The sequence below is a fragment of the Aeromonas sp. 604443 genome (assembly GCF_049170315.1).
Classification (GTDB): domain Bacteria; phylum Pseudomonadota; class Gammaproteobacteria; order Enterobacterales; family Aeromonadaceae; genus Aeromonas; species Aeromonas veronii_A.
In genome coordinates, this window is sequence record NZ_JAAKMI010000007.1 from 1 (window position 1) to 115343 (window position 115343).

99 protein-coding genes and 1 tRNA gene (1 of these 100 running past the window's edge) are annotated in these 115343 nt (G+C 58.5%); 51 read left to right on the forward strand and 49 right to left on the reverse strand.

The genetic code is table 11. The features are described from left to right. Window positions 1-262: 262 nt before the first annotated feature. Entirely contained in the window at window positions 263-1099 is an 837-nt protein-coding gene (gene tcdA, locus G5380_RS11395) for a tRNA cyclic N6-threonylcarbamoyladenosine(37) synthase TcdA (protein ID WP_064339107.1), read from the forward strand. Window positions 1100-1120: 21 nt separating this feature from the next. On the opposite strand, the gene G5380_RS11400 is transcribed toward tcdA, so the two are convergent. Both G5380_RS11400 and G5380_RS11405 read right to left on the reverse strand, forming a co-directional pair. Further along, complete coding sequence (locus G5380_RS11400) at window positions 1121-1555, reverse strand: SufE family protein (protein WP_407957124.1); 435 nt, start codon at window positions 1553-1555, stop codon at window positions 1121-1123. 13 nt (window positions 1556-1568) lie between these two features. Then, window positions 1569-2789, reverse strand: a complete 1221-nt coding sequence (locus G5380_RS11405; protein WP_421352757.1) for a SufS family cysteine desulfurase — start codon at window positions 2787-2789, stop codon at window positions 1569-1571. Between the two features lie 181 nt (window positions 2790-2970). Here G5380_RS11405 and rep point away from each other — a divergent pair, with 181 nt between their 5' ends. Beyond that, entirely contained in the window at window positions 2971-4983 is a 2013-nt protein-coding gene (gene rep / locus G5380_RS11410; RefSeq protein ID WP_421352758.1) for a DNA helicase Rep, read from the forward strand. Here rep and G5380_RS11415 read toward each other — a convergent pair. From G5380_RS11415 to G5380_RS11435, 5 genes are all read right to left on the reverse strand, one after another. After that, complete coding sequence (locus tag G5380_RS11415; RefSeq protein WP_216979758.1) at window positions 4980-7262, reverse strand: putative bifunctional diguanylate cyclase/phosphodiesterase; 2283 nt, start codon at window positions 7260-7262, stop codon at window positions 4980-4982. The genes rep and G5380_RS11415 overlap by 4 nt on opposite strands. Before the next feature lie 85 nt (window positions 7263-7347). Continuing rightward, window positions 7348-7803: a c-type cytochrome gene (locus G5380_RS11420; protein ID WP_227341639.1), complete on the reverse strand. Its 456-nt coding sequence runs from the start codon at window positions 7801-7803 to the stop codon at window positions 7348-7350. A gap of 197 nt (window positions 7804-8000) precedes the next feature. Beyond that, window positions 8001-9029 carry an L-threonine 3-dehydrogenase gene (gene tdh, locus G5380_RS11425; protein WP_005340852.1) on the reverse strand — a complete coding sequence of 343 codons (1029 nt, stop codon included), beginning with the start codon at window positions 9027-9029 and terminating at the stop codon, window positions 8001-8003. 55 nt (window positions 9030-9084) lie between these two features. Beyond that, entirely contained in the window at window positions 9085-10275 is a 1191-nt protein-coding gene (locus G5380_RS11430) for a glycine C-acetyltransferase (RefSeq protein WP_216952604.1), read from the reverse strand. 115 nt (window positions 10276-10390) lie between these two features. Then, complete coding sequence (locus G5380_RS11435; protein ID WP_100644767.1) at window positions 10391-11035, reverse strand: TetR/AcrR family transcriptional regulator; 645 nt, start codon at window positions 11033-11035, stop codon at window positions 10391-10393. A gap of 158 nt (window positions 11036-11193) precedes the next feature. Here G5380_RS11435 and rfaD point away from each other — a divergent pair, with 158 nt between their 5' ends. The 4 genes from rfaD to G5380_RS11455 all read left to right on the forward strand — a co-directional run bounded on the left by rfaD (window position 11194) and on the right by G5380_RS11455 (window position 16332). Further along, window positions 11194-12150: an ADP-glyceromanno-heptose 6-epimerase gene (rfaD, locus tag G5380_RS11440; protein ID WP_005340846.1), complete on the forward strand. Its 957-nt coding sequence runs from the start codon at window positions 11194-11196 to the stop codon at window positions 12148-12150. A gap of 118 nt (window positions 12151-12268) precedes the next feature. Further along, window positions 12269-14029: a polysaccharide deacetylase family protein gene (locus G5380_RS11445; protein ID WP_421209185.1), complete on the forward strand. Its 1761-nt coding sequence runs from the start codon at window positions 12269-12271 to the stop codon at window positions 14027-14029. Window positions 14030-14032: 3 nt separating this feature from the next. Beyond that, window positions 14033-15259: an O-antigen ligase family protein gene (locus G5380_RS11450; RefSeq protein WP_421209186.1), complete on the forward strand. Its 1227-nt coding sequence runs from the start codon at window positions 14033-14035 to the stop codon at window positions 15257-15259. Beyond that, window positions 15256-16332: a glycosyltransferase family 9 protein gene (locus tag G5380_RS11455; RefSeq protein ID WP_421209187.1), complete on the forward strand. Its 1077-nt coding sequence runs from the start codon at window positions 15256-15258 to the stop codon at window positions 16330-16332. The genes G5380_RS11450 and G5380_RS11455 overlap by 4 nt, the downstream gene beginning before the upstream one ends. A 38-nt stretch (window positions 16333-16370) precedes the next feature. On the opposite strand, the gene G5380_RS11460 is transcribed toward G5380_RS11455, so the two are convergent. Beyond that, window positions 16371-17348, reverse strand: a complete 978-nt coding sequence (locus tag G5380_RS11460) for a hypothetical protein (protein WP_371167165.1) — start codon at window positions 17346-17348, stop codon at window positions 16371-16373. A 52-nt stretch (window positions 17349-17400) separates the two neighbouring features. Further along, window positions 17401-18462 carry a glycosyltransferase gene (locus G5380_RS11465; protein ID WP_421209189.1) on the reverse strand — a complete coding sequence of 354 codons (1062 nt, stop codon included), beginning with the start codon at window positions 18460-18462 and terminating at the stop codon, window positions 17401-17403. Between the two features lie 236 nt (window positions 18463-18698). On the opposite strand from G5380_RS11465, the gene G5380_RS11470 reads away from it, so the two are divergent. The 7 genes from G5380_RS11470 to G5380_RS11500 all read left to right on the forward strand — a co-directional run bounded on the left by G5380_RS11470 (window position 18699) and on the right by G5380_RS11500 (window position 24942). Continuing rightward, window positions 18699-19910: a 3-deoxy-D-manno-octulosonic acid transferase gene (locus G5380_RS11470; protein WP_421209233.1), complete on the forward strand. Its 1212-nt coding sequence runs from the start codon at window positions 18699-18701 to the stop codon at window positions 19908-19910. A gap of 198 nt (window positions 19911-20108) precedes the next feature. After that, entirely contained in the window at window positions 20109-20930 is an 822-nt protein-coding gene (locus G5380_RS11475; protein ID WP_005357044.1) for a helix-turn-helix transcriptional regulator, read from the forward strand. A 40-nt stretch (window positions 20931-20970) separates the two neighbouring features. Then, window positions 20971-21606, forward strand: coding sequence for a LysE family translocator (locus tag G5380_RS11480; RefSeq protein WP_421348490.1), 636 nt, complete (start codon window positions 20971-20973; stop codon window positions 21604-21606). A gap of 57 nt (window positions 21607-21663) precedes the next feature. Continuing rightward, on the forward strand, window positions 21664-22794 hold the full coding sequence (locus G5380_RS11485) for an ABC transporter substrate-binding protein (protein WP_421348491.1): 1131 nt from the start codon (window positions 21664-21666) through the stop codon (window positions 22792-22794). A gap of 390 nt (window positions 22795-23184) precedes the next feature. Next, entirely contained in the window at window positions 23185-23841 is a 657-nt protein-coding gene (locus tag G5380_RS11490; RefSeq protein WP_421209190.1) for a DUF3313 domain-containing protein, read from the forward strand. Window positions 23842-23941: 100 nt separating this feature from the next. Further along, window positions 23942-24304 carry a cystatin domain-containing protein gene (locus tag G5380_RS11495; protein WP_421209191.1) on the forward strand — a complete coding sequence of 121 codons (363 nt, stop codon included), beginning with the start codon at window positions 23942-23944 and terminating at the stop codon, window positions 24302-24304. A gap of 125 nt (window positions 24305-24429) precedes the next feature. Continuing rightward, a complete protein-coding gene (locus G5380_RS11500) occupies window positions 24430-24942 on the forward strand; it encodes a cupin domain-containing protein (RefSeq protein ID WP_421209192.1) in 513 nt (170 codons plus the stop codon). Between the two features lie 101 nt (window positions 24943-25043). Here the strand turns inward: G5380_RS11500 and G5380_RS11505 are convergent, their stop codons facing one another. Further along, window positions 25044-25544: a DUF1993 domain-containing protein gene (locus tag G5380_RS11505; protein WP_213387864.1), complete on the reverse strand. Its 501-nt coding sequence runs from the start codon at window positions 25542-25544 to the stop codon at window positions 25044-25046. A gap of 310 nt (window positions 25545-25854) precedes the next feature. Between G5380_RS11505 and ydfZ the strand changes: the two genes are divergently transcribed. Continuing rightward, the gene (gene ydfZ, locus G5380_RS11510; protein ID WP_005342516.1) at window positions 25855-26052 is read left to right on the forward strand and encodes a putative selenium delivery protein YdfZ; all 198 of its coding nucleotides are present in this window, start codon (window positions 25855-25857) and stop codon (window positions 26050-26052) included. Between the two features lie 31 nt (window positions 26053-26083). On the opposite strand, the gene G5380_RS11515 is transcribed toward ydfZ, so the two are convergent. Next, complete coding sequence (locus tag G5380_RS11515) at window positions 26084-26215, reverse strand: hypothetical protein (RefSeq protein WP_421209194.1); 132 nt, start codon at window positions 26213-26215, stop codon at window positions 26084-26086. Window positions 26216-26257: 42 nt separating this feature from the next. Between G5380_RS11515 and G5380_RS11520 the strand changes: the two genes are divergently transcribed. Together G5380_RS11520 and G5380_RS11525 are read left to right on the forward strand one after the other, a co-directional pair. Further along, window positions 26258-26695, forward strand: coding sequence for a DUF2846 domain-containing protein (locus tag G5380_RS11520; protein ID WP_346215095.1), 438 nt, complete (start codon window positions 26258-26260; stop codon window positions 26693-26695). A gap of 210 nt (window positions 26696-26905) precedes the next feature. Beyond that, window positions 26906-27436 (forward strand): REP-associated tyrosine transposase, encoded by a 531-nt coding sequence (locus G5380_RS11525; protein ID WP_421209195.1) that lies wholly within the window; start codon window positions 26906-26908, stop codon window positions 27434-27436. 91 nt (window positions 27437-27527) lie between these two features. On the opposite strand, the gene G5380_RS11530 is transcribed toward G5380_RS11525, so the two are convergent. Together G5380_RS11530 and uvrD are read right to left on the reverse strand one after the other, a co-directional pair. Further along, entirely contained in the window at window positions 27528-28487 is a 960-nt protein-coding gene (locus G5380_RS11530) for a hypothetical protein (RefSeq protein WP_421352759.1), read from the reverse strand. A gap of 180 nt (window positions 28488-28667) precedes the next feature. After that, the gene (gene uvrD / locus G5380_RS11535; RefSeq protein ID WP_421352760.1) at window positions 28668-30839 is read right to left on the reverse strand and encodes a DNA helicase II; all 2172 of its coding nucleotides are present in this window, start codon (window positions 30837-30839) and stop codon (window positions 28668-28670) included. 507 nt (window positions 30840-31346) lie between these two features. On the opposite strand from uvrD, the gene G5380_RS11540 reads away from it, so the two are divergent. The 4 genes from G5380_RS11540 (at window position 31347) to G5380_RS11555 (ending at window position 36100) form a co-directional block, all read left to right on the forward strand. Beyond that, window positions 31347-32345, forward strand: a complete 999-nt coding sequence (locus tag G5380_RS11540) for a BMP family lipoprotein (RefSeq protein WP_005340803.1) — start codon at window positions 31347-31349, stop codon at window positions 32343-32345. Between the two features lie 85 nt (window positions 32346-32430). Continuing rightward, a complete protein-coding gene (locus G5380_RS11545; protein ID WP_421306987.1) occupies window positions 32431-34014 on the forward strand; it encodes an ABC transporter ATP-binding protein in 1584 nt (527 codons plus the stop codon). Then, complete coding sequence (locus G5380_RS11550; RefSeq protein WP_005357011.1) at window positions 34014-35132, forward strand: ABC transporter permease; 1119 nt, start codon at window positions 34014-34016, stop codon at window positions 35130-35132. Before G5380_RS11545 ends, G5380_RS11550 begins: the two co-directional genes overlap by 1 nt. Window positions 35133-35134: 2 nt before the next feature. Continuing rightward, window positions 35135-36100, forward strand: coding sequence for an ABC transporter permease (locus tag G5380_RS11555; RefSeq protein ID WP_021230728.1), 966 nt, complete (start codon window positions 35135-35137; stop codon window positions 36098-36100). Window positions 36101-36344: 244 nt separating this feature from the next. Here G5380_RS11555 and G5380_RS11560 read toward each other — a convergent pair whose 3' ends face one another. Beyond that, window positions 36345-38336 (reverse strand): bifunctional 2',3'-cyclic-nucleotide 2'-phosphodiesterase/3'-nucleotidase, encoded by a 1992-nt coding sequence (locus G5380_RS11560; RefSeq protein ID WP_421352761.1) that lies wholly within the window; start codon window positions 38334-38336, stop codon window positions 36345-36347. Window positions 38337-38685: 349 nt separating this feature from the next. Between G5380_RS11560 and G5380_RS11565 the strand changes: the two genes are divergently transcribed. Then, complete coding sequence (locus G5380_RS11565) at window positions 38686-39627, forward strand: hypothetical protein (RefSeq protein WP_337073684.1); 942 nt, start codon at window positions 38686-38688, stop codon at window positions 39625-39627. Window positions 39628-39708: 81 nt separating this feature from the next. Here G5380_RS11565 and mgtE read toward each other — a convergent pair whose 3' ends face one another. The 15 genes from mgtE to argS all read right to left on the reverse strand — a co-directional run bounded on the left by mgtE (window position 39709) and on the right by argS (window position 57590). Beyond that, complete coding sequence (gene mgtE / locus G5380_RS11570) at window positions 39709-41133, reverse strand: magnesium transporter (RefSeq protein ID WP_421352762.1); 1425 nt, start codon at window positions 41131-41133, stop codon at window positions 39709-39711. A gap of 146 nt (window positions 41134-41279) precedes the next feature. After that, the gene (gene cysG / locus G5380_RS11575) at window positions 41280-42680 is read right to left on the reverse strand and encodes a siroheme synthase CysG (protein ID WP_421311248.1); all 1401 of its coding nucleotides are present in this window, start codon (window positions 42678-42680) and stop codon (window positions 41280-41282) included. 12 nt (window positions 42681-42692) lie between these two features. After that, window positions 42693-43505 carry a nitrite transporter NirC gene (nirC, locus tag G5380_RS11580; RefSeq protein WP_421259354.1) on the reverse strand — a complete coding sequence of 271 codons (813 nt, stop codon included), beginning with the start codon at window positions 43503-43505 and terminating at the stop codon, window positions 42693-42695. A gap of 57 nt (window positions 43506-43562) precedes the next feature. Further along, the gene (nirD, locus tag G5380_RS11585) at window positions 43563-43880 is read right to left on the reverse strand and encodes a nitrite reductase small subunit NirD (RefSeq protein ID WP_266134980.1); all 318 of its coding nucleotides are present in this window, start codon (window positions 43878-43880) and stop codon (window positions 43563-43565) included. 100 nt (window positions 43881-43980) lie between these two features. Further along, window positions 43981-46527, reverse strand: coding sequence for a nitrite reductase large subunit NirB (gene nirB / locus G5380_RS11590; protein ID WP_274160892.1), 2547 nt, complete (start codon window positions 46525-46527; stop codon window positions 43981-43983). 296 nt (window positions 46528-46823) lie between these two features. Then, window positions 46824-47912 (reverse strand): ABC transporter permease, encoded by a 1089-nt coding sequence (locus tag G5380_RS11595; protein WP_216949949.1) that lies wholly within the window; start codon window positions 47910-47912, stop codon window positions 46824-46826. Between the two features lie 3 nt (window positions 47913-47915). Further along, window positions 47916-49025 carry an ABC transporter permease gene (locus G5380_RS11600; RefSeq protein ID WP_323945981.1) on the reverse strand — a complete coding sequence of 370 codons (1110 nt, stop codon included), beginning with the start codon at window positions 49023-49025 and terminating at the stop codon, window positions 47916-47918. Continuing rightward, window positions 49022-50791 carry an ATP-binding cassette domain-containing protein gene (locus G5380_RS11605; RefSeq protein ID WP_421352763.1) on the reverse strand — a complete coding sequence of 590 codons (1770 nt, stop codon included), beginning with the start codon at window positions 50789-50791 and terminating at the stop codon, window positions 49022-49024. The genes G5380_RS11600 and G5380_RS11605 overlap by 4 nt, the downstream gene beginning before the upstream one ends. Continuing rightward, window positions 50788-51756 carry a secretion protein HlyD gene (gene hlyD / locus G5380_RS11610; protein ID WP_216979734.1) on the reverse strand — a complete coding sequence of 323 codons (969 nt, stop codon included), beginning with the start codon at window positions 51754-51756 and terminating at the stop codon, window positions 50788-50790. The genes G5380_RS11605 and hlyD overlap by 4 nt, the downstream gene beginning before the upstream one ends. Further along, a complete protein-coding gene (locus G5380_RS11615) occupies window positions 51753-52394 on the reverse strand; it encodes a TetR/AcrR family transcriptional regulator (RefSeq protein ID WP_320656266.1) in 642 nt (213 codons plus the stop codon). Before G5380_RS11615 ends, hlyD begins: the two co-directional genes overlap by 4 nt. 259 nt (window positions 52395-52653) lie before the next feature. Next, the gene (gene hslU / locus G5380_RS11620; protein WP_033136355.1) at window positions 52654-53982 is read right to left on the reverse strand and encodes an HslU--HslV peptidase ATPase subunit; all 1329 of its coding nucleotides are present in this window, start codon (window positions 53980-53982) and stop codon (window positions 52654-52656) included. 66 nt (window positions 53983-54048) lie between these two features. Then, the gene (gene hslV, locus G5380_RS11625) at window positions 54049-54582 is read right to left on the reverse strand and encodes an ATP-dependent protease subunit HslV (RefSeq protein ID WP_005342555.1); all 534 of its coding nucleotides are present in this window, start codon (window positions 54580-54582) and stop codon (window positions 54049-54051) included. Between the two features lie 186 nt (window positions 54583-54768). Then, entirely contained in the window at window positions 54769-54963 is a 195-nt protein-coding gene (locus G5380_RS11630) for a DUF1737 domain-containing protein (protein WP_216952631.1), read from the reverse strand. A 35-nt stretch (window positions 54964-54998) separates the two neighbouring features. Then, complete coding sequence (locus G5380_RS11635; protein WP_421209204.1) at window positions 54999-55841, reverse strand: SPOR domain-containing protein; 843 nt, start codon at window positions 55839-55841, stop codon at window positions 54999-55001. Between the two features lie 3 nt (window positions 55842-55844). Further along, window positions 55845-57590, reverse strand: a complete 1746-nt coding sequence (gene argS / locus G5380_RS11640; protein WP_128816165.1) for an arginine--tRNA ligase — start codon at window positions 57588-57590, stop codon at window positions 55845-55847. Between the two features lie 310 nt (window positions 57591-57900). Between argS and G5380_RS11645 the strand changes: the two genes are divergently transcribed. From G5380_RS11645 to G5380_RS11655, 3 genes are all read left to right on the forward strand, one after another. After that, window positions 57901-58467: an LON peptidase substrate-binding domain-containing protein gene (locus G5380_RS11645; RefSeq protein WP_100644795.1), complete on the forward strand. Its 567-nt coding sequence runs from the start codon at window positions 57901-57903 to the stop codon at window positions 58465-58467. A 141-nt stretch (window positions 58468-58608) separates the two neighbouring features. Further along, complete coding sequence (locus G5380_RS11650) at window positions 58609-59178, forward strand: sigma-70 family RNA polymerase sigma factor (protein WP_005342561.1); 570 nt, start codon at window positions 58609-58611, stop codon at window positions 59176-59178. Then, complete coding sequence (locus G5380_RS11655) at window positions 59171-59866, forward strand: ChrR family anti-sigma-E factor (protein WP_421352764.1); 696 nt, start codon at window positions 59171-59173, stop codon at window positions 59864-59866. The genes G5380_RS11650 and G5380_RS11655 overlap by 8 nt, the downstream gene beginning before the upstream one ends. A 66-nt stretch (window positions 59867-59932) precedes the next feature. Here the strand turns inward: G5380_RS11655 and bacA are convergent, their stop codons facing one another. From bacA to galE, 5 genes are all read right to left on the reverse strand, one after another. Beyond that, window positions 59933-60748, reverse strand: a complete 816-nt coding sequence (gene bacA, locus G5380_RS11660) for an undecaprenyl-diphosphate phosphatase (protein WP_421352765.1) — start codon at window positions 60746-60748, stop codon at window positions 59933-59935. A 115-nt stretch (window positions 60749-60863) separates the two neighbouring features. Then, the gene (gene galM, locus G5380_RS11665; protein ID WP_421352766.1) at window positions 60864-61853 is read right to left on the reverse strand and encodes a galactose-1-epimerase; all 990 of its coding nucleotides are present in this window, start codon (window positions 61851-61853) and stop codon (window positions 60864-60866) included. Beyond that, the gene (gene galK / locus G5380_RS11670; protein WP_368166660.1) at window positions 61850-62998 is read right to left on the reverse strand and encodes a galactokinase; all 1149 of its coding nucleotides are present in this window, start codon (window positions 62996-62998) and stop codon (window positions 61850-61852) included. The genes galM and galK overlap by 4 nt, the downstream gene beginning before the upstream one ends. Further along, on the reverse strand, window positions 62995-64053 hold the full coding sequence (locus G5380_RS11675) for a UDP-glucose--hexose-1-phosphate uridylyltransferase (protein WP_227274329.1): 1059 nt from the start codon (window positions 64051-64053) through the stop codon (window positions 62995-62997). The genes galK and G5380_RS11675 overlap by 4 nt, the downstream gene beginning before the upstream one ends. 60 nt (window positions 64054-64113) lie before the next feature. After that, the gene (galE, locus tag G5380_RS11680) at window positions 64114-65127 is read right to left on the reverse strand and encodes a UDP-glucose 4-epimerase GalE (protein WP_421352767.1); all 1014 of its coding nucleotides are present in this window, start codon (window positions 65125-65127) and stop codon (window positions 64114-64116) included. A 202-nt stretch (window positions 65128-65329) separates the two neighbouring features. Between galE and G5380_RS11685 the strand changes: the two genes are divergently transcribed. From G5380_RS11685 to G5380_RS11710, 6 genes are all read left to right on the forward strand, one after another. Then, window positions 65330-66337, forward strand: a complete 1008-nt coding sequence (locus G5380_RS11685; RefSeq protein WP_041915397.1) for a substrate-binding domain-containing protein — start codon at window positions 65330-65332, stop codon at window positions 66335-66337. A 189-nt stretch (window positions 66338-66526) separates the two neighbouring features. Further along, complete coding sequence (locus G5380_RS11690) at window positions 66527-69586, forward strand: beta-galactosidase (RefSeq protein WP_421352768.1); 3060 nt, start codon at window positions 66527-66529, stop codon at window positions 69584-69586. A 276-nt stretch (window positions 69587-69862) separates the two neighbouring features. After that, the gene (gene mglB, locus G5380_RS11695) at window positions 69863-70849 is read left to right on the forward strand and encodes a galactose/glucose ABC transporter substrate-binding protein MglB (RefSeq protein ID WP_005340747.1); all 987 of its coding nucleotides are present in this window, start codon (window positions 69863-69865) and stop codon (window positions 70847-70849) included. A 53-nt stretch (window positions 70850-70902) separates the two neighbouring features. After that, complete coding sequence (mglA, locus tag G5380_RS11700) at window positions 70903-72423, forward strand: galactose/methyl galactoside ABC transporter ATP-binding protein MglA (protein WP_033136359.1); 1521 nt, start codon at window positions 70903-70905, stop codon at window positions 72421-72423. Between the two features lie 16 nt (window positions 72424-72439). Further along, complete coding sequence (mglC, locus tag G5380_RS11705) at window positions 72440-73450, forward strand: galactose/methyl galactoside ABC transporter permease MglC (RefSeq protein ID WP_005342585.1); 1011 nt, start codon at window positions 72440-72442, stop codon at window positions 73448-73450. A gap of 51 nt (window positions 73451-73501) precedes the next feature. Beyond that, window positions 73502-75235: a methyl-accepting chemotaxis protein gene (locus tag G5380_RS11710; protein WP_201980752.1), complete on the forward strand. Its 1734-nt coding sequence runs from the start codon at window positions 73502-73504 to the stop codon at window positions 75233-75235. 67 nt (window positions 75236-75302) lie between these two features. Here G5380_RS11710 and trmA read toward each other — a convergent pair whose 3' ends face one another. Next, window positions 75303-76436, reverse strand: coding sequence for a tRNA (uridine(54)-C5)-methyltransferase TrmA (trmA, locus tag G5380_RS11715; RefSeq protein ID WP_421352769.1), 1134 nt, complete (start codon window positions 76434-76436; stop codon window positions 75303-75305). Window positions 76437-76606: 170 nt separating this feature from the next. On the opposite strand from trmA, the gene G5380_RS11720 reads away from it, so the two are divergent. Next, the gene (locus tag G5380_RS11720; RefSeq protein WP_421209210.1) at window positions 76607-77749 is read left to right on the forward strand and encodes a DUF5610 domain-containing protein; all 1143 of its coding nucleotides are present in this window, start codon (window positions 76607-76609) and stop codon (window positions 77747-77749) included. An 89-nt stretch (window positions 77750-77838) separates the two neighbouring features. Further along, window positions 77839-78372 carry an ATP--cob(I)alamin adenosyltransferase gene (locus G5380_RS11725; RefSeq protein WP_075116198.1) on the forward strand — a complete coding sequence of 178 codons (534 nt, stop codon included), beginning with the start codon at window positions 77839-77841 and terminating at the stop codon, window positions 78370-78372. Window positions 78373-78473: 101 nt separating this feature from the next. Here the strand turns inward: G5380_RS11725 and malZ are convergent, their stop codons facing one another. From malZ to G5380_RS11770, 9 genes are all read right to left on the reverse strand, one after another. Next, a complete protein-coding gene (malZ, locus tag G5380_RS11730; protein WP_421209211.1) occupies window positions 78474-80303 on the reverse strand; it encodes a maltodextrin glucosidase in 1830 nt (609 codons plus the stop codon). Between the two features lie 5 nt (window positions 80304-80308). Continuing rightward, window positions 80309-81157: an HDOD domain-containing protein gene (locus G5380_RS11735; protein ID WP_421209212.1), complete on the reverse strand. Its 849-nt coding sequence runs from the start codon at window positions 81155-81157 to the stop codon at window positions 80309-80311. A gap of 70 nt (window positions 81158-81227) precedes the next feature. Then, window positions 81228-81647 (reverse strand): META domain-containing protein, encoded by a 420-nt coding sequence (locus tag G5380_RS11740; RefSeq protein ID WP_270905936.1) that lies wholly within the window; start codon window positions 81645-81647, stop codon window positions 81228-81230. 165 nt (window positions 81648-81812) lie between these two features. Further along, the gene (gene yegD, locus G5380_RS11745) at window positions 81813-83174 is read right to left on the reverse strand and encodes a molecular chaperone (protein WP_421209213.1); all 1362 of its coding nucleotides are present in this window, start codon (window positions 83172-83174) and stop codon (window positions 81813-81815) included. 92 nt (window positions 83175-83266) lie between these two features. After that, window positions 83267-84256, reverse strand: coding sequence for a 2-hydroxyacid dehydrogenase (locus G5380_RS11750; protein ID WP_005340720.1), 990 nt, complete (start codon window positions 84254-84256; stop codon window positions 83267-83269). 74 nt (window positions 84257-84330) lie between these two features. Then, entirely contained in the window at window positions 84331-84825 is a 495-nt protein-coding gene (locus tag G5380_RS11755) for a CreA family protein (RefSeq protein ID WP_421209214.1), read from the reverse strand. A 26-nt stretch (window positions 84826-84851) separates the two neighbouring features. Continuing rightward, on the reverse strand, window positions 84852-85298 hold the full coding sequence (locus G5380_RS11760; protein ID WP_421209215.1) for a DUF962 domain-containing protein: 447 nt from the start codon (window positions 85296-85298) through the stop codon (window positions 84852-84854). Window positions 85299-85360: 62 nt separating this feature from the next. After that, the gene (locus G5380_RS11765) at window positions 85361-86218 is read right to left on the reverse strand and encodes a hypothetical protein (RefSeq protein ID WP_227341601.1); all 858 of its coding nucleotides are present in this window, start codon (window positions 86216-86218) and stop codon (window positions 85361-85363) included. 145 nt (window positions 86219-86363) lie between these two features. After that, window positions 86364-86750, reverse strand: a complete 387-nt coding sequence (locus G5380_RS11770; protein ID WP_216952650.1) for a TraR/DksA family transcriptional regulator — start codon at window positions 86748-86750, stop codon at window positions 86364-86366. 467 nt (window positions 86751-87217) lie between these two features. On the opposite strand from G5380_RS11770, the gene G5380_RS11775 reads away from it, so the two are divergent. From G5380_RS11775 to G5380_RS11820, 10 genes are all read left to right on the forward strand, one after another. Beyond that, on the forward strand, window positions 87218-88549 hold the full coding sequence (locus G5380_RS11775; RefSeq protein ID WP_005342613.1) for a glutamine synthetase family protein: 1332 nt from the start codon (window positions 87218-87220) through the stop codon (window positions 88547-88549). Between the two features lie 294 nt (window positions 88550-88843). Continuing rightward, window positions 88844-90205, forward strand: coding sequence for an aspartate aminotransferase family protein (locus G5380_RS11780; RefSeq protein ID WP_421209216.1), 1362 nt, complete (start codon window positions 88844-88846; stop codon window positions 90203-90205). Between the two features lie 53 nt (window positions 90206-90258). After that, window positions 90259-91356, forward strand: a complete 1098-nt coding sequence (locus tag G5380_RS11785) for an extracellular solute-binding protein (RefSeq protein ID WP_201937706.1) — start codon at window positions 90259-90261, stop codon at window positions 91354-91356. 118 nt (window positions 91357-91474) lie between these two features. Further along, on the forward strand, window positions 91475-92560 hold the full coding sequence (locus G5380_RS11790) for a polyamine ABC transporter substrate-binding protein (protein ID WP_201937656.1): 1086 nt from the start codon (window positions 91475-91477) through the stop codon (window positions 92558-92560). Window positions 92561-92638: 78 nt separating this feature from the next. Then, window positions 92639-93793 carry a polyamine ABC transporter ATP-binding protein gene (gene potA, locus G5380_RS11795; RefSeq protein WP_216952652.1) on the forward strand — a complete coding sequence of 385 codons (1155 nt, stop codon included), beginning with the start codon at window positions 92639-92641 and terminating at the stop codon, window positions 93791-93793. Beyond that, a complete protein-coding gene (locus G5380_RS11800) occupies window positions 93790-94695 on the forward strand; it encodes an ABC transporter permease subunit (RefSeq protein WP_216952653.1) in 906 nt (301 codons plus the stop codon). Before potA ends, G5380_RS11800 begins: the two co-directional genes overlap by 4 nt. Then, window positions 94692-95537, forward strand: coding sequence for an ABC transporter permease subunit (locus G5380_RS11805; RefSeq protein ID WP_374995764.1), 846 nt, complete (start codon window positions 94692-94694; stop codon window positions 95535-95537). The genes G5380_RS11800 and G5380_RS11805 overlap by 4 nt, the downstream gene beginning before the upstream one ends. A gap of 49 nt (window positions 95538-95586) precedes the next feature. Next, window positions 95587-96291 carry an MOSC domain-containing protein gene (locus tag G5380_RS11810; protein WP_201990884.1) on the forward strand — a complete coding sequence of 235 codons (705 nt, stop codon included), beginning with the start codon at window positions 95587-95589 and terminating at the stop codon, window positions 96289-96291. 155 nt (window positions 96292-96446) lie between these two features. Continuing rightward, window positions 96447-96523: transfer RNA gene (locus tag G5380_RS11815), tRNA-Pro, on the forward strand. A gap of 273 nt (window positions 96524-96796) precedes the next feature. Further along, complete coding sequence (locus G5380_RS11820) at window positions 96797-98950, forward strand: nuclease-related domain-containing protein (protein ID WP_421352770.1); 2154 nt, start codon at window positions 96797-96799, stop codon at window positions 98948-98950. A 62-nt stretch (window positions 98951-99012) separates the two neighbouring features. Here the strand turns inward: G5380_RS11820 and G5380_RS11825 are convergent, their stop codons facing one another. Continuing rightward, window positions 99013-99228, reverse strand: coding sequence for a hypothetical protein (locus G5380_RS11825; RefSeq protein WP_130632757.1), 216 nt, complete (start codon window positions 99226-99228; stop codon window positions 99013-99015). Window positions 99229-99469: 241 nt separating this feature from the next. On the opposite strand from G5380_RS11825, the gene G5380_RS11830 reads away from it, so the two are divergent. From G5380_RS11830 to G5380_RS11860, 7 genes are all read left to right on the forward strand, one after another. Next, window positions 99470-100027 (forward strand): recombinase family protein, encoded by a 558-nt coding sequence (locus G5380_RS11830; protein ID WP_263085157.1) that lies wholly within the window; start codon window positions 99470-99472, stop codon window positions 100025-100027. 140 nt (window positions 100028-100167) lie between these two features. Then, window positions 100168-102615 carry an EcoAI/FtnUII family type I restriction enzme subunit R gene (gene hsdR, locus G5380_RS11835; RefSeq protein WP_421352771.1) on the forward strand — a complete coding sequence of 816 codons (2448 nt, stop codon included), beginning with the start codon at window positions 100168-100170 and terminating at the stop codon, window positions 102613-102615. A gap of 120 nt (window positions 102616-102735) precedes the next feature. Further along, on the forward strand, window positions 102736-104223 hold the full coding sequence (locus tag G5380_RS11840) for an N-6 DNA methylase (protein WP_421352772.1): 1488 nt from the start codon (window positions 102736-102738) through the stop codon (window positions 104221-104223). After that, complete coding sequence (locus tag G5380_RS11845; RefSeq protein ID WP_421352773.1) at window positions 104223-106010, forward strand: restriction endonuclease subunit S; 1788 nt, start codon at window positions 104223-104225, stop codon at window positions 106008-106010. The genes G5380_RS11840 and G5380_RS11845 overlap by 1 nt, the downstream gene beginning before the upstream one ends. Further along, window positions 106010-106978, forward strand: coding sequence for an Abi family protein (locus G5380_RS11850; protein WP_279491492.1), 969 nt, complete (start codon window positions 106010-106012; stop codon window positions 106976-106978). The genes G5380_RS11845 and G5380_RS11850 overlap by 1 nt, the downstream gene beginning before the upstream one ends. Before the next feature lie 217 nt (window positions 106979-107195). Further along, window positions 107196-107978 carry a hypothetical protein gene (locus tag G5380_RS11855; protein WP_421352774.1) on the forward strand — a complete coding sequence of 261 codons (783 nt, stop codon included), beginning with the start codon at window positions 107196-107198 and terminating at the stop codon, window positions 107976-107978. A 20-nt stretch (window positions 107979-107998) separates the two neighbouring features. Continuing rightward, a complete protein-coding gene (locus G5380_RS11860) occupies window positions 107999-108601 on the forward strand; it encodes a hypothetical protein (protein WP_421352775.1) in 603 nt (200 codons plus the stop codon). A gap of 116 nt (window positions 108602-108717) precedes the next feature. Here G5380_RS11860 and G5380_RS11865 read toward each other — a convergent pair whose 3' ends face one another. Next, window positions 108718-109353 carry a hypothetical protein gene (locus G5380_RS11865; protein WP_335832632.1) on the reverse strand — a complete coding sequence of 212 codons (636 nt, stop codon included), beginning with the start codon at window positions 109351-109353 and terminating at the stop codon, window positions 108718-108720. A 188-nt stretch (window positions 109354-109541) separates the two neighbouring features. On the opposite strand from G5380_RS11865, the gene G5380_RS11870 reads away from it, so the two are divergent. Together G5380_RS11870 and G5380_RS11875 are read left to right on the forward strand one after the other, a co-directional pair. Beyond that, window positions 109542-109874, forward strand: coding sequence for a hypothetical protein (locus tag G5380_RS11870; RefSeq protein ID WP_421352776.1), 333 nt, complete (start codon window positions 109542-109544; stop codon window positions 109872-109874). A 594-nt stretch (window positions 109875-110468) separates the two neighbouring features. Beyond that, window positions 110469-111422 (forward strand): hypothetical protein, encoded by a 954-nt coding sequence (locus G5380_RS11875; protein WP_421352777.1) that lies wholly within the window; start codon window positions 110469-110471, stop codon window positions 111420-111422. Between the two features lie 443 nt (window positions 111423-111865). Here the strand turns inward: G5380_RS11875 and G5380_RS11880 are convergent, their stop codons facing one another. The 3 genes from G5380_RS11880 to G5380_RS11890 form a co-directional block, all read right to left on the reverse strand. Next, on the reverse strand, window positions 111866-114739 hold the full coding sequence (locus G5380_RS11880) for a DUF927 domain-containing protein (protein ID WP_421352778.1): 2874 nt from the start codon (window positions 114737-114739) through the stop codon (window positions 111866-111868). 14 nt (window positions 114740-114753) lie between these two features. Then, window positions 114754-115011: an AlpA family phage regulatory protein gene (locus G5380_RS11885; protein ID WP_335832636.1), complete on the reverse strand. Its 258-nt coding sequence runs from the start codon at window positions 115009-115011 to the stop codon at window positions 114754-114756. 138 nt (window positions 115012-115149) lie between these two features. Next, window positions 115150-115343 carry the 3' portion of a hypothetical protein gene (locus G5380_RS11890; protein WP_421352779.1) on the reverse strand. The gene runs 706 nt beyond the window's last position, so the window shows 194 of its 900 coding nt (coding positions 707-900); its start codon lies off the right edge, out of view — the gene reads right to left on this strand; it ends in the stop codon at window positions 115150-115152.

The window sequence follows — 115343 nt, forward strand, 5'->3', positions numbered from 1 at the left end:
CAGAAGTGAAACGCGGTAGCGCCGATGGTAGTGTGGCATTCGCCATGCGAGAGTAGGACACTGCCAGGCACCCAATTTAAGAACCCCGCTCATAGAGCGGGGTTTTTTATTGCCTGCAATTTAGAAAATCGTCAGATAACTGACCTTTTATTCCCTCTTCCCTGCCGTTTTCTCCATTTTTCCTCCTCGATTTTCTCCGGTTCTGCCATCGCCGCTGGCTCTGGTTGCCGTTATAATGGCCGCCCTCAAGCAAGGTGGTGGTATGAAAGCAGAATATCTACAGCGATTCGGGGGCATTGCCCGTCTTTATGGTCAGAACGCCCTGCGTTCCTTTAGCCAGGCCAAGGTCTGTGTGGTGGGGATCGGCGGTGTTGGCTCCTGGGCGGCGGAGGCGCTGGCCCGTGCCGGTATCAACCAGATCACCCTGATCGACATGGACGATATCTGCATCACCAACACCAATCGCCAGATCCACGCTATGCAGGGGACGGTCGGTCGCCTCAAGACCGAGGTGATGGCCGAGCGTATTCGCGCCATCAATCCGGATTGCGAAGTGATCGAGGTGGACGATTTCGTCACCGCCGACAACTTGGCCGAGCATATCAAGCGAGAGTTTGACTATGTGGTGGATGCCATCGATTCGGTCAAGGCCAAGGTGGCGCTGATTGCCTTCTGCAAGCGCAACAAGATCCCGGTGATTGTCGCGGGTGGTGCTGGCGGGCAGATGGACCCGACCCAAATCACCGTAGCCGATCTGGCCAAGACCATTCAGGATCCGTTGGCCGCCAAGGTGCGCTCCGACCTGCGCCGGTTGCACAACTTCAGCAAGAATCCGGCGCGCAAATTCGGGGTGGAGTGTGTCTTCTCAACCGAGCAGTTGAGTTATCCGGATGGCAATGGTGGCACCTGTCAGGCCAAGGCAGCCAGCGATGGCACCATGAAGATGGATTGCGCCTCCGGCTTTGGCGCCGTGACACCGGTGACGGCAACCTTTGGGCTGGTTGCCGCGTCCCGGGTATTGAAGAAGATTGCCGAGCGGGGGGCCCGCGCCGAGAAAGAGAGCGGGAATGAAGAAGCCGGGTCGATTGGTGAAGCCTAATCGACCACTGAACAGAGCGGGTTAGACAGCCTGTTCCCGGATCGCCAGTACGATCGCTCTGAGCCCGTTACCTCGTGACGGGCTCAAGTGTTTCTCAAGCCCAAGTTCGCTGAAATAGCCTTCCATATCAAAATCCTGGATCGCCGCAGACGATTGGTGGTTGAGCGCGGCCAGCACGATGACGATAAGGCCTCGCACGATGCGGGCATCGGAATCACAGGCAAAGTGCCAGCAGCCATCCTCGCTTTGTTCTCCCTTCAGCCAGGCCTGGCTTTCACACCCCTTTAGGCGGAACTCCTCCTGCTGCCATTCGCCGGGTAGCACCGGCAACTGCTTGCCGAGCTGGATGATGAGCCGGTACTGGTTCTCCCAGCCGTGGGCGGCGGCAAACTGCTGGCGGATGGTGTCGGCGTTGGGCTCAAGGCCAATCTGGGTATAGCTTGCGAGGTCACTCATTCGGTTGTCTGCCTTAGAAGAAGTCACTGAGTTTGTGCAGGGCGGCCAGCAGGGCGTCGACATCGTCCCGATTGCTGTAGCAGGCCAGCGAGGCGCGCATGGTGCCGCCGATCCCGAGTGATTCCATCAGCGGCATAGCGCAGTGATGGCCGACTCGCAGGGCGATCCCCTGCATGTCGAGCAGGGTAGCAGCATCTTGCGGGTGGATGTCGTCGAGCAAGAAAGAGACAGCACCGGCGCGTTGGCCAGGTTCGCCGACCAGACGCAGCCCCGGCACCTGTTGCAGACCTGCGACCAGATAGTCGCTCAGTGCCTGCTCATGTCGGGCGAGCCATTGCCGATCTTGCGCCATCACAAAGTCGATGGCGGCGGCGAGGCCGATGGCGCCAGCGATATGGGGGGTGCCCGCCTCGAATTTGAAGGGCAGGGTATTGAAGGTGGTGCCACTGAAACTGACCCGATCGATCATCTCGCCACCGGCTTGCCAGGGCGGCATCCGCTCCAGTAGTTCGGTGCGGCCCCACAACACACCGATGCCGGTCGGGCCATAGAGCTTGTGACCGGAGAAGGCGTAGAAGTCGCAACCGATGGCTTGCACATCCACCTCGAGATGAGCCACCGCCTGGGCGCCGTCGATCAGTGTCACGGCGCCAGCTGCCTTGGCCGCTGCCACCATCTCTTTGACTGGATTGACGGTGCCAAGGGCATTGGATACGTGGGCCACGCTCACCAGCCGGGTACGTGGCCCCAGCATGGCGTGATAGGCGGCCAGATCGAGATCGCCCCGTTTATCGAGGGGGATGACCCGGATCACCGCTCCTGTGCGTTGGTCGACCAGCTGCCACGGGACGATGTTGGCGTGGTGCTCCAGCGTGCTGAGGATGATCTCGTCCCCCGCTTTGAGCTCGCTCATCCCCCAGCTCTGGGCTACCAGATTGATCGCTTCTGTGGTACCACGGGTCCAGATAACTTCGTGGCTGCGGGGCGCATTGATAAAGCGGGCGACCGTCTCGCGGGCAGCCTCAAAGGCGCGGGTAGCGCGGCCACTCAGAGCATGGGCGGCACGGTGCACATTGGCGTTGTCGGCCCGATAGTAGTGAGCGATGGCATCCAGTACCGCGCGCGGCTTCTGGGTGGTGGCGGCGTTGTCCAGATAGACCAGAGGGTGGCCGTTTACCTCCTGCGCCAAGGCCGGAAACTGGCTGCGCAGTTGGTCGTGCTGTTGCTGATTCATGCTCCCCTCATCATCTGGAAAAAGTCATCATCTCGAAAGGTCGGCCATGATCCTGAAAATAGCGCCCGAACACAAGGCGCGATAAGCCCGATGGGCGGTTGCCTGCCGTGCAGCAGGTACGGCTCGTCGGGTGATTTCTGGTACAATGCCGCCCCTCATCATAAGCCAAGAGATCCGGCCCATGAAGCTCAACCCCAATCAGAACGAAGCGGTCAAGTATGTCTCCGGCCCTTGCCTGGTGCTGGCGGGTGCCGGATCGGGCAAGACCCGCGTCATCACCAACAAGATTGCCTATCTGGTGCAGCAGTGCGGCTACAGTGCGCGCAATATCGCCGCCGTCACCTTTACCAACAAGGCGGCGCGGGAGATGAAGGAGCGGGTCGGCCAGACCCTGGGACGTAAGGAGGCGCGGGGGCTGATGGTCTCCACCTTCCATACCCTGGGGCTCGATATCATTCGTCGTGAGCACAAGAGCCTGAATCTCAAGGCGAACTTCTCCCTGTTCGATGACACCGACCAGCTGGCGCTGCTGAAAGAGTTGACTGAAGACGAGCTCGACAACGACAAGGACAAGCTCTCGGCCCTTATCAGCCAAATCTCCAACTGGAAGAACGATCTTATCCTGCCGGCCCGCGCCATGCGTATTGCTCGCGGGCCGGAAGAGGTGTTGATGGCCCAGCTCTACGAACGTTATCACCGGCAGATGGTGGCCTATAACGCGCTGGATTTTGACGACCTCATCGTGATGCCGACCCTGCTGCTCAAGAGCAATCAGGAGGTGCGCGAGCGCTGGCAGAACAAGATCCGCTATCTGCTGGTCGATGAGTACCAAGACACCAACACCAGCCAATACGAGCTGGTGAAGCAGATCGTCGGCGAGCGGGCCCGTTTTACCGTGGTAGGGGATGATGACCAGTCCATCTACTCCTGGCGCGGTGCCAAGCCGCAGAACCTGGTGCTGCTGAGCGAAGATTTCCCCAGCCTCAAGCTGATCAAGCTGGAGCAGAACTACCGCTCCAAGCGGCGGATCCTCAAATGCGCCAACATCCTGATCGCCAACAACCCGCACGTCTATGACAAGGCGCTCTTCTCCGAGTTGGATGAAGGGGTGAAGCTCAAGGTGCTGTTCGCCAAGAACGAGGAGCACGAAGCGGAGCGGATCGCTGCCGAGATGATGGGCCACAAGTTTATGAACCGCACCCGGTTCAAGGATTACGCCATCCTCTATCGGGGCAACCATCAGTCGCGCATCTTCGAGAAGGCGCTGATGACCAACCGGATTCCTTACCGTATCTCCGGCGGCACCTCGTTTTTCTCCCGCACCGAGATCAAGGACATCATGGCCTACCTCAAGCTGCTGGTGAATCCGGATGAGGACACCGCCTTCCTGCGGGTGGTCAACCTGCCGCGCCGCGAGATTGGCCCCACTACCCTCGAAAAACTGGGGCAGTATGCCAATCAACGCGGAAAGAGCCTGTTTGCCGCCAGCTTCGAGCTTGGGTTGGAGCAGCACCTCTCCGGGCGGGGCCTCGTGGCCCTGCAGGCTTTCACCAACTGGCTGGTACGCCTTGGCGATCAGGCGCTGCGTGGCAATCCGGTGGAGGCGGTGCGGGACATGATCAAGGAGATCCACTACGAAGAGTGGCTCTACGAGACCTCCCCCAGCCCGAAAGCGGCAGAAATGCGGATGCAGAACGTTTCTACTCTCTATCGCTGGATCACCGAGATGCTGGAAGGAGATGAGCTGGAAGAGTCGATGACGCTGGCTCAGGTGGTCAATCGCCTCACCCTGCGCGACATGATGGAGCGCAACGAGGGGGAGGACGACGCGGATCAGGTGCAGTTGATGACGTTGCATGCCTCAAAGGGGCTGGAGTTCCCCTATGTTTACATGGTGGGGATGGAGGAGGGCTTGCTGCCCCACCAGACCAGCATCGACGAGGACAATGTGGAGGAGGAGCGGCGTCTCGCCTACGTGGGCATCACCCGGGCTCAGACCGAACTGACCTTCACCCTCTGCAAGGAGCGGCGTCAGTTTGGCGAGTCGGTACGTCCGGAGCCGAGCCGCTTCCTGCTGGAGCTGCCGCAGGATGACCTTGAATGGGAAAACCAGAAGAAGGTGACTGCCGAGGAGCGCCAGCAGAAGGGGCAGATGGCGGTGGCCAATCTGCGCGCCATGTTCAAGAAAGATTAGGAGGTTGCGTTGCCGGGGGATAGCAGTGGAATGATGTCTGCTCCCGGCATGGGGGGAGATATATAGCGTCCTTGCCCCATCCGGCAGCCGATATCTATCAGCTTCTGTAACTGCTGCTGGTTCTCAATGCCTTCAACCACAAGGGTGTAATCGAGATCCTGACAGATATCCCGCATGGCGCGGATCAGCGCCAGATCTTTGGGGGACTGCAGCATCCGCTGGGTAAAGCTGTCATCCACCTTGATGTAATCTACCGGGAAATGGAACAGGGCGTTGAGGGAGGAGAAGCCGGTGCCGAAATCATCGAGGCTGATCTGGATACCCTTGGCCCTCAGCTCATGCAGGGAGGCCAGCGCATCGGAATCCTGCCGCGACAGCTCCCGCTCGTTGAATTCAAAGATCAGATAGCCTGGTGCTATCCCCTCCTCATCGATAATGTCCACCAACCGCATGATGTGATCATGGTTGACCAGATGTTTGCCGGAGAGGTTGATGGCGACCTTGAACTTGCTCTGGCCCGAGATCGGAAGCCACACTTTCAGTTGCTGGCAGGTGTGGCGCAGGATCTGATAATCCAGCTCCAGAATCAGGCCACATTGCTCCGCCAGCGGAATAAAGTCGAATGCATCCTTCAGAATTCCCTCTTCGGTCAGCCAGCGCGCCATCACCTCCAGACCGGTCAGGCGGCTATCCTGTAGCCGGATCACCGGTTGGTAGTAGGGGACGATACGCCCTTCCCGCAGGGCCCGAGCCAGCATCTCTTCCGGCGAATTCCAGTTCTGGTTGATGCAATCATCCGAGTAGCTGACGATGCGGCTGCGGCCATTGCGTTTGGCCTGGTACATGGCCAGATCGGCCTGGTGGAGTAACTGGCTGATATCCGATGTCTGTTCGGACACACTCGATACCCCCAGGCTGACGGTAATACTCAGCTCATTGCCAAGCAGCCGGAACGGATAGGAGAGGCGGCTGATGATACGGTTGAGCACCGGGCTGATGTCATCTTCATGTTTGCTGCTATCGAGATAGATGACGAACTCGTCGCCCCCCAATCTGGCCACCATATCGTTTTGCCGGATGCAGGTCTGGAGGCGGCGGCTTACCTCCTTGAGCAGCTGATCACCAGCACTGTGGCCCAGGGTGTCATTGATCTGCTTGAAGTGATCCACATCGATGAAGATCACCGCAAACCCCGGTGACTTGTAGCGGTTGTAGTGGGTCATGGCTTGATTGAGGTGGTTCATCAACAGTGCCCGGTTCGGTAGCTGGGTCAGCGGGTCGTGAAGCGCATCGAATTGCAGCCGCCGTTCCAGCTCCTGATGCTGCTTGAGCTGCTTTTGCAGCCTGAGGTTGGTCTGACGCAGCTGTTGCAGCCGCTGGTTGATGGAGTCTTCACTATTGATGTCGTTAAGCTGCTGGCGGATCCGCTTCAGCTCCAACAGCAGGGTGAGCTGGCCACGCAGGAAGTCGAGAAACAGCTTGTCGTCTGTCTCCAGCGGTTGCGCGGTGCTGATGATGAAGTGGGCGAAGTACTGTTGTTGCAGCCGTAGCGGCATGCTGTGCCAGTAGGTTGCCTCCCTGTTGACCTCGATATTGCTGGTGCTGTGGCACAAACCGCTGATGAATTCGTCGCTTTGACGAGGATGTGCGGGATAAATCTTCTCAAGCGTATGGCTGTGGAGCCTGACCAGCAGCATATCCTCAATGGCGAGCATCTGGCGCAGCACCGCCTCCAGCTGGGAGAAGAGCGCCTGACCGGGCAGGGTGTTGGCCAGTCGCATGATGCGGCTGATGCTCTCGATTTTCTTTTTCCAGTTCGGGTCTTTGCGGATCAGCGGAGAAGGCAGCTCGGTGAGATGGGAGCCCGCTTGGGTTTCGGTCAGCCGTTTGGATAGACACTCCAGCAGCAGGCGTAATGTGGGCAGGTCGGATGGTTCGCCGCGAGCCAGCAGCCACTGCACCTGACCATGTTCGATAGGAAAGACGCACCACCCTTCGGCCTCATCGAGCTGGGTGAGCTGATCGGTGATGCGGGACTGCTCCCGCCCCAGTTGTTGCTTGAAGGTATCGCTGATTTTGTAGGCGTAGAGCCAGTTCAGACCACTGTCGGAGAGGCCCAGCATGCCGAAATGCTGCAACGGGCAGAGCTGGTTTATCTGCTTTATCAGATCATCATAATCGCTGCTCTGCGCTGTAGGGGGAGCCGGAAAATCCATAATGGCAGAGACCAACGCCAGCAGAGGAGTTGAGTAGTGGGATTCGGTGGAATGGGGCGACATGAGCAACTCCCGACTATGCCTACCCTACAAGAGTAGTCGGAAGCCGATAGATTGAAAGGGCCGCAATTGCGGCCCTTTCAAATACTTAGAGGTTGTCAGTCATGTAGTGAATGGCGTTTTCAATCTCTTCGTCGCTGCAGCTCGCACAAGTGCCGCGTGGAGGCATCATGCCGGACTTGCCGGTGAAGCCTTCGATGGCATGTTTCTTGAGAGTATCAATGCCCTGAGCGATGCGAGGATCCCAGGCGGCCTTGTCACCCCGTTTGGGGGCACCGGCGGCGCCGGTGTCGTGACAGGCAAAGCAGGCGCCCTTGTATACCGTTTCGCCATCGCGGGGACCGGAAGAGGCGGCCGCCGTCGGTGCAGCACTCGCGCCGGCAATACCTTCCAGATCCTTGGCGGTATAGACCTGACCGATTGGTTTGATCCGCTCGGCAATGGCCTCCGGTGACATCTCATCGGCAGCAAGCACTGCCCCAGACAAGCTGGCGGCCGTCATCCCGACAGCCAGCAAATAGCTCAGTTTTTTCAACACGCTCATATACTCCCAGCAGTCTTTTATTATCCATGTAAACGACGGGATTATAACCGAATAGTTACAGCCATTTAAACGCTTGTGTGTGAAGTGTTAAACACTCTGCGTACAAAGTTTTGGTCGATATCACGGCAATTCGGGCGGTGGAGATAAAAAGAAACCCGGCATTCGCCGGGTTTCGGTTAACCAAGGGGTGAAACGGCCTATTTATCCCAGCTCAGGATCACCTTGCCGGAGTGGCCGGAGCGCATCGCATCGAACCCCTGCTGGAATTCGTCGATGTGGAATCTGTGGGTGATGATGGGGGAGAGATCCAGCCCGGACTGGATCAGGCTGGCCATTTTGTACCAGGTCTCGAACATCTCGCGGCCATAGATCCCTTTGATAAACAGCCCCTTGAAGATCACCTTGTTCCAGTCGATGGCCATGGTGGAGGGGGGAATGCCGAGCATGGCGATCTTGCCGCCATGGTTCATCTTGTCGAGCATCTCCTGGAAGGCGCTCGGGACGCCGGACATCTCCAGCCCCACGTCGAACCCTTCGGTCATGCCCAGCTCGCTCATCACGTCGGCCAACTTCTCCTTGGCCACGTTGACCGCGCGGGTAGCGCCCATCTTGCGGGCCAGCTCCAGTCGATATTCGTTGACGTCGGTGATCACCACGTGGCGCGCACCCACATGGCGGCAGACGGCGGCGGCCATGATGCCGATGGGGCCTGCCCCGGTAATGAGCACATCTTCACCCACCAGATCGAAGGAGAGGGCGGTGTGCACCGCATTGCCGAACGGGTCGAAGATGGCAGCCAGCTCGTCCGGGATATTGTCCGGCAGCTTGAAGGCGTTGAATGCGGGGATCACCAGATACTCGGCAAAGGCGCCCGGGCGGTTGACGCCAACACCAATGGTGTTGCGGCAGAGGTGAGTGCGGCCAGCGCGGCAGTTACGGCAGTGACCGCAGGTGATATGCCCTTCACCGGAGACCCGATCGCCGATGGCGAAGCCGCGCACCTCCTGACCGATGGCTACCACTTCCCCAACATATTCATGGCCGACCACCATGGGTACCGGAATGGTCTTCTGGGACCACTCGTCCCAGTTGTAGATGTGGATATCGGTGCCGCAGATGGCGGTTTTGCGGATCTTGATCAGCAGGTCGTTGTGGCCGAGCTCGGGGGCCGGTACATCCGTCATCCAGATGCCGACCTCTTTGTGCAGTTTGGAGAGTGCTTTCATGGCTGTTCCTTCAATATGAATGCAGAAAAAAGGGGCTGCAGCCCCTTGATTCAAATCAGATAACGCCGAGTTCACGGCCGATGCGGATAAAGGCGTCGATCGCCTTGTCCAGCTGCTCGCGGGTATGGGCGGCAGACATTTGGGTGCGAATGCGCGCCTGACCCTTGGGCACGACCGGGAAGGAGAAGCCCACCACATAGATGCCGGCTGCCAGCATGCGGCTTGCCATTTCGGAGGCGAGTTTGGCATCCCCCAGCATCACCGGAATGATGGCGTGGTCGGCGCCTGCCAAGGTGAAACCGGCTGCGCTCATCCGCTCGCGGAAGTAACGGCTGTTCTCTTTCAGACGTGCGCGCAGGTCGTGACCTTCCGCCAGCATGTCGATCACCTTGATGGTGGCGGCAACGATGGAGGGGGCCAGCGAGTTGGAGAAGAGGTACGGGCGGGAGCGCTGACGCAGCCAGTCGATCACCTCTTTCTTGCCGGAGGTATAGCCGCCGGATGCGCCGCCGAGCGCCTTGCCCAGGGTGCCGGTGATGATGTCGACCCGATCCATCACGCCGCAATATTCGTGGGTGCCACGACCGTTTTCACCGATAAAGCCGACGGCATGGGAGTCATCCACCATCACCAGTGCATCGTATTTGTCCGCCAGATCGCAGATGGATTTGAGGTCGGCGATGACCCCATCCATGGAGAAAACGCCGTCGGTGGCGATCAGCTTGAAGCGGGCGCCATCGGCGTCAGCCTGTTTGAGCTGGGCTTCCAGCTCGGTCATGTCGTTGTTGGCGTAGCGATAGCGCTTGGCCTTGCACAGCCGCACGCCGTCGATGATGGAGGCGTGGTTGAGGGCATCGGAGATGATGGCATCTTCGGCGCCGAACAGGGTCTCAAAAAGACCGCCATTGGCATCGAAGCAGGAGGAGTAGAGGATGGTGTCCTCGGTGCCGAGGAAGGCGGACATCTTCTGCTCCAGCGCTTTATGCTGGTCCTGAGTGCCGCAGATGAAGCGCACCGAGGCCATGCCGAAGCCGTGGCTGTCGAGTCCCTGATGGGCGGCAGCGATCAGATCCGGGTGGTTGGCCAGCCCAAGATAGTTGTTGGCACAGAAGTTCAGTACCTGCTCACCGCCGACGGCGATGCTGGCCTGTTGGGCGGAGGTGATGATGCGCTCCTGCTTGTACAACCCTTCAGCTTGCACCTGGTTCAGTTGCTCGGTCAGGTGACGATAGAATCCGTTAGACATCCTCGATCCTTAGTGGCTATTTCAGCTGCGTATCAACAGAGGGCGACATTTTACTGCAATCTGTTGCGGTAAATTCAAATGATTGTGCTGATATTCAACAAATGTGAAACAGATCTCACCCAGCTGGTTGGGCCAGCTGACGGTAGTGCTGTTCCAGTTGCTGGATCTGTCCGGCCACCTGGGGTTGCACATAGGGGCGCAGCAGGAACAGCACCTTTAATACGCCCTGATAGAGCAGAGGTTTGGTGATGCGGGTGTTGGGGGCTTGGGCAATCTGGAACGGGATCCAGCAGGTCACCACCATCTTGATGGTCTGGCCCAGATCCGGCAGGTCGTCATCGCTGACGTCGATAATGCCCCCTTCGCGCAGGCTTCTGAGCAGGGCGACCACGGAGGAGCGCATCTGCTCTTGGGCCTTGAGGTACTTCTGCTGCAGTGGTTCGTCACGGCTCAGGATGTCCGGCAGATTGGCGTAGAAGAAGCGGAACTGCCACATCAGATAGAAGATGGCATCCAGATAGCCCATCAGGTCCTGCAGGGTGATCTCACGGTTGCGGGTCGGCACGAAGCTCTCGCTCAGGTGGCGGGCATACTGGTCGAAGATGGAGTGGATGATGTCTTCTTTATTGCGGAAGTGGTAGTAGAGGTTGCCCGGGCTGATGCCCATGTGCGCCGCAATATGGTTGGTGGTGATGTTGCGTTCACCCTGATCGTTGAACAGCTCGGTCGCGCTGTGAATGATCCTGTCTCTGGTTTTCATCACTCATTCCTCCAACAGGTTCCGCTCGGGGCAGTTTTGAACAAGGTCGAATCCCCGGACGGCCCGTGATAAACTTTTCGGCAATTTCAAATTGGCTCACTATACACAGCTTTAACAAGCAGTCACATGTAGCCATCAACGTACGAGAGGCAAACTCCATGATCGTAGTAACTGGCGGTGCTGGCTTTATCGGCAGCAATCTGGTCAAGCAGCTGAACGCTCAAGGACGGACCGATATCGTGGTCATTGATGACCTGACCGACGGCACCAAGTTCGTCAACCTGGTCGATCTGACCATCGCTGACTACATGGACAAAGACGAGTTTCAGGCTCGCATCGTCTCCGGTGACGAGTTTGAAGAGTGGGACAACGGCATCGAGGTGATCTTCCACGAAGGCGCCTGCTCTGCGACGACCGAGTGGAACGGCAAGTTCATCATGGAGGTCAACTACGAGTACTCCAAGGATCTGTTCCACTACTGCATCGAGCGTGAAATTCCGTTCATCTACGCCTCTTCTGCCGCGACCTACGGTGGCCGCAACGACAACTTCATCGAAGATCCCAAGTTCGAGCAGCCGCTCAACGTCTATGGCTACTCCAAGCAGCTGTTTGACCAGTACGTGCGCCGCTGGATGCCGGAGATCAACTCTCAGGTCGTTGGCCTGAAGTACTTCAACGTCTACGGCCCGCGCGAGCAGCACAAAGGCTCTATGGCTTCCGTCGCCTTCCACCTCAATACCCAGGTGAAGAAGGGCGAGAATCCCAAGCTGTTCGAAGGTTGCGATGGCTTCCCGAACGGTGGCCAGATGCGTGACTTCATCTATATCGACGATGTCTGCAAGGTAAACCTCTGGTTCTGGCAGAACCCGCAGCACTCCGGCATCTTCAACTGCGGTACCGGTCGTGCCGAGCCTTTCCAGAACGTGGCCGAAGCGGTGATCAAGCATCATCAGAAGGGAGCCATTGAGTACATTCCCTTCCCGGATCACCTCAAGGGTCGCTACCAGAGCTTCACCCAGGCTGACATGACCAAGCTGCGCAGCGTGGGTTATGACGCCGAGTTTAAAACCGTTGCCGAAGGGGTAGCGGATTACATGGCCTGGCTCAACCGCTAACGGGTGAGCACAACGCGGCAGTTTGAGCGCAAAACCGGAAGTGGGCACTCGCCTGCTTCCGGTTTCTGGTCTCTGTGGCTGCTTGCCGTTCCTCTCTTCTCTACCGGGTAACCGCGCGATGAATATATTGATGGCACTCTCCCAGCTCGAGGTAACGGGAGCTGAGGTCTATGCCACCACGGTCGGTAACGAACTGACCCGGCGTGGTCACAACGTCTTTTATGTATCAGATACCCTGACCAAGCCGACTCTTGGCCCAGTCTTCAAGCTGAGATTCAACAAGCGCAGCATTCTGCGCCGCTTCTGGCACGTCTTCTACCTTATCTATCTCATCAAAAAGCACCATATCCAGTTGGTGCATGCTCACTCCCGCGCCTCCGGCTGGAGCAGTTATGTGGCCTGCAAGCTGACTGGCACCCCGATGATCACCACGGTTCATGGTCGCCAGCCGGTGCACGCTTCGCGCAAGGCATTCCATGCTCTCGGCTATCGGGCAGTTGCCGTTTGTGAGGATATTGCCCATCAGATTGTCGACAATCTGGGGGTCGATCCCGCGATCGTGCAGGTGCTGCGCAACGGTATCGAAACCGACAAATTCCAGCCTGTGCCAGCGCCGGACAACCCAAAGCCGGTGATTGCCATCATTGGCCGTTTGAGCGGCCCCAAAGGGGAGCTCTGTTACCGTCTGCTCGACGAGGTACTCGATCTGGATGCCTACAAGGTGCGGATTGTCAGTGGTACCAAGGTGCCTGAGCGCTTTGCCCGTTTCGAAGGCCGTGCCGAGTTTGTTGGCTATGTTGACGATGTGCCCGCTCTGCTGGCGAGTTGCGATCTGGTGATCGGCGCCGGTCGGGTAGCGATGGAAGCACTGCTCTGTGGTCGGCCCGCCTTTGCCATTGGTGAAGCCAAGGCAGTTGGTCTGGTAACCGAACAGAATCTGGATGATGCTCTGGCGAGTAATTTTGGCGATATCGGCCCCAAGGATCTGGCCATCGATTTTGCCGCGCTGAAGGGCGAAATCGAATCCGCCCTCGCAAGCAATGTGGTGCCGGAAGCCATTCGCCAACGCATTCAGGATGAGTATGGCTTGCAGGGGGTAGTATCCGGCCTCGAAACCATCTATCAGGATGCCGTAGTCGAAACCCTGCGCCGCGAGATGCCCGTCATCATGTACCACCGTTTTATCGAACAGGATAGCGAGAAAGGGGTGCATGGCACCTGGATGCCGATCACCATGTTCGAGAAGCATCTGCGACTGATGAAGTGGCTCGGCTACGAAACCCTGACTTTCCGCGATTTGGCGGACAAAGGCTTTATCCACCGTCTGCAATACGGCAAGAAGTACCTGATGATCACCGCCGATGACGGCTATCAGGACAACCTGACCCGCATGCTGCCGCTGCTGGAAAAATATGGTTACAAAGCCGTGGTGTACGTGGTCACCGGTGCAGGCTATAACCGTTGGGATGTGGAGCATCCGACCAATCCGGATACCAAGGTTTCATTGATGAGTGGCGAGCAGGTCAAGGCGCTGGCCGCCAGCGGTCATGTGGAAATTGGTGGTCATACCCTGACTCACCCCCGCTTGAGCAAGCTCACACCCGAACAGCAAGCCCATGAAATTCAGGAGAATAAACGCCAACTGGAGGCCCTGCTTGGCCATCCGTTGCTCTCGTTTGCCTACCCTTACGGAGATATGAACGAGAGTGCCAAGGAACAGGCTATCACCGCCGGGTATCGTTTTGCCGTCGCTACCAATAGCGGCCCCAAAGCGATGCACCAGGACCCTTTCCAGATCCGCCGGATTGCCATCTTCCCCCGTACCGATGTATTCGGGCTGTGGCGAAAAATTCGTGGGAATTATGTGTTCAGGAAATAACTTGTGAATTTAGATAAAAATTGCCTACGACTAAATATTATTGTGCAATTTGCAGCTTTTTTATTTGGCGCAATAGTTTTAACGGTCCCCAGTGGCTATGGATATGGGCCCAGCATTTTAGTTTTGGCAAGTGTTTTTGTCTTTTGGCGTAAAAAATATTATTTGGCAATGAGTTCAGAGGTGAAAATATTATCATATATATTCATCTCTTTTTTTGTCATCCAAGCAGTATCAATCGGGATTGATGGTGGCGCTCTCAAAGAGTTAGACCGACCAAGTCGCTTGTTAATGGCTGCAATGACCTTACCTTTATTAAGTGTGTTCCCCATTAACATAAACGTTCTTATTGCTGGCCTCTCTATAGGAGCAGTGAGTTCAGGTCTAATCGCAATATATGAAAAGTTTTATCTTGGAATGCCTCGAGCTTTTGATGAAAGCATGCCAATTCAGTCAGGAAACATCAGCATGACATTGGCATTGTTATGTCTGTGTGCTTTTTTCTGGTTCCGCCATTTAGGGAAGAAAAACATTGCTGCCTTTATGCTTCTTTCATTTTTAATGGGGGGTATAGGCAGTTTTCTCTCCGGGACCAGAGGTGGCTGGGTTTTACTTCCAATCGTCTTGTTTACAATAGTTTTTTATTTTAGAAAACAGCTATCCCTGAAAGATGGTCTCTATGCAAGCACTGTATGTGCCTTGTTGCTTTTCTTGGCTATGCTTCCGCAAAGTGGCGTAATGGATAGGATATATAATGCAAAAGCGGATGTTGTTCATTATTTTGATGGTGTGAATCCGGATACATCTCTAGGCATTCGATTGCAGTTGTGGGAAAGTGCATATAACTCTTTTTTGGAAAAACCAATTTTTGGTTGGGGAAATAACGGAATTCGCTTATCACAATTAAACCAATATAATAATGGTTCTATATCTGAGTTCATTTATAATTTTAACTCACATGCACATAATCAATTTTTAGATGAATTGGCTAAACGCGGCATTATAGGCTTCTTGATGTTAGCCCTGCTGTACTTTTATCCACTTTGGGTTGCGAGTAAAAATAGAGATAACTTATTGGTCAGTAGTATGTTGGCGGTTTCATCATTAACTCTTGTTGATTATAGCTTAAGTCAAGCATTTATAAGTCATAACTCCGGGATGATATTCTTCATGTTTTTATTTTCGGCTTTAATTACCACAATAAAGGTATCGCCTTTGGAGGGAAGAAAATGATTAAGAAATTGCAATCATGGCGCGATATCATTCGTCGTAAAATAGGGATTGTGCTTTTTGACCGATCTTTGAGATCGTCTTCAAATGAAGATGGTGCTATAGTCTTTGTTCGTTGGGATGCCAAATTGGGGGATGCCATAGTATCATCTTGGGTCGCTCGTGAAATAAAAAAGAAGTTTCCAGGCAAAAAAGTAGTTGCAATTACAACCCCTGAGATGAGGTCTTTATTTAAAAACCAGTTTCTTTTTGATGAAGTTTATTCTATTCCGAAAAGACCAAGTTATGCAGCACTCGCCTCATTGGCTAGAGATATAGGAGATATTGAATATCTTGTTCATCTTACTAATGAAATGAAGATGAAAGATATTTTCTTTATCTCAAAATTATCTGTAAAAAATGTTATTGGTATAGATGACAAAATAAAATGTGTGAATATTAAAATTGGTCATTTAACCAAGAATATTCACTTCTCACAGAAGTTTGCCTTGGCCGTTAATAAAATGGGGGTTGATAACCCCGATACAGATTATATTGTTCCAGAATATCTTGAAGATGAGTCAAGCGTTAAATATAGCTGGCCTGATAATCCCACAATCTGTTTTAATCCTTACGGTAGTGGCAGCTCACGAACATTTAATGATGAAAAAATTATCGAGATCCTGAAGGTTATGTTGAGCAAGCCTGGATATAATGTATGTTTGCTCTATCCACCGATAAAGAAAATTGAAACAGAACACAATATCAGGAGAATGCCTGATATCTTAAGGGAAAGAGTTATCACACATGACTCATCCCATTCTTTAGGTGTTCTATTCGCTCAAATAAGAAATAGTATCGGTATCGTGTCTGTAGATACGGCGACAGTACACATTGCTGCAGGGCTTAAAAAACCTATATTTGGAATATATAATGATAATTTTGGTAAAGGTGAAAACCGGGAGTGGTTACCAAATTTTGAGAAAGCCATGGTAATGTATGTTGATGCTAAAAAAGAACAAAATGTAAACTACATTAATATGGATGAGTTTGAGAATCAATTTAATGATTGGTATGTTCAGTACATAGCACAATAATTTAGATTTCTGCACCATAGCCTGGTGCAGAATAAAAATTAAAGCATCGCCTTTATGTATTTATTTACCCATATATCTAGTCTGTATTGATTCTTTATATCGTCAGATATGTGATGATAAGGGATCGTTAAAAAGTCAGGTGAGACTTTTAGATCTGTATCTGTTATGCAAAATATATTGTTGGGATGAAAGAACGGAAATGTCTCTGCGGTATTGTTATTTGATATTATCTTTTGTTCATAGGCAAGAGACTCAAAGAATCTAAAAGACAAGCCTTTTTGTGACTGGTATCCTATATCAAGAATACAGTGATAAGCCGATGAGATTGCCAATAGTTCATCACCAGTAATTGGCTTGGTAATTATTTCGATTCTCTTGTCTCTTATTTTTTTGATCTTTCGGTGGTGATCAACATAAATCATGATTTTAATTTTTAAGTCTGGGTTAGCATCCAGAAATGCAGTTATAAAGGCGTAGCGTTCACGATCAAAGCTAAAAATACCAAACACATCACCATCATAGTTTCTGTTTGGTTGGAGTGGGGTTAAATTCTTTTTATAGTAGTTAGTTACTGGTGTAAAGCCATATTTTTTAACATCTTGCGGATCAAAGCTCAAAACTTTATCAAAAAGTGAAATGTTTTTGATATTATTTGGCATTCTGAGAGTACTGTCCCACAGGTGGCAAATCATCCTGTTGGTGCATTTTTTGAGCTGTGTCAGATGTTCTGCCGTGTAAATATCAGGATTAGTGAGGATAGTGATATCAAAGTGGCGGTTTTTTGTAAAACCATTCAAAAACTGGGTGGTCGACAGCCAGCTTCTTTCTTGTTTTAAATTTCTTTTAAACAGAGCCTTTGAAATTAAGTTTGATATTCTCTCTACTGGGTGCAGGTAATCATATCTAGATATTTCTCCATTCTCAATAAATGTAACCACGTGTCCTTGTTGTCGCATCTCTTCAACTATCGGGGTAATGAGCCCTGCGTTATCAATACCTATTAATAGGATATTCATTGGATTAGCTCTCAAAATGACATTGCAATGTTATTTCATTAAATTTAATAAACTAAAGTGACATAAATGATTTTATGGTCTCTGTACTAGAGAATGGGCTGTAAAAATGATCTGGTATATGCATTTTATCAATATCCATACGAGATATTTTTTGCGCTATTTTGGGAATGTCAAAAAGGGCGCAAAGGTTATCTTGCAGTGGCCCAGTAAGAATTTCTGCCGGTCCAGACGGGCAATCCACGCTGATCACCGGGGTATGGCAGATGAGTGCTTCAATAAGCACTGTTGGCAGCCCTTCAGCATCGGATGTCAGGATGAGCGCCTGAGCGGCTTTGATATAGGGGTAGGGGTTCTTCTGAAAGTCGATGATCTTCACCTTGCTGGCAAGGTTCATCTCCTCGATCATGGCTTCAATGTGAGGGCGTCGCTCCCCTTTGCCCATCAGAACGAGTGGCGTAGCAACGCCGCTTAGCTGATATGCCTGCAAGAGACGATCGTGGCGTTTTCGTTCTTCGAAGGTGCCGACATGGATAAAATACTTTTCAAATGGCTTGTTGAAAGGCTCATCGGCCAACGCCTGAATTTTCTCGATATCAAACGGATTGTAGATAACCTGACACGATTTTGGTGTGGCTCTTACATTGTGCAAAATGTCGTCCGCGATGCCACGAGATACGCAGATCAGTTTCTTGCCATTATAGAAACGCTTGAATTTTTCATATCCTTTGGCATTGTCTTTGGCAAAGCCGGTGACATTTCCGTGGATCCAGTAATAAATATTCAGTGTATCAGGCAGGTGTCTGGTAATTTTGTCACATGAGCATGAGATAATTACGTCAGGCGAGATCTCTTGGACTTTTTTCAAGATCAGAGATGCTTGTATTTTTTCAACCGCAACATTGGATATGGCTTTAGTCAGCTTTGTGACAATGCCAAGATTAATCGGGTGAATGTTGTCAGGTAGCGTATGGTCTATTTTTTCCCGCAAGGTAAACAAGGTAACATCGACACCTGCATCTTTTAGCAAGGATGCGGTATTGAGCAGAACCTTTTCCGCACCACCACCATACAAGTCTTCAACAATGAATAAAAACTTTTTAACTGGTGGGGTCATAACTGCTCCGCGGGTCTCATAACTGACTGGTAAATCTACTAAAAATGTGAATCGTAAACGAGCAAAATCAGGTGGCAACTGTTAAAGTCGTTAGCAATTTTTTCAATAGGTGTGGATCAATGATTGGTCTTAGTGGGCGCTACCATAACGCATTATTCGCGGCCTGTATATTTGCCGGGCTGCTGCTCTCCTGGTTGTTTTCTGTTAATCAGCTCCTCACCGGCGACCAGACCCAGATGCTCTACAAGGGTTACCTTGGAGCCTATGAGGGGGTCTGGCTCAGCTATGGCAATGCGGCGAGTGCGGTGGGCAATGTGCCGGGGAGCTTGTCGGCCTGGCTGATTGGTGGGCCGCTGCTACTGTGGGATTCTCCCTATGCCCCCATGGTGTTGCTGCTGGTGATGCGGTTGGTCGGTTTTCTGCTATTTGATGCGGTTATCCGCCAGGTGTTTGTTGACCCCGTATCGAAGGGCAATGCGCGGTTGCTGTTTCTGGTGCTCTGCTGGCTCAACCCCTGGTTCCAGTATGAGAGTTTGCTCTACAACCCCTCCTATCTCTTCCTCTTCTCGGCCATGCACTGCTGGTCGGCCTGGCATATGCGCGATCGGGCCTCCTTCTGGCACATGATTGTTCATCTGCTGGCTATCGGTATGGCGATGCAGTTGCACTACTCCTGGCCGTTGCTGGCTGTGATCTCCACCTACCTCTTCTGGCGCCGAATCCTCAAGGTGAGCTGGAGCGGGGCGGTGGTCGCAGCCCTGCTGATCGGTGCATCTCTGATCCCTTACGCCATGGAAGTGATGAGCAACAGCCATATCACCCAGAACGTCGATCCCGAAGCGCGTCAGCGCTATATCGGATGGGGGCTGGTGCATGTCTATCCGGTGCTGAAATCGGTGATCTACTGGCTGCGTTACGGCTCCTGGCTGTTTGCCAGCAAGCTGGTCAACGACACCCAGTTCATCTGGCTGGCGGGTCATGAATATTTGCAGATGACAGCAGTCTGGCTGTGGCGGGTGGTGATCTACGGGGTGGGCTCTGCCACCGTGTTGCTGGCGGCCAAGGCCAACTGGCAACTGTGGCGGGATCTCAAGCCGCGTCTGCTGCGCAGCGACCGTGCATCAGTGGACGGCACGAGCTGGCTCGGCCTCTATGCGCTGGCGGCCGTATTGGCTGTGCTGGTGAGTGCGGCGCTCTCGCCCATCATCTTTAACTATTGGCACCTGATGCTGATATTCCCCTATGCCCTGTTCCCGATCCTGCTGTTGCTGGTTAGCTGGAGCCGCAACCATCCTCAGTGGGTTGGCAAGGGGCTGCTGGCAGCCACCCTGTTCTGCACCGCTGTGAACCTGATTGCGGCGAGCGACAGCACCAAGTTCTCCTATCAGGCGGACTACAAGCAGCAGGTGCAGGAGTATTTGCAGGAGATGAAGCTGCAACCCAAGTAACTGGGTTGTGTGATCAGTCGAAGGGAGGCGTAATGCCTCCCTTTGCTTTTTCCGTAGCTCAATAAGCGGGTTGTGGTTGCCGGTTATCGCTGGTGGCGTAGCCGACCTGCTTTGGTTGCCATTGCACCAGCTGCAAAGGCATAGCCGGAATGCAATAATCTACAAGCTTTCAGCTTGTTTGCGGTGTATCTATAACCCATGAATACCACCGATTCCCTCATCCGCTACTGGCAATCCCCGCACCTGCCGGGGGTCGAGCTGTCGCACTCCCACCACAGGGCGTTCAGCTATGGCCGCCATGTACATCTCGACTACCATATCGGGCTGGTGCAGCGGGGTGGCCAGAAGTTTATCCACAAGGGAAATAGCCACCATCTGGTGCGCGGGGTGCTCTCTACCGTTAACCCGGACGAGGTGCACGACGGCCTCAGCCTGCTGCCGGAAGGGTATGAGGTGCGGGTCTTTGCCATCGATCCGCAGCAGCTGGCGCTCTGGCTGCCGGAGCAGCCGGAACCCTTCTTCGACAAGGGATTGCAGAGCCGCCCCGACCTCTATCAGGGCTTTGCCCAGCTGCACGGCTATCTCGACAACCCCAAGGCCGATGGCCTGCTGATCGAGAGCCAGCTGCTTGCCCTGCTGGGGGAGCTGCTGCATCTGGCCCCCGAGGTACACCAGCTGGCGGATCCTCAGTTACGATTCCTGCGCGACTACCTGATGGCCGCCCTCGACGAGCCCCACTCGCTGGAAGAGCTGGCGGGGCTGCTCGGGCTCGATCGCTTCGCCTTCCTGCGCCAGTTCAAGAAACGCAGCGGCATGACCCCCTACGCCTGGCTGAAACGGCTACGGCTGGAGCAGGGCAAGCGGCTGCTGGCGAGCGGGATGGCGGTGAGCGAGGTGGCGCTGGCGGTCGGCTTCTTCGATCAGAGTCACTTCCACCACGGCTTTCGCCAGGCATTCGGTCTGACGCCCGCCGAATTTCGTGCCCAGATGCAATCTTTTACAAGCCGCGCCCCCCGCTGATCCGTCATGCTGGCTCTCCGTCGTTAAAGCGAGAGTTGTTATGCTGACCAGTCTGTTCGTTACCCTCGGCCTGATGCACCTGATTGCACTGGCCAGCCCCGGCCCCGATTTCGCCCTGATCCTGCGCACCAGCCTGCACCGGCCGACCGCCCTTGGCGCGGCGCTGGGCATCTCGCTGGCGATCATGGTGCACGCCACCTTGAGCCTGACCGGGATCAGCATGCTGATCGCCAGTCACCCGCTGCTGTTTATGGTGATCAAGTGCTGCGGCGTCCTCTATCTGGGCTGGTTGGGGTGGGGAGCCCTGATGGCGGCTCGCCAGCAGAGCAGCACCGTGATGCAGAGCGCCGCCAACGAGCTGCGCGGCTGGGGCAGGGGCGTGCGCACTGGCCTTGCCACCAACCTGCTCAACCCCAAGGCGCTGGTGTTCTTTATCGGTCTGCTGGCCGCCATGGTGACGCCAGAGGTGGACGGAATGACCCGCAGCCTGCTGGTGGGCGAGCTCTTCATCATTTCCCTCTGCTGGTTCGGGCTGCTGGCGTGGAGCCTCTCCACCGATCGTGCCCAGCGCCTGCTGCTGCGGGTACAGCGACCACTCAATCTGGTGACCGGCGTGCTGTTTGCGGTGGTCAGCCTCTCCATTCTGGCGAGCATGGGCGCCGAGCTAATGGTCTGACGAGTCGGCGCATGGGCCTATACTCCAACAAGGTTTACCTGTCAGGAGTACCCGGCCATGCGTCTACTGCCTTTTTGCTGGTTGTTGGGGATGACCCCGGCGCTGGCGGCCCCGGTTCAGCTCAAATTGCTGGAGTGGGGCTATCTGCCTGCGGGTTATGAACAACAGTTTGCCGACTACGCCAAAGCCCATGGGGTGGAGGCGACGGTCAGCCGGATCGAGCCGCTGCTGACCGATTTCGACAGCGTATACCGCGCCCTGCGCACTCGCAGCGCCGATGTGGTGCTGCCGACCAGCTACTTCTACAAGGCCCATCACCAGCCGCTGTTCAAGCTGCTGCTCCCCATCGATTTCAGCCGCCTGCAGCACTACGCCGAGGTGAAGCCTGCCCTCAAGAACACCGAGTATGACAAGCAGGGGGAGCGCAACTACTCGGTGCCCTTCTCCTACGCCATGTTCAGCCTCGCCTATGACAGCAAGCAGGTGCCGCAAGCGCCCACCAGTTGGCAGGTGCTCGCCAACAGCTCGCCGCCGGGTCAGTTTGCCGAGTTCTGCGACCAGTTCGAGCCGCTGCTCTTTTCGGTGCTGCTCTCGCTGGGCAAGTCGCCCGCCCTGTTTGCCAGCGGCGAGATGCTGGCCGACAAGACCTTGCAGCAAGAGGTGGAGCAGCAGCTCTCGCAGCGGCTGCAAGCCAGTCGCGGCTTCTGGTTCAATCAGGTCAACCGCTGTGAGGATCTGCGCCAGCAGACCTTTGCCACCACCTGGGGGCTGGAGCTGGTGGAGTGCAACAAGCAGAACGATCAGCAGTGGCGGATCGCCATGGTGCAGGAGGGGGCCATCTATGCCCTCGATGCGATCTCCATCGCCCGCCATGTCGGGGATGATCCTGCACGGCTCAAGGCCGCCTACCTGCTGGTGGATTTTCTGCTGAGCGCGCCGCTGCAACGCCAGATGCTGGTGGGCACGCCCACCATCTCGGCTAGCAATATTGCCTCCCAGCCGGCCCTCAGCCCGCAGGAGCAGGAGGTGCTGCCGGATCGCCCGCTGCCGGAGTTTGACGAGCGGCTGCTGGTGCCCGCGTTGCCCGCCCATATCAAGAATCGCTACAAACGGATGGTGCAGCAGGCGATCGTCGCCAGCGGCAAAGAGTGGCTGGTCAAGCAGTGCCCCTGGGATCTCGATAACTGATGAATGAGCCTGCCGCTTCTCCGGCGGCAGGCCAGTTTGCGCAAGATGGCTGATGATCGGTCATCGCGCGTTCCAGAGCATTCCCCCATTCAACCCACGCCGCTCGTTGGCCCCCATCGTTTGAAAAAACTGCGCGCTTTCCGCAATCCCATTTAGCCGGATTAAACAACCGAACCCTCGCCAGATTGCCGCTCATACCCTGGCTGACCTTGTACAAAAGTGCCGCAATTGTGACAACTTGGATGTGAGCTGAACAATCCTGATCTGTTGCTTGTGGGAAGGTGATGAATAGGTTATTTCTCTGTGACATTGGCGGCATCCGGCACGGGTTCTCCAGCCATGTGGTGCGAAATCCACAGCAAAAACAAACAGTAAAATGCAGGAGCAAATATGAAAAAGGTCGTGATGGTTGCCGTGGCTGCGGCCCTGCTGGGTGGCTGCGCCGTCAAGAATCAGGTATCCCACAGCTTGCAGGCGATCCCGCTGACTGCCTTCCAGCAGAGCGAGAGCAACCCCAATCAGCGCGTCTACAAGGAGCCGGGCGTTGACCTGCGCCAATACAATGAGGTGCTGCTCGATCCGCTGCAGTTTATCCGGCAGGAGAACGGTCAGTGGTATCTGCTGACCGCCAACGAACAGAACCAGATTGGCCGCTACTACCACGACAAGTTCCAGAGCGAGCTGATCAAGCAGGGCGTCAAGATCGCCACCGCCCCCGGCCCGAAAGTGATGCGGATCCAGGCCGCTGTCACCAACTTCGACCTGACCCGCCCCGACCCCAAGCTGCGTGACCTGCTGCCCGCCAAGATCGCCATCAACGTCACCCGCGAAGTGATCGGCAAGGAGCCTTATCTGCTCAAGGTGGGCAGCATGGCCCAGCTGCTCGACTCCCGGAGCGGCAAGCTGCTGGTACGGGTGATGGATGCCCGTGAGAGCACGGACAGCACCCACAAGGATGAGCCCATCACCGCCGGGGAGATGGAGAAGATGATCGACCAGTGGGCGGCCAGCCGTGCCAAACAGCTGGCGGACAATCTGGGGCGCTGATCGACTGGCGCGTCCAAGCGGGGCGCAGCGGGAGCCTTTTGGGCTGCAATAATGGCAAGATGTTGATAAGGTGGTCATTTTGCAGGCAGGAGAAAATGATATGAAACGCGTGTTGTTAACCATCCTTGTTGCTGGCCTGTTGAGTGCCTGCAGCACCTCGTCACCCACGCCTGAGTGTGCACCGATGGCGGGTGGCTGGCAGAGTCAGACGTTGCCCAATGCTGAAGGGGAGGCTGCGTTGGCCAGCGTGCTGGCTCGCATGAACACGGCCGCCAAGCTGCAGAGCATCCGCGAGGTGCGCAGCCAGGTGGTCTCCGGGGTCAACTACGACATCGAGTTCCAGCTCGACAACGGAGAGGTGTGGAACACCCGTGTCTATCGGGATCTTGCCGGCAACTACCAGATGACCCGCCCGGCTGCACAGGGCGAGCTTCCTCCCTTGCCTTGCGTCAAGGCCAAGTAATTCCTGCTTGTTGAGCCCCTCGTCAGAGGGGCTCATCTGACCAGAAAATTTCTGCTGTTCTCCCCGCATTCTGACAGTCAGGATGACCCTTCCCGTGACTGCATCCTCATAGAAAAGGAACCACTATGAATCGCCACCCCTGCATCAAACACTGGAGCGAGCTGCAAGAGCAGACGCCGCGCTATTACTCCGGCAGTCAGGAGCCCCTTTCCCGCGGCTGCGCCCTCGGCAAGCACTTCGGCTTTAGCCGCATCGGAATTCACCACGAGATCGTCGAGCCCGGCCATCGCACCAGCTGGCCCCATGCCGAGAAGACCGAAGATGAGTTTGTTCACGTGCTGGAGGGGACGCCGGATGTCTGGCTCGATGGTGTCCTCTATCGGCTGCAACCGGGGGATTCGGTGGGTTTCAAGGCCGGTGACGGGCTGGCCCACGCCTTTATCAACAACACCGAGGAGATCGTCAGGCTGCTTTGCATTGGCGATACCGATCGGGAGGACAACCGCATCCACTACGCCGTGCATCCCGAGCGCAATATCACCCTCGGCAAGCTGCACTGGGATGACGTGCCCGAGCGTGAATTGGGTGGTCACGACGGCCTGCCCGACAAGCTGCGCGAGAGCAATGGCCCCTTCTAGGGCGCAGCCTTTCTGCGCACCAGCCCCGTACCACCCGACATAAAAAAGCCTGCCGCGTGGCAGGCTTTTGCTATCTGTTTGCCGCCTGTGGCGTGCCGCGCTTATTGCAGGTTGAGCCCGCCCAGATAGTCACGCTTGCCGAGATCGACCCCGGCGCGGCGCAGCAGGGCGTAGGCCATGGTGAGGTGGAAGTAGAAGTTGGGAATGCCGTACTCATGGACGCAGGTATGGCCATCCATCCCCTTGCCGCCCGCCCAGTGGGGCACGTAACGGCCGCTGGCGTACTGGCTGTAGTCCGCGTCCAGCTTGCCTTGCAGATAGCTGATGGTCTTGCCGATGTGGGCGCGCAGATCGGCCATGGTTTTGGGGTCATCTCCCAGCACCGGCAGCTCGCTGTGGCTGGCGGTGGCCACCACGGCGCGGGCCGAATCGCAGCAGATCAGCACTTGCTTGGACAGCGGCAGCATATCGACGATCAGCCGCTCGCCGAAGAAGTTCTCCACGTTGAACTGCTTCGCCGCGGCGTGAGCCTCGGCCTTGACCAGACAGTGGTCGAGGTTGGTCAGCATCTTGATAAACTGGGCGGTGATATCGCGATTCATGAGCACTCTCCATCTTGTTGAAACAGCGGCCCGCGTGTGCGGCCACGGTGAATGAGACTGGCTAATCGGCCACCAATATACCCCAACCGCTGCCGGGTTCGAGCCTACCACGATGAAAACGGCAGGGCAGCGCTACTTCGCGCGACAACCGTTGGCCAAGGGGCAGCGCTCGCTTTTTGAGCCTGTGAGTCCCTTATCACCCCTTTTTTGATCTGTGACATAAATCACCTTTTTTCAGGGGCGTAGGCTGAATGCGTTGTCCTGGACACGCGCCTGCGCATCCGCCAGGACACAAGAAAAGGAGAATGAGATGAAGATCTATGACCGTAACCGCAATGTGCTGAACCTGGGTCAGCGCGTCATGATTGCCGCCACTGGCGCAGTCGATTTTCTGAAAGAGGCCCACACCGACAATATGACCCCCTATCAGGCGGAGCATGAGAAGTGCGTGCTGCTGGCAAACTCCGGAGAGCGTTACGCCCCCATCGAGTTGATTAGACTAGGCTGATCCCTTTCCCTGTCACCCTACTCTTTACAATTCACCCGGCCGCCGCGCCCCATCTGGCGGCCGGGTTTCTGATTTCCCCCACCTTCATCCCACCAAATGCTGAAAAATTGAACCGGGTCACATCCCGCTCGATTTGAGCGATTGTCAGCCAGCGCAGGCTCATGCGAACCTTTAAATCCCGTTAACCCACTAAAAAATAACGACTATGTTCAGGCAAATAATGATGGGTGCCGCCCTGCTGTCGGCGGCGCTGCTTTCCGGTTGTGCTTCCGTACCCATGGCCGATGCCACCGCAGACGCGCAGGCCAAGCAGTTTGTAGCCCCCAAGGATGCGGCCAACCTCTATATCTATCGCAACGAGACCTTCGGTGCGGCGGTGAAAATGCCGCTGCTGGTGGATGGTATGGCGGTCGGCGATACCGTGGCCCACACCTACATCCTCAAGCAGGTGACACCGGGCAGCCACACCATCACCTCCAAGTCGGAGAACGATGCCACCCTGACCCTCAGCACCGAGGCGGGTAAAAACTACTACGTATGGCAGGAGGTCAAGATGGGCCTGCTGATGGCCCGCTCCAAGCTGAGTCAGGTCGGTGAGGAGGAGGGCAAGCAAGGGGTGATGGAGAGCAAGTTGGTCAAGTGACCAGAGGCTTTCACCAAAAACAAGGCGTAGCTCCACCAGTTACGCCTTTGCCCGAAAGTGGGTGTTCCAGATTTCCTGTCCATGTAGGTTCGATTAGCGAAGCGTAATCGGACGATCGCGTAATGGAACATCCGCGTCATCACGGCCCGCAAGCAGATCGAAGTGAGGCAAGGCTATGCTTGGCTTTTCGGTCTCAACGAGGGGAAAGGGATGGCCAATTGGCGGCGGGCATGGTGGCCCGGAGGAACCTGGTTCTTTACCGTCAACCTGCTGGAGCGGCGTAACAACCGGTTGCTGGTGGAGCAGATCGACCTGCTGCGCCACAGCGTTGCCAAGGTGCAACAGGCTCACCCCTTCGCCATTCATGCATGGGTGGTGTTGCCCGACCATCTCCACTGCATTCTCTCTTTGCCGGAAGGGGACACCGATTTCCCCCTGCGGTGGCGGCTGATCAAAAGCCACTTTTCCCGCGCCTTGCCGGTCAATGAGCGGCGCAGCCAGACGCGGTTACGTCACGGGGAGCGGGGCATCTGGCAACGCCATTATTGGGAACATCTGATCCGGGATGAGCAGGATTACCGCCGCCATATGGATTACGTCCATATCAACCCGCTCAAGCATGGTCATGTCACGCGGGTGGCCGATTGGCCGTATTCCACCTTCCATCGTTATGTGGCGAGCGGTATCTATCCGCCGGAGTGGTGTGGGTCGGTGGATGGGGCATCGGGGGGATTGGAGTGAACCCTAAAAGGGTTGTTCCGTTGTAAGCGACCGATAATGCGAACGTCTTACGCGATCGTCCGATTACGCTTCGCTAATCGAACCTACGGTCCTACCTACCGTAAGAAAGAATCTGGGGTACATAAATACTGTGCTTCAAATCGATCTTTAATTTGTAGGAAGCTAAAGCGAATGCTGCATTCAAGGACTTTTCTGCTGAATCCTTATCCACTTTCTCATTTCGATGCGCAAAACCATTTCGTGCATTTTTAGCTTGCGTTATCAATGCAATAACAGATGAATACTCACGATAGTTAGCAGTGCTTTGTACTTTTGATAGCATGTCATCAAACTTCGGTGAGTTCCCATTTTTATTCATGTTGCCATTTGCTTCTCTTAAGAAAATATCAAGTATGATATGCTCTATGATAAACCAAGAGAGAATTAATGAGGTACTGTAGTCACTATTTAAATACTCGCTTTCAGATTTTGATAGAATGTTTAAGCATTCAATTCCCTTCTCATCTAAACGTTCTAAAACATCAAAAGCCTTTTTGTATGCATCAACATAAATTTGGCCATCTCGACTTTCTAATTCTTTGAACTCAAGATTCATAGCTGAGGTTACATTAGGGCATGTCGGGATGAATGTTGTTGGCTCATCAAGGCTTTGACCGCTTTCACCGAAGAATTTCATGCACATGGTTTCATGAATGGTGATTTCTATTGGGATAATTGGCGTGGCACAGCCTGAAGTGTAATCCTTTGATGTCAAAGCTAGTAGATAGTTATAGACATTAGCGACCTTAATTAAATTTTTACGCAATTCAACAGTTTTGAAAAAGTCATCCTCTTGTGTTGTTGCTAGTCTCTTTGTGTTGCTTGATATCCAAACCATACCCGGTCTTGTTACTATTATAGAAAGATCTTTCCCTTCAGCAGCAAAAACCACCTCTCTTATAAAAAGAGATTTATTTTTTCTGGCATTAAAGTCATACCAATGCTCATCAGCATCTACTACAACCCAAACATATGGTTTTGGTGTAAAACCTAAAAAGTAAACGTTATTCATTAGCGTTGCCTGGTAATTAATTTTAATGCATTAATAACACTTGTTGTAACCTGATGCCAGCATCGTAGGTTCGAATAGCGAAGCGTATTCGGACGATCGCGTATTTAAAGTTGTCGCGATGGGTCATATAAAAACCAACCCGGCCTAAGCCGGGTTGGTTGTATCAAAAGGCGGGAAAAATCAGAGCGCTTCCAATCTGGCATACGCCGTCACCAGCCACTTGGCGCCGACGTCGTCGAACTGGATCTGCACCCGGCTCTGCTGGCCGACCCCTTCGAAGTTGAGTACCACCCCTTCACCGAATTTCGGATGGAGTACCCGCTGGCCGAGCTTGATGCCGCTGGCGTCGAAGCTCTGCTGCACCTCGTTCTGGCTAAAGCGGCCGTACTGGGTGGGGCGGCTGACCTGAGTGCGCAGCCGGATCTCTTCCAGGCACTCGGCGGGCATCTCGCGGATAAAGCGGCTCGGCTTGTGGAACATCTCGCGGCCGTAGATGCGGCGGCTCTCGGCATAACAGATGTAGAGCTTCTCCATGGCGCGGGTCATGCCGACGTAACAGAGACGGCGCTCCTCCTCCAGCCGGCCCGACTCCTCGGTCGATTGCTGGCTGGGGAACATCCCTTCCTCGACGCCGACCAGCAGCACCAGCGGGAACTCCAGCCCCTTGGCACTGTGCAGGGTCATCAGCTGCACCGCATCGGCATATTCGTCCGCCTGATTCTCGCCGGATTCCAGCGCCGCGTGGGCGAGGAAGGCGGAGAGATCGCTCATATCCTCCAGCTCGTCCGGGCGCTGGTACTGGCGGCAGGCGGTGACCAGTTCGTCCAGGTTCTCTACCCGCGCCTGGGATTTCTCGCCCTTTTCCGCCAGATACATCGCCTTGAGGCCGGAGTTCTGGATGGCGATATCCGCCTGCTGGTGCAGCGGCAGCATGGCGACCTGCTCCTCCAGCGCGTCGATCAGCTCGACAAAGCCGCGCACCGCATTGCCGGCGCGACCGGTCAGCACCTTGTCGTTGAGCAGCGCCTTGGCCGATTGCCACAGGTTGAGCCCCTGATCGCGGGCGTTGCCGCGCAGGATCTCGAGGGTGCGATCGCCGATGCCGCGGGTCGGGGTGTTGACCACCCGCTCGAAGCTGGCGTCGTCGCCACGGTTGTTGATAAGACGCAGGTAGGCCATGGCGTCTTTAATCTCTTGCCGCTCGAAGAAGCGCAGGCCGCCGTAGATGCGGTAGGGCATGGCGTCCTGCATCAGCGCCTCTTCCAGCACCCGTGACTGGGCGTTGGAGCGATAGAGGATGGCGCAGTCGGCCAAGAGGCCGCCCTTTTCCTTCCAATCCTTGAGGCGGCCGACCACGAAGCGCGCTTCGTCCACCTCGTTGAAGGCGGCGTAGAGCGAAATCGGCTCACCCTCGGCCCCTTCGGTCCACAGCTCCTTGCCAAGACGCTCGGCGTTGTTGGCGATGACGCTGTTGGCGGCCTTGAGGATATTGGCGGTGGAGCGGTAGTTCTGCTCGAGGCGAATGGTCTCGGCGCCCTGATAGTCGGTCAGGAAGCGCTGGATGTTCTCGATCTTGGCGCCGCGCCAGCCGTAGATGGACTGGTCATCGTCGCCGACGATCATCACCTTGCCGCTGTTGCCCGCCAGCATCCGCAGCCAGGCGTACTGGATGCCGTTGGTATCCTGAAACTCGTCCACCAGGATGTTCTGGAAGCGGTCGCGGTAGTGCTCGAGGATGTGCGGCTTGTTGAGCCACAGCTCGTGGGCGCGCAGCAGCAGCTCGGCAAAGTCCACCAGACCGGAGCGATCGCAGGTCTCCTGATAGGTCTTGTAGGTCTGCTGATAGGTGCGGGTGACGGGGTCGCCGTAGAGGTCGATGTCGCCGGGGCGCAAGCCTTCATCTTTCTTGCCGTTGATGTAGCCCATCACGGCGCGCGGGGCCCAGTGCTTCTCGTCGAGGTTGAGCGCCTTGAGCACCCGGCGAATGAGCCGGTACTGGTCGTCGGAGTCGAGGATCTGGAAATCCTGCGGCAAGCCCGCATCCAGATGGTGGGCCCGCAGCAATCGGTGGGCGATACCGTGGAAGGTGCCGATCCACATGCCGCGCACGCCGTCGCCGATCACTTTTTCGACCCGGCCGCGCATCTCGGCCGCCGCCTTGTTGGTAAAGGTGACCGCGATGATGGAGAAGGGTGAACAGCGTTCCACCTGCATCAGCCAGGCGATACGGTGCACCAGCACCCGGGTCTTGCCCGAGCCGGCACCGGCCAGCACCAGCAGGTTGCTGCGGGGCGCCGCAACGGCATCTCTTTGCTTGTCGTTGAGCCCGTCGAGCAGGGTTGAAACGTCCATCACCACTCCTGTTTATTTATACAGGCGGGGATTATACGGCCATCCCCCCTGCCAGACCAAATCCAAACTCGGGGGGAGGGGCGAGATGGGGACTTGCAAGGGCGCCGGTGCGGCCATTTTTGGCTGACGCAGAGAGAACGGGACGGGGAGGTCTCCAGCTGTAGCCAATCCTTGCTCGCGCGGTTTGTGGGGATTTTGCGAGCCGGATCACGGGCTTGCCGGGGGGCTGGATGAATAACAGGGGAAAACGGTTTACAGTAACTTGATGAACAATAAGAGAAATGTCGTTTGGGTCTTTTGGTTGTTAGCATAAAAAACTGAAAAGTAGCTAAAAAACAACTGCTTATAAGGTTATTTGCTTAGAATTCAAACCGTTAACGCAAACGTTTTTCCCTTATCATTTGCTTGACCCGCATCGGGGCTGACTTAGAGTAAGCCTGCGTGCTAGATAGCCTGCTCTGACAGGCAAGCAAGTTCCCTCACTTAATAACAATCAAGGATACGATCGTGACTAAAGTGCTCAAGCTGGCCACCGTGGCCTCCCTCACTCTCGCTGCTCTCTCTGCTCAGGCTGCTTCCGAGCCAGCCGTCATTTATGACACCGCGGGCAAGTATGACAAATCATTCAACGAAGCCGTGTTCCGTAACGGCGTCGAGCTCTACAACAAGGACAAGGGCGTCAAGGTTAAAGAGTTTGAACCCCAGAACGAAGCCCAGCGCGAGCAGGGTCTGCGTCGTCTGGCCAGCCGTGGCAACGGCCCGATCGTGGCGGTCGGTTTCAACATGGGTTCTGCGGTAGAGAAGGTTGCGACCGAATTCCCGAAAACCCAGTTCACCATCATCGACATGGTGGTCGACAAGCCGAACGTCCAGTCCGTCATCTTCAAGGAGCATGAAGGTTCCTTCTTGGTGGGCGCACTGGCAGCCATCGCTTCCAAGAGCGGCAAGGTCGGCTTCGTGGGCGGCATGGATATCCCGCTGATCCGCAAATTCCAGTGCGGTTACGAGCAGGGTGCCAAGTTCGTCAATCCGAAGATCGAAGTGTTCCAGAACATGGCGGGCTCCACCCCTGCCGCGTTTGCTGACCCGGCCAAAGGTGCCGAGCTGGCCAAGTCCCAGTTCGCCAAGGGTGCTGACGTGGTTTACGCCGCAGCTGGCGGTACCGGTATCGGTGTCTATCAGGCAGCCAAGGACAGTGGCAAGTTCGCCATCGGTGTGGACTCCAACCAGAACCACCTGCAACCGGGCACCATGCTGACCTCTATGGTCAAGTCTGTGGGTCTGGCCGCTTACCAGACCTGGGATGACGCTGCCAAAGGCGAGTGGAAGCCGGGTATCAAGAACCTGGGTCTGGCCGAAGGCGGTGTGGATTGGGCTCTCGACAAGGACAACGAGAAGCTGATCACCCCGGAAATGAAAGCCAAGGTGGATGCCATCAAGGCTGAAATCATCGCTGGCAAGGTCAAGGTTCATGACTACATGAGCGATAACACCTGCAAATACTAATTAGATAGCTGCTACGACTCTCAACGCACCACCGGCCCGCACGGGCCGGTTTTTAGTCTTATTTCATGAAACGCAGGGCTGCATCATGGACCAGACAGATCGCTATGCCATCGAATTAAGAGGTATCGATAAGCGGTTCGGCGAAGTGTACGCCAACAAGCTGATCGACCTTAAGGTTCGCAAAGGCAGTATCCACGGCATTGTCGGCGAAAATGGCGCCGGTAAGTCCACCCTGATGAGCATCATTTATGGTTTTTACCATGCCGACAAAGGCGAGATGCTGATCGACGGGAATCCTTTCAAACCCCATGGCTCACAAGATGCGATTGCCGCAGGCGTGGGCATGGTTCACCAGCACTTCATGCTGGTCAACAACTTCACCGTATTGGAAAACGTCATCCTCGGCGCTGAGAACGGCTGGCACCTTCAGCAGAGCGTGGCGTCAGCCGAAAAGCTGCTGGGCGAACTGGCGCGGGATTATGGCCTAGACGTGCCGCTGCACGAGAAGGTTGAAGATCTGCCGGTTGGCTTGCAACAGCGGGTCGAAATTCTCAAGGCGCTCTATCGCGGCGCCCGCATCCTGATCCTCGACGAGCCGACCGGGGTACTGACCCCGCAAGAGGCGGATCACCTGTTCGAGGTACTGAAAAAGCTGCGGGATCAGGGGGCAACCATCATCCTTATCACCCACAAGCTGCGGGAGATCCTGGCCATTACCGATCAGGTCTCCATCATGCGCCGTGGCGAGATGGTGGCACACGTCGCCACCAAGGATACCGACAAGGAGCAGCTGGCCGAGCTGATGGTGGGCCGCAAGGTGCGCCTCAAGGTCGACAAGGGGCCAACCCAGCCCGGTGAAGCCAAGCTGAAGATCGAAGGGCTCAGCTACGTCGATGCCAGCAAGGTGGAGCGGGTCAAATCGGTCAGCTTCGAGGTGCGGGCCGGTGAAGTGGTCGGCATCGCCGGGGTCTCCGGCAACGGTCAGTCCGAACTGCTCAGCCTGCTTGGCGGTATTCTCAAGCCGAGCAAGGGCGGCTTCACCATCAGCAGCCGCAGCGGCGTGCACAAGGTGAGCGCAGAGCACCCGGCCGATCCGGAGCTGGTGCGCAACTACGGCCTCGGTCATGTGCCGGAAGATCGCCACAAGATGGGGCTGATCAACCGCTTCGAGGCGAAAGAGGCCTTCATTCTCGGTTATCACCGCCGTCCGCAATACAACAAGGGGTGGCTGCAGAACAAGGAGGCGATCCAGCAGGATTGTCAGGCCAAGATGGAGAAGTGGGACGTGCGCCCGCCCCATCCCGATCACAAGACCGCCAACTTCTCCGGTGGCAACCAGCAGAAGCTGGTGATCGCCCGTGAAGTGGAGCAGGACCCTGATGTACTGTTGATCGGCCAGCCGACCCGCGGGGTCGACATCGGCGCCATCGAGTATATCCACCAGCAGATCATCGCCATGCGCGACAAGGGCAAGGCTGTCTTGTTGGTTTCGGTGGAGCTGGACGAGATCATGAGCCTCGCAGACCGGATTCTGGTCATTGCCGATGGTCGCATCGTCGGCGAGCTGGATGGTGCCAAGGCGGACGAGCGCACCATTGGTCTGATGATGGCGAACATAGTGCCGGACGAAGTTGCTGGCGTGTCTGGCATAGCCAAGGAGGCCCACTGATGAGCCAAGTACGTATTCCTGCCTGGGTCTCCGTAGGCGTCTTGTCTGCGGTCAATATCCTGCTGGCCTTCCTGGTGTCGGCCATCCTGTTCTACTACCTCGACATCAACCCGGTCGATGCCGCCAAGATCATGTGGTACGGCGCGTTCGGCACAGGTGAAGGGGTCGGCTTCACCCTCTACTACGCAACCGGCTTTATCTTTACCGGTCTGTCGGTGGCGGTCGCCTTCCACGCCGGTCTGTTCAATATCGGTGGCGAAGGTCAGGCCTATATCGGCGGTCTCGGTGTCGGTCTGGTCTGTCTGATGCTCGGCGATGTGCTGCCGTTTGCCCTGCTGTTGCCGCTCTCCATCATTGCCGGTGGTCTGTTCGGTGCGGCCTGGGCCTTTATTCCGGCCTGGCTGCAAGCCAAGCGCGGCAGCCACATCGTTATCACCACCATCATGTTCAACTTCATCGCCGCCTCCCTGATGGCCTATCTGCTGGTGGAGGTGTTCAAGCCGCCCGGCTCGATGGCGACCGAGAGCAAGGTGTTTGCCGAAGCAAGCTGGCTGCCCAAGATGAGCGGGCTGGCGAACCTGTTCGGGATGGAGATCCCCAATAGCCCGCTCAACATCAGCTTCTTCTGGGCGCTGATCTGTGCGGCGCTGGTGTGGGTCTTTATCTGGCACACCCGCTGGGGTTACGAGATCCGCTCGGTCGGCGCCAGCCAAAGCGCCTCCGCCTACGCCGGTATCTCCTATCCCAAGGTGGTGATCCTGGCCATGGTCATCTCCGGCATGCTGTCGGGCTTCTTTGCCCTCAACGTGCTGCAGGGTGAGCTGCACCAAATCAAGCTCAACTTTGTGGAAGGGTTCGGCTTCACCGGTATCGCGGTGGCGCTGATGGGGCGCAACCATCCGGTCGGCGTCATCATCGCCAGCCTGCTGTTCGGTTTCCTCTATCAGGGGGGCGCCGAGCTCAGCTTCGAGTTCGGTGTCGACCGCAACATCGTGGTGGTGTTGCAGGGTCTGGTGATCCTGTTCTGTGGCGCCCTTGAGCACATGATGCGTCCGCGCATCGAGCAGCTCTATCTGGCGTTTGCCAACCGCTCAGCCGCGCAAGCTAAAGGAGTCTGATCATGTTTGAAATTCTGATCCTGATGCTGGATGCGACCATTCGTACCGCACCGCCTCTCATTCTGGCGGCCATGGCGGGCATGTTTTGCGAGCGCTCCGGGGTGGTCAACATCGCGCTGGAAGGCAAACTGCTGGCGGCGGCGTTCGCCAGTGGTGCGGCGGCGGCGGTCTCCGGTTCTGCCTGGATAGGTCTGGGGGCCGGGGTGGGTGTCTCCATCCTGTTCGCCCTGATGCACGGTTTTGCCACCATCACCCACCGCGGTGATCAGGTGGTGAGCGGCATGGCCATCAACATTCTGGCTGCCGGTCTGACCGTCACCCTGGGCCGTTACTGGTTCGATCAGGGTGGCCAGACTCCGGCGCTCTCCGGTGATGCCCGTTTCGCCCCCATCGATCTGCCCTATGCCAAGGAGCTGTGGGATGTGCCGGTGATCGGCCAGCTCTACAGCGAGCTGTTGAGCGGCCACTCCCTGCTGGAGTACGTGGCCTTCGCCTGTGTGCCGCTGGCCTGGTGGGTGATGTTCCGTACCCGCTTCGGTCTGCGGCTGCGGGCGGTGGGTGAGGCGCCCGCAGCGGTCGATACCGCCGGTATCTCTGTGGTGCGGATGCGCTACACCGCGCTCCTCATTGGCGGCCTGCTGGCCGGTATCGGTGGCACCTATCTGGCGGTGGCCCAGACGGCCCAGTTCATCCCCAACATGAGTGCGGGCAAGGGCTTTATGGCACTGGCGGCGCTGGTGTTCGGCAAGTGGCGTCCCTGGAATGCCATGGCCGCCTGTCTGCTGTTCGGCTTCCTCGATGCGGTCGCCATCCGGCTGCAAGGGGTCAGCATCGGTGGCTTCGCCATTCCGGTGCAGGCCATCGAGGCACTGCCCTACATCCTGACCGTATTCCTGCTGGCCGGCTTTATCGGCCGCGCTGTGGCCCCCAAGGCACTTGGTACACCTTATGTGAAGGAGCGGGAGTAGCGCCCTTTAGCGCGATATTCCCGATCACGCAGATAACAGCAGGCCCACTTCGGTGGGCCTGTTTTTTTATGGGCGGGATGGGGCAGACCAGCCGGGATCTGGATGGCGTGAAGGGATAAAGGGGCTGCGTGAGTTGCTGCGGGGAGCGGTTGGCGTACAAGAGCTGACCCTCTGCCTGCACCATCAAAAACCCCCTCGTATCAGGAGGGGGTTGCAGAGGTTATTGCCGGGTTAACCCTGAGGTTCAGGGTGCCAGCACCAGCTTGTAGACGCCAAAGCCGGGGTGTTTGGTATCGGTGGGTGGCAGGGTCTCCACATAGTTCAGCTTGCCACCGGTCAGGGCTTGCGCCTCGCTGCGTGGCGAGCTGTAGATGCGCAGATCCAGATTGGCGGGCAGGGGGGCCAGCTGCCAGTTGTTGTCTGCTGGAGGCTCGAAACCGGCCGGATTCTTCTCTGCCAGATCCTTGAGGTATTCGGAGAGCACTTCGCGGGTTTCGAACTGATCTTCATGGACGATCACCTTGGCGTTGATGCCCGGGAAGTTGCCACCACCGCTGGCGCGGTAGTTGTTGGTCACCACGTAGAACATCTGGGCCGGGTCGATTGCCTTGCCCTGATAGGTGAGGTTGGTGATGCGATAGCTGTCGCTCACCTTGTTGCCATCCACATCGTAACGGGCGGGTTTGGTCACATCGACCTGATAGTTCACCCCGTCGATCACGTCGAAGTTGTAGGTGCGGTACTTCTCGTTCACCAGCCACTGGGTGGCGGTGCTGGCGGCATCGATCTTGTTGAACTGGACGGCGCTCTTCTCCAGCCACTCCTGTACGGTCGCGCCATTGATGGCGACCACCTGCAGGGTGTTGGGGTAGACATAGAGGTCGGCCACGTTGCGCAGGGAGATATTGCCAGCCGGTACATAGGTGAAGTCGGTCGGGCCGTTGCGACCGCCGCGGAATGGCGCGGCGGCGGAGAGGATGGGCCATTTCTCCTTGAGCTGACCATCCTGTTGCAGTTTCTTGGCGTGCCACAGCTGGGCGTCGCTGACGATCTGGATGGAGGGGTCATCCTGCACCAGCGCGAAGAAGCTGTGGATCGGCTTGGTGATCTTGCTGAGGGGCTCGTCCAGCCACTGGTTGGCCTGCTCGTGCTCGGCAATGACCTGATCGACCACCGCCTGATCTTCGGTGCTGGTGGCGCTACTGTCGATCTTGCGCAGCTGGGACTGGCTGGAGGCCACTTCCCAGCGACCCTCTTTCCAGGTCATGTGCAGGTCGATGATGCCGAGGTGGTTGCCCCAGACGCCCGGCATCACGGTCGGTACGCCCGCCAGGGTGCCTTTCTCGTTGTCCACGTCGGTCATGTTGGGGTAGTCGCCCGGGAAGGTGCGGTGGGCATGGCCCAGCAGCAGGGCATCGACCCCTTTCACCTTGGCCAGCGGCAGGGCGGCGTTCTCCATCATGGGTTCGCGCGGGTCACCAATGATGCCGGTGTGGGCCACGACCACGACGATGTCAGCACCCTTGGCGCGGATTTCGGGTACATAGTGCTCGGCGGTCTCGACCATATCGGCCACCACCACCTTGCCTTCCAGATTGCGCTTGTCCCACTGGGTGATCTGGGGCGGAGTCAGGCCCAGCACCCCGACCTTGATGGTCTGGGTATTGCCGTTGGCATCCTTCACCTGACGATCCAGCACCACATAGGGTTTGAACTTCTGCTTGCTCCAGTCGATGGTGCCCTTGCCATCACGACTGAAGGCATCGGCCTGGAAGACGTTGGCGTTGATGTAGGGGTAGTTGGCCCCTTTCAGGGTCTCCGAGAGGAAGTCGAGACCGAAGTTGAATTCGTGGTTGCCCAGGTTGCCGACATCATAGCTCATGGTGTTGAGCGCCTTGATGGCGGGGTGGGTCTGCTTGCTCAGCCACTGCTGTTTGACCTGCTGGTCGTGGATATAGTCGGCCAGCGGGGTGCCCTGGATCAGGTCGCCGTTGTCGATCAGCAAGTTGTTGGCGTTCTCTTCGCGGGCCTTGCGGATCAGCACAGCGGTGCGGGCGAAGCCCAGCGAGGCATCCGGCTTGTTCTGGTAGTAGTCGTAACTCAGCAGGTTGGAGTGGATATCAGAGGTTTCGATCAGCCGCAGGGTGAGATCACCGGGGGCCTGAGAGTTGTTGTCATCACAGCCGGACAGCAAAAAGATAACTGCCACCGCGCTCAGTTTGAGGGTGGTTTTCATTGTTGGATTCTCTTGTTATGGGTATGCCAGCGTGGTGCATTCTATCGACAGCAAAAGAATCCTATTGTGAGCAGGCTGGCAATTCGGGCTAATTATCCTCCTGTTAATAGAGTTATGACTCTGATTTTCATCTGTTTTTTCGGGTCGCTACCCTCGCTGCTTTTTCGCCGTTAGTCACCCTGTAGTCACCGCCGTGCGGTCGGGGCAAGCGGCGCGGCCAAGCGCTTCTGCGAGGCTGTAATGGTTGGTTACAGATCTCCATTCGACTGATAGATGACCTTTCCCTTAAATTCAGCGGCGATTGATTGCATCTAAAAAATTACAAAGCGACAGCAAGGAATAAAAACTCATGAAAATGCACAACAAAGCGCTGCTGGCAATCGCCTGCGCTGCGGCCCTGTCTGCCTGTGACAGCGAAAAAGCTGCCAACAGCATTGCCAAGCGGGTGCCACTGGCCCTGCCGGAGGCGGGTCTTTACCAAGCGAATCTGATGAGCCGCGACGGCGACAAGGCGACGCCGCGCATGATCAAGGATCTGGATGGTCTGGCGCTGGTCTACCCGAAGGGTGAAACCGTGCAGTACTGGGGTGTCTGGGTGGATCATCAGGTGGGCAAGGTCGAGACCAACAGCCAGTGGCTGGGTCAGGCTGACCAGAAAGCCGACAAAGACGGGATCTACCCGGTGCAGTTGATCCGCAACAGCGAACGGCTCGGCACCAGCACGGCGCTCAGCTCGGTGACCAACGACCACAACCTCATCACCTTCCAGGATCAGCCGGTCATCGATCTGCAGGGTAAGGAGATCAAGCGCTGGGTTTTTGATTTCACCCGAACCGGCACCACCTTCTCCGACAACTCCCCCATCTATTCCGGTTTCAGCGGTCATGTGGCGGTGACAGCCCTGACCACCAAAGCGGTGACCACGGCCAGCTGGAGTGCCACGGGCAGCGATGGCTTCAGCAGCGACATGGTGGGCAAGGTGGATACCACCAACAACGGCGGCAAGCTGACGGTAGCGATCGAGTTCCCGGCGGCAGGTTGTACGCTGGTGGGCGAGGGGAGTGCCACTGCAGGGTTGAGCAAGCTGACCATGACCGGGTTTGGCAAGTGCAACTTCAAGCAATCCGCTGCCGCCACGCCGATCGAAAACCTCTGGAATGCCGCTCTGGCCCGGGCGATGGATAACCGCGTCGCCTATGTCACCACCTTTACCACGGATGCCAAAAAAGAGGCGCTGGTCATCGGCTTCCCCGACACCAATGGCTTGCTGATCACTGCTGACAAGCGATAAGCAGCCCAACGGCAGGGGCGGGCAAACGCGCCTGAAACAACAAGGGAGCCAGTGGCTCCCTTGTTGTTTTCAACGCACGGTTTACAGCAGGAACAGGGTCGCCAGCCCGAGGAAGATAAAGAAGCCGCCGGTGTCGGTGATGGCGGTGATCATCACGCTGGCCCCCACAGCCGGGTCGCGGCCGAGGCGGGTCATGGTCATGGGGATGATGACCCCCATCAGCGCCGCCACCAGCAGGTTGAGCACCATGGCAAGCGTCATCACGGCGCCGAGCGCCGCATCCTGATAGAGCAGATAGGTGGCTACCCCCATGGTGCCGCCCCACACCAGCCCGTTGATCAGCGCCACCCCAAGTTCGCGCAACAGCAGGAAGGAGAGGTTGCCCGCCTGAATGTGCTGCAGCGCCAGCGCCCGCACTATCATGGTGATGGTCTGGTTGCCGGTGTTGCCGCCGATCCCGGCGACGATGGGCATCAGGGCCGCCAGCGCCACCAGCTGGGAGATGGTGTGCTCGAACAGGCCGATCACCCGCGAGGCGACAAAGGCGGTGCAGAGGTTGATGGCAAGCCAGGCCCAACGGGTCTTGACCGCCTTGGAGACGGGTGCGAACACATCCTCCTCTTCACTGATACCCCCCATCCGGCGCAGGTCGGTATCGCTCTCTTCATAGACCAGGTCCACCACCTCTTCGACGGTGAGGCGGCCCATCAGCTTGCCCTTGCCATCCACCACGGCGGCGGAGAGCAGGTCATCCCGCTCGAAAGTGCGGGCGGCCGCTTCATCGTTATCCTCCGGATCGAAGGTGACCGGATCCTGCTCCATCACCGCATTCACCCGGGTGTCCGGCTTGTGCAGCAGCACCATGGTGAGCGGCAGCTCCCCCAGCAGGTGGTTGCGCCGATCGATGACGAACAGCTTGTCGGTGTTGGCGGGGATCTTGCCGCGCAGGCGCAGATAGCGCTGCACGGTGGCGAGCGTCACCTCGGGGCGGATGGTGATGATCTCGAAATCCATCATGGCGCCGACGGTGTGCTTGCCGTAGCGGATCACCTCGCGCACCCGATCCCGGTCGGCGGGGGCCATATAGGTGAGCAGCCGTCCCATCAGGTTGCGCGGCAGATATTGGCCCAGATAGATCTGATCGTCGATGTCGAGGGTGCGCAGGGCATCGAGCAGCTCTTTGTCGCTCATGCCGCTGATGAGGCTGTCCCACACCGTCTCCGACGCCTCGACCAGAGTCTGGCCGCGCTTCTCTTCACTCACCAGCGCCCACAACACGTGGCGCTCATCCGGCGGCAGCGACTCCAGCGCATCGGCGACGTCGGCGGCGGGCAGGCTGTTGACCAGCCGGGTCAGCTCGCAGGTCTGGTCGCGCTGTTCGGCATCCTGCACCACCTGCGGATCGAGCAGGCTGTCGGTGAGGGCGTCATCGCGCAGCAGCAGGGTGAGAATGCGGGATCTGTCTTCCGCACGCTGCCGGGCGCTGTTTTTGATGGGAAGAGACATGAAGAGGTTCCTGAGCTGGTGGCCACGGGGCCGAATAGCCATAGGATACCAGACTTAAAACAACAGGTTATGACCGTGATGGGAGAAGAGGGAGGTAAAAGTGAGGCCACCTGCTGGTGGCCTCATGATCGTTTGACGAGGAGCCCTCAGGCGAGGGCTCGCTGAGGCTGTGGTGCCGCGCCAAACCAGGCGAGCCGGTCGGCCAGCGTTACCACAGATCCCACCATGATCAGCGCCGGGCTCTCGACCCCCATCGCCAGCGCGGGCAGCTCATCGAGGGTGCCGCGAATAACCCGTTGGCAGGGTTGGGTGCCGCGCTCGATCAGCGCCACCGGGGTGTTGCTCGCCTTGCCGTGAGCCAGCAACTGCTCGCGGATGGTGGCGCAGGAGGAGAGCCCCATGTAGAACACCAGAGTCTGCCGATCTTTGGCCAGCAGCGGCCAGTCGAGATCCCGGGCGCCACCCTTGCCGTGGGCGGTAACGAAACGGACGCTTTGGGCGTGGTCGCGGTGGGTGAGCGGAATGCCGGCGTAGGCGGCGCAGCCGCTGGCCGCGGTGATGCCGGGCACCACCTGAAAGCCGATGCCTGTGCCAACCAGCGTCTCCAGCTCCTCGCCGCCACGGCCGAAGATAAAGGGGTCGCCCCCCTTCAGTCGCACCACCCGCTGCCCCTTCTTCGCCTCCTCCAGCAACAGCTGGTTGATCCCCTCCTGCGGTACGCAGTGGTTGCCCGCCTGCTTGCCGACGAAGATGCGTTTGGCATCGCGGCGCACCAGCGCCATCACCTCGTCCGAGACCAGCCGGTCATAGACCACCACGTCCGCCTGCTGCATCTGGCGCAGGGCGTGCAGGGTGAGCAGACCCGGATCGCCGGGGCCAGCCCCCACCAGCACCACTTCGCCAGCGGTGTTGCATTCGTCGGCAAACAGGCTGTCGGCCAGTTGATTGGCAGAGGCACTATCACCGCGGGCCAGTGCTTGGCCGAGCCGATCCGCCCCGAGCAGCCGCTCCCAGAAGCGGCGCCGCTCGCCCATGCTGGCGAAGCGGGCCTTGACCCGCTCCCGCAGGCTGCCGGCGAAGGCCGCGACGGCGCCCAGATGCTGGGGCAGCAGGGCTTCCAGTTTTTCCCGCAGCAAGCGAGCCAGCACCGGCGCCTTGCCACCGGAGGAGATGGCCACCATCAGCGGTGAGCGGTCGATGATCGATGGCATGATGAAGCTGGAGCGTTTCGGGTCATCCACCACGTTGGCAAAGATCCGCGCCCGGTTGGCGCTCTGGTAAACCAGCGCATTCACCTCGCGCCGATCGGTGGCGGCCACCGCAAGCCACTTGCCCGCCAGTTGCTCCGGCGCAAATTCACCGGCCAGCCACTCGATGCTGCCGTTGGCAGCCAGTTCCGCCAGCTCGGGGTCGAGCTCGGGCGCGACCACAGTGAGGCGAGCACCGGCATCCAGCAGCAGGCGCGCTTTGCGCTCCGCCACCTCGCCGCCGCCGACCAGCAGCACGGGTTTGTTGTCGAGTCGGCAAAAGATGGGCAAGTAGTCCATGGGGCCTCCTGATCAGGCGGTTCGGGTCTGGTTGGCAGTGCTGGTGGTCTCGCTCACCGCGACCGGGCGCTCAGCCTTGGGGGTGGCATACCAGTAGCCGAGGCCCATAAAGAGGGCGCCGGAGACGGTGTTGCCCAGGGTCACCCACAGCAGGTTGTGGCCGATGCCGCTCAGGGTGTAGGCCTCCGAGTGGGCGCCAAACCAGGAGAGGGCGAACAGGGTCATGTTGGCGATGGAGTGTTCGTAGCCGGAGGCGATAAAGGCGAGCAGGCACCACCAGATGGCGATGAAGCGGGCGGCTCCTTCGGTGCGCAGCGCCATCCAGATGGCGAGGCAGACCAACCAGTTGCAGAGGATCCCCTTCATAAACAGGGTCAGGGCCGGAGCCTGGGTCTTGGCCAGCGCCACCTTGTGGGCCAGACTGCCCGCGTCCGGCAGCAGGCTGCCGCCGTAGGAGTAGATCAGAGCCACCACAACGGAGCCAATCAGATTGCCCGCCCAGGTCTGCGGCAGGATACGCAGCAGGTCGGCCATGGTGATCTTGCCCGTCTTCACCCCGAAGGTGAGGAACATGGTGTGGCCGGTGAACAGCTCGGAGCCGGCGATGATGACGAGCGTCAGGGCGATGCCGAAGGTGGCCCCCATCACCAGCGGTCGGATGCTCGGATCCACCAGATTGCCGAGGGTGAAGATCAGGATGATGCCGAGGCCCACATAGGCCCCCGCCATGGCGGAGCTGAGCCAGAAGCCGAGCTTGTCGCTGCGCTCGAAGCGGTTGATGCGGGCCGCGTTGGCGGCGCACTTGTTGATGGTTTCCGTGTACATCTTGTGAGTCCTTGAAAGGGCTGCCCTCTGGCAGCCCGAAAGAGAGTGAATTTGGCTTTAGACGGCGACCCAGACCAGCTGGTCGCGCACTTCAACGGGGTAGCTTTGAACCGACATCGCAGGGTTGTCGAAACAGTGGCCATCGCTCAGGCGAAAGCGCTGCTTCTTGAGCGGGCTGGCGACCCAGAGCTCGCCGTCGTGTTCGCAGATCAGGCCCCGCGACAGCACGTTGGCGGCGAAGAAGGGATCCCGGTTGTCGATGGCGAACACCTCGGCCGCCGCGCTCGGGCGGAACAGGGCGATCTGACGACCCTCAATGAGTGCACAGACGCCGGTTCCCGGCAGGATGTCGTTGAGTTGGCAGGCAAGTTTCATCGTTTAATCTCCACCTCGAGTTGGATGGACTGGCTATCGAGCAGGGCGCAAACGTCCATGCAGCCCGGCAGGATGTCGTTGAGTTGGCAGGCTAATTTCATCATTTGGTCTCCACCTCGATCTGGTAGACGGGGATGCGCTCGGCCGGAGTGGCGGGTCTGTGCTGGTCGCGCTCGCTGACGAACTGCACGTCCGGATCGCGCTTGTCGCTGTTGATGAAGTGGCTGAAGCGCTTGAGCGCCTCCTCTTCGTTGAGGGTGCGCGACCATTCGCACTCGTAGCTGTCGATGAGGGTCTGGATATCGCGCTCCAGCGTCTCGGCCAGTCCCAGCTTGTCGTCGACGATCACCTCGCGCAGGTAGTCGACACCCCCTTCCAGATTGCCGAGCCAGACCGATGTGCGCTGCAGTTTGTCGGCGCTGGTGACGTAGAACATCATAAAGCGGTCGATCAGCTTGATGAGGGTTTCGCGGTCAAGGTCAGAAGCCAGCAGATCGGCGTGGCGCGGTTTCATGCCGCCGTTGCCGCCCACATAGAGGTTCCAGCCCGCATCGGTGGCGATGATGCCGACATCCTTGCCCTGGGCTTCCGCACATTCGCGGGTACAGCCGGAGACGCCGAACTTCATCTTGTGCGGGGTGCGAATCCCCTTGTAGCGGTTCTCGAGGAAGACCCCGAGGCCAACGCTGTCCTGCACGCCGAAGCGGCACCAGGTGCTGCCGACACAGGTCTTGGCCATACGCAGCGCCTTGGCATAGGCCTGACCTGTCTCGAATCCGGCTGCCAGCAGCTTGCGCCAGATGGCGGGCAGGTCATCCTTCTGAGCCCCGAACAGGCCGATGCGCTGGGCGCCGGTGATCTTGGTGTAGAGCTTGTAGTCGCGGGCCACTTCGGCCACCGCCAGCAGCCCTTCCGGGGTCACTTCACCGCCGGCCATGCGCGGGATGACGGAGTAGCTGCCGTCCTTTTGCATGTTGCCGAGGAAGATGTCGTTGGTGTCCTGCAGTGGGATGTTGCGCGGGCTCAGCACATGCTCGTTCCAGCAGGAGGCGAGGATGGAGCCGACGGTCGGTTTGCACACCTCACAGCCATAGCCCTGACCGTGCTTGGCCAGCAGCTCGTCGAAGCTCTTGATCCCCTCCACCTTGACCAGATGGAACAGCTCCTGACGGGAGTGGGGGAAGTGGGCGCAGAGGTGGTTGTTGACCTCGATGCCCTGCTTCACCAGCTCGGCGTTGAGTACCTGACTGATGAGCGGCACACAGCCGCCGCAGCCGGTTCCGGCCTTGGTGTGCTGCTTGATGGCGGCCAGGGTGGTGTGACCCTCGGCCACCGCCTGAGCGATGTCGCCTTTGGAGACGTCAAAGCAGGAGCAGATCTGGGCGCTTTCCGGCAGGGCATCCACCCCCAGCGTCGGTTTGGCTCCGGCGTAGGCGGGCAGGATCAGGGTGTCCGGGTGGCTCGGCAGCGGCAGGGCGTTGAGCATCATCTGCAGCAGGTTGCCGTAATCTTCCACGTCACCCACCAGCACGGCGCCGAGCAATCGGCTGTTGTCTTCGCTCACCACGATCTTCTTGTAGACGCCAGCCTGATCGTCCTGAAACACATAGCTGTGGCTGCCCGGGGTGCGGCCGTGAGCATCGCCGATGGAGCCGACGGAGACGCCGAGCAGTTTCAGCTTGGCGCTCATGTCTGCCCCTTCGAAGCGGCTGTCACCGCCGAGCAGATGGTCGACGGTGATCTGGGCCATCTTGTAGCCCGGCGCTACCAGCCCGAAGAAGCGGCCCTGCCAGGCGGCGCACTCGCCGATGGCATAGATGTCGGGGTCTGAGGTGAGGCAGTGATCGTCGATGACGATGCCGCCGCGCTCGGCGATGGCGAGATCACCGTAACGGCCGAGGGTATCTTGCGGGCGAATGCCGGTGGAGAAGACCACTACGTCTACTTCCAGCTGGCTGCCATCGGCAAAGGCGAGGCGGTGTTTCGCCTGCTCACCGCCATGCATCAGGATCTCGCTGGTGCTCTTGCTGGTGTGCACCTGCACGCCCATGGATTCAATCTTGCGGCGCAGCAGCTGGCCGCCCTGACCGTCGAGCTGCTCGGCCATCAGTACCGGAGCAAACTCCACAACGTGGGTCTCGAGACCCAGCGCCTTGAGGGCACCGGCCGCTTCGAGGCCAAGCAGGCCGCCCCCGATCACCACCCCGCTCTTGCCACTCCTGGCGGCGCTGCGAATGGCTTTCAGATCCTCGATGGTGCGGTAGACGAAGCACTCGTGGTGCTGACTGCCCGCAATGGGCGGCACCCAGGGGTAGGAGCCGGTGGCCAGCACCAGCTTGTCGTACCCGACCACAGTGCCCTTGTTGGAGTGCACTTCGCGGTTGGCCCTGTCGATTTTTTTCACCGCTTCGCCGAGCAGCAGGCGGATGCCGTGCTTGTCGTAGAAGCCGGGTTTGACGAGGGAGAGATCTTCGCTGGTGTGATGGGAGAAGTAGGAGGAGAGATGGACGCGATCGTAGGCGGGACGGGGTTCTGCACCGAAGACGGTGATCTCGTAGCGGCCCGGCTCGGCCCGCTCGATCAACTCTTCGATGAAGCGGTGCCCCACCATGCCGTTGCCCACAACGACCAGTCTGACTTTGCTCATGATTGCCTCTAGTTTGGAGTAATAAAACATCATTCTGGGGCTAGGCTACCCAGTCAGTCGGGGCGGGCAATTGATGCAAATCAAGTGTCTATTTATATATCTCGTCAGGGGTAATTCGATAAAATTCAAAGATATACAAAAATAGGTATACCAGTTGATGATTTCTGCGCTGGCTTGGAGTGAGGGGTGGTGGAGGGAAAGCCCGGTTTACCCACGGCCGGGGAGTGAAAACTTCTGGCGGAAAATGGCCGGCCTCGCACTGGGCGAGACCGGCATCAGCTGAACAAGGTGGCGCGTCAGGCGATATGGCGGCGGAACATGGCGAGCGCTAGCGACAGGGTGACGCCGGCGATGGCGAGCAGCGGCCAGAGCAGGGGCCAGGCGGCCGACCAGTCAAACCCCTTGAGGAAGACCCCCTTGAGCAGCACGATGAAGTGGGTGAGGGGGTCGATGGCCGCCAGCCACTGGAACACCTGCGGCATGTTCTCCACCGGCGAGATGTAGCCCGAGAGGATCACCGCCGGGACGGTGAAGGAGAAGACCCCGAGAAAGGCCTGCTGCTGGGTCGAGCAGAACGACGAGATGAAGAGCCCGATCCCGGCCAGTGCCAGCCCGTAGCAGACCATGCCCGCCATCAGCAGGCTGAGGCTGCCGGCAAAGGGGAGGTGAAAGACAAAACGGGCGGCCAGCGCGACTATGCACCCTTGCCCCACCGCCACCATGATGCCGGGCACCGCCTTGCCCGCCATGATCCAGCCCGCGGTGAGGGGGGAGACCAGCAGCTGATCGAAGGTGCCCTCTTCCCGCTCCCGCGCGACCGAGAGGGCGGTGACAATCAGGCAGCCAGTGGTGGTGATGATGGCCACCAGCGCTGGCAGGATATGCCAGTGGAACTCGACGTTGGGGTTGTAGAGGTTGCGTACCGCCAGCTCGGGTTGCCCCTTGCCCTCACTTTGCCAGCGGGCGATCACCTGACTGATGTAGCCAGCCGCCACCTGACCACCGTTGGAGCGGCGTCCGTCGATGATCAGCTGTACCTTGGCCTGTTCGCCCCGTGCCAGCCGGCGCGAAAAATCGCCCGGAATAATCAGCCCGAGCAGTGCCTGTTGCCCGGTGATGGCCTCGGTCATGCCCGCCTCGCCTTGTACCGGGATGATGGTGGTAAAGGCGGGCATATGGGTGAGGCGCTCCAGCAGCTCGCGGCTCTGGGCACCGCCATCCTGGTTGTAGATGGCCAGCGTGTTGCCGGTCACCTCCAGAGTGGCGGCGAACGGGAAGAGGGCGGTCTGCAGCAGCACCGGCATGATGAGCAGAAAGCGCCCCTGAGTATTGCCCATCAGGGCCTGCAGCTCTTTTCGGATCAGCCACCAGAGTCGGATCAGCATGGGTTACTCCAGAGTGCGCCGCGTCTTGCGGGCGGTCAGGGCCAGCCAGAAACCGGCCAGCAGCAGCAGACAGAAACCGTTGACCAGCAGGATCGAAAAAACGCTGCCCGCCTGATAGAGGGTCTGCAAGGAGCTCGCGAAGTAGCGGGCCGGAATGAGGTGGGTGATGGCCCGAAGCCAAGGCGGCATGCTGGCGATCTCGAAGACGAAGCCCGACAGCATCACGGCGGGCAGAAAGGCGGCGATCAGCGCTGCCTGTGCGGCGTTGAACTGGCTGCGCATCACGGTGGAGAGAAACAGCCCGAGCCCGAGGGCGCTGCCGAGAAAGACGCTGGTGACCAGAAAGAGCAGCAGCAGGGAGCCGCGCCACGGCACGCCCATCACCGCCACCGAGAAGAGCAGGCAGAGCAGCATGGCGATGATGCCAAGGCCGTAGTAGGGCAACAGCTTGGAGAGCAGCAGCTCCCCCTTGGTGACCGGGGTGGCGAGCAGCGCCTCCATGGTGCCGCGCTCCCACTCCCGCGCCACCACCAGCGAGGTGAGCAGGGCCCCTATGATGGTCATCACCACCGCAATGGAGCCCGGCACCAGAAAGTTGCGGCTCACCAGCGCCGGATTGAACCAGGCGCGGCTCTCTATCGACACCGGCATGGCGACCCCCTCGCCAGCGAGCCACCCCTGCCAGATCCCCTGCACATAGTTGGTGACGAAGTTGGCGGTGTTGGGCTCGGAGCCGTCGGTCAGCAGCAGTGCCTGCGGCGTGCCATTGCCCTGACCGGCCATGGCGCGGGAGAAGCCGTCATCGATCACCAGCAGGCCGCGGATCTCGCCACGGGCCAGACTGGCGAGCAGGGACTCTTTGCTCGGCCCGCTGTGGATCTCCAGCGCGGTAGAGCCGCGCAGGGCCTGCTCCAGCCGCACCGCCGGAGCGCCGCTATCGGTACGCCAGATGCCGAGGCGCAGATGGTCCACATCGAGATTGATGGCGTAACCCATTACCACCAGCAGCACCACCGGCATGATGAAGGCGATGAGGATGCTGCTCGGGTCACGGACGATTTGCAGCGTCTCCTTGCGGCAGAGGGCCAGCAGTCGCCGACGGTTGATGCTCATGCGTCCTCCTCGCTGGCCCGCTCGACCAGGGTGATAAAAGCCTCTTCCATTGTTGGCAAAGAACAGGTCGGCAAGGAGCCGGTTGGCAAAGAGGTCGCCGCCTCTTTGGCGGCCAGTTCCTTGAGATCGTCCGGGGTGCCGAGCGCCAGCAGCTTGCCGCGATAGATGAGGGCGATGCGGTCGCAATACTCCGCCTCATCCATAAAGTGGGTGGTGACCAGCACGGTGACGCCGTGGTCGGCCAGCGCGTTGATGTGCGACCAGAACTCGCGCCGGGTCACCGGATCGACCCCGGAGGTGGGCTCGTCGAGGAACAGCAGCGGCGGCTCGTGCAGCAGGGCGCAGGCCAGCGATAAGCGCTGGCGCAGGCCGAGCGGCAGGGATTCCGCCTTCTGATCGAGCCAGGGGGTGAGGGCAAAGGCAGTCACCATGGCGTCGATCCGCGTCTGCTGGTGGCGGCCGAACAGGCCGTAGATACCGGCGAAGAAGGAGAGGTTCTGCGCCACGGTGAGCTGCTTGTAGAGGGAGAACTTCTGCGCCATGTAGCCGAGGCGCTGGCGCGCCGCCGAGGGGCTGTGGGCCAGATCGATGCCGGTCACCAGGGCCTGCCCCTCGCTCGGGCGCAGCAGGCCGCACTCCATCTTGAAGGTGGTGGACTTGCCCGCCCCGTTGGGGCCGAGCAGGCCGAAGATCTCGCCGCGGCGCACCGCAAAGCTGACATCATCGGTGGCGGCAAAATCGCCGAAGCGTTTGGTGAGGTGGCGCGCCTCGATCACCGCCTCGGGGGAGACCCCCTGCGGCAGTTCCGCTTCGCGCATCCCGGCTGCCAGACTCGACTCCCCGCCGGGGCCGCCGCCGAGCAGGTCGATAAAGGCATCCTCCAGCCGGGGCTGGGCCGGTTGAAAGGCGCCGTTGGCCAGTTGCAGCTCCGGGAGCGGTGGGGGCGTCATGCCCGGGTGCAGCAGCAGGCGAACCCGCTCCCCCGCCACCGCGCCATCCATCACCGCCGGGTGAGCCAGTGCCCGGCGCAGCAGGGCGCGCCGCTCGCGGCCATCCAGCTGCCCCGCCTCCAGCAGCCAGCAGCGGCTGGCCATGGCCCCCATCAGATTGGCCGGTGTGCCGCTGGTGCGCACCTCGCCATCCGCCATCAGCAGCACGTGGTCGCACAGCTCCGCCTCATCGAGATAGGCGGTACTCCAGAGCACCGTCATCCCCCCCTTGGCCAGATCGCGCACCATCTGCCAGAGGGCGCGGCGGGAGATGGGATCGACCCCGACCCCCGGTTCGTCCAGCAGCAGCATATCCGGGGTGCCGAGCAGGGCGCAGGCCAGCCCGAGTTTCTGCTTCATCCCGCCAGAGAGCTTGCCTGCCGGTCGTGCGGTGAAGCGAGCGAGATCGGTGAAGGCGAGCAGCCGCGCGAAGGTGGGCGTGCGTTCGGGCTCCAGTACGCCGCGCAAGTCAGCGTAGAGGGTGAGGTTCTCCAGCACGCTGAGATCCTCGTAGAGGCCGAACTGCTGGGGCATGTAGCCGAGGCGCTGGCGCAGCAGATCCCCCTCGCTCACCGGATCCAGCCCCAGCACCCGGATGGTGCCCGCTTCGGGGATCAGCAAACCGGCCAGCAGGCGCAGCAAAGTGCTCTTGCCCGCGCCGTCGGGGCCGACCAGCCCGGTGATGCCGCCAGCCGGAATAGTGGCCGAGATGGCGTTGAGGGCGACCCGCTCACCAAAGCGTTTGGTGAGCCCCTCAAGGGAGATGGCGCAGCTCATGGCGCCAGCCTGACGGTGACCGGCATTCCTTGGCGCAGGGCCGGGTCGGGATCCTGCACCACGATGCGCAGCCGGTAGACGAGGTGAGTGCGCAGGTCCGGCGTCTCCACCGATTTCGGGGTGAACTCGGCGGTCGGCGAGACAAAGCCCACCACCCCGTGATAGGGCTGATCCGGCCGCGAGTCGGTGGTGAGGGTTACCTTGGCGCCGCTCGGGAAGTGGCCGAGCCAGGGCTCCTCCACATAGGCGCGCACCCAGACTGGCGCGGTCAGGGAGAGGTTGAAGGCGGTCGCTCCGCTCTGCACCATGCTGCCGTTCTCGACGGCGCGGCTGATGATGATGCCGTCGCTGGGGGCGGTCAGGCTGGCATCTGCCAGCGCCAGTTCGGCACTGGCGAGCGCCGCTTTGGCCCCTTCCAGCTGGGCATCGGACTGGGCAATTTCCTCCGGGCGGTAGCCGGTTTCGAGCTGGGCGAGCTGTTCGCGTGCGGAGCGCACCTGCGCCTGGGTCTGATCCCGCTGGGAGCGGGCGGTATCGAGCTGACCGCGGGAGATGGCACCGGTGGCGGCCAGTGCGCTCTGGCGGCGCCACTGCTGGTCGGCCTCCAGCGCAGCGGCTTCGGCGGCGGCCAGTGCGGCTCGGGCACGGTCGGTCTCTTCGCTGCGATAGCCTTTGTGGATCAAGGTGTTGGCGGCAGTGAGCGCAGCCAGATTGGCGCGGGCACTGTCGCGGCTGTGGGTGAGGGGCGCCGGATCGAGGCGGGCCAGCAGTTGGCCGGTTTTTACCCTATCCCCCTCATCGACCAGTACCTGATCGACGCGACCGCCGACCCGAAAGGCCAGATTGACGTCGCGAATATCGACATTGCCGTAGAGGATGGAGCCGTCGGTGGGGCGCCCCTGCCACCAGAGGTAGCCACCGATAACGGTTAGCAGCAGGGCTGCGATTACAATGCGTTGTTTCATGCCGCTTCTCCTTCTTTCATGTCGGTGGGGCGCAGGCCGCGCAGTGCCCATACCAGCCGTTGTCTGGCGGCCTCGGGGTTGTCTATCTGGCTGAGAAAAGGGGCTGCCTGTTCGGGCAGCCAGCCGAGTTGGCGACCGCTGCCGGCGATCACCAGCGGCAGGCCGACCGACCCCATGATGAAGATCATCAGCTGGAGCGGGTGACCGGCGACCAGTGACCCTTCCGCCTGTGCCATCCGTACCTGCTCGATCAGCAGCAGGGGGTGGCGGCGCGGCAGGCTGAGCAGAAAGCGCTGGGCCGCCCCTTCACCCGCCAGCGCATCGCCAAACAGGTGGTTGATAAAGCCGCGCTGGCGCGCCACCAGCCCGATCAGCGCCTTCATGGTGGCCTCGAACATGGCAATGGCAGAGGGGTAGGAGCCTTTGGCTGCCACTGCCTTGAGCTCGTCATAGAGGGGGGCATACCAGAGCTCGACCAGCTCGTCGATGAAGGCGTCGCGGTTGCCGAAGTGGTAGACGAAGGAGCCGAGGTTCACCTCTGCCGCCGCCGCCAGCTCGCGCACCGTCAGGCCGCGCAGCCCCTTCTCGGTGGCGATGGCGAGGCCGGTATCGAGCAGTTTCTGCCGGGTTGGATTCATCTTTCAGGTTCCTGCTGCACAGATTTTGATCTGATTTATACGTGTGTATAAATCAGCCGCCGAGAATAGGAAAGATCTTTTTTTGAGCAGATTTCAGCGGGGATGAAAAAACGGCGGGCGTTGGCAAGGGGAAGTTTGGAAACGGCTTGGGATTGAACGGGTTGCCGCAGGTGTGGGCCAGAATCCGGGCAGATGACGGAGGTGGTGGAGAAATAAAAACGCCTCCGCGAAGGGAGGCGTTTTATCGGGAGGGGCGCGCTTACAGAATAAAGCGGCTCAGATCCTCGTCTTCAATCAGCTTGCCGAGATGGGCGTTGACGTAGTCGGTGTCGATGACAAAGGTCTCGCCGGACTTCTCGGAGGCGTCATAGGAGATATCTTCCATCAGGCGCTCCATCACGGTGTGCAGACGACGGGCACCGATGTTTTCGGTACGCTCGTTGACCTGCCAGGCCGCTTCGGCCAGACGGCGGATGCCATCCTTGGTGAACTCGATGTTGACCCCTTCGGTGGCCATCAGCGCCTTGTACTGATCGGTCAGGGAGGCGTTCGGTTCGGTCAGGATGCGCTCGAAGTCATCGGTGGTGAGAGCGGTCAGCTCGACCCGGATCGGCAGACGGCCCTGCAGCTCGGGGATGAGGTCGGACGGCTTGGCGATCTGGAAGGCGCCGGAGGCGACAAACAGGATGTGGTCGGTCTTGACCATGCCGTGCTTGGTGTTGACGGTGCAACCTTCAACCAGCGGCAGCAGGTCGCGCTGTACCCCTTCACGGGAGACGTCGGGGCCCGAGCTCTCGCCGCGCTTGCAGATCTTGTCGATCTCGTCGAGGAAGACGATGCCGTTGTTCTCGACAGCGGCGATGGCTTTCTGCTTCAGCTCTTCAGGATTGACCAGACGGGCCGCTTCCTCTTCGATCAGCGCCTTCATGGCCTCTTTGACCTTGATCTTGCGCTTCTTCTTCTGGTTCTGGCCCAGGTTCTGGAACAGCCCCTGCAGCTGGTTGGCCATCTCTTCCATGCCCGGCGGGGTCATGATTTCGACGCCCATCGGGGAGGCGGAGAGCTCCAGCTCGATCTCCTTGTCATCCAGCTGACCTTCCCGCAGTTTCTTGCGGAAGATCTGGCGGGTGTTGGAGTTGTCGGCTTTCTCTTCCTCACCCCAAGTGTTGCGCGGGTTGGGCAGCAGGGCGTCGAGGATGCGCTCTTCGGCGGCTTCTTCGGCGCGGTATTTCATCTTCTCCATCTCGGTTTCGCGCACCAGCTTGATGGCGGCATCGGTCAGATCGCGGATGATGCTGTCCACTTCCTTGCCGACATAGCCCACTTCGGTGAACTTGGTCGCTTCCACCTTGATGAAGGGGGCGTTGGCCAGCTTGGCCAGACGACGGGCGATCTCGGTCTTGCCGACACCGGTCGGGCCGATCATCAGGATGTTTTTCGGGGTCACTTCATGGCGCATCTCTTCGTTGAGCTGCATCCGGCGCCAGCGGTTGCGCAGGGCAACGGCAACGGCGCGCTTGGCATCGGCCTGACCAATGATGTGACGATCCAGCTCGTGGACGATTTCTCTCGGGGTCATCTCGGACATGATGGTGTTCCTGTATCCGGGGCGGGCAGTGCCCACCCCTTGGGAAATTGGGTTTGGCTGGTGGCCTTATTTGGCGGCGTAGTCCAGCACTTCGATGGTGTGGTTGCCGTTGGTGAAGACGCAGATGTCGCCCGCAATCTTGAGGGACTTCTCGACAATGGTCCTGGCATCCAGCTCGGTGTTTTCCAGCAGGGCGATGGCGGCGGACTGGGCAAAGTTGCCGCCGCTGCCGATGGCGATGAGATCGTGCTCCGGCTGCACCACGTCACCGTTGCCGGTGATGATGAAGGATTTGTGTTCGTCGGCCACGGCCAGCAGTGCTTCGAGGCGGCGCAGAGCGCGATCGGTGCGCCAATCTTTGGCCAGCGCCACGGCGGCGCGCTCCAGATTACCCTGATGGGCCTGCAGTTTTGCTTCGAAACGCTCGAGCAGGGTGAAGGCGTCGGCGGTACCGCCAGCGAAACCGGCCAGCACCTTGCCGTTATAGAGACGATGAACCTTGCGGGCGTTGCCCTTCATGACGGTGTTGCCAAGAGAGACCTGGCCATCGCCACCGATGACGACCTGACCGTTGCGGCGAACTGAAACTATGGTAGTCACTTTACTTACCTCGCTTGAGCCGAATGACGGCCTGACTGTGCATGGCAAGAAAGATGGGGATGGCAAACGGGCTTTTCAACCCTGCCTTTGGTCGGGATAAACGGGGTAATAAAGAGCGTGGGTGCGAGTGACACCAAAAGAACAGGGCCGGGTGTTGCCACCCGGCCCTGCTGCACACTGTCCGCATTATGTTGTTTCAGACCAGACTACCGCTTGGCACACGATCACAGTTTGGCCATTGAACGTCGCCGAGGGAGAACCATACAGCGTGTAGCCTTGAGCTAGTGCCTCGCTGACACGAAAACAAAATGTCGCGTCATCAGGCCCAGTAATCAAGCGGTAAACCGGAAGGCCATTTGGTGGCTGTTTCGAATTTGTCATGTTCTGGTTCTCTGCTGGTTCAGCCTGACAGTATGCTAACCCTTCTTGGCAATGCAGCCGCTGATGCCGGAGCTCTGCAGCTTGCCGTTGGCCGCGTCGGCGGCCGCCTTGCCGTTGAAGGGGCCCACCATCACCTTGTAGACGGTACCGTTGGCTGTGTTGACCACCTGCAGGCTGGAAGAGAGACCGGCGGTGAAGGCGATACGTGCCTTGAGCGACTCTGCGGAATCCTGCGAGCGCAGAGCCGCGCACTGCATCATATAGCGACCGCTGTCGGCGGCTGCGGTCTGGGCTGGCGGGTTAGCCGCTTTGGCCTTGGCCGCTTCGGCCTGCTCCCGCTCCAGCTCGGCACGGATCTCCCGCTCCATTCGCTCCCGTTCGGCCTGGCGATCGATCACCTGTTCCCGAGCGCTGGCAACGGGCGCACCGTTGTCAGGCGTGGTCGCCGGATTGGTCTGATAGGGTTTGGACTGGCCGATGGGCGTCCCCGGTTGGGGAATGTCGGTCGGTACCGGTTGCGGCAGCTTTTCCGGCTGCAGGGTCAGAGTATCGGCGGGGGGCGGTGGCAGCACGCCCGGCTGGGGCGGTGGCTCGATAACATCGACCTGCTTGTTCTCAAGCCGTTCGATGTAGCTCCACTTCTCCTGTGGCAACCCGTTGTTCTGTGGTTTTGGCTTGTTGGCCTTTACCTGCTCTTCGATGGTGGGGGCGTCGCTGCCCTTGCCATTGATCATGTAAAGGAAGCCACCAAAGCCTGCCAGCAGTGCCACGACCAGCAGCACTGGAATAACAGGAAAGCGGCGAGGGGCCGCTTTCTTGCTGTTTCGACCACCCGCCCGACGTCGTGGGCGGCTGCCGACATAATCCCGGGTTGCCATCTATTACATGCGCTCCAGGGTATGGATGCCCAGTACGCCGAGGCCCAGTTTCAGCACCTTGGCGGTGGCGGCGCAAAGCAGCAGACGGCTCTGACGGGTTGCCTCGTCCACGCCATCCTTGTTGATCGGGCAGGCTTCATAGAAGGTCATGAAGTTGCCGGACAACTCGTACAGGTAGGTACAGAGCAGGTGCGGCATGCCTTTGTCGGCCACGCCATTGACCGCGTCGGAGAACTGGATCAGCTTCTGGGCCAGCACCTCTTCGGCCTCTTCGTTCAGGGTCACATTGCCGGTCAGGGTAGCGGCATCGACGCCAGCCTTGCGGAAGATGGACTGGATACGGGTGTAGGCATACTGCAGGTAAGGGGCGGTGTTGCCTTCAAACGACAGCATCAGATCCCAGTCGAAGATGTAGTCGGTAGTGCGGTTCTTGGAGAGATCCGCATACTTGACCGCGCCCATGGCGATTGCGTTGACCACGTTGGCCTTCTCTTCGGCAGAGAGGTCGCTGTTGCGGCTCTCCAGCAGGGCAGCGGCGCGCTCTTCCGCTTCGTTGAGCAGGTCAACCAGCTTGACGGTGCCACCGGAACGAGTCTTGTAGGGACGACCATCCTTGCCCAGCATCATGCCGAAGGCGTGGTGCTCAAGCGGCACGGATTCCGGCACATAGCCCGCCTTGCGGGTGATGGTCCAGGCCTGCATCAGGTGCTGGTGCTGACGGGAGTCGATGAAGTACATGACACGGTCGGCGCCCAAGGTTTCATAACGGTATTTGGCACAGGCGATGTCGGTGGTGGTGTAGAGGAAACCGCCATCGCTCTTCTGGATGATGACGCCCATGGCCTCGCCATCCTTGTTCTTGAACTCGTCCAGGAAGACAACGGTGGCGCCTTCGCTTTCGACCGCCAGCCCCTTGGCTTTCAGGTCGGCAACGATCTCCGGCAGCATGTCGTTGTACATGGACTCGCCCATGATGTCCTTGTTGGTCAGGGAGACATTCAGGCGGTCATAGTTGATCTGGTTCTGTTCCATGGTCATGTCGACCAGCTTCTTCCACATGGTACGGCAGTACTCGTCGCCACCCTGCAGCTTGACCACGTAGTTACGGGCGCGCTCGGCGAAGGCTTCGTCTTCGTCGTAGCAACGCTTGGCCTGGGTGTAGAAGGCTTCCAGATCCTTGAGCGCCATGTCGCTGGCGTGCTCGTTGGACATCTTCTCCAGATAGGCGATCAGCATGCCGAACTGGGTGCCCCAGTCGCCGATGTGGTTGGCGCGGATCACTTTGTGGCCGAGGAACTCCAGCGCGCGCGCAGCCACATCACCGAGTACGGTGGAGCGGATGTGGTGCACCGCCATCTCTTTGGCCACGTTGGGGGCGGAGTAGTCCACCACCACGGTTTGTGGCGCGGGCAACCGTACGTTGGCGTTGGCAGAGGTCACCATGGCCTCAACCTGACCGGCCAGCCAGCGCTGGTCGAAGAAGAAGTTGATAAAGCCGGGACCGGCGATCTCGACCTTGGCGATCAGGTCGGAGGCAGGCAGGTGCTCGATGATGGCCGCTGCCAGCTCACGGGGATTCTTGCGGGCCGGTTTGGCCAGCAGCATGGCCAGGTTGGTAGCCAGGTCGCCGTGAGCTTTTTCCTTGCATCGGTCTACTTGCACGCGGGCTTCCAGGTCCGCTGGCAGGACGCCTGCTGACTTGAGATTGGCTACCGTTTGTTCAAGTAGATGATGAATATGCTCTTTCATAACTGACCACCAAGGTTGCGCGTCGAAAAATGACTGATATATAAGGGCGTGAATTTTACCCGCATCGGCTCGAGAAAACTATAGGGATGACCCGCCGCTCGCTGTCGGGCGGATATTTCACTGCGTTTGGCGCCATATTCCAGAATATTGGGCGGAAATTACGGTGCTTATCCATTTCTACTGCATATCGAAGCGGCTTGTCCAGGCTATTTTCCCCTGATTGTTAAGGGTTTTTCCTTTCCGCTGACGGGAATGATCTCCTCCCACTGGCCCGGCGTATCAACAGAGGTTCCCAACCGAGGAGTTTGCGATGCGACTGGCGCTGTTTCCCCTATCTGCCCACCTGCTGCCCGGCGGCGTCATGCCGCTGCGGATCTTCGAACCGAGATACCAGCGGATGATTGCCGAGGCGGGGGAGTCCGGCTTTGCCCTCTGCATGGTGGATCCTCGCCAGCCCGACGCCCTGCGCAACATGCTGCCCATCGCCACTCGGGTCACCATCATCGATTTCGACCGGCTGCCGGACGGCATGCTGGGGATCACGGTGCAGGGGATGGAGCGGGTGCAGATAGAGGATCTGTGGCAGGAGCAGGATGGCCTGCGTATCGGCGAGGTGACGCCGCTGACGGCCTGGCCGCCCCGCCGGCTCCATCCCGATCAGCAACCGCTGGTCGAGGCATTGCGGGAGGTGTTTGCCGACTATCCCGACTATGCCGCCCTCTATCCCGCCCCCTGCTGGGACGATGGCAACTGGGTGGCCCAGCGCTGGCTGGAGGTGCTGCCGATACCCCCCGAACAGAAGCAGCTGCTGCTGGCCGCTGCCGACAATCAGCCCGCCATCGCCCTGCTCAAGGGGGTGCTGGTGGCCAGCCACTGATTTTTTTCTGACCCGCAGATCCGCCAGCGCCGCAGCGCCGTACAAGTCATCACCACAGCATGTTCGACAGCACACCAAAGGGATGGCGCAATGGCATATACTGGCCAACCACACTCGACCATACGCAGGACCTCGCCCGTGATGGATAACCCGGATGGCGACCTCAAATCTCTGCTGATCAGGGTGGCAGAGCAGGCCGACAAGGCTGCTTTTGCCCGCCTGTTCCAACACTTTGCGCCGCGTATTCGCAGCTACGGCCTGCGCCACCTCGGCAGCGAGGCCAACGCCATGGAGCTGGTGCAGGAGACCATGCTGCTGGTGTGGCAGAAGGCACGCCTCTACCACCCCGATAAGGGGGCGCCGACCACCTGGATCTATACCGTGATGCGCAACCAGTGCTTCGACATGCTGCGCCGTCGTCGCGCCAGCAAGGAGGATCTCTGTGCCGAGGAGCTGTGGCCCGTGCTGGAGTTTCAGGCCGAAGAGGAGCATCTGAGCGGCGGTGAGGATGCGGTGCTGACCCGTCAGATGGCCCATTATCTGGGCACCCTGCCGGAGCCGCAACAGCAGGTGGTACGCGGCATCTATCTGCAGGAGTTTTCCCAGCAAGAGTTGGCGGAGCGACTCGGCGTGCCGCTCGGTACTATCAAGTCCCGCCTCCGGCTGGCGTTACAGAAATTGAAAGAGCAAGTGGAGCAAGGCCATGATTAAAGCCCATCCGACCGACCCTATGCTGCGTGCCTTCGCCGCCGACGAGCTCCCTCTGCCGCTGGCGGTGGGGCTCTCCGCTCACTGTGAACTCTGCCCCGATTGTGCTGCCCGACTGAAGACATTCGAAGAGGAGCTGGCGCAGCAATATCTTGCCTCGCCAGCAGAGCCTGAGGCGGACTCTCGGGATGAAGTGGGATTGGACGCCGGATTCGACGCCATGCTGGCGGATATTCTGGCCCAACCGCTGGCAGAACCCCTCTCCAAGCCAACACATGACCAGCCCCGAACGCAGCACGGCGAGCTGGAGGTGGCCGGTCACGCCTACCGTTTGCCACGGGTGCTGGCCCGCTATCGTTCGCCCAAGTGGCGCCATATCGGGGCTATTCGTCAGCATAGTTTGCCGCTGGACGAGATGGGGGCACGCGCCAGCTTGCTCCATATCGAAGCGGGCGGCCGCATCCCCGAGCACACCCATCAGGGTTATGAGCTGACCCTGCTGCTGGCGGGCAATATTCAGGATGGCGATACCCTTTACAAGGCGGGGGATTTCATCTGGCGTGATGCCAGCCACTCCCACAGTCCGCATACGCCCGATGGCTGCCTCTGCTACACGGTGCAGGATGCGCCGGTGCAGTTCACCAAGGGGCTGTCGCGGCTGCTGAACGGCATCAGCCAGCACCTCTACTAAGCACCATGACGCCATCGAAAAAGGGACCAAGTTGGTCCCTTTTGTCATTTGATTGCAGGCTGCCGATCAGGCGACAAACACCAGATAGACGGCGAATGCCACGATAAAGCGGTAGATGGCGAACGGGATAAAGTCGATGCGGCGGATCAATGTCAGGAAGGTCTTGATCGCAAACATCGCCACCACGAAGGCGGTGATAAAGCCCACGGCAAACATCGGGAAGTCGGCCATCGAGAGGAAATCGCGGCTCTTGTAGAGATCCAGCCCACTGGCCGCAACCATCATGGGCACTGCCATGATGAAGGAGAACTCGGCAGCTGCGTGACGGCTGATCCCCATCAGCATGCCACCACTGATGGTGGCGCCGGAGCGGGAGAAGCCGGGCCACAGGGCCAGACACTGGAACAGACCGATGCCGAACGCCTGCTTGTAGCTGATGTCATCCAGGGTTTCTGCTGTGACGGCCGGGCGGAACTTCTCGGCGATGATCAGCAGGATGCCCCCCGCGACCAGCGCGTACATGACGGTCTGCGGACCAAACAGGTTGGCCTTGATCCAGCTGTGGATGGCCAGACCGATCACGATGGCGGGCATCATGCCGAGGATGACATGCACCAGCGACAGGGTTGCGTGATCCCGGGACGGCTTCTGGCCGAAGTGGATGCCAATCAAGCCAAACAGGCGGCGCCAGAAGACGGCGACCACGGCGAGGATGGAACCAAGCTGGATCACCACTTCGAAAGTGGCAGCCTTGGGCCCTTCAAAGCCCAGCAGATGGCCGACGATAATCATGTGGCCGGTGGAGGAGACGGGGAGGAACTCGGTCAGCCCCTCGACGACGCCCAGAATAAAGGCGACCAGCAGGCTATAGGTGTCAGTCATCGAACAAACAATCCTTAACTTCGTTAATGTAAAAACGCCCCGGGAGGGTCTCGGGGCGGCTTATCTTGCTCGATAGTGACTGCTGAGGCTATGTAAAAATCATGAAACCTTTAAGTCAGTCGCGGATAAAGCGGTAGCGGGTCTGGTGGTGATAACGCTCGCCAGGCAGCAGCCAGGGGTTGCCCAGCTCGGGGCGATTGGGGCTGTCCGGTAGCTGTTGCGCCTCAAGACAGAAGCCGTCGTGATCCCGGTGCGACAGGCCGCTGCGGTTCGGGGTATTGGCCAGCCAGTTGCCGGTGTAAAACTGCAGCGAGGGTTGGTTGGTGTAGACCTCCATCGCCAGCTGCCTGTCCCCTGATACCACGCGAGCAGCCCACACTTGCGTTGGGCCGTTGAGCACAAAGGCATGATCGTACCCCTTGGCTTGTTGCTGCTGGGGATGACTCAGCCAATCCTGCCCGACAAGGCGCTCTTGGCGCAGATCGAATGGCCCCTCCACCGGAGTGATGGTGATCGGCAAACCGCTCGGGTCGGTCGGCAGGAAGTGGTCGGCATTGATGCTGATGAGGTGGTCACGGATATCGCCGCCATCGGTTTGCCCATCGAGATTGAAGTAGGCGTGGCTGGTGAGGCTGACCGGAGTTGTGGCATCCGTGCTGGCGATGAAATCTACCACCAGATCGTTCTGCTCCAGCCGGTACTCCAGGGTGACCCGCAGATTGCCGGGAAAGCCCTGATCCCCCGCCCGGGAGAGCAACGCCAGCTTGACACGATCCGCCTCCAGCTCCTTGATTTGCCAGCGCTGGCGATGAAAGCCAGCCTGCCCGCCGTGCAGACAGTTGGGGGCCTGATTGGCATTCAGCGACCAGTGCTGTCCATCACGCACCAGCTCGGCACCGCCGATGCGGTTGGCAAAGCGTCCTGCCACCGCACCCAGCCACACCTGCTGGGTGGGATAGGCGTCGTCGGCACAGCCCAGCAGCACTTCGCGCCGTTTGCCCGCCACCGGCAGGGTGAGGGAGGTGAGGGTAGCGCCGAAGTCGAGGCCGCGCAGGCGCAGCCCCTCCTCGTTTTCCAGTTCGAATGGCGTCATGGCGCTGCTCATAGCTTGCCTGCACCGGCGCTGGCAGAGCAGACGTAGCAGTCGGCCTTGAGGCCCGAGATGGCCGGATACTCCGCCTCGACGGCGGCAATCACCTCGGCCACTTTCTCCGGGCGCAGCAGGGCGACCACGCAGCCGCCGAAGCCGCCGCCAGTCATCCGCACGCCGCCATCGGTGCCGATTTTAGCCTTGATGATCTCCACCAGCCCGTCGATGGCGGGCACTGTGATCTCGAAGTCATCGCGCATGGCGGCGTGCGATTCGGCCATCAGCTCGCTGAGGCGGGTCAGGTCGTGGCTCGCCAGCGCATCGGCGGCCGCCAGGGTGCGGGCGTTTTCACCGACGATGTGGCGGGCACGGCGATAGCAGGCCTCATCCAGCCCGGCTTTGCCCGCTTCCAGTCCGGCCAGATCGAGGTCGCGCAGCGCCTTGACCCCGTAGTGATGGGCGGCCGCTTCGCACTGCTGTCGGCGGGTGTTGTATTCGCTGTCCACCAGACCGCGACGCACGTTGGAGTTGACGATCAGCACCGCCAGATCCGCCGGCATGGGTATCAGACGGGTCTCCAGCGAGCGACAGTCGAGCAGCAGGGCGTGGTCTGTTTTGCCGCTGGCGGAGATCATCTGATCCATGATGCCGCAGTTGCAGCCGACGAACTTGTTCTCCGCCTGCTGGCCGTTGAGGGCGATCTCGGCCTGGCTGATGTCGAGCCCCAGCGCCTCTTTGAAGGCCTGACCGATGGCTACTTCCAGCGAGGCAGAGGAGGAGAGCCCCGCCCCCTGCGGCACGTTGCCGGAGACCACCAGATCGAGGCCGCGCAGGGCATAACCGCGCTCCTGCAGATACTTCACCACGCCGCGGATGTAGTCGCTCCAGCGTTGGTTGGAGTGGTGCTCGATGGGCTGGTCGAGGTCGAACTGGTCGCGCTGGTTGTCGTAGTCGGCGGCGATCACCTGCACTTGCCGGTCATCGCGCAGGCCGATTGCAACGCAGGTCTCGTAGTCGATGGCGCAGGGCAGCACGAAGCCGTCGTTGTAGTCGGTATGTTCACCGATGAGGTTGACGCGACCGGGGGCGCGCACCAGCAGATCGGGCGCTTTGGCAAATTGCTCGGCAAAAACGGTGCTGACGCGTTGGCTGGGGGTCATAGGGCCTCCTCATTGGTGTGGCTGGTCTGGTTGTAGTGAACGGGGCTCAGGGCACGCAGCCGCTCGGCAGCCTGCTCGGGGGTAAGGTCACGCTGGGTTTCGGCCAGCATCTCGAAGCCGACCATGAATTTACGCACGGTGGCGGAGCGCAGCAGGGGCGGATAGAAGTGGGCATGCAACTGCCACGCCTCGGGGCAATCCGATTTGGGCGGGGCAAAGTGCCAGCCCATGGAGTAGGGGAAGCTGCACTCGAACAGGTTGTCGTAACGGCTGGTGAGCTCCTTGAGCGCTACCGCCAGATCCTGTTGCTGGGCCTGGGTCATATTGAGCATGGAGGGGACGTGCGCCTTGGGCAGCAGCAGGGTTTCGAACGGCCAGGCGGCCCAGAAGGGGACCACGGCAAGCCAGTGTTCGGTATCTACCACGATGCGCGAGCGATCCGCCAGCTCCCGCTCCACATACTCCAGCAGCATGGGGCGGCCATGCTCGGCCAGCCAGTCACGCTGGTGCTGCTCTTCGCGGGCGATCTCGTTGGGCAGGAAATCGCTGCCCCAGATCTGGCCGTGGGGGTGCGGGTTGGAGCAGCCCATAACGGCCCCTTTGTTTTCAAATACCTGCACCCACTCCCACTGGGCCGACAATTCGGCGACCTGATCCCTCCAGGTGGTGATCACCCCTTCGATGGCGAGCAACGGCAGCTCGGGCAGGGTCTTGCCGTGATCCGGCGAGAAGCAGATGACCCGGCTGGTGCCGCGGGCGGCTTCCAGCTTCAGCAGGGGATCGCTGGCGCTATTGGCGGCCGGGGTATCCTGCATCAGGGCGGCGAAGTCGTTGGTAAAAACGAAGGTGCCCTTGTAGTCGGGGTTGATGTCGCCGGTGACCCGGGTGTTGCCCGCGCAGAGGAAACAGTCGGGATCGTGGGCCTGTTTGGGGGCCTGACTCACCTTCTCCACCTGTCCCTGCCAGGGGCGTTTGGCCCGATGGGGGGAGACCAGCACATACTGGCCGGTCAGCGGGTTGAAGCGGCGATGGGGATGATCGACGGGGTTGAACATCATCTCTCCTGAATAAGGTATTGAAAAATAGGGTCGTCTATTAACAGGGAGCAGGCAGGCCTACTCTTCGTAACCGTTTGGATTGGCGGATTGCCAGCGCCAGCTGTCGGCGCACATTGCGTCGATGTTGCGGGTCGCCCGCCAGCCCAGCTCGCGCTCGGCCTTGGCCGGATCGGCCCAGCAGGCGGCGATGTCGCCCGGGCGGCGCGGTTCGATGCGAAATGGCAGCGGCTTGCAACAGGCGGCGGAGAAGGCGGCGACCAGCTGCAACACGCTTTGGCCCTGACCGGTGCCCAGGTTATAGGTGTGCACGCCACCCTTGCCGGCACAGTGTTGCAGTGCCTTGACGTGCCCCTCGGCGAGATCCATCACGTGGATGTAGTCGCGCACACCGGTGCCGTCCGGGGTGGGGTAATCGTTTCCAAAGACAGACAGGCAGTCGCGACGGCCGATGGCGACCTGGGTGATATAGGGCATCAGATTGTTGGGGATCCCCTGCGGGTCTTCACCCATGGTGCCCGATTCGTGGGCGCCGACCGGATTGAAGTAGCGCAGCAGGGTCATGCTCCAGTGGGGCTCGGCCAGCTGCAGATCTTCGACGATCTCCTCGATGATCAGCTTGGATCGTCCGTAGGGGTTGGTGGCGCTGCGGGGGAAATCCTCGCGGATCGGCAGATTGGCGGGATCGCCGTAGACGGTCGCCGAGGAGCTGAACACCAGATTGTGCACATTGGCCCGCTTCATCGCCTGCAGCAGGGTGAGGGTGCCGCCGAGGTTGTTCTCGTAGTAATCCAGTGGAATGCGAGTCGACTCACCGACCGCCTTGAGGGCGGCAAAGTGGATCACTGCGTCGATCTGCTGTTCGGCGAAGATCCGGTCCAGCAGGGTGGCATCGCGAATATCTCCTTGATAGAACACTGGTTGCTGGCCGCTGATAGCCGCGACTCGAGTCAATACGCTGCGCTTGCTGTTGCAGAGGTTGTCGACCACCACGGGATTCATACCTGCCGCTTGCAGGGCCAGACAGGTGTGGCTGCCGATATATCCGCAACCGCCGGTGACCAGAACATTCATCTTGCTCTCCACTGAAAAAGTGTCTGGAAGCAGTCTAGCCGAGGGTGTGGCGACCAAACTGTGAGCTTGCTTGCAAAACAGTGTAAACGATTACACTGTTTTTGTGATCATCCTGATGGCAGATATGCGTTTCACCTCTGTTTTCAAAGGGTTTGCTGGGTATAATGGCGCTCTATTGCACAGTGAAAGAAGTGAAAACAGCATGAGCACCATCAAGGATGTCGCCCGTTTGGCCAATGTGTCGGTGGCAACGGTTTCACGGGTGATGAACAACTCCCCCAAGGCCAGTGCCGCGTCTCGCGAAGTGGTGCAGAAGGCCATGGCCGAACTGGGCTACACCCCCAACGCCAACGCGCGGGCACTGGTCAGCCAGACCTGCGACACCATGGGGGTAGTGGTCGGTGACGTGGCGGATCCCTTCTTCGGTGCACTGGTGAAGGGGGTCTCCGGCATCGCCGTCGAGCAGAACCTTCACCTGCTGATGGGTAACGGTTTTCACAAGGCGCGTCAGGAGCGTGAGGCGATCGAGCTGCTGATCGGCAAGCGTTGCGAGGCGCTGGTGGTGCACAGCAAGGCGCTGAGCGACGAGGAACTTTACGATTACGCCATGCGAGTGCCCGGTATGGTGCTGATCAACCGCGATATTCCGGCCCTCAAGGGGCGCTGCATCGCCCTCAACAATCGGCTGGGGGCGGCTACGGCGACTCGCCACCTGATCGAGCTGGGCCACCGCCATATTGCCTTTATCAGCTCGGATCACGCCATCGAGGATGCCACCTTGCGTCTGCAGGGGTATCAGGATGGGCTGATGGAAGCCGGTCTGGCAGCCGATCCCGAGCTTATCGAGAGCGGCACGCCGAACGAGGAGGGGGGCGAGCGCGCCATGCTCAACCTGCTGGCCAAGGGGCTCAAGGTGACCGCCGTGGTGGCCTATAACGATGCCATGGCGGCGGGCGCCATCTCAGTGCTGGCCGACAACGGCCTGCGAGTGCCGGAGGAGGTTTCGGTAGTGGGCTTCGATGACATCATCTATGCCAGATATTTGCGCCCCAAGCTCTCCACCATGCGCTATCCCATTGAGCTGATGGCGGCCCAGGCGGCCAAGCTGGCCATTCAGCTGGCGGCGGGGGAGAGTGACGCGACCCAGAGCCGGATCTATACCCCCACCCTGATCAATCGCCACTCGGTGGCACCGGTTCGGGCCGGATAGCCCCCTTTTGCGGCCCTGTTCGGGGCCGTTTCTTGCACAGTTATTGTTTTACCTGTTTTTAATCATTTTTACTCCGCTTTACTTAACAAAATTAGTGTAATCGTTTACATCTGTGTGAGCGAGATCGCCGTTCCCTGCGTCATACTTCTCTAGACTGAATTCGTTTTTCAATCAGCAGGGAGAGAGTGAATGCTCAGGGAGATAGTGGCGCGTCAGGATTGGCAGACTCAGGCCATTACGTCGGTAAACCGTCTGGCTGCCCATACCCCCATGTTCAGCTGGCGCAGCGAAGCGGATGCCAGGGGTGATCTGGCCTCTTCCTCCCGTCTCTTGCTCGATGGCGAGTGGCGCTTCTCCTTCTTTGCCGCTCCCGAATTGGTGCCCGAGAGCTGGCTGGCGCAGGATCTGGTGGATGTTTGCCCCATTACAGTGCCGGGTAACTGGCAGCTGGATGCCGCCTATCCAGCTGCGCGGCCGCTCACCGATGGCCCCATCTACACCAATATCAAGTACCCCTTTCCCTGCGATCCGCCCCGAGTGCCAGCAGAGAATCCTACTGGCTGCTACTCCCGCGAGTTCGAACTGCCCGCCAACTGGCTGGCAAGCGGACAGAGCCGGATCATCTTCGACGGGGTGAGCAGTGCCTTCCACCTCTTCTGCAACGGTCGCTGGGTCGGTTATTCCCAGGACAGCCGCCTGCCCGCCGAATTCGATCTGACCCCATATCTGCAGAGCGGTCGCAACCGGCTGGCGGTGCTGGTGCTGCGCTGGTCCGACGGATCCTATCTGGAAGATCAGGATATGTGGTGGCTGTCGGGGATCTTCCGCTCCGTCAGCCTGTTGCACAAACCGTCCCGCCATCTGATGGATATGCGGGTGACGCCTGAACTGGATGCCTGCTATCGGGATGGTCGTCTCAAGATTGCACTGCAAGTGGCTAATGGGGCCGGTCTGTCGGTGGAGGCCAATCTTTATGACGGCAGCGAGCGGGTCGCGGCCCTGCACCAGCCGATCGGCACTCAAACCATTGATGAAAAAGGGGCGTATGACGATCGCGCCGAGTGCTGGCTCGACGTGGTTGCGCCGCGCAAGTGGAGCGCCGAGACGCCCCATCTCTATCGCCTGACCCTGACCCTGCTGGACGAACAGGGCCAGGTTATCGAGAGCGAGGCATGTGATGTGGGCTTTCGGGTGGTGGAGATCCGTGGCGGCCTGCTGCGGGTCAACGGTCAGCCGCTGCTTGTTCGCGGTGCCAACCGTCATGAACACCATCCCGCCAAGGGCTATGCCATCGATCGCGCCACCATGGAGCGGGATCTGCTGCTGATGAAGCGCCACAACTTCAATGCGGTGCGCTGCTCCCACTATCCCAACCACCCCGACTTCTATCGCCTCTGCGATCGGCTCGGTCTCTATGTGGTGGACGAGGCGAATCTGGAGACCCACGGCATGACCCCTATGGGGCGGCTGGCGCGGGATCCCGCCTGGAGCAACGCCTTTCTGGAGCGGGCGACCCGCATGGTGGCGCGGGATTTCAACCACCCCTCCATCATCATCTGGTCGCTGGGCAACGAGTCGGGTTACGGCCCGGCCCACGATGCCATGTATGGCTGGATCAAGCGCAGCGATCCGAGCCGTCCGGTGCAGTACGAGGGGGGCGGGGCCGATACCCCGGCCACCGACATCATCTGCCCCATGTATGCCAGAACCCATCAGGATCAGCCCTTCCCGGCGGTGCCCAAGTGGGCGCTGGCCAAGTGGATCGGCCTGCCGGAAGAGACCCGGCCGTTGATCCTCTGCGAATATGCCCACGCCATGGGCAACAGTCTCGGGGGCTACGCCCACTACTGGCAGGCGTTTCGCGATCATCCACGTCTGCAAGGCGGGTTTGTATGGGATTGGGTCGATCAGGGGCTCGACAAATACACCGCCGATGGTCGCCACTACTGGGGCTATGGCGGCGACTTCGGTGATGTGCAAAACGATCGCCAGTTCTGCTGCAACGGTCTGCTGTTCCCGGATCGCACCCCCCATCCCGCCCTGTGCGAGGCTAAGCGCGCCCAACAGCCGTTCCGTTTTGCCCTGCTCGAGCACACCCCGCTGCGGGTGCGGATCGAGAGCGAATACCTGTTTCGGGAAACCGATAACGAGCGGCTTTGCTGGCAGTTGTGTGAGAACGGCCATGTGCAGCAGCAGGGGGAGGTTTCCCTTGAGCTGGCGCCACAGGGGGTGATCGAGTTGACTCTGAGCGAGGCGTTGCCCCCCTTTGCGGCAGGCTCACTGGCCTGGCTCGATCTTGCCATCGTTCAGTCGCAGGCTACCCCCTGGTCGCAGGCGGATCACAAGGTCGCCCGTCAGCAGTTCACCCTGCCGACCCCCCTTGCCCTGCCAGCGCCGGTCGCTGCCGCCACCCTGAGCGAGCAGCCGGATGGCTGGCGGATCACCGCCGCAAACAGCCAGTGGTGGCTCGACAAGCAGAGTGGCCGCATCACCAGTTGGCAAAAATCGGGGCAGGAGCAGTTGCTGGCGCCGATCATGGATCACTTCTACCGCGCGCCGCTCGACAACGACATCGGCACCAGCGAAGCGGATCACGTTGACCCCAACTCCTGGATTGCCCGCTGGCAGGGCTGTGGTCTGGGTCAGTGGCAACATCGCTGTTTGGGGATTGCGGTCGCTGGAGGGGATATCCGGGTCAGCCATGGCTACTTCCACCGCGATGAGCTGCTGCTGGTGAGTCACTGGCATCACCGCTTTACCGACGATGGCGCCATGAGCCTGGAGATAGAGACCGAGCTGGCACAGGTGCTGCCGTCGCTGCCGCGGATCGGTCTGTTGCTCCATCTGGCCGAGGCGCCAGCGCGAGCCGAATGGCTGGGGCGTGGCCCGCACGAAAACTATCCGGATCGCCTGCTGGGCGCCGATCTGGGGCGCTGGAGTTTGCCGCTGGAGGCCATGCATACCCCTTACATCTTCCCGAGCGACAACGGCTTGCGCTGCGATACCCGCCAGTTGCAGCTGGGTAGCACGACAGTAAACGGCTGCTTCCATTTCAGTGCCAGCCGCTTCAGTCAGCAACAGCTCGCCGCTGCTCGTCACCAGAGCGATCTGGTGGCCGAAGAGGGGTTGTGGGTCTGTCTCGATGGCGCCCACATGGGGGTGGGCGGGGATGACTCCTGGAGCCAGAGCGTGCGTCCCGAGTATCAACTGCTTGAGCGTAGTTACCGTTGGGGCTGCACTCTCTGTTAAGCCAGCTATTGAGGGGACTGCCTGGCCAGTGCGCCATTTTGACAACAGACCAGTAACGACTAGCCTCAATGCTGTGGGAAAGATTGAGTCTCAAATCTGATTTAAATTTATATGTATTTGAAAAATAAAAACAAAGTTTCAATGTAACAGAGTGTAATCGTTTTCATTTTGTCGTCATGATCACAGAAGAAATGACAACAAACTGATTACATTGATTGGCGCTTGCTCAATTGCTCGCCACCCTACAACACAGATAGACACATCGGAGCACACATAATGAAAAAACTGACCACAGTTGCCGCCCTGCTGATGGGCATGATGGCTGGAGCCAATGCCCAGGCTGACACCCGTATCGGGGTAACCGTCTACAAATACGACGACAACTTCATGGCGGTCGTGCGCAAGGCCATCGAGAAGGAGGCGGCAGCCACTCCGGGGGTGGAGCTGCTGATGAACGACTCCCAGAACGACCAGTCCAAGCAGAACGACCAGATCGACGTGCTGCTGGCCAAAGGGGTGAAGGCGCTTGCCATCAACCTGGTTGACCCCGCTGCGGCGCCGGTAGTGATTGAGAAAGCCCGTGGCGAAGATATCCCGGTGGTCTTCTACAACAAGGAGCCGAGCGCTACCGATCTGGCCAGCTACGACAAGGCCTACTACGTGGGTACCGACTCCAAGGAGTCAGGGATCATCCAGGGTCAGCTGATTGCCAAACACTGGAAAGCCCATCCGGAGTGGGATCTGAACAAGGATGGCGTGATCCAGTTCGTGCTGCTGAAAGGGGAGCCGGGCCACCCGGATGCCGAAGCGCGCACCTCCTACGTGGTCAAGACCCTGAACGATGGCGGCGTCAAGACTGAACAACTGCATATGGATACCGGTATGTGGGATACCGCCATGGCGAAAGACAAGATGGACGCCTGGATCTCCGGCCCCAACGCCAACAAGATCGAAGTGGTCATCGCCAACAACGACGGCATGGCAATGGGCGCAGTCGAATCACTGAAAGCACAGGGCAAGACTGCCATTCCGGTGTTCGGCGTCGATGCGCTGCCGGAAGCGCTGGCCATGGTCAAGAGCGGTGCCATGGCGGGTACCGTGCTGAACGATGCGGCCAACCAGGCCAAAGCCACCTTCGAGCTGACCAAGAACCTGGCTGAAGGCAAACCGGCCGGTGAAGGCACCAAGTGGAATATCGTCGACAAGGTAGTACGTGTTGCCTACGTCGGTGTGGATAAAGACAACCTGTCCCAATTCGAGTAATTCCCTCCTCCAGGGCAAGGGAGATCCCCTTGCCCTTTTTTCAACCAGATGTGATGGCTGATATGACAACACAGCAACAATCAGAATGGCTGTTGGAGATGATTGACGTCAGTAAGAGCTTTCCCGGCGTCAAGGCACTCGATAATGTCAATTTACGGGTCCGTCCTCATTCTGTGCATGCGTTGATGGGCGAGAACGGAGCGGGAAAATCCACACTGCTCAAGTGCCTGTTCGGCATTTACGAGAAGGATCAGGGCAAGATCTTCTTCAAGGGGCAGGAGATCAACTTCACCTCCTCGAAAGAGGCGCTGGAAAATGGCGTCTCCATGGTGCATCAGGAGCTCAACCTGGTGCTGCAGCGTACCGTGATGGACAACATGTGGCTCGGCCGCTACCCCACCAAGGGGTGGTTTATCGACCACGGCAAGATGTATGACGACACCAAGCGCATCTTCGATGAGCTGGATATCGACATCGACCCCAAGGTGAAGGTCGCGACCCTGTCGGTCTCCCAGATGCAGATGATCGAGATCGCCAAGGCGTTCTCCTACGACGCCAAGATCGTCATCATGGATGAACCCACCTCCTCCCTGACCGAGAAAGAGGTGAACCACCTCTTCAAGATCATCAACAAGTTGAAGGATAAGGGGTGCGGCATCGTCTACATCTCTCACAAGATGGAGGAGATCTTCCAGCTCTGTGACGAGATCACCATATTGCGGGATGGCCAGTGGGTGGCAACCCAGCCGCTCAAGGGCATGACCATGGATCAGATCATCGGGATGATGGTCGGCCGTGAACTGACCCAGCGTTTCCCGGAAAAGACCAACCAGCCGAAAGAGGTGATCCTCGAGATCGAACACCTGACGGCGAAAAACCAGCCCTCCATTCAGGATGTGACCTTCAACCTGCACAAGGGGGAGATCCTCGGCATCGCCGGACTGGTGGGGGCCAAGCGCACCGACATTGTCGAGACTCTGTTCGGTATTCGCGATCGCAGTCAGGGCAGCATCAAGCTGCACGGCAAAGAGGTGGCCAACCACAACGCCCACGAAGCGATCCGCAACGGCTTTGCGCTGGTGACGGAAGAGCGCCGCTCCACCGGTATCTACTCCCGGCTCGATATCGCCTTCAACTCCCTGATCGCCAACATGGACAGCTACAAGGGCTCCATGGGGCTGCTCAGCGACAACAAGATGAAGAGCGATACCCAGTGGGTGATCGACTCCATGCGGGTCAAGACGCCGACCCAGCAGACCCAGATCGGTTCCCTCTCCGGGGGCAACCAGCAGAAGGTGATCATCGGTCGCTGGCTGCTGACCCAGCCGGAGATCCTGATGCTCGACGAGCCCACCCGCGGCATAGACGTCGGGGCCAAGTTCGAGATCTACCAGCTCATCCTGGAGCTGGCGAAGAAGGACAAGGGGATCATCATCATCTCGTCAGAGATGCCGGAATTGCTGGGGATCACCGACCGCATCATGGTGATGAGCAATGGCCGGGTCGCCGGGATCGTCAATACCAAAGAAACTGACCAGAGCGAGATACTGCGCCTGGCATCTCTGTACCTCTAGAGACAGGAAGACATTTATGGAGTCGGCTAAAAATTTCAATCTGATGCAGGCGCTCAAGGAAAACGCCATCTATCTGGTGCTGCTGGTGCTGCTCATGGTCATCGTGATCCAGGAGCCCTCCTTCCTGAGCCTCACCAACTTCAGCAACATCCTGACCCAGTCCTCGGTGCGGGTCATCATAGCGCTGGGGGTGGCGGGCATCATCATCACTCAGGGGACGGATCTCTCGGCCGGTCGTCAGGTCGGTCTGGCGGCACTCATAGCAGCAACCATGTTGCAGGCGCTGACCAACGTCAACAAGGTGTTCCCGACGTTGGGGGAGGTGCCCATTCCTGCGGTGATCCTGCTGGTCTGTGTGGTGGGGGCGCTGATTGGTCTGGTCAACGGTCTGATCGTGGCCTACCTGAACGTTACCCCGTTCATTACCACCCTGGGCACCATGATCATCGTCTACGGTATCAACTCCCTCTACTTTGACTCGGTAGGGGCTTCGCCGGTGGCCGGGTTTGACCCCCGCTTCTCCAGCTTCGCCCAAGGGTTTATCCGGATAGGAGGATTCAAACTCTCCTATCTCACCTTCTATGCGGCCATCGCCAGCGTCTTTGTCTGGGTGCTGTGGAACAAGACCCGCTTTGGCAAAAACATCTTCGCCATCGGCGGCAACCCCGAGGCAGCCAAGGTCTCCGGCGTCAATGTGGCGGTCAATCTGGTAATGATCTATGCGCTGGCGGGGGTCTTCTACGCCTTCGGCGGCATGCTGGAAGCAGGCCGTATCGGTAGCGCCACCAACAACCTCGGCTTCATGTACGAGCTGGATGCCATCGCGGCGTGCGTGGTGGGCGGCGTGTCGTTTGCCGGCGGGGTGGGAACGGTCGCGGGTGTGATCACCGGCGTACTTATCTTCACCCTGATCAACTATGGTTTGACCTATATCGGGGTCAGCCCTTACTGGCAGTTCATCATCAAGGGCGGCATCATCATTCTGGCGGTGGCATTGGATTCCATGAAGTACGCCAAGAAGAAATAACGATTGGCAGGGAGGGTTGGCGCTGCCAGCCCTCTCTTCTGGAGGGAACCCATGCCATTCAAGGTCAAGATTTACCTCTTGCTGCTACTGGCCATTCTGGTCACCATCGGCACCGCCGGGCTCAGCGTCAACCACTTCATCAGTGGCTACATTCGCACTCAGGCCACCCACAACATCAACGAACAGATCACCCTGGTCAAAGAGAAGCTGGCCAGCGACATCAATCAGAAGATCCTGTTGGCCGCCAACCTCAACTTCGGGGTGACCAACGTCAAGAAGACCCTGCAAGAGACCGGTTTTCACAACATCGTCAAGGTGATCGGCGACATGGCCTTCGACGTGAGCGGGGTCATCAACGACAGCGCCAAAGTGGATGCGCTGCGCAAGCTGATCCCCGCCGCCAATAACCAGATCACCGTCAGCCCGCTGCAACAGGTGGATGGCAAGCCGGTCATCACCATTCTGGTGCCGCGCGGTGCCGATTCCGCATATCTCTACTACCTCGACATGAGCGAGTTCAAAAGCCTGCTGGAGAAGATGAGTGGTGATGGCCGCTACTTCTCGCTGGCCGACAGTCAGGGCAACAGCCTCTATAACAGCAAGCCGCAGGGGGAGAGCGAAGCGCGCCCCAACCAGCTGGATATTCGCGGCAGCAGCTGGACGCTGACTGGCTACATCGACCTCGACTACATCCAGGCGATGACCCGTGCACTCAACGGCCAGATCATCATGGCGCTGCTCGGTGTCGCCGTGGTGGTGATGGTGCTTGCCATACTGGCACTCAACGTGGCTTATCGCCCTATCCTCTCGCTGCGGGATCTGGTGCTGGAGCTCTCTCGCGGCAGTGGCGATCTCACCCGCCGGCTGGCGGTGACCAGCAAGGATGACCTTGGCCAGATCTCGGCCGGTATCAACCGCTTTATCGAGCGGCTGCAGGAGATGATGGGGGAGGTGCGGCAGGCGAGCGGCCAGCTCAACAGCGGCATCGAGGGGCTGGCCAACCAGACCGGCGCCGTCCAGTCTCTGCTGGCGGACCATGTACGCGAGACCGAGCAGGTGGTGACCGCCATCAACGAGATGAGCCGCACCGCGGTCTCCGTCTCCGAGAGTGCGGCCAGCACCGCCCAACTCACCGGCCAGAGCCAGCAGCTGGCGAGCCAGTCTCGTCAGGTGGTGGATCAGGCGATGGCCAGCGTGATGGCGCTTGTGGATGAAGTGGAAGCCACTGCCCGCTCCATCGAGGCGATGCAGCAGGATGTGCAGCAGATTGGCTCAGTGCTGGGGGTGATCGGCAGCATTGCCGAACAGACCAACCTGCTGGCCCTCAACGCCGCCATCGAGGCAGCCCGCGCCGGTGAACAGGGGCGCGGTTTTGCGGTGGTGGCAGACGAGGTGCGCTCCCTCGCTGCCCGCACCCAGCAGAGCACAGCCGAGATCCAGACCATGCTGGCTAGTCTGCAGCGGGGCACCCGAACTGTGGTGGATGCCATGGGCAATACCAAGCAGAGCTGTCAGGGGGCGGCCGAGAACACCACCAGGGTCAACGAGTCGCTGGATCTGATGGCAGGGGAAGTGGTGGAGATCAACGGTCTCATCAGCCATATCGCCACGGCGGCGGAGCAGCAGAGCGCGGTGGCCGAAGAGATCAATCGCAACATGAGCGCCATCGCCGAGGTGATCCGCCAGCTGACCCACAATGGCGAAGCGACGGTTGCCAGCTCCGCGGCGATGCAGCAGACCTACGACCGGCTGCGGGAGATCGTGGGTCACTTCCGGCTGGAGTGAGGCCGGTGTTCAGCCAATAACAAAACAGGGCCATCCGGCCCTGTTGTTGTTTTCCTGTCTGCCTGAATCAACCGGCCTTGCGGCGCAGATAGACCCCGGCTTCCATATGATGGGTCCAGGGGAACTGGTCGAACAGGGCGAAACGGGCGATTTCGTGGGTTTCGCCCAGCACGGCCATGTTGGCCTGCAGTGTCTCGGGATTGCAGGAGATGTAGAGGATGTTGTCGTACTCCTGCACCAGCTTGACGGTGGCATCGTCGAGACCGGCGCGGGGCGGGTCGACGAAGATGGTGTTGCACTGGTAGCTCTTGAGATCGATCCCCTTGAGGCGGTTGAACTCCCGTTCACCACGCATCGCCATGGTGAACTCCTCGGCCGACATACGCAGGATGATCAGGTTTTCGACGCCGTTGGCGGCGATGTTGAACTGGGCGGAGTCGACGCTCGGCTTGGCGATCTCGGTGGCCAGCACCTTGCGGAAGTTCTGCGCCAGCGCGATGGAGAAGTTGCCGTTGCCGCAATAGAGCTCCAGCAGGTCCCCTTCGCTCTCTTTGGTCACATCCAGCGCCCAGGCCAGCATCTGCTCGTTGATGGCGGCGTTGGGCTGGGTGAAGCTGTTCTCCACCTGCTTGTAGGTGAGCTGGCGACCCGCCACGTTGAGCTGCTCGATGACGAAGTCATCCCCCAGACAGATCTTCTGCTTGTGGGCGCGGCCAATCAGCTGCAGCTCGAACCCTTTGGCGCGCAGAGCGGCCTGCAGCGCTTCGGCGGCTTGTTGCCATTCGGCCTCCAGCTTGCGGTGATAGAGCAGGCTGACGATGATCTGGCCGGACTGGGTGGAGAGGTAGTCGATCTGGAACAGCTTGCGACGCAGCACCTGATGGGGACGCAGCCCCTCCAGCAGCAGCGGCATCAGCTGGTTGATGAGGCGGCTGGCAGTGGGGAAGTGGTCGACCCGGATAATTTCTTTGGTCGCCGGGGCATACATGCAGTGGAAGAGGTCGTCCCCCTCGTGCCAGATGCGAAATTCGGCGCGCATCCGGTAGTACTCCGCCGGTGAGCTGTGCACTTCCAGCGCCGGGAGGGTGAAGCCGGCAAACAGCTCGGTGAGGCGAGCGTGCTTTTCGTCGAGTTGGGCCTGATAGTCGGCCGCGGTTCTAGGCGCCGGAGCGTTCGCGGAAGGCTGTTGGGATTGGGTCATAAATACCTCACATGCACACCGGCCGGGCCGGGTCGAAATCGGGGGAAGGCAACAGGCCACCCAAAGGGGCCCGATTTTAAAAGCCAGCCGCAGATTGTCCAGCATTTTGTGGTCAAGAAGTGTTCAGTCAGGCCGATAGCTGATCTACAGGCATGGTGGGAGGACACATTATGCAGATCGAAGGAGTGGGCGCAGCCCAACCCAAGGGAGTGGGTGTTTCTCCCAAATCGCCGCAACAGGCGGAGCAGAAACAGGTCAAGAGCGAGGAGGAGGTCTCCTTGCACAAGCCGCCCAAGTGGGCGCAGGTGCTGATCCAGCAGGCATTGCAGTTCTCGCTGGAGATCAACGGCCAGGGCTATCAGGCGCCGAAGGTGAAAGAGCCCGAGGAGATCACCCCGGAGACCCTGTTCGACTTCCAGTCGGTGGCGGACAACGTGCTGCAGTTCGTGACCGGGCGGCTTGGTGCCGCGCGCGCCGATGGCAAATCCGACGACGACCTGACCGGGATGATGGAGCAGGCCCGCAAGGGGGTCGACAAGGGCTTTGAGGAGGCAAAGAAGCAGCTCGGCAAGTGGGCGACTGACAACGACGATATCAAAACCGGTATCGATCAGAGCTACAAGCTGATCCAGAAAGGGCTCGAGGAGTTCGAGAAGGAGTTCTTCGGCAAGGTCTCCCCGACCGACATGGGACAGGCCGAGATGGCCAGTCGCCAGCAGGGGTATCTGGAGATCCAGACCAAGGATGGCGACAAGGTAGTGCTGCGCTTCAACGACAGCTGGCAGACCAAGTCCCAGAGTAGCGAGAGCGGCAGCCAGTTCAGCCTCAAATCGAGCCAGAGCTTCAGCTTCTCGCTGGAGGGGGATCTCAGCAGCGACGAGATGGAGTCCATCGGCAAGCTGGTCAAGGGGATCGACGAGCTGGCGGGGAACTTCTTCTCCGGCAACTTCGAGGAGCTGCTGGACAAGGCGGGCGAGCTGAAACTGGATGACAGCCAGCTGGCCTCCTACTCCCTCAAGCTCAAGCAGAGCGTCAAGCTGAGCCAGACCTATCAGGGGGCGCACTCCCTGCAGGATCTGATCAAGCCGTTTGCAGACTACCTGCCCAAGCTGGATCAGGTGCAGAAACAGGCGGATAGCCTGCTGCCACCATCCCAACAACAGGCGCTGACCCCGGCCGTGTTGGCGGCGAGAGGGGAAGGGGAACCGGCACAGGTCGATCGCTTCACCAGCTTCAACCAGCGGATGCTGGAGGCGCTGCGGATGATCAACCAGTTCCAGCCCTCCACCGAGCCCGCCAGTAAGAACGTCTGAGCCACAGCGCGTTACGCAAGTAATGAGCTGCCGTTTGCCAGCCCTTCCCGGGGCTGGCAAACTGGCCTTTTCTCCAATCCGGTTGCCCCATGAACCCCAAGAAGCCAAGAGACAAGCGCGAGCTCTGCTACCCCTTTATCTTCGAAACCTCGCTCAAATGTGATTTTGAAATCGCCACGGACGAGCTCTGTTGTCAGGTTGGGGCCGTGCTGTCACGCCTTGCGCCGGATGCGGATACCGAGCCCATGCTGGCGGATCTCGCGGCGTTGCAGCGACTTATCTACAACCTAAACGGCTCGGTACGCGGCAAGCTGGGGATCTTCGATGCAGATCTTGAGTGGCTCAAGGCCCGTTACGACCACTACAACGAGGCGAGTCGCGGCAGCGTCACCGGTTTTGTGCTGCCACAGGGGCCACAGCCCATTCCCACCCTCCATCTGTGCCGCTGCGGCAGCAAGAAGGTGGTGCGGCTGCTGGTCAGGCTGGAAGAGAGCGGGGTGGCCTTCGATCCCATTCTCTATCGCTTCGCCAACCTGCTGGCCAACTTCTTCTTCGTGCTCACCGTCTACCTCAAGCAGCGCTGGCAGGTGCCGGAAGTGCCCTACGTCAGCATCAACTACTGATGGCGGCTGGTTAGGGGCCAGACGTCATGGTGGATTGAACGGAATAAAAAAAACCGGAGCCTTGGGCTCCGGTTTTGTTTTTCAGCGCGTCAGTTGCCCGCTCAGCTGGAGATCAGCACTCTCGCCGAGTTGGCCGGGATGGTGAGCTGTACCTCGCCCTGCACCACTTCAAACTTCTCGCCGTTGAAGGCGTCGGTGAAGCGGCTGGCGGGGCTCGCGGTCTGCCACAGGGGCAGGCTGATGGTGCGCGGCTCGCTCGGATGGCGGTTGCAGGCCACTACCACCTGATCGCTTTGCAGAGTGCGGGTGAACACATAGCTGTGGGGCCCGGCATAGAGGGTCTGGATATCGCCGCGGCGCAGGGAGGGGCGCTGGCGGCGGATTTGGATCAGTCGGCGATAGTGGTCGTGCAGCACGTGATCCCAGTCTGTGGTATCCCACGGGAAGCAGCGGCGGCAGTCCGGATCGTTGCCGCCGGAGAGCCCCACTTCATCGCCGTAGTAGATGGACGGCACACCGATATAGGTGAGCAGCAGGGTGGCGGCCAGCTGCATCCGCTGTTTGTCCTCTCCCAGCAGGTGGAGGAAACGGGCGGTATCGTGGCTGTCCAGCAGGTTGAACTGGGCCAGCTGGTTCTTGAACGGGATATGGGCCCGCGCCAGTTTGAGCCAGCGATCCAGCTCTTCGGCGCTGATCTTGATGGGGTGGTAGGCGATATCCTTGCCAGCCAGGAAGGCACGGATCGGGTGGGCGAAGCCGTAGTAGTTCATGGCGCCGTCCTCCTGATCCCCTTGCAGCCACTGGCTCGCCTCGAAGAAGTGTTCGCCGAGCACATAGGCGTCCGGGTTCTCCTGCTTCACTGCCCCGCGAATGGCGCGCACGTGACCACTGTTGCCCTCGGCGGTGCCGCGCTCGCCCAACATGTGGATGACGTCAAAGCGCCAGCCATCGATCTGGTAAGGGGCGCGCATCCAGTAACGGAGGATGGCGTCATCGGCCCGATAGACGGCGTCCTGTACCTTCTCGCAGGAGAAGTCGAGCTTGGGCAGGCTGCGAATGCCCTTCCAGCTGACGTAATCCCCTTCTTTATCAAAGGTGTAGAAGCTGCGCCACGGGGAGTCCGGGTTGCTCTGGGCTCCCAGTGGCGGGCAGAACCAGGGGTGCTCGGTAGAGGTGTGGTTGACCACCGCATCGAGGATGATCTTCATGCCGCGCTGGTGCAGGTTGCGGGTCAGCTCGGCGAACTGCTCGTTGCTGCCGAGGTGGGCATCGACCTTGAAGTAGTCCTGGGTGTCGTACTTGTGGTTGCTCGGCGAATCGAAGATGGGGTTGAGGTAGAGCGCCGTTACCCCGAGAGATTGCAGGTAGTGCAGCTTGGCATCGATGCCCGCCAGATCACCGCCGTAAAACTCGCAGGCGCCGTGGCCCTCTTCATGACGACTGACCGGCTCGCCCCACGCCTTGCTGATCACCGCTTTGCCGCGGTACTCGTACTCGTGATGCTTGACGCTCAGCGACGGATCGCCGTTGCAGAAGCGGTCGGGGAAGATCTGGTAGAACACCTGATCCTGCACCCAGGCCGGTGGCTGGTGCAGGCTGTTGAAGCGAAAATGTTGCTCCCGTGGCGGCATGGACGCGCTGACGCCCGCCCCGTGCAGCCACCACTGCTCCTCGTCGGTGAGGCACTTGAAGCTGTAGAGGTGGATATCTTGTCCCTTGATGAGCGGCAGAGTCGCCTGCCATACCTGCAGCCGATCGCGGGTGGAGACCGCCGTCATCGGGATCAGGTACTCCTCGTTATCCGGCTCGTGGCGCAGCCATACCTCGCGGATCGGCGCATCCAGCTCGCTAAAGAGGGTCAATTGCAGTGCGTCGGCGCTCTCTTTGAACCAGGGCGCCACCTGGGGATGAAACAGAAACGGATGGGTCATGATGCTTATTGAGTCAGAAGATCGGCGAGGGCATTACCCTGTTCATGCAGTGTTTCGAGCTGGCCTGCCAGCGACTTGGGATCCAGTCCCAACTGGTCGGCGAGCGGTTTGGGGAAGCGGGCGATGATGGCCTGGGCAGGCACGCCCGCGTTCCAGGCGAAGGAGATAAACACGGCGAGGCGGATCAGCACCGCCTCCTTGCTGACCGGATCGTGGGAGAGCGGGTCAAGCTGTTGGGAGATGGCATCGACGAAGGCCTCGGAGAGGTTCCAGCGTCGCGCCAGCTCGGCACCAAGCTGGGCATAGTCGTAGCCCAGCATCTCCCGCTGGGCCTCGACCCGGCTACTGCCGTTCTGGATCGCCATGTTGATGAGCTCGGCCTCTTCCGGCAAGGTACTCTGGATCAGTAGTTCGCCGATGTTGTGGATAAGAGCACAGGTGAAGGCGGTCTCGGGGTCGAGCACCTTGGCCTCCTGCGCCAGGGTCCGGGCTATGGTGGCGACCTGGAAGGTCTCGGTCCAGAACTTGTTCTTGTCGAAGCTGGGCGGGGCCTTGAAGGTGCCGATGATGCCGGAAGCGACCACCACAGAGCGCAGTCGGTTGAAGCCGAGGCGGATCACCGCCTGTTCGATGGAGGTCACTTCGTTGCCACGGCGCAGGGCGGCCGAGTTGGCCATCTTTAGCACCTTGACGCTGATCACCTGGTCCATGGCGATCTTGGCCGCAATCTGGTCGATGCGGGCATTCTCGTCGTTGAAGCTCTGCATCAACTCGTGCAGCAGCTTGGGAATAGTGGGGAGTTGTTTGATCTTGTCAAACAGGCGATCCATCGACATGGCTGAGGCAGCCTCCATTGCGAACTCTGCCTCATATTGTGCCACAGCCGGACAACATGTTCCTGTTTGTGATGCGGCTTTGTGAGCGCTAGAACACCCAGTCGCGCAAGGTGTATTCCAAACGGTGCCGTTTGCCCTGCAGGATCAGGCTCTGGCTGGTGCCGCTCAAAGTCGCCCCCTCGGTCAGGGTGGTCAGCACGGCCTGTTCTATGGCGTCCAGCGGCGGCATGCAGGCCATTTCGGTACTGCCCAGACTGGTGACCCACAGTTTGTCATCTTCCAGATGGCCCTGACCGAAGTAGCGGTTGCAACCGGCGATGCCGTTGACGGTGAAGTGCTCGCCGATCTCGAAATCGGGGGGATTGTCGCGGGGGGCCTCGATCGGTTCGCCATCCAGTTTGCTCAGTACCCAGTGGTGGTGTTGCAGATCTTGCTGAACAAAGGCGGTCGAGCTGCAGCCAGCGAGCAGTAACAGGGGGATCAGCAACAAAAAGGGCAATCTGGGCATGAGGGGGCTCCGGTTGGGGGAGCGTCAAGAATACCCTTTTTGGGCAGTCGGGAGCAGGGCGGGAGAGGGGACGACCGACCGCTTCTGTCGTCCCTTGTCCCGCGTGACTGTCGCTTAATGGCAACACCCGGGGGATGTTGCAATCGATTTACGCTATCTCAGGGCTCAGTTGACGAACAGCCGCTCGGCATAACGGGCAAGACCGGCAGCCACCGAGCCGAAGTCATCGCCACCCTCAAGCGGGATGGAGGGGAGCTTCTGGCGGATAAAGCTGGCGATCAGCGGCGAGCGGGCGCTACCACCGGTGACGAAGATGCGATCAGGCTGCACTCCGGCAGCGGCAATCGCTTCGTCCATCAGCTCGCCAATTTTTTCCAGCAGCAGGGCCGAGGCGTTGGCCAGCTGTTCGCGGGTCAGCTCCGCTTCCAGCCCTTTTTCCAGCTCGGCCAGCGACTGGTGATTGAGTTCCTGCTCCGAGAGGGCGATCTTGCCCTGCTCGGCACGCCACACCAGCTGGTGGCTCAGCTTGTGGGCCCGCAGGCTGGCCAGACGCCCCAACTTGCTGCCGGGCTGGCTGTCGAGCTGCAGATCCTGCAGCTGGCGGGCGGTGTCGAGGCTGTAGAAGCGGCTCTGGGCGCTGACGTCGTTGATGGCTGCCGCATCCCAGAACAGCGGGTGGGGCAGCGGCTTGCCGGTCTTGAGGGTCTCGTGCATGCCGAGCAGCGGCATCATCCCCTCCACCGTCAGGCGGATATCGAAGTCGTTGCCGCCGATCCGCTGGCCGCTGTGGCCGAGCAGATCGCCGCTGCGATCCAGCTGATCGCGGTAGCTGGGACCCATCCGCAGCATGGAGCAGTCGGTGGTACCGCCGCCGATATCCACTACCAGCACCACGGCGTCTTCGGTGAGGCGCGCCTCGAATTCAAACCCGGCGGCCACCGGTTCATAGAGGAACTCCACCTGCTCGAAACCGGCCAGACGGGCTGCCTCGGTCAGGATGGCGATAGCTTGCTGGTTGCTCTCTTCCCCCGCCAGCCCCTGGAAGTTGACCGGACGGCCGATCACCGCCTGGCGGATCGGGGCACCGAGCTGCTGCTCCGCCTGCTGGCGGACGTGGAGCATCATGGCGCAGACGATGTCTTCAAACAGGGCGATCTGGGGGGCCTTGAGGCCATAGGCGCCGAGAAAGGATTTCGGCGATTTGATGTAGTAGCCGTCGTCCGGCTCTTCCAGATAGCGCTCCAGTGCAGCGCCGCCAAAGCTCAGCTCGTCGATCAGTCCCTCTTCGCGCATCTGGCGGCGAACCATCTGGGCACGGGTGACCACGGGGCCACGCAGCTTGAGGTACTCCGCCTGCTGGGCGGGGGCCAGCCCTTCGGCCAACAGACCGGCGATAGCATCCCGGTGGGGGGCATGCAGGGTGGAGGGGAGATAGCGGGATGCACCAAGATTCAGCAGCCTGGGGCTACCTTGTTCCATCACGGCCACGGCACAGTTGGAGGTGCCGTAATCAAATCCGATAAACATGGGCGCCAGACTCCTGAATAAAAAAGGGGGGCTAGCCTACCCGAAGGCGCCGGGTCTCACAACCCGGCGCGTGACGAAGAGAGGGCGAGCCCTTATTCCACTTCGTTGTCGCAGCGGCCCTGGCTCTCGATAGCGCGGATATTGCCGAGGGTGGTATCGGCGATGGCGTGCAGCGCCTCGCGGGTCAGGAACGCCTGATGGCCGGTGAACAGCACGTTGTGGCAGGCGGACAGACGGCGGAACACGTCATCGGTGATCACCTCGTTGGACTTGTCGGAGAAGAAGAGATCCTCTTCCTCTTCGTAGACGTCCAGCCCCAGAGCACCGATACGGGAAGTCTTGAGCGCCTCGATGGCGGCATTGGAGTCGAGCAGGCCGCCACGGCTGGTGTTGATGATCATTACCCCGTCCTTCATCTTGGCAAATGCCTCCTTGTTCAACAGGTGGTAGTTCTCTTTGAACAGCGGGCAGTGCAGGCTGATGATATCGGATTGGCGGAACAGGGTATCGAGATCCACGTACTCGGCTCCCAGCTCGATGGCCGCCGGATTCTGGTAAGGGTCGTTCACCAGCAGGCGAACCCCGAAGCCCTTGAGGATACGCAGGGCGGCCAGACCGATCTTGCCGGTACCGATGACGCCAACGGTCTTGCCATGCATGTTGAAGCCGACCAGCCCTTCCAGCGAGAAGTTGGCGTCGCGGGTGCGCTGATAAGCCTTATGGATGCGGCGGTTGAGGCACATCATCATGCCGACAGCATGCTCGGCGGTCGCCTCGGGGGAGTAGGCGGGTACTCGCACTACTTTCAGCCCCAGCTCTTTGGCAGCCGCCAGATCCACGTTGTTGTAACCGGCACAGCGCAGGGCGATCACCTGGGTGCCGTTGGCAGCCAGTTCGGTCAATACCTCGCGGTCGGCATCGTCATTGACGAACAGACACACCACCGGGAAGCCGTGAGCCAGTCGGGCCGTTTTGGCTTCCAGCCGCACATCGAAAAACTCCAGGTCGAAGCCGTACTGGCTGTTGGCCTGGTTGAAATGCTCTTTGTCATAGCTCTTGGTACTGAATACGGCGACTTTCATGGTATGTGCTCCGCAGCGTGTGTGGCGTCAAATTACAACAAAATGGGTCAGCTATCACCGGACAAACCGGCTGGTTATTGTCCCCACGGCATGATGGGAACGGCGCTGACTGCACTTTTGTACGAACCATCCACCAGTTTGGTGCTATAGGTCAGGTAAACCAGTGCATTGCGTTTCTTGTCGTAAAAACGCACCACTTTCTGCTCCTTGAACACCAGCGAGGTGCTGACATCGAACACCTCTTCCCCTGCCTTCAGCTTTTCGGGCAGGGTGATGGGGCCGATCTGGTGGCACGACAAGGAGGCATGGGAGGGATCTTCCGCCAGGCCCAGCCCGCCTTTGACGCCACCAGTCTTGGGGCGCGCCAGATAGCAGGCGACGCCGTCGATGCGCGGGTCGTCGAACGCCTCCACCAGGATCTTGTGGTTGGGGCCAAACAGCTTGAAGGCGGTGCTCACTTCACCGACCGGGTCGGCCTTGTCGGCCAGTGCCGGGCCGGCAAACAGGGCCCCCACCAGCAGGGGCAGGGCGCGGCGAAGGGCGTTATGTCGCGTGTGGTTATGTGTCATGGTCTCTCCTGTTGGCCCGGCATTCCTCAATAGGGAATGCCCAGACGACGATAGAGGCTGGCAAGCACCCAGGCGGGGCCTATCAGCAGAAATTGCAGGTCGGCGAGGAAGGAGGGGCGTTTGCCCTCGATCTTGTGGCCGACAAACTGGGCTATCCAGAGCAGCACGAACGCTGCCACCGAGGGCCACAGCAGCGGCCCCTGCCACTGGTGGCAGAAGGCCAGCCCGAGCGCGGTCAGCACCGCCATCCCCGCGAACAGCGAAAACGACAGTTGCAGATAGAACAGCTGCACCGGAATGGCTGCCACTGCCGCCCAGTTGAGGGGCTCTGGCAAGGGCCCGTGTGGCAGACACCAGAGCAGCGCCAGCGAGCAGAAATAGATGCCCGGCACCGCCAGCTTGTGGATGGCGACGTTGACCGGATGGCGATGGCTCTGGCCGTACTCCTCAAACCACTCCTGGATTCCCTTCATGGCACCTCCCTGGCGCACTGTGTTCTCGCAGTCTGACCTTCGTGGTCAGGCGTTCGTGATGCTTATCCTTGCGGTGGATACTCCCAATATTGGGCCGGAATGGATTTTAGCAACGGGGTCATATCCGGATTGGGCAGGGCGATGGTGACCCGCTGATCGAGGTTGGCGCTGGCGAGCGCTTCGCGGATCTTGGGGTTGTCATGGAAGAACTTCATAAAGCTGCCATCGGCATAGGCACGCTCCAACCCGGTCTGAATCGCCTTGGCCAGCTTGGGGTATTCGGGGCTGACGAAGAAGAACTGGGCGAAGGGGTAGCGGATCAGCAGATGCTGCTCGATGGCGAGGTTGGGATACTGCGCCACCAGCTCGCTGCGCTCGGCGAAGATCTCTACCAGGGCGCGCGGGAAGAAGTCGATCTTGTCGCCGTCGTTGATAAGGCGAAACAAGCTGCTGTAGCGGCCGGAGAAGGTCGGGATGCCCGCATTTTCCAGAATTTTGTTATCGGCCCAACCGACCCCTTGCGCCGCCTTCAGCTGTTTGAGGTCGGCCAGAGTATTGATCTGGTTGAACTTCTCTTGGGCATCCGCGTGGATGAACGACAGCCGCAATCCTTCCAGTCCGCGAAACAGCGGAATGGGGACGGCAATCAGGGAGGATTCGAGTGCGCTGGAGGTACCCATCCAGAAGACGTTGATGGTCTTGCCCTTGCTCAGCTGCTGCTGAAGGGTGAACTGGTTGAGGTCGAGTTCGACAGGCTGGATGCGAAAGGGTTGTCCGGAGCGGGTCAGGGCCAGTTCCAGCAGTTTGAGCTGGTACTCCTGATCAAGATTGTTGACGGGACGGCTGGGAACCTTGACCGTCAGAACCTGTGCTTGTGCCAGCAGTGGCAGGCACAAACACAGTTTGATGAGCCATTTCACTCTCTATTCTCCTGTAGATTCCGGAAGGTGTCCGGAGTCTAACAGAACTTGTCACCATCTTGCTGCGAGGCGTTGTGCAAGGTTGAGCGCGGGCCCAGCCTTGTTGGCGTCTGTTGCACCTGAATGGTGACGGTTCTTCGAAGAATCAGGCGACGCGGCGGAACACGTGGGTATCGTTAAATTCCTTGGTGCTCTGGCATTCGACGCAGAAACGGGACTCTGGACGAGCTTGCAGCCGCTTGAGAGAGATCTCGTCACCACAAGATTCACAGTAACCGAAATCTCCATCGTTCATTCGCTTCAATGCGCCCCTCAGCTTGCGCAGGTGCAGCTTGTCGTGCTCGATGCGGTTCAGCTCCAGACGGCGGGCTTCCTCGATACTGGCACGGTCAATTTCATCGGCCATCTCGTTGGTGTCGGTGGCGATGGCCTGGCTGGCCTGGGAGTTCAGGCGCTCTTCGAGCTCGGCGATCTGCCGCTCGATCTGCCCCTTGTAAAAGGCCAGTTGGTCTTCAGTCATGAAATCACACATACGATTTACTACCAGTCAGTTTACTAACCCAATTATCCCTGTTTATGGGGGCTGTCTGCCTGCAGACCAAGCCCTTCTCGTCTGATTTGCACCGTTTTCATGCAAGAGAGTGCAAATCAGGGCGGGCCTTGTACCAAAAAAAAGCAGCCAAGCAAAGCAAATAGGACAGGGATTGTGCGCCTTTGCAAAAAAATGGCCCCTTTAGCGGCTGATCTGACGGGATCTGACATCTGGTTTTGGCCGGTTGGCACCGGCTTTGCACTGGGGAGAGGCGAGACCACGAGTGTTTAGTATTTGGTGCCGACTTGGTCATTATATGCGCCGTTATTTATAGTTTTTTAAACACCACTGCTTGACATTACCCCTGATAGCGGGCTTTTATGGTGGTGTTGATTACAATTTGATAACAAGGGTGTTCCATATATTAGACACCCTTGCCAATGGCAACCGTAGAGTCGGGGTTTAACATGGACAGTATCAAGGGCTGGATGGAGAGCAATCGCATCACGGAAGTGGAGTGTCTCTTCCCTGATTTCACCGGCAACGCCCGGGGCAAGATCATCCCAGCCAACAAGTTTTTGCGAGAAGGGGGCATGCGTCTGCCCGAGGTGATCTTCACCCAGACAGTGACCGGCGAATATCCGGATGACGACAGCATGATCGATCCGCTGGAGCGGGACATGCAGCTCTATCCTGACCCCAACACCATCCGTTTCGTCCCTTGGGCGCTGGAACCTACCGCTCAGGTTATCCATGACTGTTACGACGTCAACGGCAAGCTGATCGACATTGCACCTCGCTCCGTACTGCGTCGGGTTCTGTCATTTTACGAGGCTCAGGGCTGGAAGCCGGTGGTGGCGCCCGAGCTGGAGTTCTATCTGGTCACCCGCAACGAAGACCCCGACTATCCGCTGATGCCGCCGGTAGGGCGCAACGGCCGTCCCGAGACAGCTCGCCAGTCCTTCAGTATCGATGCGGTCAACGAGTTCGATCCCATCTTCGAAGACATGTATGACTACTGCGAAGCGCAGGAGCTGGAGGTGGATACCCTGATCCACGAGTCCGGTGCTGCCCAGATGGAGATCAACTTCCTGCACGGGGATGCCATCGATCTGGCGGATCAGGTGTTCCTTTTCAAGCGCACCATGCGTGAGGCGGCCCATCGCCACGGCATCTACGCCACCTTTATGGCCAAGCCGATGAGCAACGAGCCGGGCTCCGCCATGCACATCCACCAGAGTCTGGAGGATATGAACGGTCGAAATCTGTTCGGTACCCCGGATGGCGGCAACTCCGAACTCTTCATGCATTTCATCGCAGGTCTGCAGAAGTACACCCCGGCGGTGACAGCCCTGCTGGCTCCCAATGTCAACTCCTACCGCCGCCTCACCTTCGGTGAGAGCGCGCCACGCAACGTCCAGTGGGGTGTCGAGAACCGCACCTGTGGTCTGCGGGTACCCTTCTCCGACCCGAGTGCCCGCCGGGTGGAGAACCGCTTCGCCGGTGCCGATGCCAACCCCTATCTGGCGCTGGCCGCCACCCTGGCGTGCGGCTATCTTGGCATGATGGAGAAGCTGGAGCCCATGCAGGAGATGAAATCCAGCGCCTACGACCTGCCCTACAGTCTGCCCCGCTCGCTGGAGGAGGCGCTCAGCCATCTCGAACAGTGCGAGCCGATCAAGGAGATGTTGGGGGAGCGCTTCACACGCGCCTTTGTCGCGGTCAAACGCAAAGAGTACGAGACCTACTTCGGGGTGATCAGCCGCTGGGAGCGAGAGTTCCTGCTGCTGAACGTCTGACCCGGATGCGTGCCGGCCACGCATCGTCCGAATCGGGGAGGCAGGCTGCCTCCCCTGCCTGTAACCGGTAATACGGGATGGAGGAGTGCCTCCGCCTGAGGATGGTTGTGAGCGGAAGTTGGCTCGCCACCGCTCTGGTTGCATGGTTGATAACAGTTTTTGGCTCGAATTGAAGGATGTGAGGAGCAGGCCGTGCCGCAGTCCACGCGAAAGTGGCAGTGATTGCGGGAGTGGCAGCCCTCCTGATGATTGACGAACAGAACCAGCTAAATCGAAGGAACCGAGGAGCTAACAATGCAACAGACTACCCGTGAGTGGCAGCAGCAGGATGCCAGCCACCACCTGCACCCCTTTACCGACTTTCAGGCCCTGAACAAGAAGGGCAGCCGTATCATCACCAAAGCCAGCGGCGTTTATCTGGAAGACTCCGAAGGCAAGCGCATTCTGGACGGCATGGCGGGGCTCTGGTGCGTCAATATGGGCTATGGTCGGCAGGAGCTGGTGGATGCCGCCACCCGTCAGATGCAGCAGTTGCCCTACTACAACCTCTTCTTCCAGACCGCGCACCCGCCGGTGATCGAGCTGGCCACCTTGCTGGCCGAAGTGACGCCATCCCATCTCAACCATGTCTTCTTTACCGGCTCCGGCTCCGAGTGCAACGACACCGTGCTGCGGATGGTGCGCCACTACTGGGCCAGCAAGGGGCAACCGGAAAAACAGGTGATCATCAGCCGCCACAACGCCTATCACGGCTCCACCGTGGCGGGGGCGAGTCTGGGTGGCATGAAAGGGATGCATGCCCAGGGTGGTCTGCCCATTCCCGGCATAGTGCACATCGACCAGCCCTACCACTTCGGTGAGGGGCAGGGGATGAGTGCCCACGAGTTTGGGCTGGAGAGGGCCCGTCAGCTGGAGCAGAAGATTCTGGAGCTGGGGGTGGACAAGGTGGCCGCCTTTATCGGCGAGCCGATCCAGGGGGCGGGCGGTGTCATCATTCCGCCTGACAGCTACTGGCCGGAGATCCAGCGCATCTGCGATCACTACGGCATTTTGCTGATAGCCGACGAGGTGATCTGCGGCTTTGGCCGTACCGGCCACTGGTTTGCCAGCGAAGGGTTTGGCATCAAGCCGGATCTGATGTGTCTGGCCAAGGGGATTACCTCCGGTTATCTGCCGCTCGGCGCTGTGATGGTGAGTGACCGGGTTGCCAAGGGGCTGGTGGAAGAGGGGGGCGAGTTCAACCACGGCTTCACCTACTCGGGCCATCCGGTCTCTTGCGCGGTGGCGGTGGCCAATATCCAGCTTATGCAAAAGGAGAGCATAGTTAAGCGAGTGCATGATACCATCGGCCCCTATTTGCAGCGCCGCTGGGCAGAGCTGGCTGACCACCCGCTGGTGGGTGAAACCCGTGGCCGCGGGCTGGTCGCCGCCCTGGAAATCGTCCAGGACAAGCAGACCAACCGGCGTTTCCCGGCCCATGCCAATGCCGGGATGACTTGCCGGGAATTCTGTTTTAACAATGGCTTGGTGATGAGGGCGGTAGGCGATACCATGATCATATCGCCCCCCTTGGTGATCACCGAGGAACAGGTTGATGAATTGGTCAAGCTAGCCAGGCTCAGTCTGGATCTGACGGCTGCAAAGCTGAAGGGATAGCTGCCGCCAGGCAGGTTGGCATGCGCATACAATTTGCTTAGGAGACAAGGATGATGTCTTTCAAAACGGGAGTGATCGCTGCCTCTGTGGCTCTGGTCATGGCAAGTGCCGGAGCAATGGCTGAAGAGAAGGTGTTGCACGTCTACAACTGGAGCGACTATATCGCCCCGGATACCCTGGAAAACTTCCAGAAGGAGACGGGCATTAAGGTGGTTTATGACGTGTTTGACAGCAACGAGGTACTGGAAGCCAAGTTGCTGGCTGGTAAATCCGGCTACGACATCGTGGTGCCGTCCAACCCCTTCCTGGCCAAACAGATCAGGGCTGGCGTGTTCCAGAAGCTGGACAAGTCCAAGCTCTCCAACTGGCAAAATATGGATACCGACCTGCTCAAGGCGCTCGACCCGAGCGATCCGGGCAACCAGTACTCCATCCCCTATCTGTGGGGCACCATCGGTTATGCCTACAATGCCGAGAAGGTGAAGGCCGTACTGGGGGCCGATGCGCCGCTCAACTCCTGGGATCTGGTGTTCAAGCCGGAGAACATGGCCAAGCTGAAGGAGTGCGGCGTCTCCTTCCTCGACTCGCCGACCGAAATGTTACCGGCCGCCCTGCAATATCTGGGCTTCAAACCGGATAGCCAGAAGCCGGACGAGCTGAAGAAGGCCGAGGAGCTGTTCCTCTCCATCCGTCCCTATACCGCCTATTTCCACTCCTCCAAGTACATCTCGGATCTGGCCAACGGCAACTTGTGTGTTGCTGTCGGTTACTCCATGGATTTGCAGCAGTCCAAGGCGCGGGCGGCGGAAGCCAAAAATGGCGTGGCACTGACCTACACCATTCCGAAAGAGGGGGCTGGCAGCTTCTTTGACATGATCGCCATCCCGGCGGATGCCAAGAACGTCGAGGCGGCCCACACCTTCATCAACTATCTGATGAAGCCCGACGTGATCGCCAACATCACCAATCAGGTGCAGGCGCCTAACGGCAACAAGGCGGCGACCCCGCTGGTTGACGAGGCGATCCGTACCGATCCGGGGGTTTATCCGGACTCTGCAACCTTGCAGAAGATCTACACCTTCCCGGATCTGCCGGCCAAGGTGCAGCGTCTGATGACCCGCAGCTGGACCAAGATCAAGTCCGGTAAGTAAGTAACGAATACCCCTCCCGGTCCGCAGTTCGGCCGGGAGGGTAGTGATGCCATCCATCCGGATGGGCCGCGCGAATGGATGCGCAGACGGTCAACCACTGAACAGGAGAACTGACACCGTGAATACAACCAGATTGCTAACCATAGCGCTGACCATGGGATTGGCGAATGCAGTCCAGGCAGCCCCTGTGCTCCATTTCTACAACTGGTCTGACTATATCGGCGAGACCACCCTCAGCGATTTCCAGCAGGAGACCGGGATCAAGACCGTCTATGACGTATTTGACTCCAACGAAACCCTGGAAGGCAAGTTGCTGACCGGACGGACCGGTTACGATCTGGTGGTGCCCTCAAATAATTTCCTCTCCAAGCAGATCAAGGCGGGGGCTTTCCAGAAGCTGGACAAGAGCTTGCTGCCCAATCTGGCCAACCTGGATCCCGTGCTGCTCAAGCAGCTCGAGAAGGTGGATCCGGGCCATCAGTACGCAGTGCCCTATCTGTGGGGAACCAACGGCATCGGCTACAACGTCGACAAAATCAAGGCAGTGCTGGGGGTCGACAAGATCGACTCCTGGGCGGCCATCTTCGAGCCGGAAAACATGGAGAAGCTCTCCCGTTGCGGCGTCGCCTTCCTCGACTCGGCAGACGAGATGATCCCGGCTGCCCTCAACTACCTTGGACTGAACCCCAACAGCCAGGACGCGGCCGATATCAAGCGCGCCGAGGCGCAGTTGCTCAAGGTGCGCCCCTATGTGGCCTACTTCCACTCCTCCAAATACATAGGTGATCTCGCCAACGGCGATATCTGTGTGGCAGCGGGCTTTTCCGGCGACATCTTGCAGGCGGCAGCCCGTGCCGACGAGGCAGGCAAGGGGGTGAAGATTGCCTACAGCATTCCTAAAGAGGGGGGCAATCTCTGGTTCGACATGATGGCGATCCCGTCTGATGCCACCAATGTCAAAGAGGCACATGCTCTCATCAACTATGTTCTGCAGCCCGAGGTGATCGCCAAGGTCAGCAATTATGTGGGCTATGCGAACCCCAATGCCAAGGCTGGCGAGTTCATGGATGAGACGGTGCGCAATGATGAGGGGGTTTATCCGCCTCAGGCTGTGCTGGAGCGGCTCTATGTGCAGGAGGCACATTCCCGCGCGGTACAGCGTCAAATCACCCGGAGTTGGAGCAAGATCAAGTCCGGTACCTGACCTTGGTGCCCGCTCTGGGGCGCCAAATCGCTTTTATGGATTGGCCGTGAGGCCAGTATCACGTTAGGGAGTTTGGTAATGGCGATAGCCTCCAGTGCCTACAAGAAAGCCCTTGAGGGCAGCCAGCAACGCAAAGAAGTGCTGGTAAAAATAGACAGGGTTAGCAAGCAGTTCGATGAAACCCTGGCGGTCGATAATGTTTCCCTGAATATTCACAAGGGGGAGATCTTCGCCCTGCTGGGAGGATCCGGTTCCGGTAAATCGACCTTGCTGCGGATGCTGGCAGGGTTCGAGCGCCCGACCGAAGGGCGTCTGTTCCTCGACGGGGTGGATATCACCGATATGCCCCCCTATGAACGCCCCATCAACATGATGTTCCAGTCCTACGCCCTGTTTCCCCATATGACGGTGGCACAGAATATTGCTTTCGGTCTCAAGCAGGATGGCCTGCCCAAGGCCGAGATCGACGCCCGTGTCGAAGAGATGCTCAAGCTGGTACAGATGACCCAGTATGCCCGTCGCAAGCCTCACCAGCTCTCCGGTGGCCAGCGCCAGCGGGTAGCGCTGGCCCGTTCGCTGGCGAAACGTCCCAAGTTGCTGCTGCTTGATGAGCCGATGGGGGCGCTCGACAAGAAGCTGCGCTCCAAGATGCAGCTGGAGCTGGTGGAGATCATCGAGCGGGTCGGGGTTACCTGTGTCATGGTGACCCACGATCAAGAAGAGGCCATGACCATGGCGGAGCGGATCGCCATCATGCATCACGGTTGTATCGAGCAGATCGGTAGCCCGATGGATATCTACGAAACCCCGGCCAGTCGGCTGGTGTGCGAGTTCATCGGCAACGTCAACCTGTTCGACGGCCTGCTGGTGGAGGATGAGCAGGACCACGCCATCATCGCCTGTGCCGATCTGGAGCAGCCCATCTATGTGGGCCACGGGATCAGCTCCCGTGCCGAGAACAAGAAGGTGACCTACGCCCTGCGGCCGGAGAAGCTGCTGATGAGCCTGCAAAAGCCGGCCGAAATCGAGCATCCGGACTTCAACTGGACCAAGGGCGAGGTCTATGACATCGCTTATCTGGGCGGACACTCGGTGTACCACATCCAGCTGCCCTCGGGCAAAATCGTTCAGGCTTTCATCGCCAATGCCGAACGCCACGGCAAGCGGCCAACCTGGGATGACCAGGTGTTCCTCTACTGGGAAGATGACAGCGGCGTGGTGCTGCAATCATGAAGATCTTGCAACGACTGAAGCGGGGCGGAGGGCGCCGGCTGGTGATCGGCATCCCCTTCTTCTGGCTGTTCCTCTTCTTCCTGCTGCCCTTTGTCATAGTGGTAAAAATCAGTTTTGCGGAAGCGGATGTGGCGATCCCGCCCTACACCGACGTGGTGAGCTGGGCCGACAATCAGCTCACCATCCTGCTCAATATGGGGAACTACCTGCTGCTGCAGGAGGATGAGCTCTATATCGCAGCCTATCTGGGCTCCCTCAAGATGGCCTTCGTCAGCACCCTGCTCTGCCTGTTGATTGGCTATCCGATGGCCTACTCCATCGCTCGGGCCAACAAGGAGACCCAGACCGTTCTGCTGTTGCTGATCATGATGCCGACCTGGACCGCCATTCTGATCCGGGTCTATGCGTGGATGGGGATCCTCAGTAACAACGGCCTGCTCAACAGCGTCTTGCTGGGGATCGGGCTGATTGACGAACCGCTGCAGATCCTCAATACCAACCTGGCGGTCTATATCGGCATCGTTTACTCCTATCTGCCCTTCATGGTGCTGCCGCTTTACGCCAATCTGGTCAAACACGATCAGAGCCTGCTGGAGGCGGCCTCCGACCTAGGGGCCCGCAACCTGACCCGTTTCTGGCAGATCACTGTGCCGCTCTCCAAAAACGGCATTATCGCCGGCTGCATGCTGGTGTTTATTCCGGTGGTGGGGGAGTTCGTTATTCCGGAAATGCTGGGTGGCCCGGAGACCCTGATGATCGGTAAGGTGCTATGGCAGGAGTTCTTCAACAACCGCGACTGGCCGGTCGCCTCTGCACTGGCGGTGGTGATGCTGGCGGTGCTGATCATTCCGATCATCCTCTTCAACCGTAACCAGGCCAAAGAGCTGGAGGGCAAGGCATGATGAGACGTTTCGGTTTTGCCAAGCTGATGCTCTGGCTTGGGCTGCTGTTTATCTACCTGCCCATGATCATCATGGTGATCTACTCCTTCAACGCCTCCAAGCTGGTGACGGTGTGGGGCGGATGGTCACTCAAGTGGTACTTCGGCCTGCTCGACAACAAGCAGCTGATTGGATCCGTGTTCCGCTCGCTGGAGATCGCTTTTTACACCGCGATCGCCGCGGTGGCGCTGGGGACGGTGGCGGCATTCGTGCTGACCCGAATTCCCCACTTCCGTGGTCGCACCCTGTTCGGTGGCATGGTGACGGCACCGCTGGTGATGCCCGAGGTGATCACCGGTCTGTCGCTGCTGCTGCTGTTCGTGGCGATGGCCCAGCTGGTGGGATGGCCCGCCGAGCGGGGCATGTTGACCATCTGGATCGCGCACACTACCTTCTGTACCGCCTACGTAGCCATCGTTGTGTCGGCGCGGTTGCGGGAGCTGGATCTCTCCATAGAGGAGGCGGCCATGGATCTTGGCGCCAAGCCGTGGAAGGTGTTCTTCCTGATCACCATCCCGATGATCGCCCCCTCGCTGGCAGCAGGCGGCATGATGTCGTTCGCCCTGTCGCTGGATGATCTGGTGCTGGCGAGCTTCGTCTCCGGCCCGGGCTCCACTACCTTGCCGATGGAGGTCTTCTCGGCGGTACGGCTCGGGGTGAAACCCGAGATCAACGCGGTAGCCAGCCTGATCCTGCTGTCGGTATCGCTCTTTACCTTCGGCAGCTGGTATCTGATGGCCAAGGCGGAGAAGCGCCGTCGCGCCGAGATCGCCATGAGCAACCAGATGCAGGCAGTCGCCTGACTCGTCAGATGATAAGATCCGCCTACTCTCGTCAATCCGGAGGATGAGTATGCGGATCTCCTTTTTCAGTGGTCGTGGCACCGAGCTGGTGCCCGGCCTCACCAGCGCCATTCACAAGCAACCGATCTCTGCACCAGTTCGCTGTACCTTTGCCGGTCTGGAAGGGGATGAGCAGTGTGACACGCGCCACCACGGTGGCCCGGATCGGGCGCTCCACTACTATCCGGCCGATCACTATCTCTGGTGGCAGACCTGGCAAACCGCGCTGGGCTTGCCTGCGCCACGTACAGCCTGGCAACCTGCCGCCTTTGGCGAGAACCTCTCCGGTCTCGGGCTGACCGAGGTGCAAGCCTGCATTGGCGATGTCTATCGACTCGGCGAGGCGCTGATCCAGATCAGCCAGCCGAGATCCCCCTGTTTCAAGCTCAACCAGCGCTTTGGCTATGGCCAGATGTCGCAGGTGATACAACTGAATGGCCGTTGTGGCTGGCTGCTGCGGGTGCTGGAGGAGGGGAGGGTGTCGCCGGAGTCGGCCATGGAGCTGGTAGACAGACCCTATCCCGAACTGACGGTGAAGCGCACGGCGGATATCCTATTCAATCAGGTGCGCAATGAAGCGGATCTGCTGATGTTGCTGGAGAATCCGGCCCTTTCCCCCAACTGGCGCCAGCATGCAGCCGACTGGCTGGAGCATGGCACTGTGGCTGACTGGCAGCGCCGTCTGCTGGGACCGGCATCCCTGCGCCTGGCCTGACAGTCGGTTACCGGAATGTCACCAGCTGGCTGCAGCCCGGTAAACGGATGAAAAGAGTGCTGAATAGTTGAGCGAACAGCACTTTTTTTCCTGCAAAATGCAAAAAAGGCTTGTGTCAGGTCTGGGCTTTCGGTAAATTCCCGTCCCGCAGACATCGGTGTGTAGCGCAGCTTGGTAGCGCACTTCGTTCGGGACGAAGGGGTCGGAGGTTCGAATCCTCTCACACCGACCAAATCTAACAAGGGCTTAGCTTCGGCTAGGCCCTTGTGCTTTTCCGGTCCCCCAGTTCTGTGGGGCATTTGTGGGGCATTTTGATTTGCCGCCCTGCTTACCACATCTGTAATTTCCAGTTCTTGGCTCCTCATCAGCAGTTTCCCCTTTCAGGGAAACGTGCTAACTATTTCCTTCCATACAGATTGCCCGACTCGTTGCGGGCCTCAAATGAGCGGCTGATTTCAATCTCTTTGATTATCAAGGTTCGACGGCAGGAAAAGGATCACCAGATATGCAAGGCCAGGAACGGCAATGCCAGGAGTTTTACCAGACTCGTTTTGCTGGATATGTACAGCAGCTTGCCCCATTCGCCGCACTTGATGAGTGCCTTCACGACTTTCTGGATCAACGTCCGAGCGGCAAATACACAACTCGCAATCGTGCTGCCGGACTGGCTGCCGCATCCTTTTGGTGGGAGCCAGTCAATCTTGAAGGTGCTCAACTGGCAAGCTTGGCACTGGGACGTATTTTGCATTTTGAGGATGCTATTAGCACTGCGCTGCTGGATCATCTGGCCGCTCGTCATCCAGATGTATTGCGTTGGGCGATTCGTTACTCGAAGCTGTTTACACGCAGCGATTCACCGCTCTGGCAGCATCTTCGGGACAATCTCGTCAGCAAGGATTGGTGCGAATTTTTCGGCGTCTGTGATCGCTTGCTTGAGCAACTCGAACCATTCGATAAAGCCATCGCACTGGCTGAGTCCCACCTGAAGTCGCTTACGCTATTAGAGCTACTTTCCTATTTGAGCGTGACAGCTTATGGGCAACTTGGTGCCGCTAAGGATAGAGACAGCAGTGCGGAAGATTGGGATGTCTATGATCGGATTATCGCGCGCAAACTGTTGAATTGTTCCGAGCGTGATTTTCAACTGACAGAGGAGGTTCTCGGCCGATCTCTCAAGCGTCATTTGTCGCCACTCCTTTTTCCACAGTCAGGTGTGGGGCGAGAGTGTGTTGCCAACCTCGAATCGGTTGCCCTGCTTATTGCCGCTATGCGCGAGCGAATCGATTACGAGAATTCCATCAATTGGTTCTGTTTTGACAGCGATTGCGGTTACCAGCTCAAGCCGGGACAACCGGTCATCTTCAATAAAACTGATTTGGGCTCACAGCGCTGGCAGCGTACTGAGAGAAAAAGCAGGTTGCTTTGGCACTACTGGATGTACCGCGCGATTGAGCAATTCGCAGCGTCCGATATGGCTGGCGCAATCATAGGGAGGCCGGAAAACCACGAAGCGAATCAGCTAGCTTACATAAAAGCCATTCGCAGTCAGCTCTACCTGCAGACCATTTTCGGGTTGGGTGAGCGGGTCAGACTGAACGATGGAGCTGAGGTAGCCCTGCACCACGCGATATTAGCCAGTGAGCTGACAACCGTGTTCTTCGAGCAGGCATTTCTCCAGCCTTTTCTGCGCTATATGGATGACTCAGGTGTAGCAGTGAAGGCTCTGGGTCAATTGGCTTTTGAAGGACTTGTGCATGGTGAGAACCGCTTTCCCATCACCTGGTCGGAACCGAAAGATAAGATCCGTCGTATTTGTGGTTGGACCGTCAGCCCTGAGCATCCCAAGGGCGACCCCGAGGCGGCCGAAGCCATCCTGAAGTTCTGGACCAGTGATCTGCAGGCTCTATCCGCGCAGATAAGGCAAGCGCCAAGCATACCGTCACCACGACTGTACGAGCGGCCGTTCTACAAGATTGGCCGCTACAGTTTTCAGTTCCCCTGGGTTGCCGGTCAACATAACAATCTGACCGCTGCGGTGAATAACCTGCGTCGTGTTGAACAACGCAGGCCAGCTTTGCGCAGCGAAACGGAGCGTATTGAACATACCCTTGCCGAAGCGCTAAGGCAGAGGGGATTCCACGTCGTGGTGGGCTACCAACCGCCACTGAGTGATGAGCGCGATGCTGGCGAAGTGGACCTGATCTGTCACTTGGATGGGGTTGCGTTGCTGCTGGAGGTCAAGTCTGGCTTCATTCGTTCAACTCGCCATGAAGTCTGGCTGCATCGAACCAATACCCTGCGCAAGGCGGCGAGGCAGTTAAAGCGCAAGCAACCGGTTGTGCTTCAAGCACTGCAAAATGACCAAGGGTTGCGTTCAGCTCTATTGCTGAGTGATGTTAATCCTCTGCCAGCCCTGCATGCCTGGGTTGTGGATACGTCGATTGAATTTGATGGTGAGGTTGTCGATGGGTTCCACGTCGTCTCCCGCGAGATCATGGAGATCGCTTTGCGCGATGAACCGCATTATCTGCGGGAGTTTGAAGAGATGGATGAGGCTGAGGCTGGGAATGAGGTAGAGACTCTGTATGCCGACGGATTCAGTGCGCAAGCTCTTGTTAGGTTGATCGAGTCCGATGGGGTCTGGAGTGACTTGCTTTAGATATCAAGATCACTCAAATATGCTTGCCAGTCATTGGCGACGTCACCATATGTTGATCGGAACTAGTATGGGTTCCAGCGTTCATTCATAAAGCCGCCACCATGTTCGCGGCGATATTCTTCTCTGCGCTGCTCCTCTTCTGGGTCTGGGCGGTCGTACTCACTGTCGAGACTATCGTGGTTTTCCCAATACTCCCGCTCGGCCTCTTCCTCAAGAGTTTCTTCTATCTCGTCCTCGTCGCCGAAATCGTCGATAAGGTCATCATTGTCATTGCCCATTGTGTTCTCTCCCAGTAGGTACAATGCAGAGTGCATTCATAATACTACAGCTAACATTGAATATTTTAGTGTGTTGAGGAGGCACGGGACTCAGACTAACTATCTTTATGGTGGCTCATAGTTTGTACCTTTTGAGCCATCGAGTCAGCCCTTCAAAAATATGGCTCAAAGCTGTTGTTTTTATTGTGAGCCATACCTACATTTAGAGCCATAGATAATGAGCCAAGCAAAGGGGCATATCATGGCAGTGATCGGGTATCTCAGGGTAAGTACGGGTGAGCAGAGCATTGGCGCTCAGCGGCACAGCATTGAGCAGACTCACAAGGTCGAGACTTGGTTTGCTGACGAGGGCGTATCAGGAGCAGTGAAGGCACTGCAACGCCCTGGCTTTGCCGAGTTGTTCAAGTTCATACGCAAGGGAGACACGCTGATCGTTCCTGCGGTAGACCGTCTTGGACGCAATACCATCGACGTGTTAAATACGGTTGAGGCACTTCAAGGCAAGGGCGTTTCAATCATCAGTTTGCGGGAAGGGTTTGATCTGTCAACGCCGATTGGCAAAGCCATGCTGACCATGTTGGCCGCTGTTGCAGAATTGGAACGTTCAAACATCAAGCTCCGGCAGATGGCCGGGATTGCCAAGGCGAAGGCAGAAGGTAAGGCGCTGGGGCGGGAGAAGACAATTGACGATGCTGCCGTTGTCAATTGGCGCAAAGAGAATTCAGCTAGCATCAAGCTGACGGCTGAACACTTCGGGATTTCGCCCGCCAGTGTGAAACGAGCATGTCGGTCTGCGTAATTAGCCATCTATGCAGGTGCTTATTCCTTTGATAACGCTTCAGGTATGTTCCTGCTCAAGTTTTGGACTCATAACTCTCCCATACATCCCCGTATTCATGAGAACATCAGCACCAGTCCTCTTTCAAACCGGAGTGCGCTGTGTCGCCCATTAACAAAGCAACCCTCACCGAAGCCGACATCATCTCCAAATATCTTCTGCCTGCCATCAAGGCGGCGGGGTGGGATGACCTGACCCAGGTTCGCCAAGAGGTGAAGCTGCGGGATGGCAAGGTGGTGGTGCGCGGCCAGATGGCGGCACGCAAGAAGGTCAAATCGGCCGATATCGTGCTCTATCACAAGATGGGCTTGCCACTGGCGGTGATCGAGGCCAAAGCCAACAAGCATGAGATTGGCAAGGGGATGCAGCAGGGGCTCGATTATGCCCGTCTGCTTGATGTGCCGTTCGTGTTTGCCAGTAACGGGGATGGCTTCGTTTTTCATGACAAGACCAATCCTGCCAAGCTGGAATCCGAGATCGCGCTGGAGGACTTCCCCAGCCCCGGCCAGCTTTGGGACAAACTCTGCACTTGGAAGGGTTACACCCAGGCACAGTTGCCTGTCATCAGTCAGGACTATTACTCGGATGGCAGCGGCAAATCTCCCCGCTATTACCAGCTGCAGGCCATCAACAAGACCGTAGAAGCCATCTCGAAAGGTGAGGATCGGGTATTGCTGGTGATGGCCACCGGCACCGGCAAGACCTACACCGCATTCCAGATCATTTGGCGTTTGTGGAAGGCGGGCGCCAAGAAGCGCATCCTGTTTTTGGCCGATCGGAATGCGCTGGTGGAACAAACCAAGCGTAATGATTTTCAGCCTTTTGGCTCGGCCATGGCCAAGGTCACCGGGCGTACTGTCGATCCTGCCTATGAGATCCACCTTGCCCTCTATCAGGCACTCACCGGACCAGAAGAGTCACAGAAAGCCTTCAAGCAGGTCTCACCCGGTTTCTTCGACCTGATCGTGGTGGATGAGTGCCATCGGGGCAGCGCCGCCGAAGACAGCGCCTGGCGCGAGATCCTCGAATACTTCTCATCGGCCACCCAGATTGGTCTCACTGCCACGCCCAAAGAGACCGCAACCGTCTCCAGCACCGATTATTTCGGTGACCCTGTTTATACCTACTCCCTCAAAGAGGGGATCGAAGATGGTTTTCTTGCTCCCTACAAGGTGGTGCGGGTCGATATCGATGTCGATCTGCAGGGGTGGCGTCCCACCAAAGGGCAGATGGACAAACAGGGCAACCTGATTGAAGACCGTATCTATAACCAGAAGGATTTTGACCGCACTCTGGTGATCGACGAGCGTACCCAGCTGGTGGCCGAAACCATCACCAACTACCTCAAGAAAACCGACCCGATGGCCAAGACCATCGTGTTCTGCAACGACATCGATCATGCCGACCGGATGCGACGGGCGTTGGTCAACCTCAACCCCGAGCAGATGGCTAAAGACGAACGCTACGTCATGAAAATCACCGGCGATGATGAGTTGGGTAAGGGGCAGCTTGAGAACTTCATTGAACCGAAAAAGCCCTATCCGGTCATCGCCACTACTTCCGAGCTGATGACCACTGGCGTCGATGCCAAAACCTGCAAGCTGGTTGTGCTGGACCAAAATATCCAGTCCATGACCAAGTTCAAGCAGATCATCGGCCGTGGTACCCGCATCGATGACAAGTACGGCAAGCTCTGGTTCACCATTCTCGACTTCAAGAAGGCCACCGAGCTGTTTGCCGATCCCCGTTTCGACGGCGAGCCGGAGCGTGTCATGGTGATCAAACCGGCAGACATCAACAATCCGGATGAAGGCTTGGGCGATATCATCGGCGATGCCGATCTGCTGCCAACCGATGAACCCGGCGACAATGACGATCCGTTTGCTCCCGGAGTCGATGAACAACCCGGCAGCTACACAACCGGTAGTGATGGTGGCCAGGGCGCAGGCCCGCTGGGTGGCCCCGAGCCCGGGGTCGGCAAGTATTATGTCAACGGCGTGGCGGTCAGCGTCATCGCCGAGCGGGTGCAGTATTACGATGCCGACGGCAAACTGGTGACCGAATCTTTCAAGGACTACACCAAGAAGACCCTGCTCAAAGAGTTTGCCACCCTCGATGCCTTCACCAAACGCTGGCAAGCCGCCGAACGCAAGCAAGCCATCATGGATGAATTGGCTCAGGCGGGCGTGCTGTGGGAGGTGTTGGAGCAGGAAGTGGGCAAGGAGCTCGACCCGTTCGACCTTATCTGCCATGTGGTATACGATCAGCCGCCACTGACCCGCCGCGAGCGGGCCAACAACGTCAAAAAGCGCAACTACTTCACCAAGTACAACGACACCGCCCAGCAGGTTCTTACCAGACTGCTCGACAAGTATGCCGATCAGGGGGTGACCGAGATTGAGACCAAGGATGCGCTAAAAGTCGCTCCCTTTACCGAGTTGGGTCGTCCGCTGGAGTTGGCCAAGAAGGGTTTTGGTGGCCCCAAACAGTTCGAGCAGGCCATCACCGAACTGGAGCAAGAAATTTACCGTGAGCAGCAGAGCGCCTGACGACCTGACTGCTTCTGAACTACCATGCGGCCATTCCAATCATGGCCGCTTGTTTTATCGATCTTCCTGACGCATTCGCCCCTGTATTCGTCACCATTTGTGTAAAAAGCAGAGAATTCCATGTCATCCATCAGCTCAGTTATCAAATCCATTCAGGACATCATGCGCAAGGACGCCGGTATCGACGGCGATGCCCAGCGCCTTGGCCAGCTCTCCTGGCTGCTGTTTTTGAAAGTGTTCGACGCCCAGGAAGAGGAGCTGGAGTTTGAGCAGGATAACTACCGCTACCCCATCCCCGAGCGCTTCCTGTGGCGCAACTGGGCGGCCGATAGCGAAGGGCTGACCGGTGATGCTCTGCTCGATTTCGTCAACAATGACCTGTTCGACAGCCTGAAAAACCAGCCAGCAAATATCGATCTCAACCCCCGTGGCTATGTGGTGAAAGAGGCGTTCTCTGATGCCTTCAACTACATGAAGAACGGCACCCTGCTCAAGCAGGTGATCAACAAGCTCAACGAGATCGACTTTACCGACAGCAGCGAGCGCCACCTGTTTGGCGACATCTACGAGCAGATCCTGCGTGACCTGCAAAGCGCCGGTAACGCGGGCGAGTTTTACACTCCTCGCGCCGTCACCCGCTTTATGGTCAACCGCATCGACCCCAAACTCGGCGAGCGGATCATGGATCCGGCCTGCGGCACCGGCGGCTTTCTCGCCTGTGCCTTCGATCATGTCAAAGAGCACTATGTCGAGACCGCTGCAGACCATCAGACCCTGCAGAAGCAGATCCTCGGGGTCGAGAAGAAGCAGCTGCCGCACCTCCTTTGCACTACCAATATGCTGCTGCACGGCATCGAGGTGCCGGTGCAGATCCGCCACGGCAACACTCTCGATAAGCCGTTGTCGAGCTGGGATAGCGATATCGATGTGATCCTCACCAACCCGCCCTTTGGTGGTACCGAAGAGGATGGCATCGAGCAGAACTTCCCGGCCGATCTGCGCACCCGCGAAACTGCCGACCTGTTCCTGCAGCTGATCATCGAAGTGCTGAAAAAGGGCGGTCGTGCCGCGGTGGTGCTGCCCGATGGCACCCTGTTTGGCGAAGGGGTCAAAACCAAGATCAAGCAACTGCTCACCAGCGAGTGCAACCTGCACACCATAGTGCGGCTGCCCAACGGCGTGTTTGCCCCCTATACCGGTATCAAGACCAATATCCTCTTCTTCACCAAGGGCCTGCCCACCAAGGATGTCTGGTTCTACGAGCACCTCTATCCGGCTGGAGCGAAGAGCTACAGCAAGACCAAGCCGATGAAGTTCGAGGAGTTCGAAGCCGAGATTGCCTGGTGGGGCGATGAGGCGGACGGCTTTGCTGCCCGGGTTGAGAACGAACAAGCCTGGAAGGTCAGCATTGATACGATTATCGAGCGTAACTTTAACCTCGATATCAAAAACCCCCATGTCGGTGAGCAGATAAGCCACGATCCGGACGAGCTGCTGGCGCGCTATGCCACAGAGCAGGCTGAAATCCAGACCCTGCGTGACCAGCTAAAAGCCATTCTGGGTGACGCCTTGGGCAAAGGTGCGGCCAAGCAAGGGGGACAGGCATAATGGCGATCGAGAATCTGATTACCGACCATCTGGATCTCTGGACTGCGGCGGTGCGCCCCAAAAGCAGTGCTGGGCGCGGAACGAGCAGCAAGCTGGAACTCACCGGTATCAAAAAGCTGCGCGAGCTGATCCTGGAGCTGGCGGTACGCGGCAAGCTGGTACCGCAAGACCCGAGCGATGAACCTGCTTCTGTGCTGCTGGAGCGGGTTGCCGCCGAAAAGACGCGGTTGGTGAAAGAGGGCAAAATTAAAAAGCCTAAAGCCTTGCCGGAAATTGGTGAGGAAGATAAGCCATTCGAACTGCCTGAAGGGTGGGAGTGGTGTCGGCTAGATGAGCTATCGCTTACATCTGAGGCTGGTTGGAGCCCGCAGTGCGACAATTCCCCACGCAAAAATGAGCAATGGGGCGTATTAAAAGTCAGTGCTGTTACATGGGGTAAATTTTTAGCTGAAGAAAATAAGGCATTACCTGAGCCACTTGAACCAAAGCCTGAATATGAGGTATTGCCAGGAGACTTCCTTATATCTAGAGCAAATACCGCAGAACTTGTCGCAAGAGCTGTTATAGCCCCCGCTAACACGCCTTGTAAGTTAATGATGAGTGACAAGATAATAAGGTTTCGCTTTTCTCATTTTGTTAACTCAAGTTACATTTGTTTAGCTAATGGCTCTTGCACATCTCGTGAGTATTACTCTCGTGTTGCTGGAGGAACCAGTAGCTCTATGAAGAATGTCTCCAGATTACAGATCCAGAATCTGGTTATTGCATTACCACCATTATCTGAGCAGAAAAGAATACTTGATAATTGTGAGAAGTTAATGGCTCTCTGCGACCAGCTGGAGCAGCGTAGCGAATCTCAGCTGTCGGCCCATCAGACGCTGGTGGAGACCCTGCTGGCGACCCTGACCGACAGCACCGACGCCGATAAGCTGGCGCAAAATTGGGCGCGGCTAAGCACTCACTTCGATACCCTCTTTACCACCGAGGCCAGTATCGACGCTTTGAAACAGACCATCCTGCAACTGGCAGTAATGGGTAAGCTGGTATCGCAAGACCCGAGCGATGAACCCGCTTCAGCTCTACTGGAACGTATCGCTGCCGAAAAGGCGCTGCTGGTCAAAGAGAAGAAAATCAAAAAAGAAAAACCGCTACCTGAGATTAGTGAAAACGAAAAGCCGTTTGAACTGCCGAAGGGATGGGAGTGGTGCAGATTAGGTGCGCTGATGCCACAGTTTCAAAACGGAGCCTCTAGTCGTGGTGATAGTGGAGGTATCCCTATCACAGTTTTAAGGCTGGCAGATATTAAAGATTGGAAAGTATCCCTTGCTGACACAAGAGAATTATCTATCGATTCTAAATCGATTGATAAATACTCGTTAGAGAAAGGTGATACATTAATAATTCGTGTGAATGGTAGCTCTGATATCGTGGGTAGGTTTATTGGTTGTGATGAAAACTATGATGCTATTTACTGTGATCACTTTATCAGAATGCGCTTCTTGGTAGAGGTGTTTAATACTCGATATCTATCTCTACTTGGTTCTAGCAATATTGTTCGCTCTAAGATCGCGGATCTTTTTATCAGTACTGCAGGGCAAAAAACGGTCAATCAAGGCCATATATCTTCGATTGTATTACCACTACCATCGATAACAGAGCAGCATCGCATCGTCGCTAAAGTCGATGAACTGATGACCCTCTGCGATCAACTTAAATCCCGCCTGCAAACCAACCAGCAGACCCAACTTGCCTTGGCCGAGTCGCTGGCGGAAGGAGCCCTTGCCTGATGCCCTACGCTCGCCCTTGGCTTAGCTATCAACAGCAACTGGATCAACTGATTGAGCGCGGTATTACGGTCAGCGACCGGGATGCCGCACTGAGTTATCTGGAGCGCATCGGCTATTACCGTTTAAGCGGCTACTGGTATCCATTTCGCCGCTTTGAGCCTGCGGCTGAGGGTGAAAGCAAACGGGAGACCAGGGCAACCGATCAGTTTTGCCCCGACACCCATCTGCTGGATGCGGTGGAGCTCTATCTGTTCGACAAGAAGCTGCGCCTGCTGGTAGTGGATGCGCTGGAGCGGATCGAGGTGGCCTTGCGGGTCGATCTTGCCTATCACCTTGGCAAGCGAAATACCTTTGCTCACCTCGATCGCAGCTACTTCCACCCCAGCTTTATCCGGCAGCCCGCATTCAGGGGGTGTCACCAGACCCGCTTTGAGGCGTGGATGGATAAATACCGGGGGCTGGTAAAGCGCTCAAAAGAGGATTTTGTGCGCCACTACCATCAGCGCCATGGTGAGGAGCTACCGATCTGGGTGGCGGTGGAGGTATTTGATTTTGGCGCCATCTCGCAGTTGATCGGCATGATGAAGGTGTCGGATCAGCAGCATATCGCCAGCAAATACGGTCTGGACTGGCAGGTGTTTGCCAGCTGGATCTACGGTCTCAGTTACCTGCGCAATATCTGCGCCCATCATAGCCGCCTCTGGAACCGCAACGTGACGACACAGGTGAAGTTGCCCAAGCCCAGAGAGGTAGCGTGGTGCGATTTCCTGGCAAAAGACGATGAGCGGCTTGCCAAGCCATTCGTGTTGCTGGCCATCACACGGCATCTACTCAAGGTGATTTGCCCGAATACCCAGTGGCATCTGCGCCTGCGGGATCATCTGCTGACGTTCCCCACACAAAAGTCGGTGCGCAAGCTGGGGTTGGCAAATATGGGGTACATAGAGAACTGGCAGGAGTGGTGGTAAATCCACCAAATAAGAACCCCAGCGTAAGTTGCGAAGCAACCAAGAGGCCGGGGTCGTGTTGCGGAGAAGAATAGGGGGGAACCTCCATTCAGTCAAACTTTTTTACCCCATTTTGTGACGGATAGAGTGGTAGTCGAGTGGGTATTAAAGCAGGATCTCAAAGGCTCTTCAGCTACGTGAGAGCCTGCTTGAAATATCAATATTACAAGGAGTTGCGATGCTACATGCAATCCTGCATGGCAAGGCTGGGCGTATCGAGCGGGAAGGGGAATCCCTGCGCTGGCGCGACCTGTTTAAAGGCAGCGAAGATCTGCTGACCGCCACCTTCTTCGGCCGTCTGCCCCACCTCTCGGACGGTGCTCTGGGTGCCGTGCTGCGCTTTCTACTCGGTGACAATCCGCTAGACCCGGCCACCTTTCAACGGCTGGAGCTGTGGCCAAAACTGGTATCGCTGCAGGATCGCCGTTATGTCGAACCCGATGTGCTGCTCCACTTTGACGACGCCCTGGTGGTTATCGAGGTGAAGCCCCCGTTCGGTGGTGACCAGTATCGGGAGCAGTGGCTGGCACAGGTCAATGCTGTGGTCAGCGAAGCCGAGTTTGATGACTATGAAGACCGGCTCTATTACGTTGCGCTTGGTAATATCCCTGTCGCCCCGCTGATTCGCCCAGAGCTGCCCGAACGCTTTGTCCAGATGACCTTGCGTGAATGGGATCCACTGCGCCGCTACCTGCAAGCCTCCGACGAGTTTGAATCCTGCCGTCAGGACCGCGCCATTCGCGATGAGTGGCTGCAGGCGTTTGAGTTGTTTGGTATGGCCCCGGTGGTGCCTGAATGGGCGCCGTTGTTTGCCTACGCAGGGCGGCTGGATCTGGATTACGGGGTGATGTCAGAGCGAGAAACTCCCCCACCGGCTGAGCCTACTGGTTGGGCTGCCCTGCTCGACTATGCCGGGACATTGCACCTCTCTCGCCCCGATTTCTCTTTTTTGAATAACTGACTTTGGCTAAGGATGTCGCCATGCAACACGATCTTGAACAGACCACCCAGCTGGTTACCCAACTGCAACAAGCCCACCGACTCGCAGCCGGTTTCTACCAGCGTATCCTCCCGCTATTCGATCAGATCGCCAGTCAGGCGCTGGACGCCGAGTTCTGGTACTGGGATCCCAGCGAAAATAGCCGCCCCTGCCGCTCGGGAACCCGCCCTTCCAGCAGTTGGGCATGGGACTATCTGCCACTGTTTGCTTCTACCCATTGTTACCGTGATTGGGGTGGCGATACGGCCGAAAAGAACGATATCACTCTGGCTTTCCGCCTTTACATTGATAGCGATTTTCGCCATACCTCAGTGCTGCGGGCAGGAGTAAAAGGCCAGCCAGACCCTCTGCAACTTGATGGCCAAGCCATTGTTGAAGTGAGTCTTTTCCGTTGTCTGGAAGATAGCGACAAGCATTTCGATGAGCTGTGGCGCCCGGTGCCTTGGCCCCTTCATCAACCGGATTGGAAGCAAAGTGAGGAGTGCGGCCAGCTCGCCTTGTGCTCCAACCATCTGCCGCTCGCTCAGCTGCTTGCCGATCCTGATGGCATTGGCCGTTGGATCAAAGAGATGAGCCATCGTTGATCCTGTGGTTGGCTTGGGATAGCCAACCTGGTAGAGCCAGATGACTTTACTGGCGGTTTCTCGCCAAAACTTCATCTGGCTCCAGGTAATGAACCGACCGAGTGGGGCCGAGCGGGTTAGGTGGTAAGGGCGCGCTCAAATGCCAGCAGTCTCTCGAATACTTGGTCCGCCCACTCGTCCCGTTTCATCTTCTCGTCCCAAGCAGCCTTGATATAGGCGTCATGCGCCGCTTTTAGCCGCTCATAGGTACGCCAGTGCATTCCTTTTGGTTTTGCCCTATCGCCGTTCGTGGCCCACTCCAGTTTTTTCCGGATCTTCGCTGCTTGTCTTGTTGCCCTGTCTTCAAGATTCTCTCGCTGGCACTCATAAGCCAAGCGTTGGCAATGTCGGCAAGCAAAGCATTCGGCACCAAACAGTTTCGCCACACGTCGTCCACAGTTCAGCTTCGGACAGCGGAACCAGGGCCGCCCTCCACCGAAGTGCAAACCCGTCCACTCCAGATACACGGTCTCTTCAACAACCTGCCACGGGCCATCATCACAACGATGGTGGTAGTTGAGTATCAACCGACCATGGTCACTGCGGATATGAATGCTAGCCTCTTTGCCGCTGGTGAACAGCCACCTCCAATCAATGCTCTGACCAGGGGCCAGCAAGCCCTCGCGATGTAGTCGCCGAACATCGAGCTCCAGTTTGCTACTGGTTGTGTGTTTGCCGCTGCCATACCGCCGCCCGCTTCCGAAGCCACCCATCTGCGACCACCGTTTTTATCTAAATCATTTGGAAACTATACGCGCTGAGCATGGTTTTTTAGACAGGGTAATCAAAATTTTAAATTAAAATCATGCTCTTACATTATGCGACCAGTCGCGACAGTATTGCGCTAGATTTTGTATGCAGCGGCGCACCGGGGATGCGCTATTTATCAGGAGTTCATCATATGAACTGTGTGGAAAAGAGACTTTTACGAAGTGCTATCAATGCTGTCGCACACTTTAATTCCAACGCTTGGTGTGAGCTGAAGCGCCAGATTTTCGAAGGCGGCTATCAAAGTGACTACCCCGTTCAGGGGGACTTTGATTTTAGAGCGCAGAGAGCTGTCGAAGGACTGCCGGATGAAACCAATGTACTGCTCATAAACGAATGGAAATCAGCGTTGCCACCAAGAGCCTTGCATTCAGATTCGAAGATCCTTGAGGCTTATACGCGGATCATTGTTGAAGAGGTGGTCGAAAGAGCCCGCCTCGCAGCATATCGGACGATCAACTGGTAAACAGGTTGGTAACTCGGGAGATGTGCTGGGCTGGTGTACAGCATTTGGCTAGGCAGCCAGCTTCTCTTCCGATTACTCGGCTAATTGGTTTTGGCTCGTCTTTGTAGTGGTAAACAAAAACACCTGGTTCTGGTGGTTCTCTGGTTCCAATACCCCGCACCTCCGTGCCACTACTGGATTTGAGCTGGAACCACCCCAGCCAAGATGGCAGGTTCCATGTCCCAAGCATCGGTTCATGCCATCAAGAGATCCACCCTTGATCCATACGCGGGCCAATTGGCTTTCAGAACCACGGTCATTGGACAGATGTTTGACTAGAGCAGTCAGCAGCACCAATATCGGCGTAGCCCAGCTACGACCCGTTATTACCAAGGGAAGGTGTCTGAACAAAGCCGTTGCCCGGTGTGATTGTTGTTTGTCGAGATCAAATGCCATATCATCGAGTTTGGCCAAAGGAGCCAGCCCCTCCCACCTGTAGACTAGGTACGGTGAATCCTTGATGTTGCGTTTTATCCTCGGTCTTTGCTCCACAACTGAGCACTGAACGGGAATGGGAGGCCCTGTTCTATCGCGTGCTCATGCGAGGAGTAAGGTATGTCCCAATTTACATCTTTTGAAGCCAAACAGATTGCAGCTTATCTCAAGGCTTCATGTTCACTTGTTCCAACATTTCCCGAACCGCCAAAGCACAGTCAGTGGCTGGATGTGATATCGCATTCGTGCGGATTTCGCGACTGGAACGCCATGACCGCTGTTGTGCCAGAAGAGCCCGAAACTCAATGGGGTAATTGGTATGGGGCATTCTTCGGCATTGCGAGGGTTGTCACTAATGGTCAGGAGGCAACCAATCATCTTGTTTGGTTCCGCAATCGCGACTCTTGTCGGCACAAGACTGCAACCGCTTTAGTCCGATCAGTTTTGGCCCGCACTGGTAACCGCATGCGAGGCCTCCGTTTTAATTACTCCCAGCCGGATGAACTCCAACCTCAAATAGATATATTCCTCCCCAGTATAACTCCACTGAGGTCGCAGCACCCTTGGACGGCTACAACCCCTATCATCGCCACTTCCGCTGATCGGACAACCACCATTTTCCTGTGGTGGTTGAGTGAAACCTATACGATGGGTGAGTATTACCCAGAGCGAGAGCGCCGATTTAGCTACCAGTCACTTCGTTTCGACGATGATGGTACGCCCTACACTGGCTGGGCAAGTGCTCCACATAACCCTGAATCGCTGACGGATCGCTTTCTTATGGAGTTGACGGGAGTTGAGCGCCCAAAACGAACATGCCTGTATGTACCGTGGGTGCCAAACGGTCCTAATGAAACATTCATCCCTGTGCTCGTTCAAGAAGGGAGCCGAACGGGGAAAGCAACCACTTTTAACTTCGGTTTCGACCGCGAAGCAGCGTTGAATCGCGCACAAGAACTAAATTTCAAAAACGGAGTGACAATAGCGGACAGGGACACTATCTCCCGCAAGTTTCAGGAGCATGAGGAAATAGAGGATATATTCTTTGAGGATTTTTCGGGCGGCTATGATTGAGATTGATGAAATTACTCAATAAATGAAGCGCACCATCTGCCCCGCTTGCAATGGAGTCGGCTGGGAGCGCTTTGTGTGGAAGATGAAACAAGCCTATAAATTCAGGCGAAAATTCTGGTGCTGGCGAAGGGGATTGAACCCGCGACCTCCCGCTTACAGGGAGGGTGCTTTACCGCTGGGCTACATAGGTAATGGATTTTATCGCCAGCAGTTCGAACTTTATAGATGGGCTGACAGATGAGTGTCTAAAAAAGATCTCGGATTGTTCCACCTGTGAACCAGTGTTGAACCAGTCATATTTATACCAGTGGTTCAGATAAGAACCTTATGGGATAGGGATATAGAGGACATGAACCACTGGAACCACTGTTTTTATCCTCCATGTGTACGCGCAAGAAAAAATAGGGCCGTCCCTGGCGACCCCGTGCCTATTTGGCCGGCCCTCAGTCCTCCAGGCCCTCGACACTCTCACCGAGTACAGCGCCCGTCAGCACATAAACACGCCCACGCTTGCCGGTAGGGAGAGGCCTTAATAGCTGGAGCCTATTTTCACTTCCAACTGGCATCAGCCACCCCTTGTTAGCACACAGGCGAGCGACTTTCTGTGGAGCGTGCCCTCGGGTCATCTCCTTCCAACAGCTCGGCAATATCCAGAACTCCACGGTATCACTTCCCACACCGGGGTTTTTACGATAGCCCACCATGTTGGCAGGGCGGTGATTGGGATCGCCCAAGTCAGCAAAGCGGGTGTACTGGTTGGCGATCACGAAGCCTTGGATTTGCCGGAGAATGGTGACCTCCTCATGGTTGCCAAGGTGACCCCTTTCATCCAGCCACGCTTGCAGGCATACACGCGCGGCGCGAAGAGCCTCCCCTGACGGCCAACTGGTGATCCCCAGCTCGGTCGCCAGTTCACCAGCCGCGGCCACTAGGGCAAACCGGTTGATAGCCCGGCCGACCTGATTACCCGCCCCCTTTGGGGTCAATTCGTCCGCCAGCCGCCTGATCTCGACTTTCAGTCGATCACGGTGTTTGTCCAACTCTTCGGCAAATGCTGCGATATAGGTACGAAAGGCCGTACCGTGCTGGTGTTTGCTGGCACCGTTGAGCGCATCGGCAAAAGCGCGTCCATCTGGCTGGCCGTGGAGCAGTTCAAACGCGCCATACTGGCCGGTGTCACTCGGAATCTGTATGGTACGCACTTCCATCCCCGCCTGGGTTCGCTTGCCGGCCTCGGCGGCATGGTCCTCAAGGCTCAACTCACCCGTAGAGAGGAACAGCAAGCGCCAAGCCTTACGCTCGCGCAATTCCCCATCTTGCTGGCTGCGTCCCTTGCCCTGACCGTTCGCCAGCATGTAGGCGGTTTGCCCTACCTCTTTCCCGGCCTGCTCCCCTATTTCGTCCAGACAGAGCAGGGCATCGTTGCGGCGATTCGCGATCCCTTCGATAGCGTTACCGGTTGCCCGCCAGGTGTGGATATAGCGGTCGGGCTGTCCGTAGACACTCGCTGCGGCCTTCATAATGGTGGTCTTGCCATCTGTGCTCTCGCCCTTGAGGTGGAACCCGCCCCCCTCCATACCAAGCAGTGACAGCAGAGGGGCAGCAAAGGCCAGCGACAGGGCAAAGACCAAGCGAGAGTTGCCAATGGCCAGTGCCGCAATCTGTTGTTGCCACTCATCCAGGGTGCCGGAAATAGCAAAGTCACTCCCCACAAAACCAGTGGTCTGAAGGATCACCGACTCGGCATCCGGCCCCAGGTTGCCACCCGGCAGCACATAGGTGCAGCCATGCCAGCCGGTGCGTTCGACACAAGTCACCCGCTTGTCGGGCTGGCAGGCCATTAGGTAAGCGGCAAACCTGCTGAGCTTGTCCATATTCACATACGGTAACCCGGCATCAAGCAGGGAGGCGACCACCTCCTCCCGGCGGCGTGGGACCAAGGATCGCATCGGCATGGCCCATTGCCGGGTGCGGCCAGTGCTATCCTTCCACTCCAACAGGCGGCCATGCCCGAGCCCGTTCTCGTCGGCTGTCTCAGCCAAAACCCGTAACTCGGACGCTAACAGGACTTCTTCCTGGCTGGCGTTTTCACCCCGCCCCATCCATTCCAGCCCATACAGTTTTCCGTCACGAATATGGAACCCCTCCGGCAGATCGTCATGCTCGGTATTAACCTCCGCCCGCAGCGGGATAACCTCAGCCTGCCAGGGGAGCTCTTCCTTTTGGTCGGCATCTTTGGCCTCTTCAATCTGGCGCATGACTGCGGCCCTTGCCTTGTTCAGCCCATGGACCTGGAGATAATCATTCCAGTCGCCGGGCTCGGGCGGCATGATTGCCCACCCTCCTACGGTAGCAGCAGCTTGCTCGGCCTTGGTTTTGCCGGGATTGCTGGGGTGGTGGGCATCATTATCGGCGAACAGGATCAACAACTCCGGATTCACCACTTTCCGCACATACTGGGCAACAGCCAGCAGGTTCCCGGCATCCATCGCACAGTAGATGCTAGCTCCGCTTGCAAGTTGAAAACTAAGACCAGTGGCATAGCCCTCACCCACTGCAGCCACGGGCCCACCCGTAATGTGGTGAAAGGCACCCGCTTTTTGGCCTCCGGCCAGATACCGCTTGCTTCCCTGACCATCGATAAGCTGCACGTTAACCGGGGCCCCGCCCACCTCAACAACGAGCGGTACAATCAGCGAGCCAGACGGGAAGTTCACATTACCAAAGTCAATGGCGCGCTGGGTTAGCGCCACCGTCACGCCGTGGAGCCCCTTACCTTCGAGGTAGGGGCATACTCCTTGGGTAGCGTCACGCATGATGCCAGCAGCGCGACTAGCCGCGCTCTTGCGCTGCTGCTCCGCCTGCTTACGCTCGGTCTCGGTCTCGGTCTCGGTCTCGGTCTCGGTCTCGGTCTCGGTCTCGGTCTCGGTCTCGGTGTGGGCTTGTTGCTGCCTGCGCAGACGCTCGAGCTCACCCTCATCGAGCCCACCCGATGACAAACCCAGCGCACCGGCGACCAGCTCGGTAGCCTCCTTGGCGTTCTTGCCAGTTACACGGCAGACCAGGTCCAGCCCGTCCCCCGCCGCAGTAGTCGATTTACTATTGGGTGGGCATTGGCTACAAAGCCAGGTGCCACGCCCCTCCTTATCATCGAAGCGAAAGCGGTCTTCACCGCCGCAGCTAGGGCAAGGCCCATGCCGCTTGTGGGGTGGCGCGTCGATACCCAGTCTCGCTAACACCTCAAACCATTGCCCGGTGGCTGCTGCGATTGTGTCAGAAACGAAATGGGAGCCCTTCTTTTCCTTGCTGGTTGCCATCAATGCAAGCCTCCTTAGACAGGCTTGTTCTGATTGGCTTCCGGTTGCTGATGCAGCCAAAGCAGCAAATCCGATAACAACCAGGCGCAACTGTTGCTCCCCAATTTCCTGCGCGTCGGGAATTTGCCTTGCCGCTCCAGTTCCCAAGCACGGGAGCGGGAAATGGTCGTGATCTGCTTGCGTTCAGACTCGCGGCACAGCCGCTCAGACTCGCCGTAAATGGCCAAGATAGCGGCCCGTTCTGCGGTTACATCGTGGTTTACAACTGACATAGAGCCTCCTGGCTTGTTCTCAAGTGTCGGAGGCCATTAGGAGGGGAAAAAAGGTGGGGTCATAGTCCGGTAAGGCTTACCGGATAACCGGTAAATAAAACGGGGCTTTACCGGATGGTCGGCAACATGATGAGGGCGCTAGTTTTTTTTATGTGGCTTACCTTGCTTCTGAGCGGAAGAGAGTATGGCTACCACCTTCTCTCGCGACAGAGGGCATACTTTTGTGTTGAAGAGCACTGCCTCGTGGTTGAGAATGATGTCTGCCCAACTGGTAGCCGTTTCTTTGTACTCTTCTGGCCATTGTCCTCGCGCGTAAATGGCAGCGGCTAACA

What these genes read in the sequence shown, in the direction of transcription:
- G5380_RS11555 (WP_021230728.1), top strand. Translation starts at nt 35,135, where the DNA reads ATGTTTGAAATTCTGATCCTGATGCTGGATGCGACCATTCGTACCGCA.
- G5380_RS11635 (WP_421209204.1), bottom strand. Translation starts at nt 55,841, where the DNA reads ATGGCAACCCGGGATTATGTCGGCAGCCGCCCACGACGTCGGGCGGGT.
- G5380_RS11445 (WP_421209185.1), top strand. Translation starts at nt 12,269, where the DNA reads ATGAATATATTGATGGCACTCTCCCAGCTCGAGGTAACGGGAGCTGAG.
- mglC (WP_005342585.1), top strand. Translation starts at nt 72,440, where the DNA reads ATGGAGTCGGCTAAAAATTTCAATCTGATGCAGGCGCTCAAGGAAAAC.
- mglB (WP_005340747.1), top strand. Translation starts at nt 69,863, where the DNA reads ATGAAAAAACTGACCACAGTTGCCGCCCTGCTGATGGGCATGATGGCT.
- galE (WP_421352767.1), bottom strand. Translation starts at nt 65,127, where the DNA reads ATGAATGTTCTGGTCACCGGCGGTTGCGGATATATCGGCAGCCACACC.
- G5380_RS11475 (WP_005357044.1), top strand. Translation starts at nt 20,109, where the DNA reads ATGAATACCACCGATTCCCTCATCCGCTACTGGCAATCCCCGCACCTG.
- G5380_RS11495 (WP_421209191.1), top strand. Translation starts at nt 23,942, where the DNA reads ATGAAACGCGTGTTGTTAACCATCCTTGTTGCTGGCCTGTTGAGTGCC.
- G5380_RS11755 (WP_421209214.1), bottom strand. Translation starts at nt 84,825, where the DNA reads ATGACACATAACCACACGCGACATAACGCCCTTCGCCGCGCCCTGCCC.
- G5380_RS11675 (WP_227274329.1), bottom strand. Translation starts at nt 64,053, where the DNA reads ATGTTCAACCCCGTCGATCATCCCCATCGCCGCTTCAACCCGCTGACC.
- G5380_RS11550 (WP_005357011.1), top strand. Translation starts at nt 34,014, where the DNA reads ATGAGCCAAGTACGTATTCCTGCCTGGGTCTCCGTAGGCGTCTTGTCT.
- tcdA (WP_064339107.1), top strand. Translation starts at nt 263, where the DNA reads ATGAAAGCAGAATATCTACAGCGATTCGGGGGCATTGCCCGTCTTTAT.
- hlyD (WP_216979734.1), bottom strand. Translation starts at nt 51,756, where the DNA reads ATGAAACAACGCATTGTAATCGCAGCCCTGCTGCTAACCGTTATCGGT.
- hslU (WP_033136355.1), bottom strand. Translation starts at nt 53,982, where the DNA reads ATGTCCGAGATGACCCCGAGAGAAATCGTCCACGAGCTGGATCGTCAC.
- G5380_RS11420 (WP_227341639.1), bottom strand. Translation starts at nt 7,803, where the DNA reads ATGAGCGTGTTGAAAAAACTGAGCTATTTGCTGGCTGTCGGGATGACG.
- G5380_RS11860 (WP_421352775.1), top strand. Translation starts at nt 107,999, where the DNA reads ATGCAACACGATCTTGAACAGACCACCCAGCTGGTTACCCAACTGCAA.
- argS (WP_128816165.1), bottom strand. Translation starts at nt 57,590, where the DNA reads ATGAAAGAGCATATTCATCATCTACTTGAACAAACGGTAGCCAATCTC.
- G5380_RS11855 (WP_421352774.1), top strand. Translation starts at nt 107,196, where the DNA reads ATGCTACATGCAATCCTGCATGGCAAGGCTGGGCGTATCGAGCGGGAA.
- uvrD (WP_421352760.1), bottom strand. Translation starts at nt 30,839, where the DNA reads ATGGACGTTTCAACCCTGCTCGACGGGCTCAACGACAAGCAAAGAGAT.
- G5380_RS11740 (WP_270905936.1), bottom strand. Translation starts at nt 81,647, where the DNA reads ATGCCCAGATTGCCCTTTTTGTTGCTGATCCCCCTGTTACTGCTCGCT.
- G5380_RS11725 (WP_075116198.1), top strand. Translation starts at nt 77,839, where the DNA reads ATGAACCCCAAGAAGCCAAGAGACAAGCGCGAGCTCTGCTACCCCTTT.
- G5380_RS11645 (WP_100644795.1), top strand. Translation starts at nt 57,901, where the DNA reads ATGCGACTGGCGCTGTTTCCCCTATCTGCCCACCTGCTGCCCGGCGGC.
- G5380_RS11435 (WP_100644767.1), bottom strand. Translation starts at nt 11,035, where the DNA reads ATGAAAACCAGAGACAGGATCATTCACAGCGCGACCGAGCTGTTCAAC.
- G5380_RS11710 (WP_201980752.1), top strand. Translation starts at nt 73,502, where the DNA reads ATGCCATTCAAGGTCAAGATTTACCTCTTGCTGCTACTGGCCATTCTG.
- potA (WP_216952652.1), top strand. Translation starts at nt 92,639, where the DNA reads ATGGCGATAGCCTCCAGTGCCTACAAGAAAGCCCTTGAGGGCAGCCAG.
- G5380_RS11820 (WP_421352770.1), top strand. Translation starts at nt 96,797, where the DNA reads ATGCAAGGCCAGGAACGGCAATGCCAGGAGTTTTACCAGACTCGTTTT.
- G5380_RS11530 (WP_421352759.1), bottom strand. Translation starts at nt 28,487, where the DNA reads ATGAATAACGTTTACTTTTTAGGTTTTACACCAAAACCATATGTTTGG.
- G5380_RS11800 (WP_216952653.1), top strand. Translation starts at nt 93,790, where the DNA reads ATGAAGATCTTGCAACGACTGAAGCGGGGCGGAGGGCGCCGGCTGGTG.
- G5380_RS11600 (WP_323945981.1), bottom strand. Translation starts at nt 49,025, where the DNA reads ATGAGCATCAACCGTCGGCGACTGCTGGCCCTCTGCCGCAAGGAGACG.
- cysG (WP_421311248.1), bottom strand. Translation starts at nt 42,680, where the DNA reads ATGGACTACTTGCCCATCTTTTGCCGACTCGACAACAAACCCGTGCTG.
- G5380_RS11605 (WP_421352763.1), bottom strand. Translation starts at nt 50,791, where the DNA reads ATGAGCTGCGCCATCTCCCTTGAGGGGCTCACCAAACGCTTTGGTGAG.
- G5380_RS11735 (WP_421209212.1), bottom strand. Translation starts at nt 81,157, where the DNA reads ATGGAGGCTGCCTCAGCCATGTCGATGGATCGCCTGTTTGACAAGATC.
- G5380_RS11845 (WP_421352773.1), top strand. Translation starts at nt 104,223, where the DNA reads ATGGCGATCGAGAATCTGATTACCGACCATCTGGATCTCTGGACTGCG.
- G5380_RS11830 (WP_263085157.1), top strand. Translation starts at nt 99,470, where the DNA reads ATGGCAGTGATCGGGTATCTCAGGGTAAGTACGGGTGAGCAGAGCATT.
- G5380_RS11805 (WP_374995764.1), top strand. Translation starts at nt 94,692, where the DNA reads ATGATGAGACGTTTCGGTTTTGCCAAGCTGATGCTCTGGCTTGGGCTG.
- G5380_RS11810 (WP_201990884.1), top strand. Translation starts at nt 95,587, where the DNA reads ATGCGGATCTCCTTTTTCAGTGGTCGTGGCACCGAGCTGGTGCCCGGC.
- G5380_RS11685 (WP_041915397.1), top strand. Translation starts at nt 65,330, where the DNA reads ATGAGCACCATCAAGGATGTCGCCCGTTTGGCCAATGTGTCGGTGGCA.
- nirC (WP_421259354.1), bottom strand. Translation starts at nt 43,505, where the DNA reads ATGTACACGGAAACCATCAACAAGTGCGCCGCCAACGCGGCCCGCATC.
- yegD (WP_421209213.1), bottom strand. Translation starts at nt 83,174, where the DNA reads ATGTTTATCGGATTTGATTACGGCACCTCCAACTGTGCCGTGGCCGTG.
- G5380_RS11480 (WP_421348490.1), top strand. Translation starts at nt 20,971, where the DNA reads ATGCTGACCAGTCTGTTCGTTACCCTCGGCCTGATGCACCTGATTGCA.
- G5380_RS11565 (WP_337073684.1), top strand. Translation starts at nt 38,686, where the DNA reads ATGAAAATGCACAACAAAGCGCTGCTGGCAATCGCCTGCGCTGCGGCC.
- galM (WP_421352766.1), bottom strand. Translation starts at nt 61,853, where the DNA reads ATGAGCAGCGCCATGACGCCATTCGAACTGGAAAACGAGGAGGGGCTG.
- G5380_RS11525 (WP_421209195.1), top strand. Translation starts at nt 26,906, where the DNA reads ATGGCCAATTGGCGGCGGGCATGGTGGCCCGGAGGAACCTGGTTCTTT.
- G5380_RS11400 (WP_407957124.1), bottom strand. Translation starts at nt 1,555, where the DNA reads ATGAGTGACCTCGCAAGCTATACCCAGATTGGCCTTGAGCCCAACGCC.
- G5380_RS11840 (WP_421352772.1), top strand. Translation starts at nt 102,736, where the DNA reads ATGTCATCCATCAGCTCAGTTATCAAATCCATTCAGGACATCATGCGC.
- rfaD (WP_005340846.1), top strand. Translation starts at nt 11,194, where the DNA reads ATGATCGTAGTAACTGGCGGTGCTGGCTTTATCGGCAGCAATCTGGTC.
- G5380_RS11630 (WP_216952631.1), bottom strand. Translation starts at nt 54,963, where the DNA reads ATGACAAATTCGAAACAGCCACCAAATGGCCTTCCGGTTTACCGCTTG.
- malZ (WP_421209211.1), bottom strand. Translation starts at nt 80,303, where the DNA reads ATGACCCATCCGTTTCTGTTTCATCCCCAGGTGGCGCCCTGGTTCAAA.
- G5380_RS11490 (WP_421209190.1), top strand. Translation starts at nt 23,185, where the DNA reads ATGAAAAAGGTCGTGATGGTTGCCGTGGCTGCGGCCCTGCTGGGTGGC.
- G5380_RS11870 (WP_421352776.1), top strand. Translation starts at nt 109,542, where the DNA reads ATGAACTGTGTGGAAAAGAGACTTTTACGAAGTGCTATCAATGCTGTC.
- G5380_RS11775 (WP_005342613.1), top strand. Translation starts at nt 87,218, where the DNA reads ATGGACAGTATCAAGGGCTGGATGGAGAGCAATCGCATCACGGAAGTG.
- ydfZ (WP_005342516.1), top strand. Translation starts at nt 25,855, where the DNA reads ATGAAGATCTATGACCGTAACCGCAATGTGCTGAACCTGGGTCAGCGC.
- nirB (WP_274160892.1), bottom strand. Translation starts at nt 46,527, where the DNA reads ATGAGCAAAGTCAGACTGGTCGTTGTGGGCAACGGCATGGTGGGGCAC.
- G5380_RS11470 (WP_421209233.1), top strand. Translation starts at nt 18,699, where the DNA reads ATGCTCTACAAGGGTTACCTTGGAGCCTATGAGGGGGTCTGGCTCAGC.
- G5380_RS11760 (WP_421209215.1), bottom strand. Translation starts at nt 85,298, where the DNA reads ATGAAGGGAATCCAGGAGTGGTTTGAGGAGTACGGCCAGAGCCATCGC.
- mglA (WP_033136359.1), top strand. Translation starts at nt 70,903, where the DNA reads ATGGCTGATATGACAACACAGCAACAATCAGAATGGCTGTTGGAGATG.
- G5380_RS11405 (WP_421352757.1), bottom strand. Translation starts at nt 2,789, where the DNA reads ATGAATCAGCAACAGCACGACCAACTGCGCAGCCAGTTTCCGGCCTTG.
- G5380_RS11780 (WP_421209216.1), top strand. Translation starts at nt 88,844, where the DNA reads ATGCAACAGACTACCCGTGAGTGGCAGCAGCAGGATGCCAGCCACCAC.
- G5380_RS11885 (WP_335832636.1), bottom strand. Translation starts at nt 115,011, where the DNA reads ATGTCAGTTGTAAACCACGATGTAACCGCAGAACGGGCCGCTATCTTG.
- G5380_RS11430 (WP_216952604.1), bottom strand. Translation starts at nt 10,275, where the DNA reads ATGTCTAACGGATTCTATCGTCACCTGACCGAGCAACTGAACCAGGTG.
- G5380_RS11515 (WP_421209194.1), bottom strand. Translation starts at nt 26,215, where the DNA reads ATGAGCCTGCGCTGGCTGACAATCGCTCAAATCGAGCGGGATGTGACC.
- G5380_RS11415 (WP_216979758.1), bottom strand. Translation starts at nt 7,262, where the DNA reads ATGTCGCCCCATTCCACCGAATCCCACTACTCAACTCCTCTGCTGGCG.
- G5380_RS11500 (WP_421209192.1), top strand. Translation starts at nt 24,430, where the DNA reads ATGAATCGCCACCCCTGCATCAAACACTGGAGCGAGCTGCAAGAGCAG.
- G5380_RS11720 (WP_421209210.1), top strand. Translation starts at nt 76,607, where the DNA reads ATGCAGATCGAAGGAGTGGGCGCAGCCCAACCCAAGGGAGTGGGTGTT.
- G5380_RS11825 (WP_130632757.1), bottom strand. Translation starts at nt 99,228, where the DNA reads ATGGGCAATGACAATGATGACCTTATCGACGATTTCGGCGACGAGGAC.
- G5380_RS11615 (WP_320656266.1), bottom strand. Translation starts at nt 52,394, where the DNA reads ATGAATCCAACCCGGCAGAAACTGCTCGATACCGGCCTCGCCATCGCC.
- trmA (WP_421352769.1), bottom strand. Translation starts at nt 76,436, where the DNA reads ATGACCCAATCCCAACAGCCTTCCGCGAACGCTCCGGCGCCTAGAACC.
- bacA (WP_421352765.1), bottom strand. Translation starts at nt 60,748, where the DNA reads ATGACTGACACCTATAGCCTGCTGGTCGCCTTTATTCTGGGCGTCGTC.
- G5380_RS11460 (WP_371167165.1), bottom strand. Translation starts at nt 17,348, where the DNA reads ATGAATATCCTATTAATAGGTATTGATAACGCAGGGCTCATTACCCCG.
- galK (WP_368166660.1), bottom strand. Translation starts at nt 62,998, where the DNA reads ATGACCCCCAGCCAACGCGTCAGCACCGTTTTTGCCGAGCAATTTGCC.
- G5380_RS11875 (WP_421352777.1), top strand. Translation starts at nt 110,469, where the DNA reads ATGTCCCAATTTACATCTTTTGAAGCCAAACAGATTGCAGCTTATCTC.
- rep (WP_421352758.1), top strand. Translation starts at nt 2,971, where the DNA reads ATGAAGCTCAACCCCAATCAGAACGAAGCGGTCAAGTATGTCTCCGGC.
- tdh (WP_005340852.1), bottom strand. Translation starts at nt 9,029, where the DNA reads ATGAAAGCACTCTCCAAACTGCACAAAGAGGTCGGCATCTGGATGACG.
- G5380_RS11485 (WP_421348491.1), top strand. Translation starts at nt 21,664, where the DNA reads ATGCGTCTACTGCCTTTTTGCTGGTTGTTGGGGATGACCCCGGCGCTG.
- nirD (WP_266134980.1), bottom strand. Translation starts at nt 43,880, where the DNA reads ATGAAACTTGCCTGCCAACTCAACGACATCCTGCCGGGAACCGGCGTC.
- G5380_RS11750 (WP_005340720.1), bottom strand. Translation starts at nt 84,256, where the DNA reads ATGAAAGTCGCCGTATTCAGTACCAAGAGCTATGACAAAGAGCATTTC.
- G5380_RS11545 (WP_421306987.1), top strand. Translation starts at nt 32,431, where the DNA reads ATGGACCAGACAGATCGCTATGCCATCGAATTAAGAGGTATCGATAAG.
- G5380_RS11505 (WP_213387864.1), bottom strand. Translation starts at nt 25,544, where the DNA reads ATGAATCGCGATATCACCGCCCAGTTTATCAAGATGCTGACCAACCTC.
- G5380_RS11465 (WP_421209189.1), bottom strand. Translation starts at nt 18,462, where the DNA reads ATGACCCCACCAGTTAAAAAGTTTTTATTCATTGTTGAAGACTTGTAT.
- G5380_RS11880 (WP_421352778.1), bottom strand. Translation starts at nt 114,739, where the DNA reads ATGGCAACCAGCAAGGAAAAGAAGGGCTCCCATTTCGTTTCTGACACA.
- G5380_RS11770 (WP_216952650.1), bottom strand. Translation starts at nt 86,750, where the DNA reads ATGTGTGATTTCATGACTGAAGACCAACTGGCCTTTTACAAGGGGCAG.
- G5380_RS11595 (WP_216949949.1), bottom strand. Translation starts at nt 47,912, where the DNA reads ATGCTGATCCGACTCTGGTGGCTGATCCGAAAAGAGCTGCAGGCCCTG.
- G5380_RS11455 (WP_421209187.1), top strand. Translation starts at nt 15,256, where the DNA reads ATGATTAAGAAATTGCAATCATGGCGCGATATCATTCGTCGTAAAATA.
- G5380_RS11520 (WP_346215095.1), top strand. Translation starts at nt 26,258, where the DNA reads ATGTTCAGGCAAATAATGATGGGTGCCGCCCTGCTGTCGGCGGCGCTG.
- G5380_RS11560 (WP_421352761.1), bottom strand. Translation starts at nt 38,336, where the DNA reads ATGAAAACCACCCTCAAACTGAGCGCGGTGGCAGTTATCTTTTTGCTG.
- mgtE (WP_421352762.1), bottom strand. Translation starts at nt 41,133, where the DNA reads ATGTCTCTTCCCATCAAAAACAGCGCCCGGCAGCGTGCGGAAGACAGA.
- G5380_RS11690 (WP_421352768.1), top strand. Translation starts at nt 66,527, where the DNA reads ATGCTCAGGGAGATAGTGGCGCGTCAGGATTGGCAGACTCAGGCCATT.
- G5380_RS11655 (WP_421352764.1), top strand. Translation starts at nt 59,171, where the DNA reads ATGATTAAAGCCCATCCGACCGACCCTATGCTGCGTGCCTTCGCCGCC.
- G5380_RS11865 (WP_335832632.1), bottom strand. Translation starts at nt 109,353, where the DNA reads ATGGGTGGCTTCGGAAGCGGGCGGCGGTATGGCAGCGGCAAACACACA.
- G5380_RS11785 (WP_201937706.1), top strand. Translation starts at nt 90,259, where the DNA reads ATGTCTTTCAAAACGGGAGTGATCGCTGCCTCTGTGGCTCTGGTCATG.
- G5380_RS11850 (WP_279491492.1), top strand. Translation starts at nt 106,010, where the DNA reads ATGCCCTACGCTCGCCCTTGGCTTAGCTATCAACAGCAACTGGATCAA.
- G5380_RS11650 (WP_005342561.1), top strand. Translation starts at nt 58,609, where the DNA reads ATGGATAACCCGGATGGCGACCTCAAATCTCTGCTGATCAGGGTGGCA.